This is a genomic window from Tateyamaria sp. 7Alg 36, assembly GCF_059882455.1.
The window spans coordinates 1,190,688-1,302,251 of sequence record NZ_CM187613.1 but is presented as its reverse complement, the minus strand read 5'-3'; the positions used below and the strand labels follow the sequence as shown (position 1 = coordinate 1,302,251).

Here is a 111,564-nt window from a genome sequence, read left to right as displayed (position 1 = left end):
CTTTGTGATTTCCGAGGACGGTTTCATCGTCACCAACAACCACGTGATCGAAGGCGCAGACGAGATCCTGATCGAGTTCTTCAACGGCGACGAGTTGAAGGCCGAATTGATCGGTACCGACCCCAACACAGATATTGCCCTTCTCAAGGTCGAGGCCGAAGGCCCGCTGCCTTATGTGCCTTTCGGTGACAGTGACGTTGCCCGCGTGGGCGACTGGGTCATCGCGATGGGTAACCCGCTGGGGCAAGGCTTTTCCGTTTCCGCCGGTATCGTATCGGCGCGCAACCGTGCCCTGAGCGGCACCTATGACGACTACATCCAGACCGACGCAGCGATCAACCGAGGCAACTCGGGCGGGCCGCTGTTCAACATGGACGGCGAGGTGATCGGCGTGAACACCGCAATCCTGTCGCCCAATGGCGGGTCCATCGGCATCGGTTTCTCGATGGCGTCGAATGTGGTGACACGCGTTGTGGACCAGTTGCAGGAATTCGGTGAAACCCGCCGCGGCTGGCTGGGCGTGCGCATTCAGGACGTGACCGACGACATCGCCGAGGCGATTGGCCTTGATCCTGTTGCCGGTGCCTTGGTCACATCTGTTCCCGAAGGTCCGGCCATGGATGCGGGCATGCAGGACGGCGACGTGATCCTGAGCTTTGCCGGCGTTGACGTGGAAGACACACGCGGTCTGGTACGTCAGGTGGGTAACAGCCCCGTGGGTGAAACCGTGCGCGTCGTTGTGTTCCGCGATGGCGAAACAGTGACCCTGCGCGTCACATTGGGCCGCCGTGAAGAAGCCGAAGGTGCCGTGCCTGCGGTGGCGCAGTCACCGGACGAAGACGAAGCGCCCGCACCGGCCACCAAGGACGTGCTGGGCCTGACGCTGAGCCTTCTGACCGACGACATGCGCGAAGAACTGGGCGTGGGTCCGGAACAGCAGGGCCTTGCGGTCGTGAATGTGGACGAGACTACCGAAGCCTATGAAAAAGGTCTGCGTGCCGGTGACGTGATCACCGAGGCGGGCCAGCAGAAGGTAACGTCGATTGCCGATCTGGAAACCCGTGTCGCCGAGGTCAAAGAGGCAGGGCGCAAGTCGCTGCTGCTGCTCGTGCGCCGTGGCGGCGATCCGCGCTTTGTCGCGCTGAGCCTTGAGTAAACGGCCCCTGAGCCGAGAATAAGAAAGGCGCCCTTCGGGGCGCCTTTCTTGTTGGGTGGTCTATGGGACGCAGGGGGGATCAGGAGTCTTCGGTGCGCTCCACCGCGATCAGGCCCAGTTTGCGCGCGGCGGCAACGGACAGCGTTTTACTGTCCAGCCCTTCGGCCTTTTGATAGCGCTGCACCGCGTCCTTGGTGCGCTTGTCCATCTCACCGGTGATCGGGCCACGGTAATAGCCGCGTGCCTCAAGCGCGCGCTGCACGGACGAGATAAATTCGGGCGTCATGTCCGCTGCGCAGGGTACTTCGTACCAGTTCTCGCGGCGCGGGGTGACGACCTGTTGTTGCACTTCTTCCTTGTAAAGCGGTGGCACCTGCACGCGGCCATCGCTGCTGATCTGGGCCGGTTGCAGCAGGATTTTACGGGTCACTGTTTCGACCACCGCAGGGCTGACGGTTTTGCCCCAGCATGTGTCTGGCGCGGCACCGGGGGGCGCGGTCGCGGTGGAAATCGGGTCGATATTTGAAGGCGTTGCGCGCGTGCTTTCCTCGCAGGCGGCAAGCATCAGCGCAGCCGCGATGAGGGGGGCTAGGGAAGTGGAACGCATGCTCGGGCCTCTGGCTGGGCTTTTGGCGCAGCATAGACCGCGCTGCCCGCTCTGCCTAGCCCCGGGGCCTAGCAGCCCTTTTCGCGCCCTTCCCATGCGTCGGTGCGCGATTGTACATCCATCTGGCGGCCTGTGTTTTCCGCCAGAAGCTGGTCGAGCATGGGCGATATATCCTCGATCTGTTCGGCGAGGATATGGGTGACGCTGTGGGCGCGCTGCAACCGGCCTGTGACGCGCAACATGCGCCCCGCGATCACGGCACGGCGGAAGCGTTCGTAGATATTGCGCCAGACGATCACGTTCACCACGCCGGTTTCATCTTCGAGCGTGAGGAAGATCACGCCCTTGGCCGTGCCGGGCCGTTGGCGCAGGATCACCAGCCCAGCCACCGCCACGCGCGCGTTTTCGGGCGGCAGTTCCAGATCGCAGGCGCGCAGGCAGGACGGCGGGCGCGGCCAGTGGCGCGGACCGGAACGGGGCAAAAGGGGCTGTTGGGGCTGGGCAACCTGCATGAGAACAAAGATAGAACAAATATCGCGCATCGCAAGGGCAAAACGCCACGTCCACGGAAAGGGGCTGGCGGGACGAAAACGAGGCGGGTAGAACCGTGCGGAAAGCGAAAAGAAGGGGTCCAGGACATGGCCAAGATTACCTATATCGAACATGGCGGCACCGAACATGTGGTGGATGTGGCCAACGGGCTGACCGTCATGGAAGGCGCGCGCGACAACAACATTCCGGGCATCGAGGCCGATTGCGGCGGTGCCTGTGCCTGTTCGACCTGCCACGTCTATGTCGATGCGGCATGGGTCGAGAAGCTGCCCGCCAAGGACGACATGGAAACCGACATGCTCGATTTCGCCTACGAGCCTGACGAGACACGCTCGCGCCTGACCTGCCAGTTGAAAGTCACCGACGCGCTGGACGGTCTCGTGGTGCATATGCCTGAAAAGCAGATCTGATGCCAAAAGGGGCGCCGCGTCTGTTGGGGCGCGTGTGGCCCTGTTGTGCCCGCGGCGCGCTGCGGGCGGCGTGCCTGTGGCTGGCGGTGGCAGGTGTTGCACCAGCGCAGGCAGATATCCTTGATGCCTATTACGACATCCCGACCGAGGCCTATGGCCACGGGGTGTTGCCCGGGGGCGAATATGCCGCTGTCGGCTTCCGCCTGAGCGGCGGGCGCGAGATCGGGGTGGGTACTTATCAAAACGTCTATGAAGACACGGCCCCGCGTCTGGTCGATCTGGATGGCGATGGCTCGGTCGAGGTGATCACCGTTATATCCTATTTCGATGTGGGCTCGGCAGTGCGGATATTTGACGAAATCCCCGCGCCGGAACATCCCAAAGGCTCGACCGTTGCGGTGATCGCAGAAACTCCGCCCATTGGCACACGTCACCGGTGGTTGGGCATGATCGGCGCACAGGATCTGGATGGCGACGGGAACGTCGAGATCGCCTATGTGGACCGCCCGCATCTGGCACGTACCTTGCGCATCTGGCGGTTCGCTGACGGGGCCTTGACTGAGGTTGCATCTTTGGACGGTGTCACCAACCACCGCATTGGCGAGCCCGATATCGCTGGCGGGATACGGACCTGTGCGGGGCCTCCCGAGATGGTTGTGGCCAGTGCGGATTGGTCGCGGCTGATCGCGGTGGCATGGGACGGAGCGGTTTTTGCGCAGACGGTTCTGGGACGTGACACCTCGCGGGATGCATTCGCGCGGGCGATGGTCTGTGCGGGTGGCTAGGGCCGACGCCTGATCGGGTGGTGTGCCTGTTGAAGGCGTGGGAGCCTCCGGCGGGGATTTTGGGGGAACAGAGAAGGGAGGACCGCCGCGCGCGGGGGCGGTCCGTTCGGTATCAGGACGGCAGCGCGCGCCAGCCGATGTCGCGGCGGCAGAAGCCGTCGGGGTAGTCGATGGCGTCCACCATCTCGTAGGCGCGTTTGGCGGCCTCTTCGAGCGTGTCGGCCCGTGCGGTGACGTTCAGCACGCGCCCGCCGGTGGCGGTGACTTTGCCGTCCTTCAGCGTGGTGCCCGCGTGAAAGACCATCTGGCTGCTGGTTTCGGGCAGGGCGTCGAGACCGCCGATCACGGCACCTTTTTCATAGGAGCCGGGGTAGCCCTTGGCGGCCATGACCACGGTGATGGCGTGATCGTCGGCCCAGTTCACCTGTGCCTCGGACAGTTTGCCTTGCGCGGCGGCATGCATCAGATCGAAGGCCTGCGCGCCGAGGCGCATCATCAGCACCTGACATTCGGGATCGCCGAAGCGGGCGTTGTATTCCACCAGACGCGGCACGCCGTCCTTGATCATCAGCCCAGCGTAGAGCACGCCCTGATAGGGCATACCGCGCCGCGCCATTTCGGCCATGGTTGGGCGGATGATTTCATCAAGTGCGCGCGTCGCGATGGCGTCGGTGAGGACGGGTGCGGGAGAGTAGGCCCCCATGCCGCCTGTGTTGGGGCCGGTGTCGCCGTCGCCCACGCGTTTGTGGTCTTGCGCGGTGCCGATCGCCAGCACGTCGGTGCCGTCACAGAGCACGAAAAAGGAGGCCTCTTCGCCGTCCATGAATTCCTCGATCACCACTTCGGCACCGGCACCGCCGAAGGCACCGCCGAACATGTCGTCGATGGCTGCGTGCGCCTGCGGGATGGTTTCTGCGATGATCACGCCTTTGCCTGCGGCAAGGCCGTCGGCCTTGACCACGATGGGTGCGCCTTGGGCAGTGACATAGGCCTTGGCGGCTTCGGCATCGGTGAAGTGGCCATAGGCGGCGGTGGGGGCATTTGCGGCGGTGCAGATGTCCTTGGTGAAGGCTTTGGACGCTTCAAGCTGGGCGGCGGCCTGACTGGGGCCGAAGACCAGAACACCTGCGTCGCGCAGGCGGTCCGCCACACCGGCGGCGAGCGGGGCCTCGGGGCCGATAATCACGAAATCAATCGCCTCTTCCTGAACGAAGTCGGCCACCACACCGCCGTCATTGATGTCGAGGTTGGCGCAATCGGCGATGGCGGCGATTCCCGCATTGCCCGGTGCCACGACCAGACGGTCGCATTTGGGGTTTTGCAGCACGGCCCATGCAAGGCTGTGTTCGCGCCCGCCCGCGCCTAAGATGAGGATGTTCATGTGCTGCACTCCTTGGCCTTTGTTGCCCCGCGTTCTAAGCTGGGCAACAGCAGTACACAAGGACGCGCCATGGACCTTCTTGACGATCCCATCCCCGGTTCGAACACGCCCGAATTCTCGGTCTCGGAAATTGCGGGCAAAGTGAAGAAGCTGATCGAGGGCGAACTGGGCTGGGTACGAATCAAGGGCGAGGTCGGGCGCGTGGTTCTGGCGCGCTCGGGGCATCTGTATTTCGACCTCAAGGATGACCGCAATGTGCTCTCCTGCATGACGTGGAAGGGGCAGGTGGGCGAACTGGGCACCATGCCCGAGGAAGGCATGGAAGTGGTGGCCGAGGGGCGGATGACCGCGTCGGGCTTCCAGTCGAAATTCTCGCTTAATGCGCAGCGCATCGCCATTGCGGGCGAGGGCGCGTTGATGGCGCTGCTGGAAAAGCGCAAGAAGGCGCTGGCGGCAGAGGGACTGTTTGACCCTGCACGAAAGGCGCAACTTCCCTATCTGCCGGATGTGATCGGGGTTGTGACATCTCTGCAAGGGGCGGTGATCCGCGATATCCTGCACCGTCTGCGCGACCGGTTCCCACGCAAGGTGCTGATCTGGCCCGTGGCAGTGCAGGGCGCGGCCTGCGCGCCCGAAGTTACGCGCGCCATCGTCGGGTTCAACGCGCTGACACCGGGGGGCGCGATCCCGCGGCCTGATCTGTTGATCGTGGCGCGCGGTGGCGGGTCGGTCGAGGATTTGTGGGGCTTTAACGAGGAAGCCGTGGCGCGGGCGGCGGCGGCGTCTGAGATTCCGTTGATTTCCGCAGTGGGGCACGAGACGGACACCACATTGATTGACTTCGTGTCCGACCGGCGCGCCCCGACACCCACGGCAGCGGCGGAAATGGCCGTGCCGGTGCGGCATGAATTGATGGCATGGGTCGAACAGGCGGGCGGGCGCATGGCCGCAAGCCAGAGCGCGGCGCTGATGCGGCGCAGCCAGCGCTTGCGCGATCTGGCCCGTGCGCTGCCACGGCCCGAGTCGCTGGTCGAAAGCCCGCGCCAACGGCTGGATGTGCTGGGCGACCGTCTGGGGCCTGCGCTGATCGCGGGGGTGCAGCGGCGCAAGGTGCGCCTGTCCGAAGTGTCGGGCAGTTTGCGCCCCGCCATGTTGACCCGCCAATTGCGCAGCGAACGCCAGCGCCTGACCACAATTTCCGAGCGGCTGGATGCGGCCTTGGTCCGCGTGGCCGCCAGCGGCCGCGACCGGCTGGAAAGCCGCGTGGCGCGCTTTACCCCACGGCTGCTGGCTCGCGAGGTCGCGCAAGAGCGGACGCGGTTTGACACGGTGCGCACCCGTCTACACGGCGTTGGCACGCGTCAGATCGACCGGCTGCGCCAGCGTCTGGATGCGATGGACCGTTTGCGCGAAACCTTGGGCTACAAGGCGACATTGGCGCGGGGATATGCAGTTGTGCGCGGCGGGGGCGAGATTGTGACCACCAAGGCCGCGGCCGAAGCGGCATCGGGGCTTGAGATCGAATTCGTGGATGGCCGGATCAAACTGGGCGGCGGTGCGGCGGCGACGGGCAAGCCCAAGGCCAAAGGCAAACCGCCCGAGCAGGGATCGCTGTTCTAGGCCCTTTGGGCGCTAGACGCCGATTTTGGGGCCGAGGCAGATCATCTCTTCACCCACGTCCTCGGCTTCGTACAGGGTCTGGCTGGCGGGATCATTCTCGAACGAGGCGATGAGCCCATTTGCGCCTTTCTCGAAGGTCCAGCACTGCGCGTCAGGGCGGTCTTCGTAGACGAAACAGATGTTGTCGCCTTCGTTATACCAATAGCCGTCCTTGCAATCCCCATCGAGGAAGGACCACGTGACGCGGCGGTTTTTATAATAGATTTCAGCCCCATAGGCGGCACCAGAACTGCCGTAATACAGGGTCTTGCCGGTGACATAGGCCTCGAACTCGGCGGCGGACATCGGGTCGGCGGCGACAGGGGCGGACAGGCACAGGGTGCTCAGCAAAAGGGTCAGCGTTCTCATGGGCCCAACTGTGTCAGAGCGGCGCAAAGAGCGCCAGCGCCTTGCCGCTGTCAGGGTGTCGCAGGCGTCAGTTTGCCAGCGGATGCAGCATAGTCAGCCACCGATGCGCCCTGCGTCCCCGCCCGTGTCGCCCATGCGCGCCACAAGTTGCATATCGGCGCGGCATTTGCGCGACAACCGGTCGCTTTTGGGCTGATTGCGCACAGACGGGGCTGATAAGGTCTGCCTGAATAAGGGACGGGAGGCGACGACATGGCGCTGGATCACGCGGCAAAAGGCAAGGGCGTCTGGAAGTCCGGCAAGGGCAAGGGCCGCACGCATACCAAGGGACGCAGCCTGAACGATCAGGCATGGGACGAGGTTCGCGCCCTGCTGGGCGATGCGCCGCGCCGCCGCGATCTGCTGATCGAGTTTTTGCACATTATTCAGGACACCTATGGCCATCTGAGCGCGGCCCATCTGCGTGCGCTGGCCGAAGAAATGCGGCTGAGCATGGCCGAGGTCTATGAGGTCGCCACCTTCTATGCCCATTTCGACGTGGTGAAAGAGGGCGAGACCCCGCCGCCCGCGCTGACCATCCGCGTGTGCGATTCCCTTAGCTGCGAACTGGCGGGCGCGCAGGCGCTCAAGACCGCGCTTGAGGACGGGTTGGACCCGTCCGAGGTGCGTGTGCTGCGCGCGCCCTGCATGGGGCGGTGTGATACCGCGCCGGTGCTCGAACTGGGGCACAAGCATATCGACAACGCGACGCCCGATCTGGTGCATGCGGCCATCGCGGCAAATGACACCCACGCCCATATTCCCGACTACGAAGGATTGGACGCTTATGTCGCCGCCGGTGGTTATGCCCGTCTTCGAGACTTGCGTGCGCAAGGCGACTGGCAAGAGGTGCAGGCCACGATCAAGGAAAGTGGGCTGCGCGGTCTTGGCGGTGCGGGGTTCCCGTCGGGCACCAAATGGGGCTTTGTGCGCGACAATGCCGGCCCGCGCTATCTGGCCGTGAACGGGGACGAGGGCGAACCCGGCACGTTCAAGGACCGCTATTACCTCGAACGCACGCCGCATCTGTTCCTCGAAGGGATGCTGATCGCCGCGTGGGCGGTCGAGGCGGATAGGGCGTTCATCTACATGCGCGACGAATATCCGGCGGTTCTTGAAATTCTCGCGCGCGAGATCAAGGCGCTGGAAGCGGCTGGTTTGGTCGAAGAAGGTTTCATTGACCTGCGGCGCGGGGCAGGGGCCTATATCTGCGGCGAAGAGTCCGCGATGATCGAAAGCATCGAGGGCAAGCGCGGTATTCCCCGTCACCGCCCGCCTTATGTGGCGCAGGTCGGACTGTTCGGTCAGCCGACGCTGGTACACAATGTCGAAACCCTGCACTGGATTGCGCGCATCTGCCGTGAGGGGCCGCAGGTTCTGAACAGCACGGAAAAGAACGGGCGCACCGGCTTGCGCAGCTACTCCGTATCAGGGCGGGTTGCACAGGCGGGCGTCTATCTGCTGCCCGCAGGGTCCACCATCACCGACATCATCGCCGCCGCCGGTGGCATGGCCGAGGACCATGTGTTCAAGGCCTACCAACCGGGCGGTCCGTCTTCAGGGCTGCTGCCTGCATCGATGGACGACGTGCCGCTGGATTTCGACACATTGCAGCCGCACGGATCGTTCATCGGCTCGGCCGCGGTGGTTGTGCTTTCCGATCAGGATCGCGCACGGGATGCGGCGCTGAACATGCTGCGGTTTTTCGAGGATGAAAGCTGTGGCCAGTGCACGCCATGCCGTGTGGGCTGTGAAAAAGCGGTTAAGTTGATGCAGGCCGACCGCTGGGATCAGGAGCTACTGGACGAGTTGTGCACAGCCATGGCCGATGCTTCGATCTGCGGGCTAGGACAGGCAGCGCCGAATCCGATCCGCCTGACGATGAAACATTTTCCGGAAGAGGTTTAGGCGGTCGCTCAGCCGCCATGCCACAAAAGTGACGGTGGCGGGCGCTAGTCGGGATTCGCCCGCACACGACAGTCACAGCCCGCTTGGGACAGTTTGAGGCACAGCGCCACCGCGCCTTTTTGCGATGACCGCCCGATGCGCCCCATCACATAGGGATCGCGCCCTCTGATGCGCGACGGCACGGGGATATAGTCGACCGTTTCGCGCTGCACCATGGCGCGGCAGGCGCGGGTTTTACGGTCGATGCGGGCGCGCGCTTCTTTGCGGTTGCTGCCAAATCCAATCTCGACACCCCACGGGGCATAGCGGCGCGGCGGTGGGCCTAGCGGGGACAGTTTGCGGGCCTTTGCCAGCGCAAGGCAGGCGGGCATGAACGGCCTGTCTCCGTCAAGGCGGAAGTCGTGGGCCTTTGGCGGTGCATCTCGCCAGTTTTCGGCGCTCAACCCTGTGATAATGCGCACATAATCAATGGTTTCCCGCGCCAGCCCACCACCGTTCAGAAACCCCTCGGCCCGCGTTTCGCCGCCATTATAGGCGACTGCTGCCAGCCCGTATGACCCGTAGCGCCGCGTGAGTTCAGACAGGTAATGCGCCGACCGCTCCATCGCCTCGGCGGGGTTATAGCTGTCCTCCAACCCGCGCAGTGTGGCGGTGGCGGGCATGAACTGCGCGATGCCTTGCGCGCCCGCAGGGCTAAGCGCGTTGACGTCAAAGCGGCTTTCCTGCCAAAGCAGCCGCGCGAAAAAGCCCGCGTCGATGTCATAGCGGCGGCTCGCCCCCGCGATGTGCTGACAGATGTCAAAAGCGGCGTGATCGGGGCGGATACAGGCAACCGGCCCAAGTCGGCCATCGCTGCACATCGTCCCCTGCGCTTGTGCAAAACCCGCCACCGGCGCGGCCAGACACAGCCACAATAGGGCGATCCGCCAAAACTCGTACCTTTTCATAGCGCGATGCCCGTATTAGGTCAGGGAGTAGAGCAAGTATCGGGGCATCATGGCATTTTTCAAGAAACTCAAGGATCGTATGTTCAAATCCTCGTCGAAAATCGACGAAGGGCTTGAGGCCATCGTCGAGGACGGCGGCGAGGAAACACCGCAAACCCCGACACCGGAACCTGCGCCAGAACCTAAGCCGGAGCCAAAACCGGAGCCGATGCCAGAACCTACCCCTGCGCCGGAACCCGCACCAACGCCTGCGCCCGTGCCGGACCCGGTGCCGCCATCGCCGCAAGAACTGCCAGACGAGGCCCCCGACGAACTGCCCCCCGTCGCGCCAGACGAATTGCCCCCCGTCGCGCCCGATCCGCAGCCTGCGCCGACACCGATCGAAATGCCTCCCCTTGCGCCCGGCACGGATGACACAGCCGTCGCAGCGCCCGCGCGCACCGGCCTGCTGGGCCGTCTTCTGGGCCGCAAGGACGACGCGCCCGTGCTGCGTCGGACGCTTGACGACGACATGCTCGAACAGCTCGAAGAGTTGCTGATCGCCGCCGATATGGGCGTGGACACCGCCCTGCGTGTGACGGCGAACATGGCCGAGGGCCGCATGGGGCGCAAATTGTCGGTGCCCGAGATCAAAGATCTGATGGCGCGCGAAATCGCCCGCATCATGGAACCCGTCGCCAAGCCGCTGCCGCTTTATGCGCAAAAGCCGCAAGTAGTGCTGGTGGTTGGCGTAAACGGCTCGGGCAAAACCACCACCATCGGCAAGCTGGCCAGCCAGTTCCGCGCCGCGGGCAAGTCGGTGGTGATCGCGGCAGGAGACACTTTCCGCGCCGCCGCTGTCGAACAGCTTCAGGTCTGGGGCGAACGGGCAGGGGTGCCGGTGCTGACCGCCCCCGAAGGGTCCGACCCCGCCAGCCTCGCCTTTGAGGCGATGACCAAGGCCCAAGCTGACGGCGCTGATCTGTTGATGATCGACACCGCCGGACGGCTGCAAAACCGCGACGACCTGATGGAGGAACTGGCCAAGATCGTCCGCGTCATCCGCAAGAAAGACCCCGACGCGCCGCACAACACCCTTCTGGTTCTCGATGCGACCACGGGGCAGAACGCGCTTAATCAGGTCAAGGTATTCCAGCAGGTCTCGGACGTGTCGGGGCTAGTGATGACCAAGCTTGACGGCACCGCCAAAGGCGGCGTGCTGGTGGCGCTGGCGGATAAGTTCGGCCTGCCGATCCATGCCATCGGTGTGGGTGAACAGATAGACGATCTGCAACCCTTCGATCCCGAAGAGTTCGCCGCCGCCCTCACCGGCATAGACACTGAATGACCCGCCATTCTTTTGGCCAAAAATACTGCGGGGGGAGCCGCGCAGCGGTGGGGGGCTGGCCCCCCTCTGACGCCGCAGCACGCGAACAGCCAACAGATGTGGCACTGCCATGACCGAATGGCTCGTCAGCATCGAGGGCACGCCGACAGGCCACCAGATGGCGCTGGTCCTTGCATTGCTTGCGGCCTTTCTGCACGCGGTGTTCGGCGCGCTGCAAAAGGGGCGGCATGATCCGTGGCTGACGCGCGGGGCGATTGATGCCTCCTATGGCCTGATGGCCGCGCCTTTCGCGCTGTTCGTGGTGCCATGGCCCGAACCGCATATGTGGGTGATCTTTGCCACAGTCTGGCTGATCCACATGGTCTACAAGCTGCTACAGGCGTGGGCCTATACCAAGGGGGCCTATACGGTCGTCTATCCGGTGGTGCGCGGCACGGGGCCGTTGTTCACGGTGATCGGCGCCTATGTCCTGTTTTCCGAGACATTTACCGGCGTGCAATGGCTTGGCGTAATTGTCCTGCTGTCGGGGATTTTCGGACTGGCCGCCTATAACCTGCGCTATCTGGAGGCCGAGCGGGACACGCTGCACCTCGCGCTTGGTCTTGCCTTTCTGACGGGGCTGTTTGTGGCGCTTTACACAACCTACGACGCCTACGGCATCCGCGCGACGGAAAACCCGTTCACCTTTCTGGCGTGGTTTTTCATGATCGACGGGCTGGTAATGCCGGTCATCGCCCTGCGCCGCTGGCGCCGGATGGAGAACCCGCCAGACCTGCCGCCGCTGGCCTTGCGGGGTATATTCGGTGGGCTGGTCGCCTTCTTCAGCTTCGGGTCGGTGATGATGGCCACGCGGCTCGACAAGGTGGGCGAGGCAGCGGTGCTGCGCGAAACATCCACCGTCTTTGCCGCCGTTATCGGTTGGCTGGTCCTGAAAGAAACGGTAGGACCGCGCAGAATTGCCCTGATGGCACTGATCGCGCTTGGCGCGGTGATCGTGGAACTAGGCGGATAGAGGACACTTATGAGCGACGCACGCGACATCAATCCGATCATGAAGCAGGTTCTGGAACTGGGGCCACCGCTGGTCTTTTTCCTGATCTACCTGCGCATCCGCGACAATGTCTATGTCATGGGCGGAGTGGAATATTCCGGCTTTATCGTGGCCACGCTGATTTTTGTGCCGATCCTGCTGATCGCCATGGGCGTGCTGTGGGCAATGACGGGCAAGCTGAGCCGGATGCAGATTTTCACGGCCTTCATGGTCATCTTCTTTGGCGGCCTTACGGCGTGGTTTAATGACGAGCGGTTCTTCAAGATGAAGACCTCGATCGTTTATGGCATGTTCGCGCTGTTGCTGGGCATTGGCCTGCTGCGCGGTCAAAGTTGGCTGGCCTATGTGCTGAACGATGCAATGCCGATGCGCCATGAGGGGTGGATGATCCTTACGCGGCGCTTGTGTGCGATGTTCGCCTTTCTGACCATCGCGAACGAGGTGGTCTGGCGCACCATGTCCACCGATGCATGGGTGAAGATCGAAACCTTCGGCTTTCCCATCGCGCTGGTCGCCTTCCTGTTCTGGCAGATCCACGCCTTGCAGGATTACCTGATCGAAGACGCTGACAAAACGGAATAAGGCGCACCGTTTGGCGCGCCTTATCTGGTCTGACGTGTGAGTGGTGGCCCGTTGGCGGGCCGCTTAGCCGCTGTGCACCAGTGAGGCGAACATGCGCGGGTCGATGCTGTCGGCGGCAAAGGTCTCGCCTTCGGTCAGGACGGACACGGCGTCATGGCTGTGCAGGCTTTCCTGATGGCTTGCCACCACGCGGAAGTCGCCAATCCGTGCATCGGCCAGCAGTTGTTCGCAGAACAGGCGCGCCGCATCTTCAACAAAGATCGGGTTGGCTGCGTTCAGTTCGGCAAAGGCCTGTTCGTCCTCGCGCTTGACCATCACCTGCGTTTCGGTCGGGACCGCACGGCGGCAGGCGTCGATCAGGTCTTCGAACCACAGGCATTGCGCGCCGTTTTCCAATTCCACAGAAATCCGCGCGACCGAGCGTTGCGAGTGTGGCGTCGCCAATTGGCTGCGCGTGGCGCGGGCATGTTCGGACAGTTCCAGCGAGCATGGGCAGGTCGACGAATAGACGTAATCCAGATGGATGATCTTTTTGCGCACGCCTGCCTTTTCCACCAGTTCGAGCGCGATGTCGTAATACTGATACCCCGACAGGCCAGAACGCAGGCTTTCCACTTTCATCGGGAAGCTGAAGCGCATCTGGATGCGGGCATCAAAGCTTTCCAAGTCGGTCTTATAGTCGTCCAGCGCCGCCTCGATCACATCGAAGCTGAAGGTTTCGTCAGCATATTTGTAGAACGAGCGCATGATGCGGGACATGTTGATGCCCTTCTTTTCCGCATCAAGGCTGACCGTCCCCGTGACCGAGGTTTCCAGCGTCAGCGCATCGCCTGCACGAGTTTTGACGCGCAGTGGCAGGCGGAAGTTCGAAATCCCCACATGCTGGATATGCTGGCGCGATCCGCGGATCAGGCTGGTCGGGCCGTTTTGCAGATCGGGCAGGGACGCCTTGTATTCAGGCGTGACGGCAAAATCTTCGGGGTAGGTACGTTCAAAGGTCGGATAGTTCACCGCGTCCCCGTTCGGCACCAGCCGTGCAACGGAGGGGTCAAGATCCAGAATCTCGGTGGTCGAAGCGCTGCGCGCCCATCGGCGCAACAGGTCCAGTGCTGCTTCGGCTTCGTCTCGTTCGGGTATTGCAGTGATTTCGGGCGTATGAATGTTCATAGAGTAGCCCCCCTTTCTGTCTTGTACGCATCTTACTTAAGTATTGTGGCGCACTTTGTCATCGCTGCTAACATAATCGTATACGGTCGCAGATACGTACCGGATGACTCTTAACACAGACTTTTGACAGAAAATGTCAGGGGGCGGCAGAATCTGCGGCCCCCAGCAAAATTATGCTTGTTCCAGTGCGTTCAGGACGTCCGCGATCAGGTCCTGCTCATCCTCAAGACCCACGGACATGCGTACCAGACCGTCGGTGATGCCAAGGCTGTCTTTCTGGTCTTGCGGCAGGCGCTGGTGGGTGGTGGTGGCCGGATGGGTCAGGATCGACTTCGCATCGCCCAGATTGTTCGAGATCACGGGGATGCTGAGCGCGTTGAGGAAGGCAAAGGCTGCTTTCTGACCGCCTGCCACATCAAGGGACAGCACCGTGCCGCCCTTGCCGCCCATTTGAGCCTGCACAAGCGCGTGCTGCGCGTGGCTGGCGTGACCGGGGTAGATGACGCGGGCCAGTTTGGGGTGGCCCTGCAACGCCTCGGCCAAAGCCAGTGCGCTGGCCGCTTGGGCGCGCACGCGCAGGTCTAGCGTTTCCAGCCCCTTGAGCATGATCCACGCAGTGAACGGCGACATCGAACCGCCCGTGTGTTTCATGTAGGGTTCGACCGTGCCGCGGATAAACTCGCGGCTGCCAAGGATGATGCCGCCAAGGGCGCGGCCCTGACCGTCGATATGTTTGGTCGCGGAGTAGATGACCACATCGGCCCCTTGCGCGACGGCGTTCGAGAAGACGGGCGTGGAAAACACGTTATCCACCAGCACAGTCGCACCGACCGCATGGGCCAGTTCGGACACGGCGGCGATATCCACCACCTCAAGCGTCGGGTTCGAGATTGATTCAAAGAACACCGCCTTGGTCGCGGGGGTGATCGCGGCCTTCCATGCGTCCAGATCGGTGCCATCGACGAATTCCACCTCGACCCCGTAGCGGGTCAGGATGTCTTCGAGCACGTACAGGCACGACCCGAACAGCGCGCGGGCCGACACGACACGGTCGCCCGCCTTCAGCATGGACATCAGCGCGCCGGACACAGCCGCCATGCCGCTGGCGGTGGCAAAGCCATCTTCGGCCCCTTCAAGCATCGCGATCCGTTCTTCGAACATGGCGACGGTCGGGTTGCCGTAGCGGGCATAGATGAATTCGTCATCGCCGGACGCTTCAAAGCGCTGCGCGGCGGCTTCGGCGCTGTCATAGACAAAGCCTTGGGTCAGAAAGATGGCTTCGCTCACCTCGCCATACTGGCTGCGGCGGGTGCCGCCATGCACGGCACGGGTGCGCGGGTTCCAAGTGTTGGTTTTGTCACGGCTCATGACAGTGTCCTTCAGATCATGGGCCTGAGAACGGGGTCAGGCCACAAAAAAACCCCAGTCGCCAAGTCAAGCGAAAGGGGGGCTTTCATCCTGACCTTTTAGCAGAATTTTTCCGACCCACCTTGATGTCAAAGCGTCGGGGTGGCCCGCAATCCGGTAACAAATCGCCACATAGGGTGCCTACGACCAGAACTGTTGCCCGTCAACACCGTCACGGTGCTGTAACCTAATTTTCATGTGCGCGTCATATGTCTGGTCCATAGCGGCCCCACTAGATGTGGTAGGAGGTATTGGAATGCCAATCCTGAGACTGAACGCGGGGCCAGACGGTCTGGTTCTGCACCGATCACCCGCCTGCGCGATGCGCGCGGTGCAGGGCGCCGCCACAGGGGCGGGTCCGGTGATCGTTCTGGTCCATGGGTTCAAATACGATCCTGATTGTTCTAGCTGCTCTCCTCATACCTCAATCTTCGGGCTGCCCGCGCACAAAACCGCGACGAATGACGTGCAATGGTTGCGCCATCTGGGATTTGGCACGGGTCGCGACGGGGACGAAGGGCTGGCCATTGCCTTTGCATGGCGCGGGCGCGGCAACCTGTGGCGCGCCGAACGGGCGGCCCGTGCGGCGGGGCGTCATCTGGCGCAGGTGATCGGCGCGATCCACCGCCGCGCACCGCGCCGCCCCATCCACATCATCACCCATTCCATGGGCTCCGAAGTCGCGTTCGAGGCGCTGCATGACCTGCCCGCGGGTGCGGTCCAGCGCATCATCGCGCTGACAGGGGCCAGCTATGCCGCCCGTGCAACAAAGGCGATGCAGACGCCGGCGGGGCAGGCGGCGGAGCTGTTCAACATCACCAGCCGTGAAAACGACGTGTTCGATTTCATGTACGAGCGTTTGATGGCCCCGCCGGTGCGAGGCGACAGAGCGATGAGCGCGGGGATCGCACTGCCCCATGCAGTGAATATCCAGCTTGATTGCCCCCGCACGCTGGCGGCGCTGACCCGTTTCGGCGGCCATGTTTCCCCCCCGAGCCGCCGCATGTGCCATTGGTCGGGCTATACCCGTCCGGGAGTTTTGCGGTTCTATGCGCGCATCCTGCGCACACCGGACAGCGTCGTGTTGAAAGAGATGCAGACGGCGCTGCCCGCGCATCCCGCGCCGCGCTGGTCGCGCCTGTTTTCCCGCCCCGCCATGGGCTGGACCTTGCCAGCCCCGCAAAAGGCCGCAACATAGCCTCCGTACAAAACGGAGGGGATGCGCATGATCGACCTATATTACTGGCCCACACCGAACGGGTGGAAAGTGTCCATCGCGCTTGAGGAATTCGGCCTGCCATACAAGGTGCATCTGGTGGATATCGGCAATGGCGACCAGTTCAAGCCCGAGTTTCTGAAGATCTCTCCGAACAACCGGATGCCGGCGATTGTCGATCCCGACGGGCCCGATGGCGCGCCCGTGTCGATTTTCGAATCCGGCGCGATCCTGCAATATCTGGCCCGCAAGGCAGGCCGCTTTGGCGGACGGAGTGAACGCGGGCGCATCGCGGTGGACCAATGGCTGATGTGGCAGATGGGCGGGGTGGGCCCGATGGCGGGGCAGGCGCATCATTTTCTGAAATACGCGCCGCAGATGGGCCACGACATCACCTATGCCAAGGACCGCTACCGCGCCGAGACAGCGCGCCTTTACGGAGTGCTGGACCGTCAACTGGCTGACAACGACTATGTCGCGGGGGAGTATTCCATCGCGGACATGGCGATCTGGCCATGGGCGTCGCTGTGGGAAGGGCAGGAACAAACCCTTGATGACAAACCGCATCTTGCGCGCTGGCTGAAGGCGGTTGGTGATCGCCCCGCCGTGCAGGCCGGACAGGCCCTGCACATCGAAAAGCGCAAAGCCGCGCAGGACAAAAAAGCGCAAAATCACCTGTTCAAGCAGAAATAACAGGCACCACCTCGTACACAAGTCGCCCAATTCGTAGGCGTAGGTGGGGGAATAGTTTAGGAAACTCAGCTGGTTATCGCGGGGCGCAAACCAGCTATGCAGGATCGGCATTGGTATTCTGCACTGCGGCATTCTAAGTCAGAGGCAACCCAAGGAGACATTCTCCGCTGCACCTAACGAGGTATCCGATGGCTTATGTAACACAATCCCACACTGGCACCAATTTCGGCGTCATGTCCTATATCACCGGCTTTTTCGCTGCTCTTGGCCGCGCAATCACCGTTTCGGCAAGCGCCGATGCCCGTCTGCGCAAAGTCGAAGCGCTGAACGCGAAAACAGACGAAGAACTGGCCGCCATGAACCTGCGCCGCGAAGATATCGCCGCGTTTGTGTTCCGCGATCTGATGCACATCTGATCTGCTGTGAACGGCTCGGATTGTCCGGGCTTTTTGCCTTGGCTGCGCGACGTGGGGTTCGATACGCTTGACACCCCCGTCGCAGCCCTTCAACGCTGGCGCTGATGTTTGACCTGCGCCCTGTTGGATATGTAATCGGATTGCTTGTCGCGATGCTGGGCGTTGCGATGATCGTGCCGATGTTCCTTGACCTTGCGGATGGCAATGGCCATTGGGCCGTTTTTGCCGAAAGCGCGATCATCAGCGTTATCGTTGGTGGTGTTCTCGCGCTTAGCTGTTCCAACAGCGTGCGCGAAGGTCTGACGATCCAGCAAACATTCCTTTTGACCACAAGTGTCTGGCTGGCCCTGCCTGTGTTTGGAGCGCTGCCGTTCTTTTTCGGGGCGACCGAGGCGCGGTTTGTCGACGCATTTTTCGAATCCATGTCGGGCCTTACCACGACGGGATCGACGGTGTTTTCGGGGCTTGAGGGTCTGCCACGCGGTTTGCTGCTGTGGCGCGGTATTCTGCAATGGCTGGGCGGCATCGGTATCATCGTTGTGGCCATGGTGTTTCTGCCCGAACTGCGCGTTGGCGGGATGCAGATTTTCCGGACCGAAGGGTTCGATACGATGGGGAAAATCCTGCCCCGCGCCACGGAAATCGCCAGCCGGATTTCGGGCATCTATGTCACCCTGTCGCTGATCTGTGCGCTTGCCTATATCTCGGCAGGGATGGGGCCGTTCGATGCGGTGGTCCATGCGATGACCACAATCGCCACGGGCGGATTTGCCAATTACGACGCGTCCTTTGCCGGTTTCGCACCTGCTGTGGCCTATGTTTCCTGCCTGTTCATGATCCTTGCGGCGCTGCCTTTCGTGCGCTTTGTCCAACTGAGTGCAGGCACCGCGCGCCCCTTGCTCCGCGACACGCAAATCCACGCCTTCTTGATCACGGCTGCGGTGATCGCGGCCCTGATCACGGGCTGGAACATGCTGCAATCCCACGCCACGGGCGAAGAGGCTTTGCGGCTTGCTCTGTTCAACTCGGTCTCGCTGATGACGGGCACGGGTTATGCCAATGCTGATTACAGCCAGTGGGGCAGTTTCGCGGTGGCGGTCTTGTTCTTTACCGGCCTGATTGGTGGTTGCGCGGGTTCGACCGCCTGTTCGATCAAGGTGTTCCGCTATCAACTCCTGTTCGCGTCGATCAAGGCACAGTTACAGAAAACCCGCAGCCCCCATGGCGTGTTCACCCCGCGCTATGCCGGACGTCCGGTGGGCGAGGATGTTTTGACCTCGGTCATGTCTTTCTTTGTTTTCTTCACGGTGACGCTGGGCATCCTGTCCGTGGCGCTGGCCATGACGGGCCTTGATTTCGTGACCGCTTTGTCAGGCGCGGCGACCTCACTGGGCAATATCGGTCCCGGTTTCGGACCCCATATCGGCCCCGCAGGCAACTTCGCGGGCCTGAACGACACGGCCAAATGGCTGCTGGCGGCGGCGATGCTGATCGGGCGGCTTGAGATCATGGCCGTCTACGTCATCTTTACCGTCCAGTTCTGGAGAGCATGATGCACCGGCCCCTTGGCGCACAGATTTCCCACATGCTCAAGGATCGCGGAGTCGACGTGATCTTTGGCATTCCGGGCGTGCATAATCAGGAAATGTATCGCGGCATCGAAGAGGCGGGGATCACCCATGTGCTGGCCCGCCACGAACAGGGTGCGGGATTCATGGCCGATGGCTATGCGCGGGCCAGCGGCCAGCCGGGCGTTGCCTATGTCATCACCGGCCCCGGCCTGTGCAATATCATGACGCCGATGGGACAAGCCTATAGCGACAGTGTGCCGGTGCTGGTGATCTCTTCTTGTCTGGATGAAACCGCCGCCCGCAAAGGGCAGTTGCACCAGATGAAAGACCAGCGCGCGGCGGCGGAAACCGTCTGCGACTGGTCAGAGGAAGCGTGCAGTGCCGATGCGGCCTATAGGCTGGTGGACCGCGCCTTGGTCGAGTTCGCAACGCAGCGCCCGCGCTCCAAACATATACAGGTGCCGATCTCTGTGCTTGAAGCATTGGCCGATCCCGCGCCCACCAAACCGGACGTATCAGTGCCCGGCTACTCCTCGGCCCGCGCCAATCCGGCGGCAGAGTACCTTGCGACACGGCTGGAACAGGCCCGCCGCCCGCTGTTCGTCTTTGGTGGCGGCATGGTGCGTGGCCCTGAAACCACCAAGATCCAAAGCTGGATCAGCAAGCTATTGGACAAGACCCAAGCAGCCTCTTTCGTGAGCTATGCGGGGCGCGGACTGGTGCGCGCCGACAACCCGCTGTTCTTCGGTGCCTCGCTTGCGCGACCAGACAGCGCGCAGGTGTTCGCGCAAAGTGATCTGGTGTTGGTGTTCGGTTCGGAACTGGCCGAGGTTGATTTGTGGCGCGACGCCTTGGGGCACAGTGCTGACATGATCCGCATCGATTCCGACCCGCAAGTGGTACAGGACCATCACCGCGCCCAAGAGGGGATCGTCGCCGATCCCGTGGATATGCTGGTCTGCCTAGCCCAAAATAAAGAGTTGGGTCAAATGACTTCGGACTGGTCGGCAGATATGGTTGCGCGCACCCGCGCCCGTTGGCGGGCCGAGTTGGAGGCCGAGCGCCCCGGCCTTGTGCCGGTCTGCGACGCCCTGCGTGCCGCCGTCCCGCCCGACACAATGATCTATTCCGACATGACCCAACTCGCCTACACCGCGAAAGAGGTGTGGGACATGCCCCGCCCCGGCCACTGGCACCACCCGACAGGGTTCGGCACGCTGGGTTATGCCACGCCCGCCGCCATCGGCGGCGCGGTCGCACGCGCAGGCAAACCGACAATGGCAATCATCGGGGATTACGGCTTGCACTACACGATGGCGGAACTCGGTGTGGCGGTCGAACTCGGTCTGCCGATCCCGATCATCTTGTGGGACAATACAAAACTGGGAGAGATTGAAGACAGCATGATCCGCGCCCAGATCGCCCCCAATGCTGTGGTGGCCCGAAATCCCGATTTCTGCGCCCTCGCCAAAGCCTTCGGCGCCCACGCCAGCGCCCCCGCCACGCTGGATGAGATGCAGCAAGTGGTACGGGATGCCTTTGACGCCGACGGCCCCACGCTGGTCTACCTCACACCGGAAATCCTGCGCGGCACCTAACGCCTCTTTTGGCCAAAAATACTGCGGGGGAGGCGCGCAGCGCCGGGGGCAGAGCCCCTGAACACACCGCGCCCGCCCCCTGTGATCCGTCAGAAACTCAGATCTTGGACCCTTCGGCGCGGTACACGCCGCCCCATGTGGTGCCCGCGATATAGGACGGGCAGCCCTTCTTGGCGGTGTTGATGATCAGGAACCACATCACCTCACTCGGGCGGCCCGCGCGGCTGTACTCACAGCCCAGCGGATGGGTCCAGTGCTGGCCCTGATAGGTGGCGGGCGGCTTGACCGCTGCGGCGGCGGGCAGGGCAGGCACAAGGGCCATGGCGACGATGGCGATGGTTTTGAAAACGGTTTTGAACATGACACACTCCGATCACTGTCTAATATGATGCGCCCCCACGCTGGTGGGTTCGGAATGCAAGATGCGCTGTTAACACAAGGCTAACAGCGCATCTTTCAGTGTTCACAATTTAACTGAAATGCCCCAGTCTAAGGCTCAGTCCCAGCAGCTGACCAGAACGGTCATGCCTGTGGCTTCGGCGCTCAGATCAACGGGGTCTATCGGGGTCGAACTGTTGGTACCAGCGGCGGCCATGCCCGCCTTGGCCAGCACGTCCTGCAAGGCCACACGGTCCAGCGCAAAGCGGACGTCCTCGGGCAATGTCCGCTCGGACGCGGGCTGCGACAACAACATGCCGATCACGCCGCCGCCTGTGTCCAATACGGGGCCACCCGCATCACCTGTCAGGGCGGGCATATCAAGGCGGACCTGATCCGCCTCGCCGGTCAGGCCGCGCACATCGGACAGGGTGCCGAATGTCATCGACGGCGCGCCGAGCACGCCCTCATAGCTATAGCCCGACAGCGCGACCTCGGATTGCAGGCGCGGGGTGATATCGCTGAACCGTGCCACGGCCAGCGGGGCCAGCGCGGTGGCTGGTGTCAGAACCGCAACGCCTTTGGCGGCATCCACCAGCGCCACTTCGGCCTCGGTCTCTGTGTCCAGCGTGATGCGCCCGCAGGACTCGACCGCCTCGGCTGTGGTGATGACAGTGCCGCGACGGTCCACGAAAAAGCCCGAGCGCGACAGGCGCGGTGCGCGCACATCAAGGCCCGACACAAGATCGATCGCCTGTTCTTCGGTGGTGGCACTGGGCGGGATTACTGCCGCCAGACGCACAAGGCTTTTGTCCATGGCCGTGATCAAACGGCGGCGGCGTTCCTCGTCCCCCGCAGGCCACACAAGGGTAAAGCCCTTGATATGCCCGTCTTGCAGCGACACGCGGGTTTCCGACACCCGCGTCGCGTCCTCTCCGATCAGGACAAAGGACTGGTCCTTGCGCTCTCGCGGGCCGTCCAGCGGCACGATGTCGAGGGTCTGCATGATGTCATAAAGGCCGAACAGCGTGGACTGGTCCCCCGCTTGAGAGATCAGCAGCACCGTCGCCGGAATGTCGCCCGTGCTGGTGTAATGGGCAAAGGGGTATTCGTATTTGTCAAAGGCCACCACATCCGCAGGCAGCATCATCTCGATCCCCGCAGTGTCGTCGCGCATCATTTGCAGGCCCAGCCCTTCGAGCACGGCGTTGTAATCCTTGCGCAGGGCGGCGCGCTGTTCGGTGGTCAGGATGCCCGTAACGTCAAAGCCTTTCTGTTCTTGCCATGCGGCCATGGCGTTGCGCGTGCCACGACCGAATGCACCGTCGATGCCTGCGTTATAGACTCCGGCCCATGCCAGCATGCGCTGCACGTCCTCACGCTCGGTACGGGTCAGCAGGCGTTCGTTGCGCTGTGCCTCTGCCGGTGTTTCATCGGCAGGGGGTGGGGCGGGCTGTGCCACGGGCACTTCGACCGTTTCTTCATCGGTGGCGGCAGGTGTGTCCGGCTCTGCCTCAGCCTCGGGCGTTTGTGCGGCGGGCAGGGGGGCTTCAACCACGCCACGGTTGAGCACATTGGCGCCCACGGGCCAGAACTGCTGGCGATAGGTGGAGCCGAGCGCGATATAGCTGTCACGCGGCACCACACCTTCACCGCGATAGACCCGTAGCACCTGTTCGGCGTCACGGCGCGTGTAGGGGCCAAGGGCGATCCCGTACCAGCCGCTGCCAAGGGCAAATCCGTTCACATCCGGCAAATCGGCGGCAAAGAAGCGCGCGCGCTCGGTCGCGTCGGCAAGGTTCGGTTGCGCCTCGATCTGGACCCACACCACCTCTTCCTGCGCCAAAGCCGCACCAAGCCATGCCACAAGCATCACACATGCCAATGCTATCCGTCTGAAAATCACCCGATATCCCCTTTGATGGTCTTGGTGCCTGATATTATGGGCGAGAGAATACGCAGGAAACCATGGCAATGAAAATGGCTGATTGGACGCAAAAAGAGACCTCGCGTGCAATTGACCTCTTCTGGGTCGGGCCGTAGGTAAGGCGCGCATCCATCAAAGGGTCAGGCCCATGTCAAACACCCCGTCCACTCCGCGCTCGTTTCAGGAAATCATTCTGCGACTGCAAAACTATTGGGCATCCAAAGGCTGCGCGATTCTGCAGCCCTATGACATGGAGGTCGGCGCTGGCACCTTCCATCCCGCGACCACGTTGCGGTCCTTGGGCAGCCAGCCGTGGGCGGCGGCCTATGTGCAACCCTCGCGCCGGCCCACCGACGGGCGCTATGGCGAGAACCCGAACCGGTTGCAGCATTATTACCAATACCAAGTGCTGATCAAACCTTCGCCACCCGATCTGCAAGAACTGTATCTGGGGTCGTTGCAGGCCATCGGCGTCGATATGGACCTGCACGATATCCGCTTTGTCGAAGACGACTGGGAAAGCCCGACGCTTGGCGCGTGGGGGCTGGGCTGGGAAGTGTGGTGTGACGGCATGGAAGTGTCGCAGTTCACCTATTTCCAGCAGGTCGGCGGCCATGACTGCCACCCTGTCTCGGGCGAACTGACCTACGGGCTGGAACGGCTGGCGATGTATATCCTTGGCGTGGATCACGTGATGGAGATGCCGTTCAACGACCCCGACACGGCGATCCCGTTGACCTATGGCGACATCTTCAAACAGACCGAAGAAGAATACGCGCGCTGGAATTTCGACACCGCCAACACCGAGGTGTTGTTGCGCCATTTCGAAGAGGCCGAGGCCGAATGCGCCAAGACCCTCGCAGCCGAACATGTGGACCCGAAAACCGGCAAACGGATCATCATGGCGCACCCCGCTTATGACCAATGCATCAAGGCCAGCCACATTTTTAACCTGCTGGACGCGCGCGGCGTCATCTCGGTCACCGAACGCCAAGCCTATATCGGGCGCGTGCGTGCGCTGGCCAAACAATGCGCCGATGCTTTTGTGCAGACAAAGGCAGGCGGATGGACCGCAGCGGTGTCATGAACGGGAAACTCATCGTGGCAAGCATTGTGGTCTCTTCCCTGATCGGCGGCATTGCGCTCTACTATCTTCAGGTCTACGGCTTTTATGAAGCGGTAGAGGCTGAAGAGGTGGAACTGGTCTCGGTCGTGTCGGACATGCCCGAAGCGATCAGCATCGACAGTTTCGAGGCGATTGACGCCGACAGCTCGCCCATCCGCTATCGCGCCTGTTTCACCACCGATATGTCGCTGGCGCTGCTGACGGAAACTTATGTGGGGCTGGAAAGCGCCGTGCCGCGCAATGCGCCTGCGTGGTTCGACTGCTTTGACGCGCCTTCCATCGCCGCCGAACTCGACGCGGGCACGGCCCTGCCGTTTCTGGGCGAAAAGAACGTGGCCTTCGGGGTGGACCGCATCGTTGCGATCACCGAGGACGGGCGCGGCTATGTCTGGCACGAACTGAATGACTGTGGCGAAAAAGCCTATGACGGGACCATCGTGGGCGAAGAATGCCCCAAGCGGGACGACCAATAATGCCTGATCTTCTGATTGAACTCTTCTCCGAGGAAATTCCCGCGCGCATGCAGAAACGCGCCAGCGAGGATTTGCAAAAACTGGTGACCAACGGACTGGTCGAGGCGGGGCTGACCTATGCCTCTGCTGCGGCCTTTTCCACGCCACGCCGCCTGACGCTGACCGTCGAAGGCGTGCTGGCCCAATCGCCCACCTTGCGCGAGGAACGCAAAGGCCCGCGCGCCGATGCGCCCGAAAAGGCGATCGAAGGGTTCCTGCGCGGCACGGGCCTGACCCGTGATCAGGTCACCGAACGCGACACGCCCAAAGGGCCGGTCCTGTTTGCCGTAATCGAAAAAGCGGGCCGCCCCGCAGCCGAGATCGTCGCCGAAGTGCTGGACACAACCGTGCGCAACTTCCCGTGGCCCAAATCCATGCGGTGGGGCACGGGCGCGCTGAAATGGGTGCGCCCGCTGCACTCGATCCTGTGCATCCTGACGGACGAGGCTGGCAGCAATGTTGTTCCCCTCGACATCGACGGCATCGCCTCTGGCGACACGACCCGCGGACACCGGTTTCACGCGCCTGCGGCGTTCTCCGTCACTTCCTTTGACGACTACAGCGCCAAGCTGAAACGCGCCCATGTGGTGCTGGACGCGGCCGACCGCGCCGAAACCATCTGGAATGACGCCACCAACATGGCCTTTGCCTCCGGCCTCGAAGTGGTTGAGGACGCGAGCCTGCTCGCCGAAGTGGCGGGCCTAGTGGAATGGCCTGTGGTGCTAATGGGCAAGATCGGCGACGATTTCCTCGACCTGCCGCCCGAAGTGCTGCAAACCTCCATGAAGGAACATCAAAAGTTCTTCTCGGTGCGCGACCCCAAAACGGGCCGGATTGAACGGTTCATCACTGTGGCCAACCGCGAAACCGCCGACAATGGCGCGACCATCCTTGCGGGCAACGAAAAAGTGCTGAGCGCGCGGTTGGCGGATGCGAAATTCTTCTGGGAAAACGACCTGCGCATCGCCAATGCAGACATGAGCGTCTGGACCCAATCCCTTAAAAACGTGACCTTCCACAACAGGCTCGGCTCGCAAGCGGACCGGATCGCACGCATCGCCGCACTGGCCCGCGAACTGGCCCCCGTGGTCGGGGCCGACGCCGACATGGTGGAAGAGGCCGCGCGCCTTGCCAAGGCGGACCTGAGCTCGGAAATGGTCTATGAATTCCCTGAACTTCAGGGGCTTATGGGCCGTTATTACATCAAGGCGTCGGGCCGCGATGGCGCCATTGCCGCCGCCGCCCAAGAACACTATTCCCCGCTTGGCCCCAGCGACGATGTGCCCACCGCGCCGGTTTCTGTCGCCGTGGCGCTGGCGGACAAGCTCGACACGCTGACAGGCTTCTGGGCCATCGACGAGAAGCCGACGGGCAGCAAAGACCCCTTCGCCCTGCGCCGTGCCGCTTTGGGTGTGATCCGGTTGGTACTGGACAATGACTTGACTGCCCCGCTGACCGCGATCTTCTCGCGCGAGGGCGCGCAACTGTCGCTGTCATCGGAGCAGGCGGCGGACCTGCTGTCCTTCTTCCACGACCGCCTCAAGGTTTACCTGCGCGATCAGGGCATCCGCCACGACATCATCGACGCTTGCATCGCGATGGACGGCAATGACGACCTCGCCCTGCTCGTCAAACGCGCCCGCGCACTGAACGAAACACTGGCCACCGATGACGGCCAGAACCTGATCCAAGGGTTCAAACGCGCCAACAACATCCTGACCCAAGCCGAAGAGGCTGATGGCGTCGAATACTCCTTTGGCGCGGACGAGAAATTCGCCGAGAACGACGCCGAGCGCAGCCTGTTCGCAGCACTTGATCAGGCCGAGGGTAAAATCGCCCCCGCCATGGCACAGCAGGACTTTACCACGGCCATGTCCGCCATGGCCGCCCTGCGTGCGCCGATTGACGCGTTCTTTGACGCCACGCAAATCAACACGGACAACCAGACGCTGCGGCGCAACCGCCTGAACCTGCTCAGCCGCATCCGCACCCTCTGCCTGTCTGTTGCGGATTTGACAAAGATCGACGGCTAACGCCTCTTTTGGCGATAAATACTGCGGGGGGAGGCCGAAGGCCGGGGGGCTGGCCCCCCTGCGCCGTTTCCCCCCGCGCCAACGCTCGCGCAGATCCACCGACCCAAGACGCAGCACCCTCCCGCAGGGATCGCCCAAAAGCGCATAACCGCCTATTGTCACATCATGTTTACACTCTATGGTGCATGGGGAAAGGATCGCCGCAGTGCAGAATAATCCCAACGCCACCCGCGTGACACCGCAAGCCCCGATTGCGGCGGCTACCCATGGGGGCCGGGCGAAATGTCTGCAACGGCTGGTGCGCCTTGATCTGCCTGTGCCGCCCACGGTCGCGCTGTCCTTTGACGCGGTGCACAAGATCGCCAGCGGCCATCTGCCCGACATCGACGCGATCCTACAACAGTTCCCGCAGGACGCCTTGTTGTGTGTGCGCCCCTCAAGCGAAGACCCCGATTGGGGCGGCCCGTCGGCCATTCTGAACATCGGCATGAACGCGACCCGCTATGACATCCTGTGCGACACGCTGGGATCAGACGCGGCGGCGGCTTTGTTCACCCGCTTTGTCCAAAGCTACGCAATCCACGTGGACCGGCTTGACCCCGATATGTTCGACGCCATCACCGGCGAAGGGCCCGCAGCTTTGCAAGCGGTCCTCTCCGCCTATGAGGCGGAAACCGACATGCCTTTCCCGCCCACGCGCGCCGAACAATTGGCGGGCGTGCTGAAATCCATGGCCCGCGCATGGGAAGGCACCTCGGCCCGCCTGTTGCGGCAGGCCAAGGGCGCCCCCGCAGAGGCGGGCTTGGGCCTTGTGATCCAACAGATGGTGTTCGGCGTCGGGCAAGGCGAAAGCGGGTCGGGCGTGTTGCAACTGGTCTCGTCCAAAACGGGCATGCCGCGCATTACGGGCCGCTATCTGCGCCAGTCGCAGGGGCGCGATGCGTTGCGCGGCGGGGCAGGCAGCCTCTATATCTCGCGCGATGATCGCGGCCCCTCGCTGGAAGAACTGGTGCCGGACTGCTTTGACCAACTGGTCGAACAGGCCAAGATCATGCGCCGCAAGCTGCGCGAGGAAATGCAGCTCGAATTCGCGATTGAGAACGGGCACCTGTATATTCTGGACGGGGTGCGGGTGTCGCGCTCGTCCCGTGCGGCGGTGCGGATTGCGGTGCAACTGGCCCGCGATGGGATCATTCCGCGCCAAGAGGCGTTGATGCGCGTCGAACCAAGCGCGCTGAGCGAACTTCTCCACCGCCAGATCGACCGCCACGCCATGCGCGATCTGCTGGGCGCGGGCATTGCTGCCAGCCCCGGTGCGGCGACGGGGCGGATCGTCTTTTCCGCGAACGAGGCGCAGGCCAGCGCGGCGCGGGGCGAGGATTGTATCCTCGTGCGCCGCGAAACCTCGCCCGAGGATATTCGCGGCATGCATGCGGCCAAGGCCGTGATCACCGAACGCGGCGGCATCACCAGTCACGCGGCGGTTATCGGGCGCGGCATCGGCCTGCCGTGCGTGGTCGGCGTGTCCGACATGCGGTTCCAGACGTTGAAGGGCCAGCTTGTCTCGCGCGACGGGCGGATAATTTCGGCGGGCGATGTGGTGACGGTCGATGGCACAAACGGCACCATCCTGCTGGGCGCGCCGGAAATGTTGGAAGCGGCCCTTGATGACGCGTTTCAGGATTTGATGGAGTGGGCCGACGAGGTGCGCGATATCGACATCCGCGCCAATGCCGACACGCCCACCGATGCGCAAACCGCCCGCAACTTTGCCGCCCAAGGCATCGGCTTGTGCCGGACGGAACACATGTTCTTTGACCAAGGTCGCCTGACCGTGATGCGCGAGATGATTTTTGCCGAAACGGGCGATGACCGTCGCGCGGTGCTGGAACGGCTTTTGCCGATGCAGCGGGCGGATTTTATCCAGCTGTTTACGATCATGCAGGGCCAGCCGGTCTGCATCCGCCTGTTTGACCCGCCCTTGCACGAATTCCTGCCCACGGACCGCAACGGGCAACGCGAACTGGCCGACGCGCTGGATCTGCCCCTGTCCGACGTAACCCGCCGGATCGAGGCGATGATGGAATATAACCCCATGCTGGGTCTGCGCGGCGTGCGCCTTGGCGTGACGGTGCCGGAAATTTACGAGATGCAGGCCCGCGCCATTTTCGAGGCCACGATCGAGGCAAGCCGCGATGGCGATCCTGTGGTGCCAGAGATCATGATCCCGCTGGTCAGTGCCAAGCGCGAGGTCGAACTGGTGCGCACCCGCGTGGACGCCATTGCCGCTGCTGTTGCCAATGAAAAAGGCGCGGATTTCACCTACCGACTTGGCGTGATGGTCGAAACGCCGCGCGCCGCCTTGCGTGCGGGCGATATCGCGCAGCATTGCAGTTTCCTCAGCTTCGGGACCAACGACCTGACGCAAATGACCTATGGGCTTAGCCGCGATGACGCGGGGCGGTTCATGTCCGATTATGTCCGGCAGGAAGTCTTTGTCGAAGACCCGTTCCACACGCTGGACATCGACGGGGTGGGCGAGTTGCTGCAAATCGGGGCGGAACGCGGTCGTGCGGCCCGTCCGGACATCACTTTGTCCATGTGCGGCGAACATGGGGGCAATACCGAATCGATTGCCTTCTGTCGGGCTGCGGGTTTTGACTATGTGTCCTGTTCACCCTTCCGTGTGCCTGTCGCGCGGCTGGCTGCGGCACAATTGGCGATACGGGATAAAATCGGGCGCTGAATCAACGGGTTGTCCCGTGAAATTGTCAACCGAGAAATGTGTCAATACTTCGCCGTACGGCGGATTTACGCCTGTTTTGGCTCGCAAAACTGGACGTTGAAACTTTTTCTTCATAGACGCGGCAAATCAAAAATTACTCATAGGTTTGACATGCGTGTCAATTTCATAGCGGCGTATCTGACGCTGATCTTACTTGCGACTGCATCCGTAGCATCCGCAGAAGCAGACAAAAACGGGGTTTCCAACGCACTGCGCAGCGCAGAAGCGCGCGGGCTGAGCGCCGTTCCCAAAGTACAACTGGCCAGCATGGTGGTCGAACCAGAAACATCCGGCGACGTAGCCTATTCCCGCAGCTGGCTGCGCGCACAACCCAAGGCAAGCGGTAACGCAGCCTGGAAATGCCTGACCCAAGCGCTGTATTTCGAAGCGCGCGGTGAAACGGTCAAAGGGCAGTTTGCAGTGGCCGAGGTGATCCTGAACCGTGTGAAAAGCACGCGCTTCCCCGACAATATCTGCGGCGTGATCCATCAGGGCACGGGGCGCAAATACCAGTGCCAGTTCACATACACATGTGACGGCGCCCCCGAGGTGATCAGCGAACCCGAGGCCTATGCCCAAGTCGGCAAAGTGGCCCGCGCGGTGATCGACGGTCGCGCACCTGCGCTGACTTCCGGTGCCACCCATTACCACACCACCGCCGTGCGCCCGAAGTGGAGCCGCGTGTACACCAAAACCGCCGCAATCGGCGTGCATCTGTTCTATCGTCACACCTACCGCTCTGCCTCCAACTAAGGGGCGGCAATTGCGGGCCGTGACGTTTTCGGCTGCGGGCAGGGCGTGTTTGGCCCTGTCCTCTTTGCCGTGGCAAGGCTAGAAGGGCGGCGTAAAGTTAAAGCCGACCACAAAGGCAGGTGCCATGGCCTCTGAAATCCGCCTTGCGTTTTCCCATCCTTCGGAACGTTCCGAAGCGACCGCACCTGACACGCCGCTGGACCGGATTTCGGTGCGCGACCACATTGTGGATGTGGAAATCGGTGCCTTTCAGGCCGAACGCGGTGTGACACAGCGCATCTGCTGCAACATCGTGGTCGAAGTACGCCCCCTGACGGGCCCCATCGACGATGATGTCGACCGCATCCTCAGCTATGACAAAGTGACCGAGGCAATAGCTTACGAGCTGTCTGCCGAACGGTTGAACCTGCTTGAAACCTTGGCCGAGCGTGTGGCGGACCGGATTTTGACCGAACCGCAGGCGATCCGTGTCTTTGTGCGCATCGAGAAGCTCGACCGTGGCAATGGCGCGCTTGGCGTCGAAATCGTGCGCAGTGCGGGGCAGGTACGCGCCGTGGCCGAGGACGCGCGCGCCTCTGAAACGCTGCACCCCGAACTGGTGTTCCTGTCGAACGAGGCGATTGAAGCCCCCCATCTGGGCGCGTGGATCGACCAGCTTGAGGCGTCGGGTCGTCCGTTGATCTTTTGCGTTGGGCCGGCCAGTTGCGCCGCCCCGCGTGCCGCACACCCGCTGGCGCAGCGCCGCATTGATCTGCTGGCGATTGAACAGAACGCTTGGGTGCTCGCCGCCCGCGACGGACGCTGCAAGGTGGTGCAAACGCGCACCGAACTCGACTGGGCCATGCGCAACGGACAGATTTGTATCTGGGCACCGTCCAAGATTGTGCTGGACGCGGTCGATGGCCCGTCCGCCAAGGGGGCGGATGCGGTGGCGCTGGCGTCGTGGTTTGCGGCGCTGATGGATGCACAGGAACTGCTGGTGATCGGCGGGGAAGGGCCGCGTGACGCCCCCGTGGCGCTGCGCACCATCCCTGTGACCCAAGCGGTGATCTGACATGCGCTATGTCCGCCCGATCCTCCAAGTCGGCCCTGCCGTGCCCGAAGGCGCGTTGCGCTTGGGCTGGTGCTGGTTCTCCCATATTGAGGTTCTGTCGCGCAGCGCACTGCCCGTCGTCGCCCCCGCGACCGAGCTGACCAGTGACGAACGCGCCCGCCTGACCGCCCCCATGGACGCGCCGCGCATCATGGGCATCCTGAATACCACGCCGGACAGCTTTTCCGATGGCGGGGCCTTCAATTCGCTGACGCAAGCCGTTGAACGCGCGCAAGAACTTGTGCGCCAAGGGGCCGACATTATCGACATAGGCGGTGAATCCACCCGCCCCGGTGCGGTGCTGGTCCCGATCGAGGAAGAGATCGCGCGCACCGCCCCCGTCATCAAGGCGTTGCGCGACGCGGGCCTGCGCACGCCGATCTCGATTGATACGCGCAAGGCCGACGTTGCAGCGGCGGCGCTCGCGGCGGGTGCGGACATCGTGAACGACGTGTCGGGATTTACCTTTGATGCGGATCTTGCGCCGTTGTGCGCGCGTCTGGACGCTCCCGTATGTGTGATGCACGCCAAGGGCGATCCACAGACGATGCAGAACGATCCGCGCTATGACGACGTTCTGCTGGATGTCTATGACATGCTAGCACAGCAAATCGACGCGCTGATCGCCCAAGGCATCCCGCGCAGCCGCATCACCGCCGATCCGGGCATCGGTTTTGGCAAAACGCTTGAGCATAACCTTGCCCTGCTGAACCGCCTTAGCCTGTTTCACAGCCTTGGGGTTCCGGTCTTGCTGGGCGTGTCGCGCAAGCGGTTTATCGGCACGATCGGCAACGCGCCCGAGGCGACAGCCCGCGCGCCGGGGTCCATTGCGGTTGCCTTGGCGGCCCTTGGCCAAGGGGTCGCAATCATCCGCGCACATGACGTGGCCGACCATGCACAAGCCATTGCGCTATGGCGTGCCAGTGTGGCACACGGCTGATATGAGCAAGTTATTTGGTACCGATGGCGTGCGCGGCACTGCCAATATGTCACCCATGACCGCCAATATGGCGTTGCGGATCGGTGCGGCCGTGGGCCGTTATTTCCGCCGCGATACCGAGGCGGTCCATCGTGTTGTTATCGGCAAGGATACGCGCCTGTCGGGCTATATGTTCGAAAACGCGCTGACCGCCGGACTGACCAGTACGGGCATGAATGTTCTGCTGCTTGGCCCCGTGCCGACCCCTGCGGTGGGGCTGCTGACGCGGTCGATGCGCGCCGATCTCGGCGTCATGATCTCGGCCAGCCACAACCCTGCCTGCGATAACGGCATCAAGTTTTTCGGCCCCGACGGTTTCAAGCTGAGCGACGCCGCGGAGGCGGAGATCGAGGATATCATCGCACGCGGTGTCGATCCGGTGCCCGCCGAGGATATCGGGCGCGCCAAGCGGATCGACGACGGGCGGTTCCGCTATGTCGAGCGGGTCAAATCCACCTTTCCCCGCCAGATGCGTCTGGACGGGCTGAAGGTCGTTGTGGACTGCGCCAACGGGGCCGCGCACCGCGTCGCCCCAGAGGCGTTGTGGGAACTGGGCGCAACGGTCATTCCTATCGGCACCTCGCCCAACGGCAAGAACATCAACCTCGACTGTGGTTCGATGCACCCGCAGACCGCAGCCGAGGCCGTCGTGGCCCATGGCGCGGATGTGGGCATTTGCCTTGATGGCGATGCGGACCGCGTGATCCTTCTGGATGAAAAAGGGCGCGTCGGGGACGGCGACCAGTTTATGGGCCTGATGGCCGCACGCTGGGCCGAACAGGACCGTCTAGAAGGTGGGGCACTGGTGGCCACGGTCATGTCCAACCTCGGGCTGGAACGGTTTTTGCAAGGCAAGGGCGTTGGGCTGGAACGCACCGCCGTCGGCGACCGCTATGTGGTCGAACGGATGCGCGCCGGTGGTTTCAACCTTGGCGGCGAACAGTCGGGCCATATCGTGATGACCGATTATGCCACCACGGGCGACGGTTTGATGGCGGGCTTGCAGTTCCTCGCGGCTATGGTCGAAACCGGCAAACGGGCGAGCGAGGTCATGCATGTCTTTGACCCTGTGCCGCAACTGCTGAAGAACGTGCGCTTTGGCGCCGGTCAGACCCCGCTGGACATTCCTGCGGTCCAGACCGCCATTGCAGAGGCCGAGGCGCAGTTGGAAGGTAACGGGCGCTTGCTGATCCGCAAATCGGGCACCGAACCCTTGATCCGCGTTATGGCGGAATCCGAGGATGAGGGCATCTTGCAAGCCAGCGTTGACCACGTCGTGTCTGCGGTCGAGGCTGCGGTGGCCGAGTGATCGGCGCCTAGCCCGCCTAACGTCAAAAATCTAAAAAAAGCCTGTCCCGCCGATGCGCGGGGCGGCCCCTAAGACGCCGCGCCGCCGAACAGCCGACGCAGCGCGCCGAACTGGCTGAGGCCGACGCCCGCAAGGATCAGTATCATCGCCAGCAACAGGCTTGGCGGTAGCGGTTCGCCCAGAAACAGCGCGCCCATGAACACCGACCACAGCGGCACCTGATAGTTGGTCAGGGACATGAACACCGGCCCTGCCGAGCGGATGACAAGCACCCGCAGCATGTTCGCCGCCGCCGTTGGCACAAGGCCGAGAAAGGCAATCACCACAAGGGTTTGCCCAGTGGGCAGGGGCGGAAGCCCTTCGACCATCAGCGCCATGGGCACCGTGATGCAGGCCGCGATGATCAGCAGAACAGTGGACAGGCCGATCGGGTCGACGGGCGGCAAACGCCGCATCAGAACCGAACTGATCCCGTAACAGCAGGCGGCACCGACACAGGCCATGCGCCCTGCGGTCTCGAACGCGGCACCCGTGCTGGCAAAGGCCTGCCCGCCAATCAACACGCAGACACCCGCGAAACCGATCAGAAAGCCGATGGTGCGGCGCAGGGTCAAACGCTCCCCCGGGACAAGGAAATGTGCGAGCGGAAGCACGATCAGCGCGACGGAGGCCATGGAGACGCCTGCAAAGCCGCCCGTCACATATTGCTGACCCCATGCCAGCAACATGAAGGGGATAGCGGTGCTGAACCCGCCGATGGCCAGTACGGCCACTTTGGCGCTGGCTGGGGGCGGGCTGTCGAACAAACTGCCGCCGCGCCATTGCCAGACCGGCACCATCAGCAGCGCGCCAAAGCAGATGCGGAACGCCGCCAACCAGAAAGGTGTCATCCCCTCAAGCGCCAGTTCGGTGACGATGAACGTGCCACCCCAAGTCAGGCCGAGCGTGGCCACCATCAGCCAACTGGTCCACGTGATGTTCGGGTTTTGCGTCATGGCGGGCCTCCGGTCGCGCTGGCAACCGATGCGGGCCATCTGCGTGCTTCTTTGAGGATGAAATTTGCGGATTGTGCAAACAGGTAATTCAGGGCGCGAAAGCTGTCGCGGAGAGGAAAGGCGCGTAACGCTTTGGCTTTGCGTCCGATTCCGGCGTGGTCCGCAGGTTGACCCCGCAGGACGCGCGCGCGGTACCTTGCAAGATAAAACAGTGCGGTGGCGTTCACAAACACGGGAACCAATCGGGGGCGTCGGGCGTCTTGTCTACAGGATCTGGAAACGGAGAACGACAATGGATGCCACCTACATCATCGTAATTCTGGGACTGACATCGCTGCTTGGATTTGTCGGCTTTGACCTGCTGAGCCGTCACAAGACCGAGCCGCGCGGGGACGACGATTTTGCCCCCATGTCACCTTATGCGCGCGACAACCATTCCGGCCCCGACGCAAGCGCATAAGAAAAAAGGTGCGACAGAAACCTGCCGCACCCTTTTGATTTTCAATTAGTTTTTGGACTTGTCGACCATTTTGCCGGCAGAGATCCAAGGCATCATGGCGCGCAGTTTTTCACCGGTTTCTTCGATCTGGTGCGCGTCGTTCATGCGGCGCGTGCCTTTGAAGAACGGCTGACCAACCTGATTTTCGGACATGAAGTCACGCACGAATTTACCGGTCTGGATGTCTGTCAGGATGCCTTTCATCCGTGCCTTAGTCTCGTCGTAGGGCAGGACGCGTGGGCCGGAGACATATTCGCCGTATTCCGCTGTGTTCGAGATCGAGTAGTTCATGTTGGCGATGCCGCCTTCATAGATCAGGTCCACGATCAGTTTCACTTCGTGCAGGCATTCGAAATAGGCCATCTCAGGCGCATAGCCTGCTTCGACCAGTGTCTCAAAGCCCATGCGGATCAGTTCAACCAGACCGCCGCACAGAACTGCCTGTTCGCCGAACAGGTCGGTTTCGCATTCTTCGCGGAAGTTGGTTTCGATGATGCCGGAGCGACCGCCGCCGATGGCGGAGCAATAGGACAGGCCGATTTCCAGCGCTTTGCCGGAGGCATCCTTGTCAACGGCCACGAGGCAGGGCACGCCGCCGCCTTTGACATATTCGCCGCGCACGGTGTGACCTGGGCCTTTGGGGGCCATCATCACGACGTCCACGCCTTCTTTGGGCTCGATCAGGCCGAAGTGCACGTTCAGGCCGTGGGCAAAGGCGATCGCCGCACCGGGGCGGATGTTGTCGTGGACGTATTTCTTGTAGGTTTCGGCCTGCAGTTCGTCGGGCATTGTGAACATGATCAGGTCGGCCCATGCGGCAGCTTCTGCGATGCCCATGGTCTTGAGGCCTTCGCCTTCGGCCTTGGCGATGGAAGCGGAGCCTTCGCGCAGGGCGACAACGACGTTTTTCGCGCCGGAATCGCGCAGGTTCAGCGCGTGGGCGTGACCTTGCGAACCGTAGCCCAGAATGGCCACTTTCATGTCTTTGATCAGGTTGATGTCGCAATCGCGGTCGTAATATACGCGCATGTCATTTCCTTTGGTTTGTGTCTGACCGCCTTATATGCACGTTCGCGGCTGTCGTCAGCGTTGTATTTTGAGTATTTTTGACGAAAAGAAGGTTGGATCATTCGTGTATTGAGAGTTAAGTGAGTAAATCATGCTTGATGATCTGGACCGACGCATATTGCGCCAATGGCAGGCCGACCCGAGCCTGGCCCCTGCCGAACTGGCAGCCCGCGCCCGTGTCACAACGGGGCAACTGGCACGCCGTCAGGCCAAACTGCGTGAGGCGGGTGTGGTGAAAGGCGTGGCAGCGGTGATCGACTGGGCGCGCCTTGGTTATGCGGTTGAGGTGTCCTTGCGGGTGACGCTGGAAAAGGCGCAGTCCAATGCGTTCGAGGATTTCATCGCCAAGGCCCGCGAAGTGCCCGAAGTGATTGAAATCCAGACCTTTCTGGGCCGTGTGGACGTGCGCCTGTCCGTTATTGCGCGGGATATGCCGCATTACCAGCATATCTATCGCAAGCGCATCCTGAGCCTGCCGCATATCGCTGATATCGAAGCGTTGATGCACGTGGCGCGGATCAAAAGCGATCTGGCGCTGCCGCTATGAGTGCACTGGACGATACCGATTTTGCGATCCTGAAACTGCTGGCGCAGGATGCCGGGCAGGGGGCGGGTGCGATTGGCCGTGCCTGCGGGTTGTCCCAGCCTGCCGCGTGGCGACGCATCCGGCGTTTGCGCGATGCGGGCATTGTCAGTGGCCAGCGGCTGGTGCTGGATGCCGAGGCTTTGGGTTTTGGGGTGACCGTGTTTCTGGGGGTGAAGCTGGCCACCAAGGGCCGTGTCAGCCTTGAGGATTTTGAACGGGCCGTCAGTGCCATTCCAGAGGTGCAGACGGTGGAACACGTTCTGGGCCTTTATGACTACCGCCTGCGCATCGTGGCGCGTGACCTGCCGGATTTCGAACGTGTGCTGCGGCGGCGAATCATGACCCTACCCGGCGCCGGAGAGGTCGAGGCCAACGTATTGCTGAGCGAGGAGCGCAGGCCCGGACCTTTGGGTTAGGGGCGTTTGACGCCAAAAGCTGACCGCGATGTGCCGATGATGGCAAATCTGTTCCGATGCGCGTCACGCCCCCGTCCGTCTTGCCCAAAGAAGCGTCAGCGCGGCCTCGTCGTGGCCCCTGCGCCGCTATATGTGCAAGACGAAAAGGAGAAACACATGCCTGCATTGCTAGACACCGTGGACCCCACAGGTCTTGAAGAGTTTTCCGTGGTCTTCACCGACCGCTCGCTGAACCACATGAGCGCCGTGTTCCAGGGCGTGATGAACGACATCTCGTCCATGTTGAAAGAGGTATACGCCGCTGACGCGGTTGTCGTCGTGCCCGGTGGCGGCACCTTCGGGATGGAGGCGGTGGCCCGCCAGTTCGGGCGCAACGCCAATGTTCTGGTCGTACGCAACGGCTGGTTTTCCTACCGCTGGTCGCAGATTTTCGAGATGGGCGATCTGACCGCGTCGACTACCGTGCTGAAAGCGCGCCAGACCGGCAATGCCAGCCCGTCACCCTTTACACCCGCCCCTATCGACGAGGTGGTCGAGGCGATCCGCACCCAGAAACCCGATGTCGTGTTCGCACCGCATGTGGAAACCAGCGCGGGCGTGATCCTGCCCGATGACTATATCACCGCCATGGCCGCAGCCGCGCACGAGGTTGGCGCGCTGATGGTGCTGGACTGTATCGCGTCGGGCTGTGCGTGGGTGGATATGCGCGCCTCGGGCGTCGATGTGCTGATCTCGGCCCCGCAAAAGGTGTGGAGCGCGTCGCCCTGTGCAGGTCTTGTGATGTTGTCCGAGCGTGCCGTGGCGCGTCTGGAGGAGACCACATCGGACAGCTATGCCATCGACCTCAAGAAATGGCACCAGATCATGCAGGCCTATGAAAACGGCGGCCATGCTTATCACGCGACCATGCCCACGGACGCGCTGCGCGATTTCCGTGACACGATGCGCGAGACCAAGGAACACGGCTTTGCCCGTTTGAAAGAGGCACAGTGGGCGCTTGGCGACGGGGTGCGCAAGATGATGGCCGACAGGGGCGTCACCTCGGTGGCCGCGGAAGGCTTTGGCGCGCCGGGTGTGGTGGTGTGTTATACCAGCGACCCCGAGGTGCAGAGCGGCAAACGCTTTGCCGCCCATGGTATGCAGATCGCCGCCGGTGTGCCGCTGCAATGTGACGAACCGGACGATTTCCGCACCTTCCGCATCGGCCTGTTCGGTCTGGACAAGCTGTATGATGTGGATGGCACCTTGGCTCGTCTGGCGCGGGTTGTTAATCAGGTGTTCTAAGGCAACAGGGCGGGCGCAAAGCCCGCCTTTTTCTTACCGCGCGCGCTGTGTGCCAAGGCCCAGTTCCATCAGGGATTTGCGCACCGGCGTGACCTCGTAAAGCGCGTTGAGGCCAAAGGCGCGCGCATCGCGGGCAAAGGGCGACGTGGCCTGACTGGCCCTGTTCAGCAGGTCGATCCCCGTGACCCGCATGCGGATGTCGCCAAACCGCGCCTTGTGATAGGCATCCAGCATGTCCGCATCGCCCAGACCGTCGGGCCGCGCCGTGGCAAAATCCAGCAGGGTGGCAGTGTCGGCAAGGCTCATGTTCAGGCCCTGCGCGCCGATGGGCGGCACCACATGGGCGGCCTCGGCGATCAGTGCCAGCCGTGTGGCAGACATGCGGTCGGCATATTGGCTGATGATCGGCCAGATCGAACGGGGCGAGGCCAGCGTCAGCGGGCCAAGCATCTGGCAACTGCGCTCGGTCATCTCGGCCTCGAAGGCGGCGGTATCCAGTTCCATGCGCGCCATGCTGGCGGGCCCTTCGTCCATCCACACCACGGCAGAAGACGGCATGCCATCGTGATCGGGCAGAGGCACCAGCGTGAACGGGCCGCCTGTGCGATGCACCTCGGTCGAGATGTTTTCATGGGGGATCGGGTGGGTGACGGCAAAGGCCAGCGCCTTTTGACCGTAGCGTTTTGTTGTAACACCGATGCCAGCCGCCTGCCGCATGGGCGAATTGCGCCCGTCGGCGGCGATCACCAGCCGTGCCGAGATGCGGCTACCGTCGCTGAGGCCCACGCGGGCCTCGGCCGTGCGGCCCAACAGGCTGCGCGTGCCAACACCAGGGCGGAAATCGACCATGTCGAGCGCATCAAGCCGCGCCACCATCTCGCGCCGCAGTCGCCAGTTCGGTAGGTTCCACCCGAAGGGCAGGTCGGACACGTCGCTGGCGCGAAAGGATTTGATCTCGCGCGCGGCGGCTTCGGGGCCGCCTGCGTCGACGATGCGCATCACCTCAAGCGCGGTGGCGTGCGGTTCCAGCGCCTGCCACAGTCCGGCTTGTTCCAGCAGGGTGCGCGCCGGTTGCAGCATGGCGGTGGTGCGCATGTCGGCACCCGCCTCGTCGCGGTCGGTGACGGGGGGCGTCGGATCCACGCAGATGACGTGAAACCCCGCCGTGCCAAAGGCCGCCGCCGCGGTCAGGCCCGCGATCCCGCCGCCGGAAATCAGAACGTCGCAAGTGGTGATATCGGTCATCTTGTGCCTCTCTTGCCGCCTAACCTAAGCCTGTTGCGGCCCAAGCCAAGGCGGCATCCTGTCCTACCCCGTGAGGCGCGACAGAAACCCGCTCAGATCGTCGGTGTGGTAATGGATGTGATCGCCTTCGACGGGGTCGGGGGCCACCAGCACCGTCTTCATCCCCAAGGCATGTGGCACGCTCAGATTGCGGGGGTCATCCTCGAACATGGCACCTTTGGCGGGGGTGAGCCCGTCGCGCAGGAACACCTGATCAAAGGCCGCGCGTTCGGGTTTGGGCAGGTATCCCGCATGTTCCACCCCGTAAATCGCGTCAAACACGCCGGTCAGCCCGCGCGCGGCCAGCACACGTTCGGCATAAGGGGCCGAACCGTTGGTATAGACGATCCGCCGTCCGGGCAAGGCGCGGATGCGTGCCGCGAGTGCGGGATCAGGGGTCAGCCCGTCAAAGGAAATGTCGTGGACATCCACAAGATAGGGATCGGGATCAAGGTCATGTTCGCGCATCAATCCCGCCAGCGTCGTGCCATGGGTGCGCCAGTAATGCAGGCGCAGGCGGTCGGCCTCAGCACTGGTGACGCCAAGGGCCGCCATCACATAGGCGGTCATGCGCACCTCGATCTGGTCGAACAGGCGGGCAGAGGGGTGATAAAGCGTGTTATCAAGGTCAAAGACCCAATCACGCACGTGGGAGAAATCAGCGGCAGGCATGGCGCGATGATTAGGCCGCAGCGCGCAGGCGTGCAACACAAATGCCCCTGCGCGCGGGCTTGGGGGGACCAACGGCGCGCGCACAGGCGCCAAGAGGGTTGCGCGCAGCAAGTGGCACCCCGTAAAGTGCACTAAATTCCTGATATGTGACACAAATTCATGCCCCCAGCCCGCCCGCCCAGCACCGATGCCTATTCGCTGATCCTCGAAGCCATAGATATCGGCACCTACCGCCCCGGTGACCGGCTGGTGGAAAGCGAACTGGCCGAGCGGTTTGGCGTGTCTCGCACCCCCGTGCGCGAGGCGTTGCAGCGGCTTGAAACGCAATCCCTGCTAGCACGCGACGGGCGCAGTCTGATCGTCGCCTCGCTGGACCATAACCAGATGTCCGAGCTTTATGTCGTGCGCCGCGAACTGGAAGGGCTGGCTGCCGCCCTTGCCGCCCGCCACGCCACACCGGAAGAGGTCCGCATCCTGCGCGAAATGGTCGAGGAAGATAACGCGCTGATCGGGGATCCTGCCGCGCTGTCACGGGCCAACCGGCGGTTTCACAAGCAGATCCATCTGGCCTCGCACAACCGCTATCTGGTGCAGCAGCTTGACCTCGTGCACCGGACCATGGCGCTGATGGCGACCACGTCGCTGGCGGCGGTCGGGCGTATGCAGATCGCCCAGTCCGAACATAACAAGATCGTCGCCGCGATCGAGGCCAAGGACGAGGACGGCGCGGGCGAGGCACTGCGCGACCACATCTCGGTCGCGTTCATGACCCGCCTGAAACAGGACGCCGATGCGCGGCGGGATGAAGGCTAGGTTCCTTCCTTCGGGCCATGCCCGTGCTGTGTCTTGTCCCAGTAGAACGGATTGGTCAGCAACTCGTAAATCGCCTTGTAGCTGGCCATTGCACCCAGCGGGAAATAGCACACCAGCGTCAGCACCCATGGCACCAGATGGCGGTGTTTCCTGTCCGACACGGCCAGCATCCCGATGGAGATGTTCAACAGTTCGGTCGCGATGAAGAACACCGCCAGCGGCCAGACCACCGCCGAACCCAGCGTCATCACCACCGGATGCGGCAGGCCGAACGCAGGCAGCCAAAAGCTCCACAGCAGGGGCAGGGCGGCGAATTGCGACACGGTGGCCAGAAACATCGCCTGAATGCCAAGGAAGCGTTTGAACCCCAGATCGCGCAGCAGCGCCTTGGGGTCGCGCATATGCACGAAATAGGTGATGAGATAGCCCTTGAGCCAGCGCGAGCGTTGTTTCACCCACGGCCACGGGCGGCAATTGGCCTCTTCATAGGTGGCGGTGGGGATCAGTTCGGTGGTGTAGCCTTTGCGCGCCAGACGGATGCCCAGATCGGCATCCTCGGTCACGTTATGGGCATCCCAGCCGCCCAGTTCCTCAAGGATATCGCGGCGGAAAAACAGGGTCGTCCCCCCCAACGGCAGCACAAGCCCCAAGCGCGCCACACCCGGCAACACCAGCCGCCACCAGCTTGCGTATTCGATGGTGAAACAGCGCGCCATCCAGTTTTGGCGGGAATTGTAGAAGTCGAGGATACCTTGCAGACAGGCCACTTTCGGCCCCGCCCGCGCAAAATGGTGAACCACTTTTCAAGCTGGTCCGTCTCCGGCGCGTCCTCGGCGTCCCAGATACCGATGATGCTGCCATCGCAGAAATCCAGCGCATAGTTCATCGCCCGCGGCTTGGTCGTGATCGTGCCGTCATCCGGCACTTCGATCACCCGCATCCAGTCGGGCAGGCGGGTGCGGGCAAGTGTCGCTTTGGTCACTTTGTCCTTCGCCTCAAGCACCAGCACCACCTCAAGCAGTGCCTTGGGATAGGTCAGCTTGGACAGGCGTTTGACCAGTGCCTCGGCAATCCGTTCCTCGCGGAACAGCGGCACCATGACGGAAATCTTCGGCATGCGTGTGGTGCTAGCCTCTTGACTCGCTTCGGGTCGTGAGGCCGTTCGGTCGGCGATCAGCGCACCAAGCGCCAGCGCCTTGAGCGTGGTGGTCATCACAAGCGACACAATGGCCCACCCGATTACAGCGGTCGCCACCCATGCCGGATAGGCAATCAACAACGCAAGCGTCACAAGGCCCAATATCACAAGGCGCGCAGGGCGGTTGGGCTTGTGCGTCGCCCATGACCGGCAGCTCATGTCCTCGGACAGTTTGCACACGGCCCGCCGCGCCAGTTCGGTCCCGTGCAGCCGCCCGATCTGCTGGTTGATCCCGTGCTGGTCCGTGACCACGGGCAGCATATCTGGCGCGCCTTCCGGCAGGGCTGCCGCCAGCGCGGCCATCCTGTCGGGGCGTGTCGTGGCAACCAGCAGCGTGTTGCCGAACCAGCGCCACGGCACCACGCCGAACTTCTGGCAGATATCAGGGGCCATGGCACCGGCCATGGACAGATTGGGCGGGTTGCGCGTCAGGTCTATCTGTTCGGCGTCGTGCTGGATCGCCAGCGCGCCCAGCACATCCCCGCGCGATACATGGCCCGAGGCGACCAGAATCTCGCCCAGCGGGGCGTCGATCCCGCGCTGCGTGGCCAGCGCCTGAAGCAGCGTGACCTGACTGATCAGACCGGCATTAACCAGTTGCCGCCCTACGGGCAGCACGGGGCCATTCCACCGCGTAACGGGTTGGGGGGCGGTCAGGCGAAGGTACGGATCGCTCATATCGGGGCTGAACCTTTTGCTCGGCCCCAGTTAGCGCAGGTATGGTTAATCAAGGATTAAGATGCCTTGACCACCTATGTGTCAGCGCGAGCGGCGCTTAGGACGCGCGTTCTTCCATCGCAGCGGCGAAACGCTCGAACAGGTAATAGCTGTCCTGCGGGCCGGGGCTTGCTTCGGGGTGGTACTGCACCGAATAGACCGGCTTGCCCGTGACCTTGATGCCGCAGTTGGACCCGTCAAACAGCGAGGTATGCGTTTGCTCGACCCCTTCGGGCAGGCTTTGCGCATCTACCGCAAACCCGTGGTTCATCGAGGTAATCTCGACCTTGCCGGTGGTGTGGTCCTTGACCGGATGGTTGGCCCCGTGGTGGCCGTGGTTCATCTTGATCGTTTTGGCACCCAACGCCAGTGCAAGTATCTGGTGCCCGAGGCAGATGCCAAAGACGGGCAAATCCTTGGCCAGCACATCGCGGATCACCGGCACTGCATAGGCACCAGTTGCCGCCGGATCGCCCGGACCGTTGGATAGGAAAACGCCGTCGGGATTGTGCGCGAGCACCTCTTCGGCGGTGGCCGTCGCGGGCAACACGGTCACATCGCAGCCTGCCGAGGCAAGGCAGCGCAGGATGTTGCGCTTGGCACCGTAGTCGATGGCGACGACTTTGTATTTCGGATCGTTCTGCGGGCTGTAGCCTTCGGGCCAAGCCCACCGCATCTCGTTCCAGCGATAGGACTGTGCGCAGGTCACATCCTTGGCCAGATCCAGCCCTTCGAGACCGTTAAAGGCCCGCGCCGCCGCAACCAGCGCGTCGGTGTCAAAAACGCCGTCGGGATTGTGGGCAAGGGCCACATGCGGCGCACCGGCCTGACGGATCGCACGGGTCAGACGCCGCGTGTCCACGCCGCCCATGGCGATGCGCCCGCGTGCCGCCAGCCAGTTCGACAGCCCTTCGGTCGCGCGCCAGTTCGACGGGTCCGTGGGCATCCATTTGACGATCATACCGCGCGCGACCGGATCGCCCGTCTCGTCATCTTCGGGGTTTACGCCGGTGTTGCCGATATGCGGGAAGGTAAAGGTGACCACCTGACCTGCATAGGACGGGTCGGTCATGATCTCCTGATAACCGGTCATCGCCGTGTTGAAACACAGCTCGGCCACGGTCTGACCCGTGGCCCCGAAACCGGTCCCGTAAAACAGGGTGCCATCAGCGAGGGCGAGGCAAGCAGTCGGCAGGGTGGGGGCAGCGGTGTTCATGGGCAGACCTTTGCAAAAGAGACAGGTTTTCAGGTGCAGAGCGGCAAATTGCGCGGAAACTAATGCCGAGGCGGGGCAGGGTCAACCCGGATCGCGAATTTGTAGTATCGTGCATTTTCAAAGGGTTACGCGACGTCGCATCGCTTGCCTCAAATTGACGCTTCCCCTATGAATGGTTCCTTAACACGTGGCCATGGGGATGGACATCACATATGGAAATGCGCACCCGGATTTCTGCCGCCTTGAAACAGGCGATGAAAGACAAGGACGCCGAGCGGCTTTCGACGCTGCGATTGATCAATGCGGCGATCAAGGACAAGGATATCGACGCCCGGGCTGCCGGTCAGGACGACGGTGTGCCGGATGGCGAAGTGCTTGCCATCCTTGGGAAAATGTCCAAGCAGCGCGTCGAGAGCGCCCGCACCTACGAAGAAGGCGGGCGTCTGGATCTGGCCGAGCGCGAGCTGAGCGAGATCAAGGTGATCGAGGAATTCCTGCCCCAGCAACTTGACGACGCTGCCGCTGCCGAGGCCGTCGACAAAGCCATCGCCGAAGTGGGCGCGGACAGTATCCGCGACATGGGCAAGGTGATGGGCGTGCTCAAGGCCAAATATATGGGCCAGATGGATTTCGGCGCGGTTGGCCCGATGGTCAAGGACCGTCTTTGCGGTTAAGCGCGGCGTAAGCGGCGGGGATGATCCGCCGTTAAAGGCGAGAATTCAAGGCGTGGCAGTTTTGCCGCGCCTTTTTTGTATGACGCCTAGCGGCGCAGTGCCTTGACCAGATCGTCATAGAGGGCGACCCGTTCTTCCTCGCTCAGAAACGCGCCGATCTCAACCTCGCGGCCCATGCCCTTGAGCGTCACGTAGTGGGGCACGGGGCCTTCGGATTCGTATTTCGTCACCTGCGTCCAGTAGCGGTTGCAGTCCCATGCCTGCGTGTCGCCCTTGGGATTGGTGCGCACAAGCTGCGTCTGGTCGTCGTCCAGCGTCAGCACCTCAATGATCTGGCGCGCGGTGCGGTTTCGCCTGAGGGCGAAGTAGATGCCCCAGACCGCCAGCATCAGGAAGGGCAACAGCCCCCACAGCACAACCGAGCCCAGCAACGGCAGGGCAGGGATCAGGATCATCGTGAAGGTGAACAGCACAATGGCCGCCATGCCGGTTTGCGGCAGGGAGTTATGGGGCCACAGGTGGAGTTCCTGTTTCGGCTGATCGGGTGGTGTGGTCCAACGGTAGGGCATGTGGTGAATATATGCGCCTGCAGCCGTATGTCTAAGGACAGGGTGTCGCGGGCAGGACCGGGGCGCTGCCCCGGACCCCGGAGTATTTTTGACGAAAAGAAGGGGGCGGGTTTGTGCACGTGTCCTTGGATATGAAAAGGCCCCGGGCGGGATGCGCGGGGCCTTTTTTGATTGTCTGGATGGGGGCGCGTTAGTGGTGCGCTTTGTCCCAGTCCGCCTGCTTTGGCAGGATTTCGAACGTGTGCTCTGGTGGTGGGCTGGGCAGTGTCCATTCCAGCGTGTCCGCATATTCGTTCCAAGGGTTGGCTTGGGTAACACGCGCGCCTTTCAGCAGCGAGTAGGCCATCACACCGAAGAAGAAGATGAAGGATGCAAAGCTGAGGAACGCACCCCACGACGACCATTCATTCCAGTAGGCAAATGCCTCGGGGTAGTCGATGTAGCGGCGTGGCATACCCTGACGACCCAAGAAGTGCTGTGGGAAGAAGGTCAGGTTCGCACCGATGAACATCGCCCAGAAGTGCAGTTTGCCGGCCCATTCGGGATACATGCGCCCTGTCATTTTGGGGAAGTAGAAGTAGATCCCCGCAAAGATACAGAACACGGCACCAAGGCTCATCACGTAGTGGAAGTGCGCCACAACGTAGTACGTGTCGTGGTAGTAGCGGTCGATTGCGGCCTGCGAAAGAACGATGCCTGTTACGCCACCCAAGGTGAACAGGAACAGGAATCCGAAGGCCCAGAGCATCGGTGTCTTCAACTCGACCGAGCCGCCCCACATGGTCGCGATCCACGAGAAGATCTTGACCCCTGTCGGTACCGCGATGACCATGGTGGCCAGCATGAAGTAGGCCTGCTGGTTCAGCGACATACCCACGGTGTACATGTGGTGCGCCCACACGACAAAGCCCAGAACACCAATGGCGATCAGCGCCCAGACCATCGGCAGGTAACCGAAGATCGGCTTGCGCGAGAAGGTCGCGATGATGTGGCTGATGATGCCAAAGCCGGGCAGGATGATGATGTACACTTCGGGGTGACCAAAGAACCACAGGATGTGCTGGTACAGCACCGGATCACCGCCACCGGCGGGGTCAAAGAAGGTGAAACCGAAGTTCCGGTCCATCAGCAGCATGGTGATCGCGCCCGCCAGAACAGGCAGAGACAGCAGGATCAGCCAGCTTGTCACGAAGATCGACCATGCAAACAGCGGCACTTTGAACATGGTCATGCCGGGGGCGCGCATGTTCAGGAAGGTGGTGATCATGTTGATCGCGCCAAGGATCGACGATGCGCCCGAGACGTGCACCGCGAAGATCGCGAGGTCCATCGACATGCCCTGTTCATTGGTGGACAGCGGCGGGTACAGAACCCAGCCCACACCGGAACCAAGCTGACCGTTACCGCCCGGTGCCAGCACCGAACAGATCGCCAACGTGGTGCCCGCAACATAAAGCCAGAACGACAGGTTGTTCATGCGCGGGAACGCCATGTCCGGCGCGCCGATCTGCAATGGCATGAAATAGTTGCCGAAACCGCCAAACAGCGCCGGAATCACGACAAAGAACATCATCAGGATGCCGTGGCCCGTGATCAACACGTTCCAGAGGTGGCCGTTGGGGGTACAATATTCGCTGGAGGCAACGAATCGCGCGCCTTCTGCACACATGTACTGGACGCCCGGGTCCATCAGCTCCAATCGCATGTAAACGGTGAAGGCCACCGAAACAAAGCCGACAAGAGCAGATACAATCAGGTACAGAATCCCGATATCTTTATGGTTTGTGGACATGAACCAACGGGTAAAGAACCCGCGTTCGTCTTCGTGTTCGTGGCCGTGAATGGCTGCGTCTGCCATGCGGTGCCTCCTCAATAAGTGGTTTTTCCACGCGCAAGGGCTCTCGGGGGCGTGGAGTCTCGGGTGTTTTAGAGAGTTGCGGGGGCTGCTTCAATCATAGAACGTACATCCGGTCGGGATGAATTGTCGCGCTTGGGGCGGTTTTGCACCACCTTTCGGGCAGGGCACGCGAACTGTTTCGGGCAAGTTACGGTGCAGGGCGGCGCGAATCAGGCGTGAAATTGGCGGATGCGGGCCATGGACGGCGCATCGGGCACTGATAATGGGGGCGTGGATGTGCTCCGCTTGCATGTGCACTAAGCTGCAAAGGTGAATGGCGAAGTCGGCACAACTGCGCAAAAACGCCGGAAGCATTTGAAGCGGTGCAGGATGTTTGGGGGGATACGTCGCCGAAGGCGGTAGGCCAATGCCAATTGGTGCGGCCGGCGAGACTCGAACTCGCACGAGTGTTACCTCACAGCGACCTCAACGCTGCGCGTCTACCAATTCCGCCACGGCCGCACGCCTTGACTTGGTGAAGGGGTCTTTAGTGGGTAACGCCGCCCTTGCCAAGAGCGAAAAGCCAAAGAAAAACCGAAGCGCCTGTGCGCTCCGGTTCTTGTCGTGTCGGGTAGGGGCGCGGACTTGCGCCCGCACCGCATTTTCAGGCAGCGATCACTCGCTCGCGACGCCAAAGCTGGGCAGGGACGCGGGCTGGACCAGCGGCTGCACGGGTGTGACGGCGGAATTCGATGTGCCAAGGCTCAGCGATGCCTTGCGCAGTAGTTCTGTCCGCTCCGGCTGACCCGGGGCGAAGACCGCAGGCGCGCCGCTGTCCATCGCCTTGAGACCTTCGGCATACCACACGCGGGCCGCATCCACCCGTTTCGAGGTGCCGAACCCTTGGGCAAGGTGGTGGCCCATCACCTCGCCATAGACATGGTCGCCCATGGCAAACAGCATCAGGGCAGAGCCAAGCGCCACATCCATGTCATCCGTGCGATACCCGACACCCATGCAGATCTGCGCCGTGCCTTTCAGTTGCGCGGGCGACATGCCGGTGGTCAGGATGAAACCGGCCACATCGCGCACCACCTCGGGCTGGGTTTTCAGCGCCAGCGCGGCCACATGCGGCTGCATCGCGGGGCCGAACTGTTTGCACTGGGTGGCGATCTGGTCGGGCGTGAACCCTTGGACCTTGGAAATCATGCTTTCGCTCGTGGCGATGGCATAGGTGCGCGCAAGGCAGAACTGTTCGTTCAGCGCCACATTGGCATCCGTCATTGCCGCCGCCGTGGTAAAGCCGCCATTGGTGTTGGTCAGCAGCGACACGGTGTTGCAATGCGATGCAAGCGAGGGCGCCGCGCCGTTGCCAAGGAAGCTGGGTAGGGCCGCGCCGGCTGCGGGGGCGGCGGCTGCCGCGGGGGCAGAGGCGACAACTGTGGTGGTGGTCGTGGTGCCTGCGGGCGCTTGCTGTGGTGCGACGACGATGGTGGTGCCTGCGGTGGCAGACTGGCCTGCCAGTTCGGCGCGATAGGTTTTCAGCAACCCGCGCGTGCCGTCGGGATTGCCCGCAACCTGTTGCGTGACTGCATAGCCACCGGCCTGTGCACGGTTATAGGAACTGATCAGCAGGTTCTGTTCGAACGGCGACAGCGTGCCGGTGGCGGGATAGCCCATATAGACCTGATAGGATGAAATCGCATTGCGCGACCGCTGGCCAAGTTGGCCGTCCACCGTGCCCGCATTGAACCCGAAATAGTTCAGCGAGGCCTGGATCTCGCGGCCTTCCTGCGTCGAGGGCAGGCGCGGCTTGTATGTCTTTTTGGTGTAGGTGCGCGTGGTGGCGCGCTTGCGCTGGTGCTGCTTGGTTGCGGCATGGCCGACAATGCCGCCGATGATCGCCCCTGCAACGAAATCGCCTGCGTCGGCAGAAACGCGGCTGGCCGGTACAATGGCGACTGAAAGCGCCAGAACCGAGGCGGTAATGGTCTTGGTAAACATAAAAAACCCTCCAGAGAATACCTTGTCAGGCTACCACCAGAACCTGATTTTCAAAGTCATTATTTCCTTACCTTTGTGCAGGACGGGCGCGGATGCTTGAAATCGCGGGCATTCGGGCTGATGTAGGGGGTTCGTTTTGCCAATATGGAAAGGACCGGCATGTCAGAGTCACAAGAGGCCGCCGTCATTCAGATCGACATCGTATCTGACATCATGTGCCCGTGGTGCATCGTCGGATTCCGCCAGTTGGAACAGGCGCTTGCGCAGACCGGCATGGGCGCGCGCATCCTGTGGCACCCGTTCGAACTGAACCCCGAGATGCCCGCCGAGGGCCAGAACCTGACCGAACACGTGGCCGAGAAATATGGCGCGAGTGCCGAACAGTCCGCCCAGAACCGCGCGCATCTGGTCAATACGGGCAAATCGCTGGGCATCGACTTTGCTTTCACGCCCGACAGCCGAATCCTCAACAGTTTTGCCGCGCACCAGTTGCTGGAATTCGCCGTGCCCCAAGGGCTGCAACACCCGCTGAAACTGGCGCTGTTTAACGCCTATTTCACTGAACAGCGCGATGTGTCGGACCACGCCGTGCTGCTGGATGTGGCACAAAGCGTCGGCCTCGACCGCGCCGCCGTGCAAGAAGTGCTGGATACAGGCGCGCTCGTCGACACCGTGCGCGAGAAACAGCAGTTCTGGACCTCGCGGGGGATTTCCGGCGTGCCGTCCATGGTGTTCGCGGGCAAATATCTGGTCACAGGCGCGCAGGGGGCGGACAACTACGCCGAAATCCTGCGCCGCGTGGCGCAAGAAGAAAAGGCGGCCTGACGCCCGTGGTCGAATGGATCACCAGCCCCGGCCTGACCGATTACCGCGACGCCGAACGCTGGATGGAGGATCGCGCCAGCGCCATCGCCGCCGGAACCGCCAGCGAATGCATCTGGCTGGTGGAACACCCGCCGCTTTATACGGCGGGCACTTCGGCCAAGGCTGCCGATCTGGTCGATGCGACCCGCTTTCCGGTCTACGACACCCGTCGCGGCGGGCAATATACCTATCACGGTCCTGGTCAGCGGGTGGCCTATACGCTGCTGGATGTGGGCGCGCGCGGACGCGATGTGCGCGCTTTTGTCCAAGACCTTGAGGCATGGGTGATCGCAACGCTCGACACGTTCAACGTCAAGGGCGAAATCCGCGAGGGCCGCGTCGGCGTCTGGGTCACGCGCCCCGAAAAGCCCGCAGCGCCCGATGGATCGCCTGCCGAGGACAAGATCGCCGCCATCGGCATCCGTCTGCGCAAATGGATCAGCTTTCATGGCCTGTCGATCAATGTCGAACCGGACCTGTCGCATTTTTCGGGCATCGTGCCCTGCGGCATTCAAGATCACGGCGTGACCAGCCTTGTCGATCTGGGCCTGCCGGTGGGGATGGATGATGTGGATGTCGCGCTGAAATCCACCTTTCATCAGGTGTTCGCCCGCTAGTCAGGGCGCGCACCCTTGCAGCACCCCAAGTGCAACCACCGCGTGCGGTTCGCAACAAAACCTGCCCGCCCTTTCCCCAAACCCTCTGTCTGCACGCCCCTCGGGGCGTCAAAAGACTTGCGATTTAATCCCGCTAACCGCAAAGTTGACCCAAGGGCCACAAGAAAAAACGGCTCATTACATCAAGAAGGGAAAACTTAATGACAGCTATTTATAAACCAGAAGAAAACCTCGTCGTGGAAGCGAAGCGCAAAGAGGACGACATCTTTTACAAACTCGACAAAGCGTCACGCAGGGTCGACACCGAACTGGCCCGTACGGTCACCGCGTCGATGACGAACATGCTTGGCAACAAGAAAAGCATCGCAGTCCGCGTTGCGGCCAACTGAAGACCACCCCAAATCATTTACAAAGGACGCGATTATGAAAGCCGGAGACAGCTTCAAATATTACTTCAAGGTCAACTCCTCGATTGATGAGGACGCACGCGAAAGCGTCGTCGTCAGCATGAAGGACATGCTTGGCAAGGCCAGTGGCGTGACACAGCGCGTTTCGGCGGCCTGAACGCCCTAGGGCGAAACCTTCAGATACTCCGCCCCGCGATATGATATCGCGGGGCGATCCTTATCCCCACATAACATGCAAAAAACACCCACCTTTCCCCTTGGGGTTGAAAGGTGCGCATGCCTCATGCCTTTTGGTTGACCTTTATCCTTGATCGAACACCGCCAAGCGGTCAGACTATTCGCATGCGCCTTGGTTTTTGCGCCCAATATTTTGAAAGGATTGAACATGAAAAAAGAAGTCGTCGCCAGCAACACTGTGCAAAGCAACAGTTTCAAATACTATTTCAAGATCGACGGGCGTATGGCCGATGACGTGCGTCAGGTCGTCGTGGTCAGCATGAAAGGCATGGTCGGTAACGCCTCTGCCGCCACGGTACGCGTCTCCGCCTCCTGATCCGGTAAACCATTTGCGGGCCACAGGTTCCCCCGTGGCCCGTCATACCCCCAAGTCCAACGACGCAGGCCGCATGGATATGCGCGCCCCTGCATACACAAAGCTGCCCATAGCGCAGCGACAGGCCCCTTGATGAACCTCAAACACAAAGCCGTAGACGCCAACAGCAGCGTCGACACTTTCTTTACCCAAATGGGGAAATTCGCCCTTCTGATCGGCACTACCGACGCGTTCTCGCGCACGCAGATGGATATGGCTATGTCGCTGATCCACGGCGCACTGACTAACAACACCTATGCGCTTTACGAGGATGACGAGGGCAAACCCGTCGCCGGTCTGATCTGGGCGTTCTTGGATCAGAAGACGACCGATTTCTATCTGGACTACGGCGTGATGCCGAGCATTGACGCATGGCGCAGCGGTCCGGACCTGTGGTTCATGAACATCGTGGCCGAGGGCGGCGCGCTCAAACTGCTGTTCGACGACCTCAAGGTCACCGTTTTCAAGGACCACACCGAAGCGTTCATGCTGCGCCCCGGTCGTGGGGGGAAACGCCGCATCGTGCGCCTGACGCATTCGGGCACGAAAGTCGTGCGCGTCCTGCCTCCACGCGAAAGCTAACCGCCGTCACGGCCTTGCGTTCGGCCCTTTGAACCTGTCCTATCGCATCTGATGGAATACCGTATGTCGGGGGGAATATGGCCGGTCCGCTGGACAGTCTGAAGGTTGTGGAATTTGCAGGTCTCGGCCCCGCGCCGCTGGCGGGGCAATTACTGGCCGATCTGGGTGCGCAAGTCACCGTGATCGACAAGGCCACCGCGCCCGCCGACCCCAGCGATGTGAACCGGCGCGGCAAACGCTCCATCGCGCTCAACCTCAAATCGCCTGGGGGGCGCGACACCGCGCTGGCCCTGATTGGCCGCGCCGACATCCTGATCGAAGGGTTCCGCCCCGGCGTGATGGAACGGCTTGGCCTTGGTCCCGCCGCATGTCCCGACACGCTGGTCTATGGCCGCATGACGGGCTGGGGGCAGACCGGCCCGCTGGCGCAAACGGCGGGGCATGACCTGACCTACCTCGCCACCTCGGGCGTGCTGCACATGATGGGCAGCGATACAGAGCCGCCGAAACCGCCGCTCAACTTGGTGGCCGATTACGGGGGCGGCACAATGATGCTGCTTTACGGTCTGCTCGCCGCTGTCATCTCGCGCCAGATCACGGGGCGCGGGCAGGTGGTGGATGCCGCGATGGTCGACGGTGTGCCTGCGCTGATGGGCTTGATCCACGGGATGATGGCCCAAGGGTCGTGGACCAATCAGGCGGGTACCAACTGGCTGGATGGCGGCGCGCCGTTCTACCGCTGCTATCGCTGCGCGGACGGGCGCGATGTGGCTGTCGGCGCGCTTGAGCCGCAATTCTACGCGCTGCTGCTCAAAGGGCTGGGTCTGGAGGATGCCGAACTGCCGGACCAGAACGACCGCGCACACTGGCCCGCGATGCACGACCGCTTTGCCCGCATCTTTGCCAGCCGCAGCCGCGATGAGTGGGCCGCTATCTATGACGGCACCGACGCCTGCGTTTCGCCTGTATTGACGATAGAAGAAGCCGCACAAACCCCGCATCTGAAAACACGCGGCACCTATGTCACGGTGGACGGCGTCACACAGGCCGCCGCCGCGCCGCGTTTTTCCGCCACGCCAGCGCCCGCGCCACCCGCGCCTGCTGGGGCAGGGGCGCAGACGGACGAAGTGCTGGCCGAACTTGGCCTTGATGCCGCCGCCATTGCCGACCTGCGCGCACAGGGGGCGCTGACATGAAGGCGCTGATCGCAGGGGCAGGGATCGGCGGGCTTGCCACCGCCATCGCGCTGGGCCAGCGCGGCTGGTCGGTGCAGGTTTTCGAACAGGCCCCCGAACTGGCCGAAATCGGCGCTGGGCTGCAAATCTCGCCCAATGGCTGGCGCGTCTTGCAGGCGCTGGGCGTGGCAGAGGATCTGGCCGACGTCGTCTTTGAACCCGAAGCCATCGAAATGCGCATCGGCCTGACGGGGCGGCAGGTGTTTTCTCTGCCCATGCGCGGCTATGCCACCCGCCGCTGGGGCGCGCCCTATATGCATGTGCACCGCGCCGATCTGGTTGCCGCCCTGCAACGCCGCCTGCTGGCCATGCAATCGGACGCGATCCGCACCGGCCACAAAGTCACCGGCTATGCCCAAGGCGCAGAGACCGCAGAACTGACTTTCGAGGACGGCAGCAGCGCCAGCGGCGACATCATCATCGGCGCGGACGGGCTGCATTCGGTGATCCGCACGCAAATGCTGGGGCCGGATTCGCCGCGCTATACCGGCAATGTGGCGTGGCGCGCCGTTGTACCGCTGGGCGCGCTGGTAGGGGCGGTGCCGCGCCCCACGGCCTGCGTCTGGGTCGGGCATAAACAGCACGCTGTCACCACCCGCCTGCGCGCAGGGGCGGTGGTCAACTTTGTCGGCATGGTCGAAACGGCGCAGCCCGCGCCCGAAAGCTGGCGCGCCATCGGTGACAAGGACGAAGCGCGCGCGCTGTTCGCCGGTTGGGCCCCCGAAATCGCCTCCGTCATCGCCCAAGCCCCCGTGCTACACAAATGGGCGCTGTTCGACCGCGCCCCGCTGCCCCGCTGGCACGACGGCACGGTGGCCCTGATGGGCGACGCGGCGCACCCGATGCTGCCGTCGATGGCGCAAGGCGCGGTGCAAGCGCTTGAGGACGCGTGGATCCTCGCCGCCAGCCTTGCCGACCACCCCAGGCCGCAGGATGCCTTCGCCGCCTATTACGCCAAACGCATCGACCGCACGGCGCGGGTGCAAAAGGGATCGGCCAGCAACGCAAACCTGTTCCACCACGCACACGGGGCAGGGCGGCTGTGTTTTTACGGCCCGATGGGCATTGCCGCACGGCTGGCACCGGACAGGTTCCATGCGCGGCAGGACTGGGTCTATGGCTATGACCCGATAGGCGCAGCATAGAAAAAGGGCCGCGCATCCAACTACACGCGGCCCCCTTTCGATCTTGTCGGGCCATTCAGCCCTTGTTCATCCGGTTCTCGATCAGATCATCCACCACCGACGGATCGGCCAGTGTCGATGTATCGCCCAAGGTCGCATGATCGTTCTCGGCAATCTTGCGCAGGATGCGGCGCATGATCTTGCCCGACCGCGTCTTGGGCAGGCCCGGTGCCCACTGGATAAGATCAGGTGCCGCGATGGGGCCGATTTCCGACCGCACCCAAGTGCGCAACTCCTTGCGCAACTCCTCGCTCGGCTCCTGCCCGTTCATCAGCGTGACATAGCAATAGATGCCTTGCCCCTTGATCGGGTGGGGATAGCCGACAACGGCGGCTTCGGCGACGGTGGCATGGGCGACAAGGGCGGATTCGACCTCGGCCGTGCCCATACGGTGGCCCGACACGTTGATCACGTCATCGACGCGGCCCGTAATCCAGTAATCGCCATCCTCGTCACGGCGGCACCCGTCACCGGTGAAATAATACCCCGCATAATCCGAGAAATAGGTCTTTTCGAACCGTTCGTGATCGCCCCAGACGGTCCGCATCTGACCGGGCCAACTGTCGGCAATGCACAACACGCCTTCGACCCCGTTGCCCTCAATGATCTCGCCGCTGGTGGGTTCCAGCACGACAGGCTTCACGCCAAAGAACGGCTTCATCGCCGATCCGGGCTTGGTCGCATGGGCACCGGGCAGGGGGGTCATCAAATGGCCACCTGTTTCGGTCTGCCACCACGTGTCCACAATGGGACAGCGCCCGCCGCCAACCACTTCGTTATACCAGTTCCACGCCTCGGGGTTGATCGGCTCGCCGACGGTCCCCAGCAGCTTGAGGCTCGACAGGTCGCACTTTCCGACCGGATCGTTGCCATGGGCCATCAGCGCGCGGATCGCCGTGGGCGCGGTATAGAACTGCGCCACTTTGTGCTTTTCGCAAATCTGCCAGAAGCGGGATGCGTCGGGATAGGTCGGCACCCCTTCGAACATCAGCGTGATGCCACCATTCGCCAGCGGGCCATAGACGATATAGCTGTGGCCCGTGACCCAACCCACATCCGCCGTACACCAGTACACATCGCCATCATGGTAATCGAAGGTCATCTGGTGCGTCATCGCGGCATAGACCAGATAGCCGCCCGTCGTGTGCACCACGCCCTTGGGCTGACCGGTCGAACCGGAGGTGTACAAAATGAACAACGGGTCTTCGGCGTTCATCTCGACAGGATCACATTGGATGTCCACATTCTCGGCCGCCTCGTGCAGCCAGTGGTCCAGCCCGTCCCGCCACGCGATCTGCTGGCCGGTGCGCTTGACCACAAGGCAATGCGTATCCTTCATCACATTGATCAGCGCCTGATTGACGTTGTCCTTAAGGTTCGTCACCCGACCACCCCGTGGGGCGCCATCGGCAGTGATCACCACCTTGGCATCGCAGCCCGATACACGCGCCGCCAAGGCATCTGGCGAAAAGCCCGCGAAAACAATCGAATGGATCGCGCCGATACGGGTACAGGCCAGCATGGCATAGGCCGCCTCGGGGATCATCGGCAGATACAGCACCACGCGGTCGCCTTTGCCCACACCCAGCGATTTCAGCACATTGGCCATCTTGCAGGTTTCGGCATGCAATTCGCGGTAGGTGATGCGCAGCGACGGATCTTCTGGGTTGTCCGGTTCCCAGATGATCGCGGTCTGGTCACCGCGCCGCTCAAGATGGCGGTCGATGCAGTTGGCCGACACGTTCAGTGTGCCATCGGAAAACCAGTTGATCGACACATTGCCCAGCGTGAAATCCACGTCCTTGACGGTGGTATAGGGCTTCATCCAGTCGATGCGCTTGCCCTGCTTGTCCCAGAACGCCTCCGGATCAGCGATCGAGTCCGCATACATCGCATCGTATTGCTCGGCGTTCACATGGGCGCGCGCAACCGTCTCGGCACTGGGTGCGTGGGTGTCTAAATCGGACATGGGTGTTCCTCTGATGGTAGTTCGTCATTTGCGGGACGTGGCACCGCGCGACCGCCATCGAAATGGCGGGTCGTACCGGCGCACCGCCTCCTCCCTCTGGGGCGATAATACGCAAAGTTTAAAAGAAAGGAACAAATCGCGCCGCGAAAGGGATTCTCATGTGAAAGTTTTTCCCGCCGCCTGCGGGATTTGTAAATTTTTAACGTGGTGCGACAATAACTTGTTACAATTCAGCCACTTGCGGGTAAATTTTCATCCCCACCACGTTGACAAACCTGCCCGATACCCCGCGCCATGGTCGCCAATACGCTCTGCCTCTCCGCTGCGCAGCCGCAGGCGGCCCCGTCGTCCTCCCCCAAAGGCCATGCCGCGAAACCCCTGCGCCAGCGGCCCTGCGGCACCGGCGCACATGGTCAATTGCGACACGCCCCCTGTCGCCTTCGCCTGATCGCGACAACGCCACCGCAGGGGTCATGCCCCTTGGCAAGTTTCGGCGCGCACGCTAGCGTCCTCCTCAAGCGGGCGAAAAATGTCCGCAACTAGGGAGAGATCATATGAACAAATTTGCTGTAGGTGCCGTTGTCGGCGCCGTTTCCTGCACATTCGCGCTTGAGGCTGCGGCCACCGAATGGAACGTATCCGTCTGGGGCAAGCGCCGTGCCTTCACCGAACATATCGAAAAGCTGGCTGAACTGGTCGCCGAAAAGACCAATGGCGAATTCACCATGAATGTCAGCTATGGTGGCCTGTCCAAGAACCGCGAGAACCTTGACGGTATTTCCATCGGTGCCTTCGAAATGGCCCAGTTCTGCGCTGGTTATCACGCCGACAAGAACCGCGTCGTGACCGTTCTGGAACTGCCCTTCCTCGGGGTCGAAAACCTTGAACAGGAAGTCGCCGTGGCCCGCGCCGTCTATGCCCACCCCGCCGCGACCGAAGAAATGGCGCAGTGGAACGCCAAACTGCTGATGACCAGCCCGATGCCGCAATACAACATCGTCGGCACCGGCGAACCGCGTGATGAGCTGGAAGAATTCAAAGGCATGCGCGTGCGCGCCACAGGTGGCCTTGGCAAAGCTTTCGAAGCTGTCGGCGCCGTGCCCACATCCGTCACCGCAACCGAGGCCTATCAGGCCATGGAAGGCGGCGTCGTGGATACCGTGGCCTTTGCCCAGCACGCCCATCTCAGCTTTGGCACGATCAATCAGGCCGACTGGTGGACCGCGAACCTGAACCCCGGCACCGTGAACTGCCCCGTGGTGGTGAACATCGACGCCTATGACTCGCTCAGCGACGCCGAGCGTGAAGCACTGGACAGCTCGATCCCCGAGGCCATCGACTTCTACCTCGAAAACTATGGCGAACTGCTCAAGCGCTGGGACGCGGTCCTTGAGGAAAAAGGCGTCGAGAAAGTCGAAGTCTCCCCCGAGGTGATCGCGCAATTCCAGGAAATTGCGGGCAAACCGATCCACGAAGCATGGGTCGCAGACATGGAAGCCCAAGGCCTGCCCGGCCAGGAGCTGTATGATCTGGTCGTGAAAACGCTGGCCGACGCCAAAAGCGGTAGCTGATCCGGTGCGGGGCTGTGCACAACGCACGGCCCCGACCACAGGCACACACATATATAAACGGGGGTAGGTCATGGCAGGTTCTGCTGCTGTGCTCGAAGATTCCAGTCTGCTCAGCCGGCTGGACCGTGCACTGTTACCAATCGAACGGTTTTGCGCCCTGCTGTCGGGGCTGGCGATCTTTTCCCTGATGTTCCTTGCGGCCTACTCCGTGACGGGGCGCAAGTTCTTCGGCTCGCCCATGGCGGGCTATGTCGACTATATTGAGGCGGCGATGCCGATCATCGCGATCATGGGCGTGTCCTATGTGCAGCGCGACGGCACCCATGTGCGCATGGACATGCTGGTCAGCGCGCTCAAAGGGCGGCTTTTGTGGTTCTTCGAACTGGTTTCGGTGCTGCTCATCCTGCTGCTGATCGTGGCGCTGACTTGGGGCGCGTGGGAACACTTCGACCGTTCCTTTGACTGCGCCCGCCCGCTGTGCAGCCGCGACAGTTCCATTGATATCGGCCTGCCGATCTGGCCTTCCAAACTGGTCGTGCCCATCGCCTTTGGCGTGCTGGTGCTGCGGCTGCTGTTGCAAACATGGGGCTACGCCCGCGCGCTGGTGCTGGGGCTGGAAAATCCCGTCGCCGTGCCCCTTGCCCTCAGCGTCGCCGAACAGGCGCGGATCGAGGCGGAATCGCTGGAAGGGACCGACTGATGGAACCCATTGAAATCGGCCTCTGGGTCAGTGGTGGCATGCTGGTCTTTGTGGTGCTGGGCATGCGCGTCGCCTTTGCGGCGGGTCTTGCGGGCTTTGTCGGGCTGGTCTGGCTGCGCTGGAACGGGTTCGACTACGACCCCGCCCGTTTCTGGAAAGCGGTCGAGATCAGCGTCAAGATCGCAGGCCTCACCCCCCATTCCAAAGTGTCCGCCCAAGTGCTGTCGCTGATCCCCGTGTTTATCATGATTGGCTACCTCGCCTATTATGCCAAGCTGACAACGGCCCTGTTCACCGCCGCCAAACGCTGGATCGCGTGGGTGCCGGGCGGTCTGGCGGTGTCGACCGTGTTTGCAACGGCAGGCTTTGCCGCCGTGTCGGGCGCATCCGTGGCCACAGCGGCGGTATTTGCCCGCATCGCCATCCCCGAAATGCTCAAGATCGGCTATAACAAGCAGTTCGCCGCAGGCGTCGTGGCCGCAGGCGGCACGCTTGCCTCGCTGATCCCGCCCTCGGCCATCCTTGTCATCTATGCGATCATCGTCGAACAGGACGTGGGCAAACTGCTGCTCGCAGGCTTTATCCCCGGCGCGTTTTCCGCCGTGGTCTATGCGGGGCTGATCATCGGCATCGCCATGATCTGGAAGAACGTCGGCCCACCGGTCAGCGGCTTTACATGGCGCGAACGGTTTGAATCCCTGCCACCCGCGCTGCCGATCCTCGCTGTGGTCGTGATCATCATCTTCTTTGTCTACAACCCGTTTGGCGACGCATGGGGCACCCCGACCGAAGGTGGCGCTATCGGTGCGTTCATCATCTTCCTCATGGCCCTTCTGCGCGGCATGCGCTGGAAGGAACTGAAACACGCGCTGCTCGATACGGCCAAGCTGACGGTGATGATCTTTACCATCATCTGGGGCGTGCTGATCTATGTGCGCTTCCTCGGTTTTGCCGAACTGCCTGCCGCCTTTGCCGACTGGATCACCTCGCTCACCATGTCGCCCATGCTGATCCTGATCTGCATCCTGCTGGGCTATGCGGTGCTGGGCATGTTCATGGACGCGATCGGGATGCTGCTGCTGACGCTGCCCGTGGTCTATCCGGCTGTCATGGCCCTCAACGGGGGCGAGATGGTCTCTGCCGCCGACAGCGCCTTTGGCATGTCGGGACCGATGTGCGCGATCTGGTTCGGGATATTGGTGGTGAAAATGGCCGAGTTCTGCCTGATCACCCCGCCCATCGGCCTCAACTGCTTTGTGGTGGCGGGCGTGCGCGATGACCTGACCGTGCAGGACGTGTTCAAGGGTGTCACGCCCTTCTTCATCGCCGATGCGGCCACCATCGCCATGCTTGTCGCCTTTCCGGGCATCGTGCTGTGGCTGCCGTCACTGGCGGGCTAGGGGCAAGGGTGGGGGCGCATGTCCCCACCATCACCCGCAACTACCGACCCTCTGCCGCCAACCGTCGGGCCAGCACCAACAGCAACACCGCCGCCACGGCCAAGAATACCGCCCCGACCGCCCACGCCACGGGCGTCGAATAAAGTTCGGCCAAGCTGCCCGCCAGCACCAGCCCCAAGGCCCCGCCCAACTGCTGGATAAGCGAGCGGAGCGAGAGCATCGTCGACCGCTGCCGGTCTCCCACATAGCGGTGCAGGATGCTGCTGGCCGGTGTTTCGCTGATACCAAGGATCACGGAATACACGACAAACACCGCCACAAATCCTGCGATCCCGCCCTGCATCGCCAGCGCGACCTGCACAACGGCAAGGGCGGCAAAGCTGACCGCAAGGGTCACCGCGTGACGCCGCCGAAATATCCGGCTGACAAACGGTGACAGGGACGCGCCAAGCGCGATGGCAAAGAAATACGTCGCCGTCACAACCCCGATCACCGTATTGGCAAAGGCCGCGTCCAGCATCGGCTTGGCATGGGTCGGCCAGATCACCTCGACCGGATTGCTGGCCATCAGGAAAAACGCCAGCGCCGCCAACAGGATCGACAATGTCGGATGCCGCAGTGCCAGAAGACCCGCATCACGCACCACCTCCGGCACGCGGGCGAACCCTGCGCCAATCGCGGACAGGTGCATGGGGCGCGGGGCCTCGACTATCGCCAGCATGGTAAAGACGAACACGCCCAGCATGACCGCGAAACTTGCGGCATAGGACACGTCGTAAATACTGAACCCAAGGGCCGTTGCCGCGCCGCCCAGAATATCCGGCAGCAGCCCGCCCAACACGGCCCCCACGGCCAGCCCCACCGCATTGGCCCATTGCGCCTTGGCCAGCGCGGGTTGCACATCCACATCGGGGGCCACGGCCCTGAACCGTTCCACAAACCACGCATCCAGCGTGCCGGACCGCAGCGCGCGCCCGAACCCGATACAGGCAAAGGACGCCGCCAGAACATAGAAATCCCGCGTCGACAGGAACAGCACCAGCGACACCAGACTGGCCACCACCGCCACCAGAAACACCGGCTTGCGACCGATACTGTCGGCCAGCCCGCCAAAGGGCAGTTCCATCGCCATGGTCGTCACCGAATAGACCCCGAACAGCAGCGAAATCTGCAACAGGTCCATGCCCCGATCACTCAGCGCCAGCGCCACAACGGCCACCGTCAGCCCCATCGCGAACCGGTCAAGGAACTGGTGGATCTGGAACACACGAATGTGCCGCCGCGCCGCCCCGTCCAGTGCCGCGAAAGAGAACTCGGTTTCAGTGGTCATGGACGCAGCATTGCCGCTGGCCGCGTCGGGCACAATAGGCTTGCGGGCGTTCACCTTGCCTTAACGAATAGGACCGCACGCCGCGTTAACCACGGCTCGGGTGTATCAGCGGTGCACAGGTTGTGCACAGGCTGTGTACGGGTCGTGTACCCCCCAAACCCCTTGTTTTGCAGGCGTTAACCCTCGATTCGCGCACTCCGCCGCGCCGCACCCACCGACCGTTGCGTTGCGGTCCTAAAACCGGATCGGATTGGACCACGCGCGCCGCCCCGCCGCATCAATCACCGTGACCCGTATCCAAGGGCTGTTGCGCAGCCGCTCCCGCGGGATCTCGGCGCGGGTCATCGACGCCCCGTGCACCGCGGGCGACACCGATCCATGCCCTTGCACAACCACCGTCGCCACCGCCGAGCACGTAACCACAATCCGGTCGTCCAAGACCTGCACATTGCGTAGCTCCGGCCCTTGACTGGCATAGAAATCCCCGCGTTTCAGCGCCTCCAGCAGCAAGTCAGGCTCGTTCGCCGTGGCCTTGACCATAACCCATCCGCCAAAGTGGTCAGCGGCGTGAAAATGCGCGTCATCCGTGGCAATCAGCGTCACGTCGCGCCCCTCGGACATCAACAAATCTGCATAAAATGCCCCGTCCGCACGGTCGCATTCCACCGCGCAGCCATGGTTGTAAATCTCGACCGCATGGGCCGCCGTGATCGACCGCGCATCCGCCATGGTCATGCCCGACCACTGCGGGTGCGCAATGGCGACAAAGGCCCCCGCCGCACGGGCGCGCGCCGCCACTTCGGGGCCGCTTTCCTGATCGGGCACAGGCACAAAAGCGGGCGAATGGGTCGGCGCAAAATCGGGCGGCAACCCTACCGCAAGGATGTGCCACAACTCGCCGTTCTCCATCGCGCCGGAATGCAGTTCCGCCCCGAGGATCGTGGTGAACCCGTCGGTGCGAAACGGCACCGTGTCGGCAATCGGATAGTCGAACGCGCCCACGAAATGATCGGTTAAGGCAATGAAATCATAGCCTTCCGCCTGATAGCGGCGGCACACTTCGGCCGCGGGCAAGGCCCCGTCCGACAGGTCCGAATGGGTGTGCAGATTGCCGCGCCAGAATGTACCGGGGGCCGAAAAGGCAGAGAGGATCATCGCGCATTCCCTTTGGCTGTCGCTGCGCCCGCACGCGCGGGGCTTGCGCAAATATGTGACAGATCAACGCCCAGACTGCGAGTGTTTTGACCCCGCCACCCTCGCACCGACGAATCGTACCACCGAGCCACCGCCGACCAACCGCCACGCCCCGATCCGTACAGGCACTGGCAGGGGCCGCAGCGCTTGACCCTGTCTGCGCAATCGGCAACTCTTTATTCTTGGGCGTTCTGGCGGCCTGAGCAGTGATTTTGCTCACAAATCCGACAGGATGCGGTCGTTGCTGGCAACCGGTTCTCGACAAATAAGGTCGCGTGTGGTTGATCTGCGCCGGATCGGGCGCACTGGTGGCGTCACTGGCTGTGGATCGCGGGGGAATTGTGTCGCTCTTCATTATCGTTGCCTTGCCGTTTCTGGGAGCATTGCTGCCCGGTGTCATGAATTCCGCAGGGCGCGCTGCCTGTGCAGGGGTGACCTTCAGCGTCACATTGGTCGCCTTCATCGGGCTGCTGACCAACCTGCCGACTGTGCTGGCGGGCGAGGTGGTGATGGCGCGGGTCGACTGGATGCCGATCTTGGGGCTGAACTTCTCGCTCATGCTCGACGCGCTTGGATTTTTCTTTGCGCTGCTGATCCTTGGCATCGGCCTGCTGATCATCGCCTATGCGCGCCATTACCTGTCGCGTGACGACAATATGGGCCAGTTCTTTACCTACCTGCTGCTGTTCCAAGGCGCGATGGTGGGGATTGTCCTGTCCGATAACATCCTGCTTTTGCTGGTATTTTGGGAGCTTACCTCGCTATCGTCCTTCCTGCTCATCGGCTATTGGAAGCATCTGCCCGAGGGCCGTCAGGGTGCGCGCATGGCGCTGACTGTGACCGGTATGGGCGGTCTGGCAATGATCGGGGGCATGCTGATCCTTGGGCAAATCGCGGGCAGCTATGACCTTTCGGTGATCCTGCAAAACCGCGATCTGATCCAAGCCGATCCGCTGTACCTGCCCGCGCTGATCCTGATCCTGCTGGGCTGTTTTACGAAGTCCGCACAGTTCCCCTTCCACTTCTGGCTGCCCCACGCCATGGCCGCGCCTACGCCTGTGTCGGCCTATCTGCACTCGGCCACGATGGTGAAGGCGGGGATTTTCCTGCTGGCGCGCATGTGGCCCGTCCTGTCCGGCACGCCCGAATGGATCGCCATCGTCACCACCGCCGGTCTGGTCACCATGTGCCTTGGCGCGGTGATTGCGCTGTTCAAACACGACCTCAAGGCGCTGCTGGCCTTTTCCACCGTGTCGCATCTGGGGCTGATCACCATGCTGCTGGGCACCGGCACCGCCTTTGGCGCAATGGCGGCGATGTTCCACATCCTCAACCACGCCACGTTCAAGGCGGCGCTGTTCATGTCCGCAGGCATCATTGATCACGAGGCGCATACCCGCGACATCCGCCTGCTGGGCGGCCTGCGCAAGCTGATGCCCGTCACCTTCGTGATCGCCACGCTCGCGGCATTGTCCATGGCCGGTATTCCGCTGCTCAACGGCTTCCTGTCCAAAGAGATGATGCTCGAAGAAGCGACCCACACAACCCTGTTCGGTATCCCGTGGCTGGTGCCCGCGCTGGCGACCTTCGGCTCGCTGTTCTCCGCGGCCTACTGCTTCCGCCTGATCGGGCACACGTTCCTTGGTCCGGTGCGCGAAACGTACCCGTCCAAGCCGCATGATCCGAATTCGGGCCTGTGGTTGCCACCTGCGATCCTCGTGGTGCTGGTGGTGGTGATCGGCGTTGCGCCTTTCCTCGCCGAACCCTTTGTAAAGCTTGTGACTTCTGCCGTTTTGGGCGGCGTGGTTGAGGTGCCGACCGCGCATTTCAAAATCTGGCACGGGCTGGTGCCTGCGCTGCTGTTGTCGGTGATCGCGGTGCTGGGCGGGCTGGTCCTGCTGGCCGTTTTCAAACCCGCACTGCGCCTGTGGGACGCGGCCCCGCGCCCCGAGGCCAAGGTGATCTTCGAGGCCATCGTCGAAGCCGCCGCCCGCCTTGCACAGCGCATCATCCTGCCGCTGCATGACGGGTCTTTCACACGCTACGCGGCCATCGGCACCGTGGCGATCCTCGCAGCGGGCTTTCACGCTTGGGCCACCGGCACGGTCGGTCCTGCCACGCGGGTGATGCAGCCTGTTGACCCCGTCGCACTGGCGGGCTGGGTGATGCTCGTCGCGGCCACGGTCGCGCTGGTCTTCTTCCACCGCAACCGTTTGCTGTCGCTGATCCTGATCGGGATCGTGGGGCTGATGGTGTCGGTTGCCTTCGTCTATTTCAGCGCGCCCGACCTTGCGATGACCCAGTTCACGGTCGAGGTGGTGACGATCATCCTGCTGCTGCTCGCGCTCAACTTCCTGCCCAAGACAACGCCGGTCGAAAGCTCCCTCCTGCGCCGTGTGCGCGATATGGGCGTGGCGATTGCGGGGGGCCTCGCGACCTTCGGGCTGGCCTTGCACTACTTGCTCCGCGACGCGGTCTCGACCCCGATTTCCGAATTCCACCTCGCCAACTCCTACAAAGGCGGCGGCGGCACTAATGTGGTGAACGTGATCCTTGTCGATTTCCGTGGTTTCGACACATACGGAGAGATCATCGTGCTGGGGATCGCGGCGCTGCTGATCTATGCGCTGACCCATACGCTGCTGGCAGGGCCTGTGCGCGCACGCCTGCTGAACCGCACCCCGGATCAGGCCCGTGCGGGCGACATGCACCCGATGATGATGGTCGTTCTGACGCGGGTCATTATGCCGGTTGTTATGCTGGTCGGCTTCTACATCTTCCTGCGCGGCCACAACGAACCTGGCGGTGGTTTCATCGCGGGTCTGATCGTGTCGATCGGCGTGGTGATGCAGTATATGGCCAGCGGTTTCGCATGGGCCTCGGCGCGGCTGCGCTATCCCTATCACGGGGTCATCGGGGCAGGGGTGCTGGTCGCGGGCCTGACCGGCATCGGGTCGTGGTTTGTGGGCAAACCGTTCCTGACCTCGGACTTTACCTATGTGCGCATCCCGCCGTTCGAGAAGTTCGAACTGGCCACAGCGGCCCTGTTCGATGTGGGCGTGTTCCTTGCCGTGGTGGGCGCGGTCATGCTGTCGCTCGAAAGCTTCTCGCGCCTTGCACGGCGCGCGCATGAACCCGAAACCGATCATCCGATGGACATTGATCCATCCCGCGAAGCGGACACAAAGACGTCTCAGGGGGCGGTGTAATATGGAACTGCTTGTTGCTTCTGCCATCGGCATCCTGACCACGGGCGGCTTGTACCTTGTGCTGCGCCTGCGCACCTTTCCCGTGATTATGGGGATTTCGCTGCTGACCTATGCGGTGAACGTGTTCCTGTTTGCCTCGGGGCGTCTGACCATCGGCGCGGCCCCTGTGCTGCGTGACGGGGTGACGACCTATACCGACCCGCTGCCGCAGGCGCTGGTGCTGACGGCCATCGTGATTTCTTTCGGGATGACGGCGGTTGTGGTGATGATCGCCCTTGGCGCGTTTCTGGGGTCCGATGACGATCATGTCGATGACCAAACAGGTGCGGAGGACGGACCAACTACCGCCCCATCTAACGGTCAGGAGGGCGTACAATGACCCACTGGATCATCGCTCCGATCGTTCTGCCCGCGCTGCTGGCACCGTTTATCATTCTGGCTGCGCGCTATCACATCGTGATCCAGCGCACCTTTGCCGTGGCGGGCGTGCTGGCGCTGGTTGTAGTTGCAGGCGCACTGGCCGTGGCCACCAGCGGCGGGGAAATCCTGCTGTATCAATTGGGGGACTGGGCCGCGCCGTTCGGCATCGTGCTGGTCGCTGATCGCCTGTCCACACTCATGGTGCTGCTGATGGCGGTGCTGGCCCTTCTGGTGCTGCTCTATGCCATCGGTTCGGGCTGGGATGAACGCGGGCGCAATTTCCATGCCCTGTTCCAGTTCCAGATCATGGGCATCATGGGCGCGTTCCTGACGGGCGACCTGTTCAACCTATTCGTCTTTTTCGAAGTCCTTCTGATCGCCTCTTATGGCCTGATGATCCACGCAGGCGGCACCGCGCGCCTGCGGGCAGGGGTGCAATATGTACTGTTCAACCTGATCGGCTCTACCCTGTTCCTGTTCGCCCTCGGCTCGATCTATGCCGAGACGGGGACGCTGAACATGGCCGACCTAGCCGAACGTGTAGCCCTGATCGGAGAGGTGGAAACCGTCGGTATCCGTGTCGCCGCCGTCCTGCTGTTGCTGGTCTTCGCGATCAAGGCGGCGGTGGTACCGCTGCACTTCTGGCTGCCCTCCAGCTATGCCGAGGCACCGGCCCCCGTGGCGGCCCTGTTTGCCATTATGACAAAGGTGGGCGCATACGCGATCATCCGCGTTTACACGCTGATCTTCCCGCCGGAACTGGCCGTGACATCGGGCCTGCATGACCTGTGGTTGCTGCCTGCGGCACTGGTGACGCTGGCCATCGGCATGACCGGAGTGCTTGCGGCCAAGCGGCTGGACCGTTTGGTGGCCTATGCGGTCATCGGCTCCATGGCGATGGTCATGGTCTCGATCTCGCTGTTCACGCCCGAAGGGATTGCGGCGGCGGTTTACTATATCGTGCACTCGACCCTCGCAGGCGCGGCGCTGTTCCTGATCTGCGATCTGGTGCGCACGGGGCGCGGCAATGTGGACCTGATGGCGCAACCGCCTATGGCAGGCGCGGCACTGACGGCGGCGCTGTTCTTTGCCGGTGCGATTGCAATGGCGGGTCTGCCACCGCTGTCCGGTTTCTTGGGCAAACTGCTGGTGCTGGATGCGTCCTTTGGCAGTGATCACGCGGTCTGGGTCTGGGCGATTGTTCTGGGTTCCAGCCTTGTCAGCATCCTCGGCTTTGCCCGCGCAGGCAGTGTGCTGTTCTGGAAGGCGCACGAGGTCACGCCGCCCGAAGATGCGGCTGGTATGACGCTGCCATCGGCCCTGTCCTATGTGTCGGTCGGGGGCATGATTGCCCTGCTGGCCCTGCACACGATCTTTGCCGGACAGGTGCACCGCTATACCACGGCCATCGCGGCACAACTGTTCGCGCCGCAACCCTATATCTCGACCGTGCTGGATGCCCCGGGCAAGCTCAGCACACCATCCAAGGAGGCACACTGATATGGCACGCGCGTTCTATTGGTTGATGCCGCACCCGTTCCTGACCCTGCTGCTGACCGTGGTGTGGATCCTGCTGCAAAACGATTTTTCGGCAGGCATGGCGGTGTTCGGCCTGATCCTTGGCATCGTGATCCCGTGGGGCACCTCGGTCTGGTGGCCCGACACGCCACGCGGCTTCCGCCTGGGCAAGATGGCGACCTATTGCGTCATGGTCATGTGGGACATCATCGTGGCCAATATTCAGGTCGCATGGATTGTAATCTCGGTCCCTAATGCCAAGCTGAAACCGGCATGGATCGTGGTGCCGCTGGACCTTGTCCAACCCGAGGCGATCACCTTCCTTGCCGGCACCATCACCCTGACCCCCGGCACCGTGTCGGCAGACCTGTCCGATGAAGGGCACAGCCTGCTGGTCCATGTGCTGCACACCGATGATCCCGACGCCGTGCGCGACGATATCAAGGTCCGTTACGAAGCGCGCCTGAAGGAGATTTTCTCATGACCCAAGCCTTGGCTGTTCTGGATATTGCACTGGCCGTGGCGCTGATCGCGCTGGCACTGGGGCAGATCCTGTCCATGGTCCGCCTTGTACTAGGGCCGACCTATGGCGACCGTATCCTTGCTCTGGATACGATGGTGATCAACGCGCTTGGTCTGGTGGTGGTGCTGGGCATCTATCAGGGCGTGCAAATCTATTTCGAGGTCACGCTGCTGATTGCGATGCTGGGCTTTGTGTCCACCGTCGCGCTGGCGCGGTTCTTGTTGCGGGGGGACATCATCGAATGACGGCTCAGTTGATTGCAACCTATGTGGCGGCGGCCTGCCTGTTCATCGGATCGGCCTTTATCATCATCGGGGTGATTGGCCTTCTCAAGTTCAACGACCCGATGACGCGGCTGCATGCGCCGACCAAGGTCGGCACCATTGGCATCGGGATGCTGTTGCTGGCCTCGCTCGCCCATTCCTTTTCCAACGGGGAATCGTCGATCCACGCCTTGCTGATCATGGCATTCCTGTTTGTGACCGCGCCGATCTCGGCCCATTTCATCGCCAAGGTCGCCTTGCATCGCGGCACCTGCGACACACCACCATCGCCGCCGCGCGATGACACGTGGTCGACGCTGAAAACGCCCGAGGCGGACCGCGACATGCTGGTGACCCCCAAATCCTGAGGCGCGGCACCGGATCGGCGCGCAGGCTATCGAAAGGACCAAGACCATGACCTTGCTTGACCCAGACCGCCTGTTCCCGACCGACCCTAAAACGCGCAGCCTTGCCCGCGATCTTTACGAGGGCGTCAAGGAACTGCCGATCCTCAGCCCGCATGGCCACACGGATCCGCGCTGGTTTGCCGAGAACGCGCGCTTTGCCGATCCGGCCAACCTGTTCGTGACGCCCGACCACTACGTGTTCCGCATGCTGCACTCCCAAGGCATCCCGCTGGAACGGCTGGGCGTGCCGCGTGTGGACGGGGGCGAAACCGAACAGGACACGCGCGCGATCTGGCGGCTGTTTGCGCAGAACTTCCACCTGTTCCGTGGCACCCCGTCACGCCTGTGGGTGAACCACGCGCTGCAAGAGGTGTTCGGCGTCACCACACGCCTGTCCGGCGACACGGCGGACGCAATCTATGACCAGATCGAAGATTGCTTGGCCCAAGACGCCTTCCGCCCCCGCGCCCTGTTCGAACGCTTCAATATCGAGGCGATTTCGACAACGGAAAGTGCCATCGACGATCTGCGCTGGCACCAGATGATCCGCGACAGCGGTTGGGGCGGCAAGGTCATCACCGCTTATCGTCCTGACGCCGTGGTCGATCCCGACTTCGAAGGGTTCGCCGACAACGTCGCCATCATGGGTGAGATGACGGGCGAGGACACAACAACGTGGGCAGGATACCTCGACGCCCACCGCAAGCGCCGCGCCTTTTTCAAAAGCCATGGCGCCACGTCAAGCGATCACGGCCACCCCTCGGCCCGTACCGAAGACCTGAGCCAGCAAGACGCCGCCGCCCTGTTTGCCAAGGCGTTGAAAGGCACCTGCACCGCGCAAGAAGCGGACTGCTTTCGCGGGCATATGCTGACCGAAATGGCGCGGATGAGCCTTGAGGACGGGCTGGTTCTGCAAATCCACCCCGGATCGGTGCGCAACCATTCACGCGATATCATGGCGCGCTTCGGGCGGGACAAGGGCTATGACATCCCCACGCGCACCGACTATGTCGCGAACCTGCGCCCGCTACTGAACGCAGTTGGCACGCGCGCCGATCTGACGGTGATCGTGTTCACGCTGGACGAAAGCAGCTATGCCCGCGAACTCGCGCCCATGGCGGGGGTCTATCCCGCGCTGAAACTCGGCCCCGCATGGTGGTTCCACGACAGCTATGAGGGCATGATGCGGTTCCGCGAGATGACGACCGAAACCGCAGGGTTCTACAACACGGTCGGCTTCAACGACGACACACGCGCCTTCTGTTCGATTCCCGCGCGCCATGACGTGGCGCGGCGTGTGGACTGTGCTTTCCTTGCACATCTGGTTGAAACAGGCCGGTTGGATCGCGATGAAGCGCCAGAAGTCGCCCATGATCTGACATATCGCCTTGCCAAAGAGGCCTACCGCCTGTGAACATGCGCCCGCATCATGCACGCCGCTTGGCGTGATGATTAATAGGAGAGGACATGTTGCAATGCTAGAAACTGAAACCCGACACGCCATCGACCCGGCGACGGCGAAAACGCTGGATACGGACCAGCTGCGCGCCCATTTCCACGTGGGAAATCTGTTCGAGGCGGACAAGATCCCGCTCGTCTACAGCCACTATGACCGTCTGATCGTTGGCTCTGCCGTGCCTGCAAGCGGCCCGCTGGTGCTGGACCATGTGGAAGAGACCGGCACGCCATCGATTCTGGACCGCCGCGAGATGGGTGTGCTGAACATCGGTGATACCGGCACCATTCGCGTCAGCGACACGACCTACACGGTCGAAAAGGGCGAAATCCTGTATATCGGTATGGGCGCTGGCCCGATCGAATTCGGCGGCGCAGGCCGTTTCTACATCCTGTCGGCACCAGCTCACGCACGCTATCCCACGACACTGATCAAGGTCGCTGACGCCCGTAGAGTTGAACTGGGATCCAAGTATACCTCTAACGAACGGGTCATCATCCAGATGCTCCACCCCGACGTCTGCAAAAGCTGCCAGCTTGTCATGGGCTATACCCAACTGGCGCAGGGATCGGTCTGGAACACCATGCCTGCCCACACCCATGACCGCCGGATGGAGGCCTATCTGTACTTCGATATGGAGGCCGATACCCGCGTGTTCCACCTGATGGGCGCACCGGACCAGACCCGCCATATCGTCATGGCGAATGAAGAGGCTGTGATCTCTCCGCCGTGGTCGATCCATTCGGGTGCTGGCACTTCGGCCTACACGTTCTGCTGGGCGATGGCGGGGGACAACGTAGATTTCACCGATATGGACATGATCGCGATGGAGGATTTGCGATGAACAAGGCGTTTTCACTCGACGGGCGGCGCGCGCTGGTCACGGGCGCGAACACAGGCATCGGGCAGGCCATCGCGGTCGGCCTTGCCCAAGCCGGTGCAGAGGTTCTCTGCGCCGGCCGCCGCGCCTGCGACGAAACGGTTGCGGCGATCACCGGTGCGGGCGGACGTGCCTCAAGTCTTCTGGTCGATTTTGCCGACCCGATGGCGGGGCAGGGCCTGTTTGATGATGACCAGATCGACATCCTGATCAACAACGCGGGGATCATCCGCCGCGCCGACGCGGTGGAGTTTACCGAAGCGGACTGGGATGCGGTGATGGACGTGAACCTCAAGGCGCTGTTCTTCACCACGCAGGCCTTCGGCAAGGCGGTGCTGGCCCGCAAGGGGCGCGGCGCGGTGGTTAACATCGCCTCGCTGCTGTCGTTTCAGGGCGGTATCCGCGTGCCGTCCTACACGGCGTCCAAACACGGGGTCGCGGGGCTGACCAAACTGCTGGCCAACGAATGGGCCGCACAAGGGATCAACGTGAACGCCGTCGCCCCCGGATATGTGGAAACCGCCAATACCGAAGCCTTGCGCGCCGATCCGGCCCGAAATGCTGCCATTCTTGAGCGTATTCCCGCCGGACATTGGGGCCAGCCCGAAGACATTGCAGGCGCGGCGGTCTATCTATGCACACCTGCGGCGGCCTATGTGCATGGCGCGGTTCTGAACGTCGACGGAGGATGGCTTGCCCGATAATATCTCGCGCCCTGCAACGGGCATTGTGCACTTGGGCCTGGGCGCGTTTTATCGCGCCTTTGGCTGTGTTTATGTGGCCGACGCCATGGCGGCAGCGGGCGGGGCGTGGGGAATCACAGGTGTCTCCCTGCGCAGCCCCGCAACCCGCGATGCGCTCAAGGGGCAAGGCTGGGCCTATCACGCGGTCACACTGGCCCCCGAGGGCACCCATGCCCGCCGCATCGACGTGTTGAACGACGTGCTGGTCGCGCCCGAAGATCCGGCGGCTGTGCTGGCCGCGATGAGTGACCCTGCCGTGCGTATTGTCACTCTGACCGTCACCGAAAAAGGGTACTGCCATAACCCCGCCACCGGTGCGCTCAACCCCGACCACCCCGATGTGGCGCACGATCTTGCCCATGATTTGCCGGTCTCGGCAGTGGGGTATCTGGTACGCGCCTTGCAAATGCGGCACGCGGCGGGCGTGGCACCCTTTACGGTACTCAGCTGTGACAACCTACCCGACAATGGCAAGCTGGTGCGCGGTGTGGTGCTGGACATGGCCCGCCGGATAGACCCCGCGCTGGCCGACTGGATCGAGGATCGCGTGCGCTTCCCGTCTTGCATGGTGGACCGGATCACCCCCGCGACCACGGCGCAGGACATCGCCGCGGTTGCCGAACTCACGGGGCAGGCCGATGCCGCACCAGTGATGCACGAACCCTTCGCGCAATGGGTGATCGAGGATGATTTCGTCGACGGTGCCCGCCCCGATCTGGCCGCTGCCGGAGTCGAGATGGTGGCCGATATTTCCGCGCATGAGGATATGAAGCTGCGCATGCTAAACGGCACGCATTCGGCGCTGGCCTATACCGGATATCTGGCTGGGCACGAGACGATTGCCCAAACCGTCGCCGATCCCGCCTTTGCCGCCTATGTGCGTATGCTCTGGGCCGAGATTATGCCCGCCGTCGCCGCACCGGACGGGGTGCATTTGCCCGATTATGCGAATGCGCTGTTTGAGCGGTTTGCCAATCCGGCGATCCACCACCGCACATGGCAGATCGCCATGGATGGCAGCCAGAAACTGCCCCAACGCCTGCTTGGAACGCTGCGCGCCAATCTGGAAAACGGGCGGCCCAGCCCGGGCCTGATGCTCGCCGTGGCGGCGTGGATGCGCTATGTCACGGGGCGCGACGAAAGTGGCCAGCCGATTGACGTGCGCGACCCGCTGGCTGACCGCCTGCGCGCCGCAACGGAAGGCTGCGATGATGCCGAAGAGGTCGTAACGCGCCTGCTGGCGTTCAATGACATCTTCCCCGCCGATCTGGCCGCAGACCTGCACGCGCCTGTCACGCAGGCGGCGAAAACCCTGTGGTCCGAAGGCGCACAAGCCGTAGTAAGAAAGGCAAGCACATGATCGAAAGCTGGCGCTGGTACGGGGAATTCGACCCGATCACCTTGGGCGAAGTGGCGCAAACAGGGGCGACGGGCATCGTCTCGTCCCTGCACGCAATCCCCTATGGCGAGGTCTGGCCGCAAGAGGCCATCGCCGCCCGCAAGGCCGAGATTGAGGCGGCGGGGTTCTCTTGGGTGGTGGTCGAAAGCCTGCCGATCCACGAACGGATCAAGCGGGGAGAGGGCGATCTGACCGAACTTTTCGCCAACTACCGCACCTCCATGGTCAATCTGGCGGCGCAGGGGATCAAGACGATCTGCTACAACTTCATGCCGTTGCTCGACTGGACGCGCACGGACCTTGCGGCCCCCGTACAGGGTGGGGCCACCTGTTTGCGCTTTGACGCAGAACGCATGGCCGCATTCGAAATCCACATGCTGGGGCGGCAAGAAGCCGAAGACGACTATTCCCCCGAGGTGTGCAGCCGCGCCGCCCGCTGGTTCCAAAGCGCGACGCAACAGGACCGTGACGACCTGCTGGGCGCGATCATGGCCGGATTGCCCGGTGCCTTCGACCGCTACGATGTGGCGGGGCTGGGCGAGGTGTTGCGCAGCTATGACGGCATCGACCGCGAAGTGTTGCGCGCCAACTACCACCGTTTCCTGCAAGAGGTCGGCCCGACCGCAGATGAACTGGGCCTGCGCCTGTGTGTGCATCAGGACGACCCGCCGCGCCATATCCTTGGACTGCCGCGCATCGTGTCGAACGGCGATGACCTCGACTGGATCATGCGCGCCTATGACAGCCCCGCAAATGGCGTGACCCTATGCGCAGGTTCGCTGGGGGCCAATCCGGCCAATGACGTGCCCGCCATCGCCGCCCAAGTGGCAGAGCGTATCCACTTCGTCCACCTGCGCAATGTGCGCAAGGACGCAGACGGGTCGTTTGAGGAAGCAGCCCACTTGGAAGGCGACACAGACATGGTCGCGCTGATCAAGGTGCTGCTGGGCGAAGAGGCCCGCCGCCGCGCCGAGGGGCGCAGCGATCTCAACATCCCGTTCCGCCCTGACCACGGCCATCACATGCTGTCCGATCTGGGCCGCGAACTCGTGCCAGGTTACCCGCTGATCGGGCGCCTGCGCGGTTTGGCAGAGCTGCGCGGGGTGATCCATGCGCTGGAACACGGCTAGGGAAACGGCATGTGGGTGAAGCAGGTGTATGTTGCTGTTTGATCGCGTTTGATCAAGTGGCCCGCGGATTGTCGTGTCTCAGATACGCATAAATGTTCGAATAGTGCGACCACATATTGGTTCACTGATCGCGTTCGCCGCCAGAACGCCGCCCTGAAAAAGCTAAAGGACCAGCGCTGCCTGCGCTGGTCCCGACCGTTATAAACCTGACTTCACCCAAGAATGGCCAGCCGGATCGCGTAGGCAACAACCGCCAATATCGCCACGCTGCCTACCCAAATGGCGATGAACCAGACGATCTGTTTCACGGATTTCGGCAAGATCAGTGATAGCCTTCTTCGGGGTCGATCTTGCCGCGGAACACCCAATAGGCATAGGCGGTGTAGCCCAAGATCATCGGGATCAGGACCACGGTACCGACCAGCGCGAACCACAGGCTGGCGTCCGGCGCGGCGGCTTCTTCAATCGTCAGGCTGGGCGGGACGATGTTCGGATAAAAGCTGATCCCGATCCCGATAAAGCACAGCACGAACAGGGTGAGCGACGACAGGAACGGCTGCGCATCTTTGCCCGCGTTCAGCCCTGTGAACAGCAACCACGCACAAGCCGCCACCGCCGCAGGCATTGCAACGCTCAACAATACACCCGGCAGGGCAAACCAGCGTTCGAAATAGACCGCGTCCTGAAACGGGGTCAGGATACTGACGATGCCGATAAAGCCCAGCGTGCCAGCCCCCAGCCACCACGCATAGCCCTGCATCTTGCGCTGCAAACGGCCTTCGGTCTTCATGATCAACCATGTCGCGCCCAGCAGCGCATAGCCCACCACGACCGCCAGACCCGTCAGGATGGAAAACACGCTCAGCCAGTCCCACCAGCCGCCCGCATAGGCGCGGTCCGCAACCTTGATGCCCTGCACAAGCGCGCCAAGGGCGATGCCCTGCATAAATGCGGCCACGACCGACCCCGCGAAAAAGGCGATGTCCCAAACATGCTTCCACCGCTCGGTCCGCCAGCGGTATTCAAAGGCCACACCGCGAAAGATCAGCGCCAGAAGCATCAGGATCATCGGCATATACAGCGCGGGCATGACAACGGCATAGGCCAGCGGGAAGACGGCAAACAATCCGCCGCCGCCCAGCACCAGCCATGTCTCGTTCCCGTCCCAGATCGGCGCGATGGAGTTCATCATCGTCGCCTTTTCCCGTTCGTCATCGGCGGACGGAAACAGGATACCCACACCCAGATCGAACCCGTCAAGGATAACGTATGTCAGGACGGCAAAGGCGATAATGCCAGCCCAGATGAAGGAGAGTTCAAACATATCAGTGCTCCTTATTCGCCTGGAATGGCGTCGGGTTTGGATTGCGCAGCGGGTGTGATGCCCGCTGTGCGGATCGGGCCATCGCGCAGGCTCTTGTCCATGGCGGACGGTGTCTTGCCCATCATGCGCAGCAGGTAGAACGTGCCAGCGCCGAAGACAAAGAAGTAGACTACGATAAAAGCGATCAGCGACGTTGCCACAGCAGGGGCGGCCACGGGCGCAAGACTGTCCGAGGTGCGCAGCAGCCCGTAAACGGTAAAGGGCTGGCGCCCGACCTCGGTGGTGATCCACCCCGCCAGCACCGCGACAAAGCCCATCGGCCCCATCACCAGCGCCGCACGGTGCAGCATCGGCGAGTCATAGAGGCGCCCGCGATAGCGCCGCCAAGCGGCCCACGTACCCAGACCCAGCATCGCAAAGCCAAGGCCGACCATCACGCGGAAGCTCCAGAACACGATGGCCACAGGCGGTTCCTCGTCGTCGGGAATGGTGTCCAGACCATCCAGCGGCGCGTCCAGGTCGTGTTTCAGGATCAGGCTCGACAGTTTCGGAATCTCAAGCGCGTAATCAATGCGCTTTTTGTCCGGATTCGGGATGCCGAACAGGATCAGCGGCGCGCCGTCGGGGTGGCTGTCATAGTGCCCCTCCATCGCCATTACTTTGGCAGGCTGGTGTTCCAGCGTGTTGATGCCGTGAAAGTCGCCCGCAGCGATCTGCAAGGGCGCCACAACGATCAGCATCCACATCGCCATCGAGAACATGCGCCGCGCAGGTTTGTCGTCCGTATCGCGCAGCAAGTGCAGCGCGCCCGCCCCCCCCACAACCAGTGCGGTGGTCAGGTAGGCCGCCAGCACCATATGCGTCAGGCGGTAGGGGAAGGACGGGTTGAATACGATTTGCCACCAATCCTCGGGAACGAACTGGCCAAGCTCGTTAATGGAATAACCGGCAGGGGTCTGCATCCAGCTGTTCACCGACAGGATCCACGTGGCCGACATCAGCGTGCCAAAGGCCACCATCGCTGTGGCGAACATATGCAGCTTTTCACCCACACGTTCGCGCCCGAACAGCATGATGCCAAGGAACCCCGCCTCAAGGAAGAAGGCCGACAATACCTCGTACGCCATAAGCGGCCCAAGCACTGGCCCTGTCTTGTCCGAGAACACGGACCAGTTGGTGCCGAACTGGTACGACATCACGATCCCCGACACGACGCCCATACCGAAGGCCACCGCGAAGATCTTTTTCCAGTAGCCGAACAGGGTCAAATAGGTTTCATCCCGCGTGCGCAGGTACAGCGCGTTCAGAACTGCCAGATAGCTGGCCAGCCCGATTGAAAACGCGGGAAAGATGATGTGAAAGGACACGGTGAACGCAAATTGTACGCGTGCCAGTGTCTCTGCGGTGAAGCCGTCCAACATTGTGATGCCTCTTGTCGATTGCGAAATCCCCGATCAGATCGGGTGTGTTCGTCCTGTGCGGCGGATACGGACCATACTGTGCCACCCTGGGCGCAAATGTATCTGCCGCTGTTGGTAGATGAGATAGATCATATTTTCCTGCATCAAGTGCGTCATTTTTGACCCCGAAAGGCGTAAAAGCCACGACTGCATGCCTTAATCGCTCTTAGATCGGCGGCTTTACAAAAGCAATACTTGAGATATATCTTTTGACTGCGACAACAGGATGCACCCGTGAAACTGACCAGCTATACCAACTACGCGATGCGCTCGCTTCAACTTGCCGCGCTCAAAGCGCCGGGCCTTGTGCGGATCGACGACGTTGCCAAAATTCACGACCTGTCCCGCCCGCATATCATGAAAATCGTGCACCAACTGGGCAAAGCGGGCTATCTTGAGACCGTGCGCGGGCGCAGCGGCGGCTTTCGCCTTGCCCGTCCCGCCGAAGAGATTGTCGTAGGCGAGGTCGTGCGCGTGACCGAAGGGCCGCTGGACGTGGTGGAATGCTTTGACCCCGACAAGAATACCTGCCCATTGATCGGCATCTGCGTGTTGTCGCGCAAGCTCCAAGAAGCGACGGCCGCCTTTATGGCAGTGCTGGATGACCTGACCATTGCCGATATCGCCGCCAATCGCGGCCAGTTACTGGACCGGATCGCGCCACTAGAAACCAATGACACAGGCAGGGCCGCGCCATGACACAACAGGACGCATGGGTTGAACGCTTTCCGGGGCTGTCGCGGCTGGACGCGCCCACCAAGCGCCTTCTGGTGGACCGCAGCGATGATGTAAGCCTGCCCAAGGGCACCACGTTGTTTGGTCCGGGAAAGTCGCCTGAAAATATGCTGTTCCTGCTGGACGGCACGGTGCGGGTGCAACAGGTATCGGACACAGGGCACGAGATTGTGCTGTACCGGATCGAGGCTGGGCAAAGTTGCGTCCTAACCACGGCATGCCTTCTGGCCTATGAGGACTATGCTGCCACGGGCATCGCAGAAACCGCCGTGCGGGCCGCCGCAGTACCTCGCGATGTGTTCGACGAACTTGTCGCCACGTCGAAACCCTTCCGCGACTTTGTCCTCGCGGCCTTTTCCAAGCGGATCACCGACCTGTTCCGCATGATCGACGAGGTCGCGTTCCAACGCATGGACGTGCGCCTTGCCAACAAGCTGATCACGCTGTCGCAGGGCCAAGACATCGTCGAAACAACACATCAGAAACTGTCGGTCGAACTCGGCACCGCGCGCGAAGTCGTGTCCCGCCAGTTGCAGGAATTCCAACGCCGCGGCTGGATCGCGCAGTCGCGGGGCAGGGTGGAATTGCTGGACCGCACACAGCTGTCGACCCTTGCCAGCCACGATAAATAGAAATTCTTGAATGTTTGGTGACTATGTCACTGACGAGTCGGGGGCAAAGCGCTATCTCTGATGTATCTTTAGAAGGAGACATCGAGATGACTGCGAATGTTGGAACCATCGACCGCGCCTTTCGACTAATACTGGGCATCGTGTTGCTGGCCGCGCCGTTCTTCAGCGGTTTTGCCATGTATGACAGCACTTTGGCGGTCGCGATCTCGATCATCGCGGGCTTTATCCTGATCGTGACGTCGGCAATGAGGTTCTGCCCGCTCTATCGTGTCCTCGGTATCCAGACGTGCCGGTTGTGATGATGGAAACAGCGTTCACACCGTTTCAATCGCTGGGTGGCGGGGCTCTGATCGGGCTGGCCGCTGTGTTGCTGATGGCCACATTGGGTCGGATCATGGGCGCGACCGGCATTCTGGCCGGCGTAGTGACCCCGACCAGCCTGTCAGACTGGTCGTGGCGCGCGGCTGTGGTCGCGGGCATGATCAGTGGGCCGCTCGTGATCCTTGCGCTTACAGGGCAATTTCCCGCCGTTCAGGTACCTGTCACGACGCCAATGCTGGTGATCGGCGGCTTTATCGTCGGAATCGGCGTGACGTTCGGATCGGGCTGTACCTCGGGCCACGGGGTGTGTGGCAACGCCCGCCTGTCGCCGCGATCCATCGTGGCCACCCTTACCTTTATGGCGACCACGGGCATCACCGTCTTTGTCATCCGCCACGTGATCGGAGTGTAATCCATGCGCCTTCTCGTCTCTTACCTCATCGGCCTGATTTTTGGCGTCGGTATCGCCCTGTCTGGCATGGCCAACCCTGCCAAAGTGCTGAACTTCTTTGACGTTGCAGGCACATGGGATCCAAGCCTTGCCTTCGTAATGGGCGGTGCGCTGATCGTGACCTTTGTCGGCTACCGCATCGTTCTGGGCCGTCCGGCCCCTGCATTGGCCGACAGCTTCCAATTGCCCACGCGCCGTGATCTGGACCTGCCCCTGATTGGTGGTTCGGCCCTGTTCGGCGTCGGCTGGGGCATTGCGGGCTTCTGCCCCGGCGGGGCGCTGCCTGCGCTTGGCACTGGTGTCACGGATGTTTTCATCTTTGTTGCGGCCCTGATCGCAGGCATCATCGCCGCCAAAGCCGCACAATCCGCGCTGCGGGGCAAATCCGCCCCCGCTGCGTGACCCTAGAACCAAAGGAGAGACCACAATGACCTATCCGGTAGATTTGTCCGTCAAACCCGACGTTTCGGCCCATTTTGACGAGGCGACGAACACGATCACCTATATCGTGAAAGACCCCTCATCCAACCACTGCGCCATCATCGACAGCGTGATGGACATCGACTACGCCGCTGGCCGCATCACCTATGACCATGCCGACGCGCTGATCGCGGAAATTCGCGACCGCGGGCTGGTGCTGGACTGGATCATCGAAACCCATGTCCATGCTGATCACCTGAGCGCGGCGCCCTACATCCAGCAGGTGCTGGGCGGCAAGGTTGGCGTCGGCGAAAAGATCATGGTGGTGCAGGAAACTTTTGGCAAAGTCTTTAACGAAGGCACCGAGTTCCAGCGCGACGGGTCGCAATTCGACGCCCTTTTCAAGGATGGCGACACCTACATGGTGGGCAACATGCAGGGCTTTGCCATGTTCACGCCGGGCCATACGCCTGCCTGCATGGTGCATGTTTTGGGCGACGCGGCCTTTGCGGGGGACACGCTGTTCATGCCGGATGGCGGATCGGCCCGCGCGGATTTTCCGGGCGGGGATGCAGGCGAACTCTATGACAGCATTCAAAAGGTGCTGAGCCTGCCGGACGAAACCCGCCTGTTCATGTGCCACGATTACGGACCCAACGGGCGCGCCATTCAGTGGGAAACCACCGTAGCCGAACAGAAGGCCGAAAACATCCACGTAGGCGGCGGCAAAACCCGCGAGGATTTCATCAAGTTCCGCACCGAACGGGACGCGCAACTGGCCATGCCCAAGCTGATCATCCCGTCGCTTCAGGTGAACATGCGCGCAGGCCATGTGCCGACGGACAAGGATGGCAGGCCCATGCTCAAAGTGCCGGTGAACGGTCTGTGAACCGGAAAGAACTGTGATGGATATCAAAAAGCTAACGGACCAGTTGTCGGTCAGTGCCCAGATCACGCCTGCGGATATGAAGGCGGTCAAGGCCGCCGGTTTCCGCGGCATCATCTGCAATCGCCCCGATGGCGAAGGCGCCGACCAGCCGAGCTTCCAAGAGGTCGCCGCCGCCGCCAAGGCCGAAGGGATCACCGCCGCCTATCTGCCTATTGTGGCGGGCAAGGTCGCGGATCAAGAGGCAGAGGCCTTTGGCACGACGCTGACCGAATTGCCCGGTCCGGTGCTGGCCTATTGCCGCACCGGCACACGCTCGGCCACGTTGTGGTCACTGGCCCAAGCGGGCCAGCGCAGCCTCGCCGATATCCTGAGCACGACGAAAGCCGCAGGCTATGACATGGCAGGGGTGGTGCGCCGCATCGCCAACGGGGGCAAGACGCCGACGGACAAGGGGGATGCGTCCTTTGACGTGGTGATCGTGGGGGGCGGGGCCGCTGGCATCGCCGTCGCCTCCAGCCTGCGGTCGCGCACATCCGGCATTCAGATCGCGGTTATTGATCCGGCGGATGTCCACTATTACCAGCCCGGTTGGACAATGGTGGGCGGCGGCATCTTTGACGCCCAAGACACCGTCCGCACGATGGGGTCGCTGATCCCCAACGGGGTCACCTGGATCAAGTCCGCCGTCGCCGCATTCGAGCCAGAGAACAACGCCGTCATCCTCGACGGGTGCCGCGTTGTGACCTACACGCGGCTTGTGGTCTGTCCGGGGCTGAAGCTTGACTGGACCAAGGTCGAGGGGCTGGTCGATACGTTGGGGCAAAACGGCGTAACGTCGAATTATCGTTATGACCTAGCGTCTTATACATGGAACCTCGTCCAGAGCATGAAGCAGGGGCGAGCCGTTTTCACCCAGCCGCCGATGCCCATCAAATGCGCGGGCGCGCCGCAAAAGGCGATGTATCTGTCTGGTGACGCATGGCACCGGCGCGGTGTTCTGAGCAACATCGACATCCAGTTCAACAACGCCGGTGGCGTGCTGTTCGGGGTGAAGGACTATGTGCCTGCGCTCATGGACTACGTTAAAAAATACGACGCCACGCTGAACTTCTTTCACAATCTTGTTGCGGTGGACGGTCCTGCAAAAAAGGCATGGTTCGATGTGGCCAAGCCCGACATGCCGGTCGAAAGGGTCGAGATGGAATTCGACATGATGCATGTCTGCCCACCCCAAAGCGCGCCGGACTTCATCCGCGTCTCGCCCTTGGCGGATACCGCCGGATGGGTGGACGTGGATCAGGCCATGTTGCGGCACAAGACCTATGAGAACGTCTGGTCGCTGGGCGATGTGATGAATGCCCCCAATGCCAAGACCGCCGCCGCCGCGCGCATACAGGCCCCTGTTGTGGCCGAAAACATAGTGGCGGACATGGGCGGCGGATCGGCCACGGCGCAATATAACGGCTATGGCTCGTGCCCCCTGACGGTCGAACGTGGCAAGATCGTGCTGGCCGAATTCGGCTATGGCGGGGCCTTATTGCCCAGTTTCCCCAAGATGCTGCTGGATGGCACCAAACCCACCCGCGCTGCGTGGTTCCTGAAGGAAAAGATGCTACCGCCGGTCTATTGGAAAGGGATGCTTAGGGGGCGTGAATGGATGGCCAAGCCCGAAAAGATCACGGCCAGCTGACCCTGCAATACCCCGACAGCCGCGCCAAGGATACAGGCGCGGCGGTCCTTTCCCTACAGGCCCGAGAGTTCCCTTATGACGCGCTATCTGCCCATTCTCACATGGGGGCGGAGCTATTCCCGCTCTGACCTGCCCGGCGACCTGATGGCGGCGCTGATCGTGACGATCATGCTGATCCCGCAATCGCTGGCCTATGCGCTGCTGGCGGGGCTGCCTGCGGAGGCGGGGCTGTATGCATCCATCGTGCCGATCCTTCTGTACACCGTGTTCGGCACCAGCCGCGCACTGGCGGTCGGGCCGGTGGCGGTGGTGTCCCTGATGACGGCGGCGGCACTGTCGGATATCGTTGAACAGGGCACGATGGGCTATGGCGTCGCGGCGCTGTCGCTGGCGGGACTGTCGGGGGTGATGTTGCTGGGTATGGGGATTTTCCGCCTCGGTTTTGTGGCGACTTTCCTGTCCCATCCGGTGATTGCGGGGTTCATCACCGCCTCAGGGATCATCATTGCCGCCAGCCAGCTCAAGCATATCCTCGGCATCGACGCGTCGGGGCACACCCTGCTTGAGCTTGTGACATCCTTGGCCCGCAACGCCTCGCAAACCGACATCGCCACCGCCGTGATCGGCGTTGCCGCGACCGCCTTTCTGTTCTGGGTACGCAAGGGGCTGAAGCCCGTGTTGACGCGGCTGGGCCTTGGGTCGGGGCTGGTGGGGGTACTGGTAAAGACGGGGCCGGTGGCGGTTGTTGTCGTGACCACATGGGCCGTTTGGGCCTTTGGTCTGGACGCGGGCGGTGTGCGTATCGTGGGTGCTGTGCCGCAAAGCCTGCCACCCTTTACCCTGCCGTCGCTGTCGCTTGACCTGCTGGGGCAACTGGTGGTCCCCGCTTTTTTGATCTCGGTCATCGGTTTTGTGGAATCGATCTCGGTCGCGCAGACCCTCGCGGCCAAGAAACGCCAGCGCATCGACCCCGATCAGGAACTCATCGGCCTTGGCGCGGCCAATATAGGCGCGGCTTTTACTGGCGGTTTTCCGGTCACGGGGGGCTTTTCGCGCTCGGTCGTGAACTTCGACGCAGGGGCCGAAACACCGGCGGCAGGGGCCTTTACCGCCGTCGGGTTGGCCATCGCCGCCGTTGCGCTGACGCCGTTGATCTATTTCTTGCCCAAGGCCACGCTTGCCGCCACGATCATTGTCGCGGTCCTCAGCCTTGTGGACTTTTCAATCCTGAAACGCAGCTGGGCCTATTCCAAGGCCGACTTTGCCGCCGTTCTGGGCACCATCCTTGTAACGCTGGCCGCAGGGGTCGAGGCGGGCGTGTCGGTGGGCGTGGGCGTGTCGATCCTGCTGCACCTTTATAAGTCGTCCAAGCCGCATATCGCCGAGGTCGGTCAAGTGCCGGGGACCGAGCATTTCCGCAACGTGCTGCGCCACAAGGTCATCACCGACCCGCGCGTCATCACCTTACGCGTGGACGAAAGCCTGTTCTTTGCGAATGCGCGTTTTCTTGAGGACTGTATCCAGAACCGTGTGGCGGGGGACAGCGCGGTGCGCCATGTGATCCTGCAATGCTCTGCCATTAACGAGATTGATTTCAGCGCGCTGGAATCCCTTGAGGCAATCAACGACCGTTTGCGAGAAATGGACGTCAAACTGCACCTGTCCGAGGTCAAAGGCCCCGTGATGGACAAGTTGGCGGATCAGCATTTTCTGAAAGAGTTGACCGGAAACGTCTATCTGTCCCAGTTCGAGGCGGCTCAGGCGGTGATCGCCTGAGCCTAGCGTGGCTTAGTCGTGCGGCAGGCGCACGTTTTCCGAAGATCCCATATTCGCGGAAGAAAAGCCGCTGTTGATCAGGATCTGGTTGGCGCCGACGGTGATGACCGCCGCCGCGATGAGGGCAAACAGAAACGCCTTCATGATGTGCGCCCTTTCTCTGCTGTGTTCTGTTCGGACATGACTTCATCAACCCACAGGCTGTGGTGTTCACGCGCCCACTGCAATTCCACATCGCCCTTGCCCATGGCATCGAACGCGCCTTCCATCCCGATGGAGCCGAGATAGATGTGGGCAAAGATGATGGCCGTCAGCACAAGACTGACCAGCGCGTGCCACAACTGGGCGTATTGCATCTCTTCCTGCGGCTCCAGCGGATAGGGCAGGGGATCAAACCCGAACCATCCCGGCACGCCCCAGCCGTTCAGCACCGAGAACGTGTGACCGAACATCGGGAATTCGAAGGGGAACAGCAGTGCAACACCAGAGGCCGCGATGGACCCGCCCAGAATGATCACCGCCCAGAAGATCATCTTCTGACCTGCGTTGAACTTCTTGGCAGGCGGGTGGCCATGGCCCAGCAGTCCGCCCGCTTTCATCATCCATTTCAGGTCGGTGCGGTTGGGAATGTTGTGCCCGACCCATGCGATGAACACGAACACCAGCGCGATGATGAACGCCCAAGAGATGTTGTTGTGCACCCACTTGCTGCCGATGGCGAGGGTCGAGAACGCCTCGTGACCGAAGGCGGGGATCAGCACGGTGCGCCCGAACAGGGAAATCAGGCCGGTAATGCCCAGCACCACAAAGGACGACGCCAGCAGCCAGTGGCCAAAACGTTCAATCGCCTTGAAGCGCAGAATGGTGCGGCCTGTCTTTTCGCCGTCAATGCGGATGCGCCCGCGGATCAGGTAGAACAGCGCCAGCGCCAGCAGCGTACCGCCCAGCAGGTAAACCGCGATAGTTTGCAGCGTGCCACGGCGGTAATCCAGCCACCACATGCCGCCATCCTGTATCAGGGTCGTGGCCGCAGGGCTGCGCGATTGGGTGGTAATGTCGGCCTCGCCAAAGCGGAAGGCGCGCCACAGGTCGGAATCAGACGCCCCGCCCAAAGTGCCCAACTGGCTGTTGGACGGTCGCGCGGCGTCGGGGTTGCCGATCTCGCCTGCGCGATCCTCTTCGTTGGCTTTCAGCCCTTCTTGGCGGCGCAGGATGTCATCCAGCGTCGAGACAGCCGGATTGGTGCCCACAGTGCTGGTTTCAGGCGGAACGCTGGGCCCCTCTTGGGCCATGGCACCGGCGGCAAGAGAGAGACAAATCACAAAAGCGGCGAAAATCCGGTGCATCAAAGCATCCTTTCAGTCGGATCAAATAGGGGCGACCCCGCGAAAGGCCGCCCCTTTTTATAGATTTCAAAAAGGGGGGGTTAGCCGCCTTTTTGCTCATACGCTGTTCCCCAGCCCCATGCGCCGGACCCGAAGCCACGTGCGACGACACGCTCGCGGTAGATGCCGGAAACGACGTCGCCGTCACCTGCCAGCAGGGCCTTTGTCGAACACATCTCGGCGCAGATCGGCAGTTTGCCTTCCGCGATCCGGTTGCGGCCGTACTTGGCGAACTCGGCGGTGGAGTTGTTCTCTTCTGGGCCACCGGCGCAGAAAGTACATTTGTCCATCTTGCCGCGCGAACCGAAGTTGCCGGCCTGCGGGTATTGCGGCGCACCGAACGGGCACGCGTAAAAGCAATAGCCGCAGCCGATGCACAGGTCTTTGGAGTGCAGAACCACACCGTCCGCTGTCTGGTAGAAACAGTCGGTCGGGCACACGGCCATACAGGGCGCGTCCGAACAGTGCATACACGCCACCGAGATCGACCGCTCGCCAGGCGAGCCGTCGTTGATGGTGACAACCTTGCGGCGGTTGATGCCCCAAGGCACTTCATGTTCGTTTTTACACGCTGTTACGCAGGCGTTGCATTCGATGCAGCGTTCAGCGTCTACGAGAAACTTTGCTCTTGCCATCTCTCAATCTCCCTTATGCTGTCCAGATTTTGCAAAGAGTCGCTTTGGTCTCTTGCATCTGGGTTACGCTGTCATAGCCGTAGGTTTGTGCAGTGTTGGTGCTTTCGCCCAAGACATACGGATCGGCCCCTTCTGGGTACTTGTCCCGCAGGTCCACCCCTTCGAGGTGGCCACCAAAGTGGAACGGCATGAAGGCAACGCCTTCGCCGACCCGCTCGGTGATCATGGCCTTTACCTTGACCTTGCCGCCTTCTGGGCCTTCGACCCAGACCTGCGCGCCGTCACGCACACCAAGGTTGTTGGCGTCCCGCGTGTTGATTTCGACGAACATGTCCTGCTGGAGTTCCGCGAGCCATGGGTTCGACCGTGTTTCGTCACCACCACCTTCATATTCGACCAAGCGGCCCGAGGTGAGGATGATCGGGTACTCTTCCGAGAAATCGTTTTCCTGAATGGAGGAGTACATGGTCGGCACGCGCCAGAACTTCTTGTCTTCGTAGGTCGGGTAATCTTCGACAAGATCGCGACGGTTCGAATACAGGGGTTCACGGTGCAAAGGTACCGGATCGGGGAAGGTCCAGACCACGGCCCGCGCCTTGGCGTTGCCGAACGGGGCACAGCCATGGGCAATCGCGACCCGCTGGATACCGCCCGAAAGGTCGGTCTTCCAGTTCACGCCACCGGACTTCTGCTGGTAGTCGCTTTCGATTTCGCCGGTCTGGGATGTTTCGCCCACTTCTTCGTTGCTGCCCGCGCCGGAATCGTCCGCAGGTTCGTTTGTCGGCGCACCGTCAGGGAAGCCTGCAACGCGGTTGATCGCGCTCAGTTCTTCGTCCGTCAGGTCGCTGTCCCAACCCAGATCACGCAGCATCTGCATGGTGAACTCGGGGTAACCGTCCTCGATCTCGGACCCGGGGGTAAAGACACCCTCGGCCAGCAGGTTGTCACCGTTACGCTCCACCCCGAAACGGGCGCGGAAGGTAAGGCCACCATCTGCCACTGGCATCGACATATCATAGAGGTTCGCCGTGCCCGGGTGGTTCATCTCGGGCGTGCCCCAGCAAGGCCATGGCATGCCGTAGAAGTCGCCATCAGCCGGACCACCATTCGCGCGCAGCGTGGTGCGGTCGAACGTGTGCTGGTTGGCCATGTGCATCTTGAGACGCTCTGGGCTCTGACCGGTATAGCCGATGGTCCACATGCCGCGGTTGAATTCGCGTGTGATGTCCTCGACGTTTGGCTCTCCGCCTTCATCAATCGCGATGTTGCGGAAAATCTTGTCGTGGAAACCGAACTTTTCAGCGAACTTCGCGATGATCGTGTGGTCGGGCAGCGATTCAAACAGCGGCTCGACGACTTGATCGCGCCATTGCAGCGACCGGTTGGACGCTGTGACAGAACCGCGTGTTTCGAACTGGGTACAGGCGGGCAGCAGGTAAACGCCGTCTTCACGGTCCTGCAACACGGCTGTCACTGTCGGATAGGGGTCAACCACCACCAGCAGGTCCAGTTTCTCCATCGCCGTCTTCATCTCCTTCTGACGGGTCTGGCTGTTTGGCGCGTGGCCCCACAGAACCATGGCGCGGGTGTTGTCGGGCTGGTCGAGGTTTTCTTTCTCCTCAAGCACACCGTCAATCCAGCGGCTGACCGGAATACCGGTCAGGTTCATCATGGGGGTGTCACCCACGGTTTCGGGGCTGAAGCGACCCTTGAGGAATTCAAGGTCTTCTTCCCAGACGCGCGCCCAGTGGGCCCACGAACCTGCCGACAGGCCGTAATAGCCAGGCAGCGTGTCGGCCAGAACGCCAAGGTCGGTTGCGCCTTGTACGTTGTCGTGGCCGCGGAAGATGTTGGTGCCGCCGCCTGCGGTGCCCATGTTGCCAAGGGCCAGCTGCAGGATGCAATACGCACGCGTATTGTTGTTGCCGTTGGTGTGCTGCGTGCCACCCATGCACCAGATCACGGTGCCGGGGCGGTTGTTGGCCAATGTGCGCGCAACGCGCTCAAGCTGCGCACCGGGTGTGCCGGTGACGCGCTCGACCTCTTCGGGGGTCCACTTGGCGACTTCGGTGCGGATTTCGTCCATGCCCCAAACGCGGGTGCGGATGAATTCCTTGTCTTCCCAGCTGTTCTCGAAGATGTGCCACAGGATACCCCAGACCAGCGCCACGTCCGAACCGGGACGGAAGCGGACATATTCGTCCGCATGTGCGGCGGTACGGGTAAAGCGAGGGTCACAGACGATCAGTGGCGCGTTGTTCTGCTCTTTGGCCTTGAGGATATGGAGCAGCGAAACAGGGTGCGCTTCGGCAGGGTTGCCGCCGATCAGGAAGATCGCCTTGGACTTGTGGATGTCGTTGTAGCTGTTGGTCATGGCGCCGTAGCCCCATGTGTTCGCCACACCGGCAACGGTGGTCGAGTGACAGATACGCGCCTGGTGGTCGACGTTGTTTGTGCCCCAATAGGCGGCAAACTTTCGGAACAGGTAGGCCTGTTCGTTGTTATGCTTGGCCGAGCCGAGCCAGTAGACCGAATCCGGTCCGCTTTCGTCACGGATGGTGTTCATCTGGTCGCCGATCTCGTTGATCGCCTCGTCCCAGCTGATGCGGACCCATTCGCCGTTCTGCTTTTTCATCGGGTATTTCAGGCGGCGTTCGCCGTGGGCGTGCTCGCGTACCGATGCACCTTTGGCGCAATAGCCGCCAAGGTTGAACGGGCTGTCCCAACCGGGTTCCTGACCTGTCCACACACCGTTGTCGACTTCGGCAATAACCGTACAGCCGACCGAGCAGTGCGTGCAGACCGATTTGATTGTTTCGACTTCGCGTGTCGCGGCAGTTTGCGCCACGGCTTGGGTTACTGTGCCGCCGGATGCGGCAATCGCGGTCAGCCCGCCGATGGCAAGGCCCGAGCCGCGCAGAAATCCGCGCCGGTCAATCGTGGTCTTGCCGGTGGTCACGGGAACCGCTGTGCGGTTTGCGCGGCGTGACACCGTGTTGGTTTTTTTTCTCAGCATGGTCTTCCTCCCTTTTCCAGCGCGTGCCGGAGGTGAAATGTTGTCTTTGCCCGTTGCGGTCCGTGTCTAGGCGTCACGAGGGCGGACGTTTTGCAAATTTAGAAGCGGGTGCTTTCGAGATAGGCGCGGGTGTGTGCGGTGTCTTGCATCGTTTGCGAGGACAGGTCCGGCGTCGCGGCCTCTGCCGATGTGGCACCGGTCGCTGCGGCCACAGCCACGGCAGGTGCGGCAGTACCGGCCAGTTTCAGAAAATCGCGGCGGCTTGCGCCTTCTTTTTCGTTGCTCATGGGATGTCTCCCCTTCCTGTTATGCGGCGGGCATCCCCGCCGGTGTTGCGCAAACCCGTCAGTTTGCCATCATGCGAAATGCTTCGCGTTCAATATCCATGAATGCCGCCCCGACCGCGCCAACGGACGCATAGAGAACTGATGACTTGGCAGCTTGAAGGTCGGTAAAATAGTGCGACGCCCATGTACCGATATGGGCGTTAAAGAATGTGGACTGTTCGCCGATCGTGGCAATGCGGCCAAAGCGGCCAACAATCATGCCCGCCATCATCTCCATCAACGAGGCGATGTTGTCTTCGGGTTCGAACACATCGTCGGCGCGGGTCATGCCGAACTTGGCCATGGTGGCGCGCAGGTTGGCCAGCGGCTTTTCGTTCAGGAACCCTGTAAGGTAGTAGCTGGCGTAAGGCATCAACTCGCCACGGCCCAGCCCGATGAACAGCGCGTTATATTCGGTGCGCACAGTCTTGGGCTTGGTCACGGCAGCGACACGGGCTAGCCCCTTGATTGCTTCACCCAGCGGCGTGTCATCGCCGGTCAGCGCAGCCGTCTGCTCCAGCAGCATCTGGTCGGGCGGCGCAACCAGCATCAGCCCGAGATAGTTATACAGGTCCGCGCGCAGGCGGTCCTCTTCGCTGATCCCGCTTGTGGGGGCGGTCATGGTCATGCCACGTCCTCTTCAAATCGGAATTGCATACGGCGCGGCGCGGGAATGTGTTCCGGCTCGACCTCGGTTTCAGCTTCTGTTGCAGTGTCCATATCGGGGGCAGAGGGCGCGTCTAGAGGGGCCAGCGCCTCTGCCGTTTCGGCCTCGGCAACAGCGACATCTTCTTGCGGTGCAGCGGCCTCATCCTCTTCGGACGGTTCCAGCAGCGCCTTGGCTTGGCGGTCCATTTCGACCAGATGCGCCATCATGCCTTTGCCAACCTGATAGGACGTTTTGATCGGGGCCTGATTGTAGCTGCCGGTCAGATAGTCGTCGTCGTAATCGTTCAGCCCGTCGACACAGGCCAGCACAGGATTGCTCCGCCACAGGGTCCGCAGAGCGCGCTTGCGCAGGTGTGCAGGTACGGCCTTTGCCATGAAGGCGGTGAAATCGTCGCCTTGTACCAATGTGTCGGGATCGGGCAGGCCGAGTTCCTCAAGGATGACCTCGTCGGGCTTTTCGGCCAGTTCAGCCTGCTGCGCGGCGATCTCGGCCTCTTGTGCGGCCTTGGCCTCTGCCGCTTCTTCGGCGGCGACGGCAGCGCGGCGGCGCGACCACAGGGATGTTGGCGCACTCATGACGTCACCACCTTGCGGCGGGGCGCGCGGTACACATCGCTGGTCTGGCGGATACGCGGATCACCGATACCATCCTCGACCTTGTCGATACGTTGTTTGTTGCGGCGGCGTTTCACGAACGCCTCTTCTTCGTAATGGGTGTCCACATACTCCGCGACCCACGCAAGCAGGCCGTCGGACATCGGTACTTTCTCGACCAGTTCCTCGGCCGAGTCGCAGTAATCCTGCGCCTCATAGGGCGAGGCAGTGACCAGCGCGACGGTCCATGGCCGTTCGGCATTCAGCGCATTGGGACGCAGCACGACGTAGACAGAAGGGGTGCGCGCCTGCAACTCGTGCGCATAGGCCTCGGCATCCGACACATAAATGGTCAGCGGCAGCGTGGCGGCATGGAATTCGGTGACATCGCCCTCGGTCCGCAACTCTTTCCACTCGGCATCCTGCGCACCCGGCAACACGGCGGACACAGTCCACGCGTGGCGCGCCCAGCGGGTCACGCCGGGGCTGCGCCTGACGACAACGCCAAGCGGTAGGGTTTGCGAGTTTGGATATTCGCGAGTCAATCGATGCCCCAAGTGAATTACACTGGTTCTAAGTTTCTTACAAAACGCCGCTTTACGAAAGACAAATATTTACAGTGGGTTGCGAAATGTTCTTATGCTGCAGTGCGGCATCGGGCAGGGCGTTGAAAAACAGGCCATGCGCGCACTTTGCCGTGCACAACCCTGCATTGTTATACGGTGCAACATTCTGCATCCGCGCACGGAAGGGGGCCAGAATCACGCCTTTTACGGTTTACTGTGGCTACGATTCCTGACTAGCTACGCTGCGATCCCTAGAAACAGGAAGGACAAGCGCGCATGACGAAGACGCTGTTGGTGTGCGACTGCCTTGGGTCGCAAAAAGTAGATGCAGACGCCCTGAGCGCGGCAACCGGCATGGCCTGTGCGGGCTGTGCGACGGCCCTTTGCACCGAACAATTCGATCAGGCGGCCAAGGCGATGGCCCTTGGTGATGTGGTCATTGCCTGCCAGCAAGAGGCCGCGCGCTTTGGCGATCTGGCCGAGGATATGGACGCGCCCGAACCGCTGTTCGTCGATATCCGCGACCGCGCAGGCTGGAGCGCGGACAGCGCCCCCGCCACGGCGAAAATGGCGGCGCTGATTGCCGATGCGCAACTGGCCCAACCTGCAATGAAGTCGCTGGATGTGGTCTCCGAAGGGACATGCCTAATCCTTGGCGACGGGGACGTCGTGACTGCTGCCGCGGAAAAGCTGTGCGATACACTCGCCGTGACCGTGCTGCGCGCACCGGGGTCCGAGATTGTGCCGGACGACCGCTATGACACCGTTGTGGGCGACTTGCATAGTGCGACCGGCACGCTGGGGCGGTTCACGCTGAAGATCAACGCGTTCCAGACCAGCCTGTTGGGCGGGCGCGGGGTGCCTGCGATGACGCCGCCGCGGGATGGCGCGGTGTCCGAATGCGATATCATTCTGGACCTCACAGGTGGCACGCCGCTGTTTCCTGCCGATCACAAGCGCGACGGCTATCTGCGCGCCGATCCCAAAAGCCAGCCCGCCTTGGCGGCGGCCATTTTCGAGGCCAGCCAGATGGTCGGCACCTTCGAAAAGCCGCTTTATGTGCGGCTTGAACCCTCGCTCTGCGCCCATTCGCGCGCGGAAAAGCCCGCCTGTTCCAACTGTCTGAATGTCTGCCCTACGGGCGCGATCCTGTCGGCGGGCGAAACGGTTGAAATCGACCCGCTGGTCTGTGCCGGATGCGGGGCCTGTTCGGCGGTCTGCCCCTCTGGCGCGATCAGCTATGACGCGCCGTCGGTCGATCATATCTTCCGCCGGATCAACACGCTGGCCAGCACGTACCGCAGTGCGGGTGGCAGTACGCCGCGCCTGCTTGTGCACGATGAACACGGGGCGGAGATGATCCGCCTTGCCGCACGGTTCGGACGCGGCCTGCCAGCGGACGTGATCCCGATGGAACTGACGGCGCTGTCCGGTTTCGGCCATGCCGAGATGCTGGCCGCACGGGCCTCTGGCTTTGCGCGGGTCGAGGTGTTGCTTGCCCCGAAAACCGAGCGTGATGCGCTGGACCCGCAACTGGAACTGGCCAAGGCGCTTGGCGGTGCGGACGGTTTTGCGCTGCTTGATATGGCCGACCCCGATGCGCTGTCCGATCATCTGTTCGACGCCGCGCCTGTGGCTGAGGCGCAAAGCGATCCGATCCTTGCCCTTGGCACCCGTCGTCAGGTGGCGCGCCTGTCCGCGAAGGCGCTGAACAGCGACACCGAGACGATCGCGTTGCCCAAGGGCGCTCCATACGGTGCCGTGTTGGTAGATACGGATGCCTGCACCCTGTGCCTTGCCTGCGCCTCGCTGTGTCCAAGCGGTGCCTTGGGGGACAATCCCGACATGCCGCAACTGCGCTTTCAGGAAGATGCCTGCCTGCAATGCGGGCTGTGTGCCAATGTCTGCCCCGAACAGGCGATCACACTTGAGCCGCGGATGGATCTGACCGACGCGGCCCTTTTGCAAACCGTCCTGAACGAGGAAGAACCCTTTGCCTGCGTGGAATGCGGCAGCCTGTTCGGCGTCAAATCTACGGTCGAAAAGATCATGGAGAAACTGGCGGGCAATCATTCGATGTTCGCAAACCCGCAAGCGGCGCGGATGATCCAGATGTGCGACAACTGCCGCGTTAACGCGCAGTATCACATGCAGAACAACCCCTTTGCCGGTGGCGAACGCCCGCGTCCGCGCACCACGGACGACTACCTGTCAAAACGCAAGGATCACTGATTTTGCAGCGGTGCGCCCAGATCGGCAGGCTCGATTGTGGCCACAAAGGCCAGAATGTCCTCCAACTCGTCCTGCGTGATCGCAAGGGGCACGATGGCGGGCGGCAGATGGGCGTTGAACGGGGGGGTGATCCCCTCGACCTGACTGAAACTCGGATGCGGGTTCAAAACGTAAAATCCGGCAAAGCGGTTTTCCCAATCCTCGAAGGTGCGCATCAGCGCAAAGGATGGCGTCTGGCCCATTCCCTTCATCCGGTTGGCGTCATTGACCACATGGCAGCGCCCGCAATGATACAACGACAGCGCCTCGCCCAGTACCGCGTCACCGTCAAACGTAACCTCGGCAACGACGGCGCGCACGACGATTTCGGCGTCAAACAGCGCCTCGCCCTCGGGTTTGAAGGATGCGATGGTGCGCTTGCCCACGTCCGAGGTCAGCCAGTCCGCAAACAGCGCCGGACCGTCGCCGCCCTGATGGGACAGGTGCCAGACCGTCCCCAGCCCGCTGAACACCGCGACACCTTCGGTGCCGATCACCGCATTGCCGCCTTGATCGACAACCGTGATACGCAGCCCGTGTTTCAGCGAAAAACGGGGCAAAAGGTGTTTCAGGAAACCTGTCTCGACGATCTGCGGCGGGGCGGACAGGGTAAAGTCCCGCGCGCCCGCACTTGCGCCGACGGGCAAGGTGCAACACAACACCCAGATCAAGCATTTCACAGCAACAGCCCGATATCTCATGACCCAGCCTAGGCGGCGGGGTGCAGAACGGTCAAGCCAAACGGAGAACACAGCCATGAGCGATGATTTCAACATGTCGATGCGCAAATTCCTCAAACAGGTGGGCGTCACGTCCCAGCAGGCCATCGAAGAGGCGCTGCGCAATGCCGGTGACACCAGCGGCAAAAGCTTTGACGCCAAGGTGGTGCTGACCATCGACGGGCTGGACATGGAACATGTGGTGACTGGCAAGATCGAAGGGCAATCCTGACGTGAGCGCATCCCGTGAAGCCGTACTTGCCATTCTGGCAGGCATTGAGGATCCCGTCAGCGGCACGCCCCTGACAGAGGCCGGACTGGTCAAGGCGCTGACTGTGGATGAAGGCGTAGTGCGCTTTGTCCTTGAAATCAGTGGTGCCCATGCCGATGCCTATACCGCCGTCAAGGACACGGCCGAGGCGCAGATCAAGGCGCTTGAGGGCGTGACATCGGTGTCGATCATCATGACGGCGCACAGCACGCCAACACCGCCACCAGATTTGAAACCGTCGCGCAGTGCCGCGCCCGCTGGTCCTGAAAAGGTGCCGGGGGTGGACCGGATCATCGCGGTGGCGTCGGGCAAGGGGGGCGTTGGAAAATCTACCGTCGCCTCCAACCTCGCCTGCGCGCTGGCTGCCGAAGGACGCCGCGTCGGCTTGCTGGATGCGGATGTTTACGGCCCGTCACAGCCGCGCATGCTGGGCGTGTCGGGGCGGCCCGCGTCGCCCGATGGCAAGACCATCCTGCCGATGCGCAATTTCGGCGTGACCATGATGTCGCTTGGTCTGATGACCAATGACGATCAGGCGGTTGTGTGGCGTGGCCCGATGCTGATGGGCGCGTTGCAGCAAATGCTGAGTCAGGTGCAGTGGGGTGCGCTTGACGTGCTGATCGTTGACCTGCCACCGGGCACGGGCGACGTGCAGATGACGCTGGCCCAAAAGGCCAAGCTCGACGGTGCGATCATCGTTTCTACCCCGCAGGACATTGCGCTGCTTGATGCGCGCAAGGGCATCGACATGTTCAACCAGCTTGGCACGCCGCTGATCGGCATGATCGAGAACATGAGCACGCATATCTGCTCGGCCTGTGGTCACGAGGAACACCTGTTCGGCCATGGCGGCGTCGCGGCCGAGGCGGCCAAGCTGAACGTGCCGCTGCTGGCGGAAATCCCGCTGCATATCGACATCCGGCTGGCGGCTGACGGGGGCGCACCGATTGTGGTGTCCAAACCCGACAGCGCACAGGCGGCGGCCTTCCGGTCCGTGGCGCGCGATCTGATAGCCAAGGGCGTTGCATGAGCGAGACCGAGATGACCGAGCCGCAATTCCCGCCCCTGTTTACGGGATTGGATGCGGGTGGGGATGACCCGTTCGCACGCGCCTGCGCCGAGGCGCAGCGCGGATGCGATGCGGGGCTTGTGGTCTATGACCTTGCGCCGGACGTGCTCCGCGCAGCGATTGTGTTTGCCCCCGATGTGGCGCTGTCACAGGCGGTGGCGATGCTGGCCGTGTGCGGCATTGGATTGCAGAACGCCCTGGGTGCGCTGGCGCCGCCCGAGGTTGCGGTGCATCTGGGCTGGGACGGGGGCGTTTTCGTCAATGGCGGGCGCTGCGGCACCCTGCGCATTGCGGCCCCTGATGGGCCGGTTGATGAAGAACCTGACTGGCTGGTTGTCGATCTGTCCGTGACCCTGTGGCCCGCCAGCGATGACACCGGCCTAACCCCCGACCAGACCGCCCTTTACGCCGAAGGCTGCGCCGAGATCGACGCCGTGTCGCTGCTTGAGGCATGGGTGCGCCACACCCTTGTCGGCATCAACACATGGTCCGATGGCGGGCAGGCCGCGCTGCATCGTGACTGGCAGGGGCTGGCCCACGACCCTGACGGCACCTTGACCGTCGCAGGCCATACCGGCACCCGCGTCGGGCTGGATGAAAATCTGGGCCTGCTGTTGAAAACCGGTGCCGATACCGTATTGATCCCCCTGACGGATATCCTGACCGCCCCCAAGTGAGGACGCAATGAACCTAGCCCGCGCCATCCATTTCGACGAAAGCGACACCCGCGTCTTTCATAACCCCGCCCGCACAGGCGAGTGGTGTATCTCGGGCGGTTTCGAGTTTTCCAACTGGGGAGAGGCCGACCTGACCGGCAAGGCGCGGCAGGCCTTTGCCAATGGCTGGATGGGGTTGGAAACGTTCGGGCGCGTTAGCTTTGTTGCCGTGACGCGTATCGAGCCGTCCGAGCGTGACGTGATCGCGACCCTGCTGGCGCAGCATTTCGTGGATATCTATGGCGCGCCCGATCTGAACGCGGCCCTTGGCGTGGCCATGGAAGAAATCGACCAGATGGCGGACCTATGCGCGGACCATGCGCCCAACACGCTGCTGACCGTCGCAAGAGAGCTTACGCCCGCAGGCGTAAGCGAGGCCTATCGCGTGATTGAACCGCAAGAGGCCGATATCATGCAGTTCGCCGTCCATGGTCATCTGGATGACGACGAACCGCATCACCATTAATTTGTGGCGTTGAACACGAACAGCTTTTCACCGTTGATCGTATAGCCGTCGATCAGCTCTGCCGCGCGCGGGCTGGTCAGCCACTCTTCGAGCTTGAGCGCCAGATCGTTGCGGATACGGTCGTTCTTGGACGGATCCACCGGCAGATAGGCGTATTGGTTGAACAGGGCCGGATCGCCTGCAAACAGCAGCGCCATCCCGTCCTTATTGCCAAAGTTCAGCCAGCTTGCGCGGTCCGACAGAACATAGGCCCCCATGCCCTGCGCGGTGTTCAGTGCGGCCCCCATGCCTGCGCCCACGGCGCGGTACCATTCTGCAAAACCCTCGGCATTCAGGTCGGCACTGTTCCAGATCGCCAGTTCGGCTTTGTGGGTGCCGCTGTTATCGCCACGGCTGACAAAGGCGCTTTCAGTTTGCGCGATGCGGGCCACGGCATCGGCGGCGGTTTCGGCGCCGCTGACACCCGCAGGATCGTCCGAGGGGCCGATCAGCACAAAGTCGTTATACATGATCTCGCGGCGGTGGGTGCCGTGCCCTTCGTTGACAAAGGCATCCTCGGCAGGGCGCGAATGCACCAGAACCGCGTCCACATCGCCCGCCTGTCCAAGGCGCAGCGCCTGACCCGTGCCGACCACCAGCAATTGCACATCAAGGTCCAGATCCTCGCGGATCGCGGGCAGCAATACGTCCGACAGGCCGGAATTGTCGAAGGATGTCGTGACGGCCATGCGCATCGTGTCTTCTGCGGTGGCGGCCTGCGCCCAGACAAGGGCGCACAGGGCGAGGGTAAAGCGGATCATGTAACGATATCTCCTTTTAAGAATGCTGCGAGTTCAGGTGTTTCGGGTGCATCAAAGACACGCTGCGCAGGGCCGGTTTCATGCACTTTGCCATCCAACATAAAGATGAGCGCATGGGCGAGCCGTCGCGCCTGACCCATGTCATGCGTGGCCATGATCACCTGCGTGCCAGAGTGTGCAATATCCTGCAAGAGCGTTTCGATCTCGCGCGTGGTGTGGCCGTCAAGATTGGCGCAGGGTTCGTCCAGAAACAGTACCTCGGGCGCGCGGATCAGGGCGCGGGCAATGGCCAGTTTCTGCCGCTCGCCGCCCGACAGGCGCGGGGCAGGGGTGGTGCGCGCGCGCTCCAGCCCGATGCGGTGCAGCCAGTGGTCGACACGTGTGGCGATTTCCGATTTCGGGGTGCCGGATAGGCGCAACGGATAGGCAAGGTTGTCCGCGACTGACCGGCGCAGCACAATCGGTGTCTGGAACACAAAGCCGTGGCGCGCCGGATCGTCTTGCGCCCATGCCACACGGCCCGCGTTGATCCGTTCGATCCCGTGCATCACGCGCAGCAGGGTGGTCTTGCCCGACCCGTTCGGCCCCACCACCATGGTCGGCCCTTCTGGGGCCAGCGTCAGATCAACAGGGCCGATGACCCGCTTGCCCTGACGGCGTACCTGCACCTCGTGCAGCGAAAGGGGGAACAGGGACGCCATTACCATCTCCCTTCGCGTTCGGTGCGCGACAAGGTGTGGATGGCAAGGTTCACAAGGATCGCCAGCCCGATCAGGACAAAGCCGAGGCCAAGCGCCAGCGCAAAGTCACCCTTGCCGGTTTCCAGCGCAATGGCGGTGGTCAACACGCGGGTGACGTGGTCGATATTGCCGCCGACGATCATGATCGCACCGACCTCGCCAATAGCGCGGCCAAATCCGGCCAGCGCCGCCGTCAGCAGGTTGCGCCGCCCGTCGCGCATCAGGGTCACGATGCGCTGCCATTTGGAGGTGTTCAGAGAGATCAGCAGATCATGGTATTCCGCCCAAAGCTCGCGCATGGACTGGTGCGCAATGGACGCGATGACGGGGGTAATAATAATCACCTGTGCGATAATCATCGCCGTGGGCGTGAACAGCAGGTTCAGCACCCCGAACGGTCCCGACCGCGACAGCAGGATATAGACGACCAGACCCACCACAACCGGCGGCAGACCCATCAGCGCGTTAATCATCGAAATAGCAAAGCGGCGATAGCGGAACCGCTGGATCGCAAGGTAGGTGCCAAAGGGAATCGCGATGACCGATGCAATGACCAGTGCGCTCAGCGTCACCTTCAGCGACCGCAGGCTGATCTCCCACAGGGTGGGGTCAAAGGTGACCACCAGCCAGAACGCCGCAGTCAATCCATCCCAGATATCAGTCATATAGGGGTGTTTTCCCTGTTGCGTGCGGCGGGGGCGCCTGCGCGCGGGATACTGGCCCGCCTGCGCGGCAAGCTCAAGGCCGATTGCGGTGTTTAGCTGTTCAGGCTGGCCAGAAGCTGGTGGAACTTTTCACCCTGCACCGCCACATGGCTGCGCAGCGCGGCGGCGGCCCTGTCCCCATCCCCGTTCTTGAGGGCGTTCAGAATTTCCTTATGCTCGGCCATCGACGCATCCATGCGCCCTCGAAACTTCAATTGCATCTTGCGATAGGCGCGCAGGCGGCTTTGCAGATGTAGGGCCTGTTTTTCCAGATAAGCGTTTGACGTAGCGTGATAAATGGTCTGATGGAAAACCTCGTTCTCGGCGTAATAGCGCGCGTGGTCGCGTGCCGAAATCGCCCGTGCACAGCGCGCGTTCACGGCGGCAAGTTCGGCGAGGGCGGCATCGCTGATCCGCGTCGCGGCCAGTCGCCCGCACGAGGCTTCAAGCTCTCCCATGGTTTCGAACATGTCCATCAGTTCCACCGGTCCGGGCTGGCGCACGAACACCCCGCGGCGGGGGATCTGTTCGGCCATGCCCGACGAAACCAGCACCTGCAACGCCTCGCGCACCGGCGTGCGGGACACGTCGAACCGCTTGGCCAGTTTCAGCTCGTCCAGCCGTTCGCCATCGGTAAAGTCGCCCGCAAAGACGAGCTGTTCCAGCGTTTCGGCGATCTTGAGGGCGCGACGTGTGTCCATTGGAAAGGCGTACTGCCTGCGGTTGTGAAATGCAATAATCACAAAATTGTATACGAGATATTTGACTTGGCATCCCAAACATGGAAAGCCAGTGCTGTGTAGTTTGGCCGCAAGCGTCGAGCACACTATGGGAGGAATATTATGAAACTCAATACATTCACGGCGGCAGCCGCGGTGGCAGCATTTGCATTGGGCACTGCTGCAAGCGCCGAAACACTGCGTCTTTCACACCAGTGGTCCAACAAGGACGTGCGTCACCAAGTGGCCCAGATGGTCGCTGATGGCGTGGCCGAGGCGGACGTTGATCTTGATATCCAGATCTTTGGATCGAAGTCGCTGTTCAAGCCACGCGAACAGTACCGCCCCCTCAGCCGCGGGCAGTTGGACATGACGGTTCTGCCACTCAGCTATGCAGGTGGCCAGCAACCGGCATTCAACCTGACCCTGATGCCCGGCATGGTGAAAAACCACGACCACGCCGCCCGTCTGAGCGCGTCGCCCTTTATGGAAGCCCTTGAAGAGAAGATGGCAGACGATGATGTGATGGTGCTGGTGCACGGTTACCTCGCGGGCGGTTTCGTCGGCAAGGACGGCTGCATCACCAAACCCGAAGACGTGAAGGGCCAGCAGACCCGTGCAGCGGGCAAGGCGTTTGAACAGATGCTGGCAGGGGCAGGGGCGTCCATCGCCTCCATGGCCTCGTCCGAGATCTACAACGCGATGCAGACCGGCGTTCTGACGGCGGCGAACACGTCCTCGTCGTCCTTCGTGTCCTATCGCATCTACGAACAGGTCGCCTGCTATACACCTGCGGGTGATGTGGCGCTGTGGTTCATGTATCAGCCGCTGCTGATGAACAAATCCAAGTTCGAAAGCCTGAACGAAGAACAGCAGGCCGCGCTGCTGGATGCTGCCGCCAAGGCCGAGGCGTTCTACCTCGAAGAAGCCAAGAAGCAGGACGCCGCCTCCGAGCAGGTGTTCCGCGATGCAGGCGTCGAAATCGCGCATATGTCCGCCGAGGATTTCGAAGCATGGCGCGCATTGGCGCAGGAAACCTCCTACAAGGCCTTCGTCGAAGAAGTGCCGGATGGTCAGGAACTGCTCGATATGGCGCTGGCGGTCGAATAACCCCAGCCTTCTGACAAGGGCCGCCCTGTGATCGGGGCGGTCCTTCCTTTCCCAATTTCCAAATATTCAGAATCGGAGGGTGTGATGGCGGGCCAGAGTTCTGCAGCAATCGCAAAAACCGGCAACAACCCGTTCCTACGCGCGGTTGCAGCCCTGTCGACCGTGGCGGGTTGGTTTTCGGCAGCAATGATCGTGGCCGCAGTTGCCATCACGTGCCAGATGATTTTCATCCGCTTTGTGCTGAACGGATCGACTGTCTGGCAGACCGAAGCAGTCATCTACCTTGCCATCGGTGCCACGCTGATCGGTCTGCCCTATGTGCAGCGTCTGCGCGGCCATGTGAACGTGGATCTGATCCCGCTGATGATGGGCCCGCGCACGCGGCGCACCATGGCGATCTTCACGTTGTCCCTGTCGATTGCCATCGTGTCGCTGATGCTGTGGTACGGCTTTGAATTCTGGCACTTCGCCTATGACCGTGGCTGGAAGTCCGACACGGTCTGGGGCGTCCGTTTGTGGATTCCCTATCTGTCCCTGCCCGTGGGGTTTGCCCTGTATCTGCTGCAACTGGTGGCCGATCTGGTGGCGCTGCTGTTGCGCGTCGAAGCGCCCTTTGGCCTTGAGGAGAACGCATAATGGATCCGATCACACTTGGCGGTATCGTTGCAATCTGCACCATCGCGGTTCTGTTTTCCGGCGTGTCTGTGGCCCTTGGGTTGCTGATCGTATCGGCGGGGTTTCTGATGGTCTTTGACGGGATGCGGTCGCTGGAACTGCTGCCCGAAATCCTGTTCGGCAAGCTCGACAACTTCGCCCTTCTGTCGATCCCGATGTTCATCATCATGGGGTCATCCATCGCCTCGACCCGTGCAGGCGCGGACCTCTACGAAGCGCTTGAGCGTTGGCTGACCCGCGTGCCGGGAGGGCTGGTGATTTCCAACCTTGGCGCCTGCGCGCTGTTTGCCGCCATGTCGGGGTCCAGCCCCGCCACATGCGCCGCCATCGGCAAGATGGGCATCCCCGAGATGCGCAAGCGCGGCTATCCCGACGGGGTTGCGGCAGGGTCGATCGCGGCGGGCGGCACGTTGGGCATCCTGATCCCGCCATCGGTCACGATGATCGTCTATGGCATTGCCACCGAAACCTCGATCGGGCGGCTGTTCCTTGCAGGCGTCATTCCGGGGTTGATGTTGGTCGCGCTGTTCATGGCGTGGTCGCTTTATTCCACATGGCGGTCGGGCGACCGTGCGCTGCTGGCCACGGGCGATTATTCGTGGAAGGAAAAGTTTGAAATCCTGCCCCGCGTCGTGCCCTTCCTGCTGATCATTCTTGGCGTGCTTTATGCGATGTATGGTGGGGTGGCGACACCGTCCGAAACGGCCGCTGTCGGCGCGCTGTTGTGCCTGCTGATCGCGATGGTCATCTACAAGCTGTGGAACCCCAAAGACCTTTGGGTCGTGCTGCGCGACAGCACGAAGGAGTCGGTGATGATCCTGTTCATCATCGCGGCGGCGGGTGTGTTTTCCTACATGCTGTCCAGCCTGTTCATCACCCAGTCCATCGCGGCGTGGATCGGCACGCTGGATGTGAACCCTTGGGTGCTGATGGCGGCGGTGAACCTGTTCCTGCTGGTTGCGGGTTTCTTCCTGCCGCCGGTTGCGGTGATCCTGATGGCCGCGCCCATCCTGCTGCCCATCATCACCACGGCGGGCTTTGATCCGGTGTGGTTCGCGGTTGTGCTGACCATCAACATGGAGATCGGGTTGATCTCGCCTCCGGTCGGTTTGAACCTCTATGTGATCAACGGGATCGCGCCGGACATTTCGCTGCGCACCATCCTGATGGGATCACTGCCGTTTGTGGCCTGCATGGTGGTGGCGATTTTGCTGCTGTGCTTCTTCCCCGGTCTGGCGACGTGGTTGCCCGATGCGGTGATGGGCCCGTCGCTGTGATGCGGCAGGCAGGCTGACCGGCACACGGTTCCATTTTCCACGCGGTCAGGTAAAAGATGCCCGCATTCGAACTAGACAGGACGCACCATGGCCAACCCTCTCTTTGACACGCTGTTTGCCACCCATAAGGGCAAGTCGGACGTGTTCTTGCACCTGCCCGAAGGCGGTACACTCAGCTATGACGCCTTTCTTGGCCTTACAGCGCAATATGCCAACACGCTGGGGGCGTCGGGACTGTCGGTCGGGGATCGCCTTGCGGTGCAGGTTGAAAAGTCGCCCAACGCACTGGCGCTTTATGCGGCATGTGTGCAGGCGGGCATCGTGTTCCTGCCGCTTAACACCGGATATACCGCCGACGAGGTATCGTACTTTGTCGAGAACAGCGGTGCAGGGCTGGTCATCTGCGATCCTGCCAAGGCCGAGGCGTTGGGCCCGATTGCAGCGGGATGTGGTGCCGCGCTGCACACGATGGACGCACATGGCGCGGGCAGCTTTGCAGACGCTGCCGCCAGCCAGCCATCCAGCTTTGACACGGTCGAACGCAGCGGCGACGATCTAGCCGCGTTCCTGTACACATCCGGCACGACCGGACGGTCCAAAGGCGCGATGCTGACCCAGAACAACCTTCTGTCCAACGCGCAAACACTGGCTGAACACTGGCGCTTCAGCGCGGATGACGTGCTGCTGCACGCGCTGCCGATCTTTCACACACACGGTCTGTTCGTGGCCTGCAACATCACCTGCATGGCGGGGAGTTCGATGATCTTCCTGCCGCGTTTCCACGTGGATGCGATGATCGAACATATGCCCAAGGCCACGGTGCTGATGGGCGTGCCAACGTTCTACACGCGCCTTCTGGACGATGCGCGGTTCACCCGTGAACTGGCGGATCACATGCGCCTGTTCGTGTCAGGCAGCGCGCCCTTGCTGGCCGAAACCCATGTGCAGTTCGAAAACCGCACGGGCAAGCGCATCCTAGAACGCTATGGCATGACCGAAACCAATATGAACACCTCGAACCCCTATGACGGGGAACGGCGTGCAGGCACTGTCGGCTTTGCCCTGCCAGGGACCGAGGTCAAGATCACCGACTCCACCACAGGTGAAACCCTGCCACAGGGCGAGATCGGAGAGATCGAGGTGCGCGGTCCCAACGTCTTTAAAGGCTATTGGCAGATGCCCGAAAAGACGGCCGAGGAACTGCGCCCCGACGGGTTCTTTATTACCGGCGATCTGGGCCGCTTTGATGAGGATGGCTATCTGCACATTGTCGGGCGCAACAAGGATCTGATCATCTCGGGCGGCTACAACATCTACCCCAAAGAGATCGAACAACTGCTCGACGATCAGGAACATGTGCTGGAAAGCGCGGTGATCGGCGTGCCGCATCCGGACTTTGGCGAAACGGTCGTGGGCATTCTGGTGGCGGACAAGACCGGCACCCCCGATCTCGACGCGATCAAGGCCAATATCGCGACCTCGCTGGCGCGGTTCAAACATCCGCAAAAGCTGATCGTGCTGCCAGAGCTGCCGCGCAACACGATGGGAAAGGTGCAGAAAAAGGCGCTGCGCGATACCTATGGCGACCTGTTCACGGGCTAAGGGCCCGTCCGCCTGCCGCTCCCGCGCTGATCGTCAGTCGAGCGGCAGGCCCACATAATTCTCGGCAATCGCGCGCGACGCGGTTTCCGACCCCAAGATATAGTCGAATTCGGCCCGCTGCATCCGCTTCTGGAACTGCGAGTCGTCGGGGAACTGGTGCATCAGCGTCGACAACTGCCAAGAGAACCGTTCGACCTTCCACACCCGTTTCAGCACGGTTTCGGAATAGTTGTCGATATGGGTGTCATTACCGTCGCGGTAATGCGCAACCAAGGCGCGTGCCATAATGCGCACATCCGCCGCCGCAAGGTTCAGCCCCTTGGCCCCTGTGGGGGGCACGATATGGGCAGCGTCACCGGCCAGAAACATCGCACCATAGTGCATCGGTTCGGCCACAAAGGACCGCAGCGGGGCGATGGATTTTTCAAAGGACGCGCCGGTTTGCAGGTTCGCCGCCGCATCCGGTCCCAGCCGGATCGCGAATTCTTCCCAGAACCGGTCATCCGACCAGTTGGCAACGTCGTCGCCCGTGTCGCACTGCACGTAATAGCGGCTGCGCGTGTTCGACCGCATGGACGCCAGCGCAAAGCCGCGCGCGTGGTTGGCATAGATCAATTCGTGGCTGACGGGCGGCTTTTCGACCATCACCCCAAGCCAGCCAAAGGGATAGACTCGTTCGAAGGTTTGCAGGACATCTGCGGGGATCGACTGACGCGATACGCCGTGGAAACCATCGCAGCCCGCCACGTAGTCGCAACGCACTTCAACCTCGGCCCCGTCATGGACAAAGCGCACGCTTGGCGCGTCGGATTTCAGGTCTTTCGGCGTGACCTGATCGGCGTTGAAAAAGAACACCTGCCCGTCGCCATGGCGCTTGTCGAACAGGTCTTTGGTGACTTCGGTCTGGCCGTAGACGGTGACGCTTTTGCCGGTCAGCGCCTTTATGTCGATGCGGTGGCGGTCGCCGTCAAAGGCCAGTTCGAACCCGTCATGGGGCAACCCTTCGCGGTGTAGCCGGTCGGCGGCGCCTGCCTCTTCCAGCGCGGCGACCGTGCCTTGTTCCAGAACCCCTGCGCGAATGCGCCCTTCGATATAGGCCCTGTCCTTGCGGTCGATCAGCACCGTGTCGATGCCCGCATTCGCCAGAAGCTGTGACAGAAGCAGGCCGCTGGGACCGGATCCGATGATGCACACCTGCGTCTTTACGGTTTTCATGGGGGCTGCTCCTTGTGGTGTTGCATGGGGATATAGCCGCCTCGCGGGCGCAGGAAATAGCGTCGGGTCAGATAATGTTATCCTGATGAACGTTTTTCGCGGATTGGACGTGTCGTGCAGATTTCCACGGCCCGTTCTAACCGTGACTGATCGCTACCAGATGATTGTCCCATTGCAGATCGCTACGCCGTGCAGGGTCGGTCGCGTTGCCGATCACGAACTGCATTTCGCCCGTGCCCGCGCTGACGGTCAGGCCGCGCTGCCAAGGGGCCACGCCGCACACATCCTTGAGCGCGAGCGTATGCGACAGCCTGCGCGAACGCACATCGTAAAGATGCAGCAGACCGCCACGCGGCGAAGTTACCGCCACACTGCGCCCGTCGGGGGCAAAGGCGATGCTGCCGATATAGCCCTGCATCGCACGCAGTTCATCCGCTGGGGCCGACAGCAACTCGGCCGGTTGACCCATCCGGTGGACGCCGACAAGGCCCTCGACCTCTCCGTCGCCCTGCCATTGCATGCCGAATGCGACCTCGCCCGCAGGGCCGATGGCAAGGTGGCGGATCGAGTTCTTGTGCAGGGCAGCGGGCAGGGCAACCGCGTCGATCACTTCCCCGTTTTGGACATAGCTGAGGTTGGGGGCCATGGTGGCGATGTTCAGCTTGGTGCGCCCTGAATCAGGGTGGGTGTCGATGCCGCCATTGGCGACGACCAACATGTCGGTGGCGGGTAGGTGCTTGATGTCGTGCGGGCCGATGCCGCCGCTGTCCCATTCCGCGATGCGTTTGTAACCGCGCAGCGCGTCCCAGACACCGATGCGTCCGCGACCGGCCTCGAAATCATTCTCGGTGGTGAACAGTAGACTGCCATCGGTGGAAAACGTACCATGCCCATAGAAATGACGCCCCGCTGGCGCGTTCAAGGTGGCACGTTGCGCACCCGTGGCGCAGTCGATCACCAGCGCAAAGGTGCCGGGACGGCGGGCAAAGGCGACCGCCTCCGGGCGAGTGGGGTGGGCGGCGGCGGCATGGCCACGCGCGGGCAAGGGGATCTGAAAGCGCAGGTCCAGATCAGCGCCAATGCCGCACAGAACGTAATCGCCCGCTGGTGTCTTGGCCGCCGACAGGAAGGCGGGCGCACCCGCATCCGCCCAAGTGGGCAGCGGCATCAATCCGGCGGCCATCAACCCGCCGAGAAAGCGGCGGCGGTCTTTGCGTGTGCCTGCCATGTCAGTCCCCGTCCATCGAGTTAAAGCCTGCATCAACCCCCAGCTTCGGGCCAAGCTGCGTGCCGACGGTGTCGCGGATATCATCTACGGCCTGCTGCACAACCTCGACCTTGAAACGGCTTTGCGGATCGGCAACCGAGGCAAAGACAGGATCTTCCAGCGCGGCAAGGCGTTGTTGCGCGGTGTCAAACTCCGCATCAAGGTCGGCCACCAGCGCGCTGTCGTCACCCGCAAGGCGCAGGGCAAGGTCGTGAAGCGACGCAAGGCTCAGCATCACATGGCGGGCGGAACGGCCTGAACGGCGCGCCTCGCTACGTGCAGGACGGGGGCGGTCAAAGGTGCCCAAGGGGCGCCCCAGCCGTGTGTCCGATGTGAATTGCAGGCCCGCCGATACGGCCTTGAGCATCTCTTGCAGGACTTCTTCCTCGCTCCGGTACACGCCTGTGTCCGATGGTGCTTGCATGGACGCGGCGTAACTGTCGTGCCAGTCGTCGCGGATGCGCGCCGTGGTCTGGGCCATGTCCGCGCCCACGGTGCGCAGCAACTGGCAGTGATAGGCCGGATCGCCAGCGGTGCTGAGCGCGTCGTCATAGATCAGGAACTCCATTGCATAGAACCCGCGCGCGGCGATGGAAACCTGCGCATAATCGGCGGGGCTGGCGGCAATGGGATCCTGATCGGCAATCAGGGCATTCAGCGTCTTGGGCGTCGCGCCGCGGCTGTCGGGCCAGAAGGCCAGCGCAAAGGCGCGGTCATCAACCTCGGTCGGGCCAAAGCGCAAGTGGCTGGTCGAGATCCACGCATCAAAGGCCGCGCCATAGGCGGTGCGCAGCGCCTCGGACGCAGGGTCGCAATTTTGTGCGGCGACCTCGGTCAGGGTCTGGGTTTCACTAGCAAGCGCGTCGATCCGTGGCAGGATATGCCCGTCCACGATGTCGGAAATCACGTCTGCACCAGCCCCCACGGGGGCAAAGGCAAGCGTCAGGGCGAACAGGACAGGTTTCATAGACTCTCCAAAAAAGCGATCAGGGCGACACGATCGGGGGCGGGCATGGCGACAACTGAATCCCGCTGCGCCTGCGCTTCGCCGCCATGCCACAGCACGGCCTCAAGCAGGGACCGCGCGCGCCCGTCATGCAGGAAATAGCTGTGCCCGCTGACCTGCTGCGTCATGCCGATACCCCAGAGCGGCGGCGTGCGCCATTCCCGCCCCGTCGCGCGCGCTTCTGGGCGGTTGTCTGCCAATCCGTCGCCCATGTCGTGCAACAGCATGTCCGTATAGGGCCAGATCAGCTGAAAGCTCTGCTCGGGCTGGTCCTCTAGTCGGTGGGTCACAAAACTCGGCTGGTGGCAGGACGTGCAGCCGGTCTGATAGAACAGTTCCTTGCCGCGCAACACTTGCGGGTCATCCGCGCCACGCCGTGCAGGGACGCCCAGATTGCGGCTGTAAAAGGTGACTAGGTCCAGCCCCTCGGCGTCGATCTCGAACACGCGGTCATCTCCGTCGCCGTGCAAGGCAGCGATGCAATCGGCCTGCAAGTCAGTGCATTCGCCACTGCCAGCAGTGAAAAGCGGGTTGGAAATGCCGATATCGCCCACAAAGGCCGCGGCGGTCTGTTCCTTGATCGTCGGGTCGCCCGCCTTGAGGCCAAAGCGCCCCAGCATGGGCTGTTCGTATTCGACCGACCAGACCACATTGGGTCGCCCTGAAATACCGTCTTCGTCCAGATCGTCGGGGTCGGCCAGTGCAAGGATATCCGCCGCCGGAACCGCCTCAAGCAGGCCAAGGCCGATCATCTGCGGCGCGACGCGGGGCGACAGCATCGCCTGCGGGTGCAGCGGGCCATAGCCCAGATTGGCGGTACGATAGGTCGGGTGGCGCAAGGACACCTCCGTGCCATCGGCCAAGGTCACGACCTCTTCCTCGTAAGCAATCGCCAGCTTGTATTCCGATGTCTGCCCCTGCACGGCAAAGTCCTGCAACTGCGTGCCATAGGTCGGGTCGGGCAGGGTGGCGATGTAGCCTGCGATCTTGTCGCTATGTGCGGAACTGTCGGCAGGGATCGACACGCGCAAGAACATCGACACGGCGTTGTCGTCAGCGTTTTCAGGCGGATGACCGCGACCGTCCTTGATGTGGCAACGCTGGCAGGACCGCGCGTTGAACAGCGGCCCCAACCCGTCCGAGGCAAGCGTCGAGGCCGGCGAGGACACCCAGAGCTTGCGGAACAGCCCGTTGCCGACCTTGAAGGTCAATTCGTCCTCAAAACTGATATTGCCCGACGCTTGGGAAAACGCATCTGCCGTGGTGCGCGCGCGCACGGTGGCAGCCCCTGCGGGCTTGCCCTCGAACCGTTGGGCGGCGTCGAATGTGGTGGCAAGCGCGGTCACGTCCGCAATGCGGGCCGCTTCGTCTTCGGTTCGGGTGATTATGTTCAGATGGGGGTCGCCAAGGCCCCAAAAGGGGGCTTTGGCCGGTGTATCCGTGTCCGCCAGCGCAACCGAGCCGGCGACAAGCGCAACTGCCAGCAGGCTATTCGGCTTCATCCATTTTGGAGGCGTTGAGGAGCGCATATTTTTCTTCACCGAGTTTGGCCACAAGGTCGAGCTGTGTTTCCAAAAAGTCGATATGACCTTCTTCGTCGGTCAGCAATTCTTCGAAGATGTTCTTGGTCACGTAATCGCCGACTTCTTCGCAATATTTGCGCGCTTCTTTGTAATATTTCTGGGCGTCCTGTTCGGCGGCCAGATCACATTCCAGCGTTTCTTTTGGCGACTGGCCGATGCGCAATGGGTCGAGCTTTTGCAGGTTCGGATGGCCCCCCAGAAGCAGGATACGGGCGATCAGCTTGTCCGCGTGGTGCATCTCTTCGATGCTTTCCTCGCGGGATTTCTTGGCCATGTGGCCCAATCCCCAATCTTCCTGAAGGCGGAAGTGCAACCAGTACTGGCTGACAGCGGTCAATTCACTGCGCAATGCGCCGTTCAGATACTCAATAACTTTTTTGTCGCCGTTCACTTGTATTCTCCTGTGTCGCTGCGGCCCGAAGGTTGCGCAGGTGCATGGGCACTTCAAGATTGCTGTTATTCCGCATCGTTGCCAGAAACAGGGGCATACATCCACCGCAATCCGCGGCCTTTCCCAAAGCGTGGTAGATTTTACCGGGGGTGATGATGGTCTTGTCATCAGACGCGCGCATCCAGTCGACAGCGGCGTTGATGTCGTGATCGGTGATGTTCTGACAGTGGCAAACTATCATCTCATGGATCCTTCTTGCGTCGGTATGATGACAAGACCTTGGGTGGGGTTACTGGAAAACGGCGTCCGGATCGTCGAGGCTGTCGGAGCCTTCGATGGCGATTTGGTCCAGTTGCAGGGCGCGCACGACCCGCTCGATCGAACGTGTCTGTTCGATGAACCCGTTCACGCCGCCCATTACCAGCGCCTCGCCCGCGTCGTTGCCGCGTTCCAGCATCTGGTCATAGGCAAAGCCCGCCTCGGCAGCGGTCTTGATCCGGCCAAGGGCCATCACGGTGTTGCCCAGCTTGTTCTGCATTTCGGTGTCGAGTTCGGCATCGGTCTGCGCCACCAGATCGGCCAGCGACGGGCCTGTGACCAGCGTGCCATCCACGCGCACATACTCACCCAGATAGACGTTCTGCACGCCCAGACCATCGTAGTAGTGGTCGTTGTGGGTGTTGTCGGCAAAGCAGGAATGTTCCTCTTCGGGGTCGTTCAGCATCACGCCAAGGCGCATCCGCTCGCCCGCAACCTCGCCATAGGACAGGGAACCCATGCCGGTGAGCATCGCGCTGAGGCCCGCTTCGTCATTTTCTGTGACCGTTGCGCGCGCTTCGCCGCCCTCGGCCCATTGTGCGGCCATCCATTCCAGATCGGAAACCAGTAGGTCGGTCGCGGCGGTCAAGTATTC

Annotated in this window: 110 protein-coding genes, 1 tRNA gene and 1 pseudogene (2 of these 112 running past the window's edge); 66 read left to right on the top strand and 46 right to left on the bottom strand. The window is 62.1% G+C overall.

All coding sequences use genetic code 11. The features are described 5' to 3' along the window. Window positions 1-1,156, top strand: the 3' portion of a protein-coding gene (locus AC6GQJ_RS06290) for a Do family serine endopeptidase (RefSeq protein ID WP_500772858.1). 320 nt of this gene lie to the left of the window's left edge; only the last 1,156 of its 1,476 coding nucleotides appear in the window; its start codon lies beyond the left edge, outside the window; it ends in the stop codon at window positions 1,154-1,156. A gap of 79 nt (window positions 1,157-1,235) precedes the next feature. Here AC6GQJ_RS06290 and AC6GQJ_RS06285 read toward each other — a convergent pair whose 3' ends face one another. Both AC6GQJ_RS06285 and AC6GQJ_RS06280 read right to left on the bottom strand, forming a co-directional pair. Beyond that, on the bottom strand, window positions 1,236-1,763 hold the full coding sequence (locus tag AC6GQJ_RS06285) for a peptidoglycan-binding domain-containing protein (protein WP_500772856.1): 528 nt from the start codon (window positions 1,761-1,763) through the stop codon (window positions 1,236-1,238). A gap of 68 nt (window positions 1,764-1,831) precedes the next feature. Further along, complete coding sequence (locus AC6GQJ_RS06280; RefSeq protein ID WP_500773829.1) at window positions 1,832-2,275, bottom strand: OB-fold nucleic acid binding domain-containing protein; 444 nt, start codon at window positions 2,273-2,275, stop codon at window positions 1,832-1,834. A 126-nt stretch (window positions 2,276-2,401) separates the two neighbouring features. Between AC6GQJ_RS06280 and AC6GQJ_RS06275 the strand changes: the two genes are divergently transcribed. After that, window positions 2,402-2,725 (top strand): 2Fe-2S iron-sulfur cluster-binding protein, encoded by a 324-nt coding sequence (locus AC6GQJ_RS06275; RefSeq protein WP_500772854.1) that lies wholly within the window; start codon window positions 2,402-2,404, stop codon window positions 2,723-2,725. Next, a complete protein-coding gene (locus tag AC6GQJ_RS06270; RefSeq protein ID WP_500772852.1) occupies window positions 2,725-3,510 on the top strand; it encodes a VCBS repeat-containing protein in 786 nt (261 codons plus the stop codon). The genes AC6GQJ_RS06275 and AC6GQJ_RS06270 overlap by 1 nt, the downstream gene beginning before the upstream one ends. 112 nt (window positions 3,511-3,622) lie before the next feature. Here the strand turns inward: AC6GQJ_RS06270 and purD are convergent, their stop codons facing one another. Further along, the gene (gene purD / locus AC6GQJ_RS06265; protein WP_500772850.1) at window positions 3,623-4,891 is read right to left on the bottom strand and encodes a phosphoribosylamine--glycine ligase; all 1,269 of its coding nucleotides are present in this window, start codon (window positions 4,889-4,891) and stop codon (window positions 3,623-3,625) included. A gap of 69 nt (window positions 4,892-4,960) precedes the next feature. Here purD and xseA point away from each other — a divergent pair, with 69 nt between their 5' ends. Then, entirely contained in the window at window positions 4,961-6,511 is a 1,551-nt protein-coding gene (gene xseA / locus AC6GQJ_RS06260) for an exodeoxyribonuclease VII large subunit (protein WP_500772848.1), read from the top strand. Between the two features lie 12 nt (window positions 6,512-6,523). Here the strand turns inward: xseA and AC6GQJ_RS06255 are convergent, their stop codons facing one another. Continuing rightward, complete coding sequence (locus tag AC6GQJ_RS06255; RefSeq protein ID WP_500772846.1) at window positions 6,524-6,919, bottom strand: hypothetical protein; 396 nt, start codon at window positions 6,917-6,919, stop codon at window positions 6,524-6,526. A 252-nt stretch (window positions 6,920-7,171) separates the two neighbouring features. Between AC6GQJ_RS06255 and AC6GQJ_RS06250 the strand changes: the two genes are divergently transcribed. Continuing rightward, on the top strand, window positions 7,172-8,866 hold the full coding sequence (locus tag AC6GQJ_RS06250) for an NAD(P)H-dependent oxidoreductase subunit E (RefSeq protein WP_500772844.1): 1,695 nt from the start codon (window positions 7,172-7,174) through the stop codon (window positions 8,864-8,866). Between the two features lie 44 nt (window positions 8,867-8,910). Here AC6GQJ_RS06250 and AC6GQJ_RS06245 read toward each other — a convergent pair whose 3' ends face one another. Next, the gene (locus tag AC6GQJ_RS06245; protein WP_500772842.1) at window positions 8,911-9,813 is read right to left on the bottom strand and encodes a lytic transglycosylase domain-containing protein; all 903 of its coding nucleotides are present in this window, start codon (window positions 9,811-9,813) and stop codon (window positions 8,911-8,913) included. A 49-nt stretch (window positions 9,814-9,862) separates the two neighbouring features. Between AC6GQJ_RS06245 and ftsY the strand changes: the two genes are divergently transcribed. From ftsY to AC6GQJ_RS06230, 3 genes are all read left to right on the top strand, one after another. Next, window positions 9,863-11,140, top strand: a complete 1,278-nt coding sequence (ftsY, locus tag AC6GQJ_RS06240) for a signal recognition particle-docking protein FtsY (protein ID WP_500772840.1) — start codon at window positions 9,863-9,865, stop codon at window positions 11,138-11,140. Window positions 11,141-11,249: 109 nt separating this feature from the next. After that, window positions 11,250-12,152: a DMT family transporter gene (locus AC6GQJ_RS06235; protein WP_500772837.1), complete on the top strand. Its 903-nt coding sequence runs from the start codon at window positions 11,250-11,252 to the stop codon at window positions 12,150-12,152. A gap of 9 nt (window positions 12,153-12,161) precedes the next feature. After that, window positions 12,162-12,773: an inner membrane-spanning protein YciB gene (locus AC6GQJ_RS06230; RefSeq protein WP_500772835.1), complete on the top strand. Its 612-nt coding sequence runs from the start codon at window positions 12,162-12,164 to the stop codon at window positions 12,771-12,773. A gap of 63 nt (window positions 12,774-12,836) precedes the next feature. Here the strand turns inward: AC6GQJ_RS06230 and folE2 are convergent, their stop codons facing one another. Both folE2 and metZ read right to left on the bottom strand, forming a co-directional pair. Continuing rightward, window positions 12,837-13,940, bottom strand: a complete 1,104-nt coding sequence (gene folE2, locus AC6GQJ_RS06225; protein WP_500772833.1) for a GTP cyclohydrolase FolE2 — start codon at window positions 13,938-13,940, stop codon at window positions 12,837-12,839. 171 nt (window positions 13,941-14,111) lie between these two features. Then, complete coding sequence (gene metZ, locus AC6GQJ_RS06220; RefSeq protein WP_500772831.1) at window positions 14,112-15,308, bottom strand: O-succinylhomoserine sulfhydrylase; 1,197 nt, start codon at window positions 15,306-15,308, stop codon at window positions 14,112-14,114. Window positions 15,309-15,603: 295 nt separating this feature from the next. Here metZ and AC6GQJ_RS06215 point away from each other — a divergent pair, with 295 nt between their 5' ends. The 5 genes from AC6GQJ_RS06215 to AC6GQJ_RS06195 all read left to right on the top strand — a co-directional run bounded on the left by AC6GQJ_RS06215 (window position 15,604) and on the right by AC6GQJ_RS06195 (window position 20,841). After that, window positions 15,604-16,545: an alpha/beta hydrolase gene (locus tag AC6GQJ_RS06215; protein ID WP_500772828.1), complete on the top strand. Its 942-nt coding sequence runs from the start codon at window positions 15,604-15,606 to the stop codon at window positions 16,543-16,545. A gap of 27 nt (window positions 16,546-16,572) precedes the next feature. Then, on the top strand, window positions 16,573-17,256 hold the full coding sequence (locus tag AC6GQJ_RS06210; protein WP_500772826.1) for a glutathione S-transferase N-terminal domain-containing protein: 684 nt from the start codon (window positions 16,573-16,575) through the stop codon (window positions 17,254-17,256). A 188-nt stretch (window positions 17,257-17,444) separates the two neighbouring features. Then, window positions 17,445-17,672, top strand: a complete 228-nt coding sequence (locus AC6GQJ_RS06205; RefSeq protein ID WP_500772824.1) for a DUF1127 domain-containing protein — start codon at window positions 17,445-17,447, stop codon at window positions 17,670-17,672. Window positions 17,673-17,776: 104 nt separating this feature from the next. Beyond that, on the top strand, window positions 17,777-19,225 hold the full coding sequence (locus tag AC6GQJ_RS06200; RefSeq protein ID WP_500772822.1) for a TrkH family potassium uptake protein: 1,449 nt from the start codon (window positions 17,777-17,779) through the stop codon (window positions 19,223-19,225). Continuing rightward, complete coding sequence (locus AC6GQJ_RS06195; protein ID WP_500773827.1) at window positions 19,225-20,841, top strand: thiamine pyrophosphate-binding protein; 1,617 nt, start codon at window positions 19,225-19,227, stop codon at window positions 20,839-20,841. The genes AC6GQJ_RS06200 and AC6GQJ_RS06195 overlap by 1 nt, the downstream gene beginning before the upstream one ends. A 97-nt stretch (window positions 20,842-20,938) precedes the next feature. On the opposite strand, the gene AC6GQJ_RS06190 is transcribed toward AC6GQJ_RS06195, so the two are convergent. Both AC6GQJ_RS06190 and AC6GQJ_RS06185 read right to left on the bottom strand, forming a co-directional pair. Next, on the bottom strand, window positions 20,939-21,202 hold the full coding sequence (locus AC6GQJ_RS06190) for a hypothetical protein (RefSeq protein ID WP_500772820.1): 264 nt from the start codon (window positions 21,200-21,202) through the stop codon (window positions 20,939-20,941). A 135-nt stretch (window positions 21,203-21,337) separates the two neighbouring features. Beyond that, the gene (locus AC6GQJ_RS06185; RefSeq protein ID WP_500772818.1) at window positions 21,338-23,092 is read right to left on the bottom strand and encodes a serine protease; all 1,755 of its coding nucleotides are present in this window, start codon (window positions 23,090-23,092) and stop codon (window positions 21,338-21,340) included. 202 nt (window positions 23,093-23,294) lie between these two features. Here AC6GQJ_RS06185 and AC6GQJ_RS06180 point away from each other — a divergent pair, with 202 nt between their 5' ends. The 8 genes from AC6GQJ_RS06180 (at window position 23,295) to glmM (ending at window position 33,736) form a co-directional block, all read left to right on the top strand. Beyond that, window positions 23,295-24,233 (top strand): glycine--tRNA ligase subunit alpha, encoded by a 939-nt coding sequence (locus tag AC6GQJ_RS06180; RefSeq protein WP_500772816.1) that lies wholly within the window; start codon window positions 23,295-23,297, stop codon window positions 24,231-24,233. Then, window positions 24,230-24,745 (top strand): DUF6446 family protein, encoded by a 516-nt coding sequence (locus AC6GQJ_RS06175; RefSeq protein ID WP_500772814.1) that lies wholly within the window; start codon window positions 24,230-24,232, stop codon window positions 24,743-24,745. The genes AC6GQJ_RS06180 and AC6GQJ_RS06175 overlap by 4 nt, the downstream gene beginning before the upstream one ends. After that, window positions 24,745-26,817 (top strand): glycine--tRNA ligase subunit beta, encoded by a 2,073-nt coding sequence (glyS, locus tag AC6GQJ_RS06170; RefSeq protein WP_500772812.1) that lies wholly within the window; start codon window positions 24,745-24,747, stop codon window positions 26,815-26,817. Before AC6GQJ_RS06175 ends, glyS begins: the two co-directional genes overlap by 1 nt. Window positions 26,818-26,995: 178 nt before the next feature. Beyond that, window positions 26,996-29,563, top strand: coding sequence for a putative PEP-binding protein (locus AC6GQJ_RS06165; protein ID WP_500772810.1), 2,568 nt, complete (start codon window positions 26,996-26,998; stop codon window positions 29,561-29,563). Window positions 29,564-29,713: 150 nt separating this feature from the next. Beyond that, entirely contained in the window at window positions 29,714-30,355 is a 642-nt protein-coding gene (locus AC6GQJ_RS06160; protein ID WP_500772808.1) for a cell wall hydrolase, read from the top strand. A 124-nt stretch (window positions 30,356-30,479) separates the two neighbouring features. Next, the gene (locus AC6GQJ_RS06155; RefSeq protein WP_500772806.1) at window positions 30,480-31,409 is read left to right on the top strand and encodes a dihydroneopterin aldolase; all 930 of its coding nucleotides are present in this window, start codon (window positions 30,480-30,482) and stop codon (window positions 31,407-31,409) included. 1 nt (window position 31,410) lies between these two features. Beyond that, window positions 31,411-32,388, top strand: coding sequence for a dihydropteroate synthase (folP, locus tag AC6GQJ_RS06150; RefSeq protein WP_500772804.1), 978 nt, complete (start codon window positions 31,411-31,413; stop codon window positions 32,386-32,388). A 1-nt stretch (window position 32,389) separates the two neighbouring features. Next, window positions 32,390-33,736 carry a phosphoglucosamine mutase gene (gene glmM / locus AC6GQJ_RS06145; protein WP_500773825.1) on the top strand — a complete coding sequence of 449 codons (1,347 nt, stop codon included), beginning with the start codon at window positions 32,390-32,392 and terminating at the stop codon, window positions 33,734-33,736. Window positions 33,737-33,804: 68 nt separating this feature from the next. Here glmM and AC6GQJ_RS06140 read toward each other — a convergent pair whose 3' ends face one another. Continuing rightward, complete coding sequence (locus AC6GQJ_RS06140; protein WP_500772802.1) at window positions 33,805-34,731, bottom strand: DMT family transporter; 927 nt, start codon at window positions 34,729-34,731, stop codon at window positions 33,805-33,807. A gap of 292 nt (window positions 34,732-35,023) precedes the next feature. Between AC6GQJ_RS06140 and AC6GQJ_RS06135 the strand changes: the two genes are divergently transcribed. Next, on the top strand, window positions 35,024-35,191 hold the full coding sequence (locus tag AC6GQJ_RS06135) for a hypothetical protein (protein WP_500772800.1): 168 nt from the start codon (window positions 35,024-35,026) through the stop codon (window positions 35,189-35,191). Window positions 35,192-35,236: 45 nt separating this feature from the next. Here the strand turns inward: AC6GQJ_RS06135 and ilvC are convergent, their stop codons facing one another. Continuing rightward, complete coding sequence (ilvC, locus tag AC6GQJ_RS06130; RefSeq protein ID WP_500772798.1) at window positions 35,237-36,259, bottom strand: ketol-acid reductoisomerase; 1,023 nt, start codon at window positions 36,257-36,259, stop codon at window positions 35,237-35,239. Between the two features lie 130 nt (window positions 36,260-36,389). Between ilvC and AC6GQJ_RS06125 the strand changes: the two genes are divergently transcribed. The 3 genes from AC6GQJ_RS06125 to AC6GQJ_RS06115 all read left to right on the top strand — a co-directional run bounded on the left by AC6GQJ_RS06125 (window position 36,390) and on the right by AC6GQJ_RS06115 (window position 38,584). Further along, complete coding sequence (locus AC6GQJ_RS06125; protein WP_500772796.1) at window positions 36,390-36,845, top strand: Lrp/AsnC family transcriptional regulator; 456 nt, start codon at window positions 36,390-36,392, stop codon at window positions 36,843-36,845. Then, window positions 36,842-37,300, top strand: a complete 459-nt coding sequence (locus AC6GQJ_RS06120; protein ID WP_500772794.1) for an Lrp/AsnC family transcriptional regulator — start codon at window positions 36,842-36,844, stop codon at window positions 37,298-37,300. Before AC6GQJ_RS06125 ends, AC6GQJ_RS06120 begins: the two co-directional genes overlap by 4 nt. 156 nt (window positions 37,301-37,456) lie before the next feature. Beyond that, a complete protein-coding gene (locus tag AC6GQJ_RS06115; RefSeq protein WP_500772792.1) occupies window positions 37,457-38,584 on the top strand; it encodes an aminotransferase class V-fold PLP-dependent enzyme in 1,128 nt (375 codons plus the stop codon). Window positions 38,585-38,617: 33 nt separating this feature from the next. Here AC6GQJ_RS06115 and AC6GQJ_RS06110 read toward each other — a convergent pair whose 3' ends face one another. Next, window positions 38,618-39,829: a UbiH/UbiF family hydroxylase gene (locus AC6GQJ_RS06110; protein WP_500772790.1), complete on the bottom strand. Its 1,212-nt coding sequence runs from the start codon at window positions 39,827-39,829 to the stop codon at window positions 38,618-38,620. A 63-nt stretch (window positions 39,830-39,892) separates the two neighbouring features. Next, window positions 39,893-40,540, bottom strand: a complete 648-nt coding sequence (locus AC6GQJ_RS06105; protein ID WP_500772788.1) for a pyrimidine 5'-nucleotidase — start codon at window positions 40,538-40,540, stop codon at window positions 39,893-39,895. 159 nt (window positions 40,541-40,699) lie between these two features. On the opposite strand from AC6GQJ_RS06105, the gene AC6GQJ_RS06100 reads away from it, so the two are divergent. Next, window positions 40,700-41,353, top strand: a complete 654-nt coding sequence (locus AC6GQJ_RS06100) for a GntR family transcriptional regulator (RefSeq protein WP_500772786.1) — start codon at window positions 40,700-40,702, stop codon at window positions 41,351-41,353. Here the strand turns inward: AC6GQJ_RS06100 and AC6GQJ_RS06095 are convergent. The 3 genes and pseudogenes from AC6GQJ_RS06095 to carA form a co-directional block, all read right to left on the bottom strand. Then, window positions 41,350-42,120 carry a glycosyltransferase family 2 protein gene (locus tag AC6GQJ_RS06095; protein ID WP_500772784.1) on the bottom strand — a complete coding sequence of 257 codons (771 nt, stop codon included), beginning with the start codon at window positions 42,118-42,120 and terminating at the stop codon, window positions 41,350-41,352. The genes AC6GQJ_RS06100 and AC6GQJ_RS06095 overlap by 4 nt on opposite strands. Window positions 42,121-42,212: 92 nt before the next feature. Continuing rightward, window positions 42,213-43,229, bottom strand: a pseudogene (locus tag AC6GQJ_RS06090) (cyclic di-GMP-binding domain-containing protein, MshE-related); the annotation flags it as partial. A gap of 97 nt (window positions 43,230-43,326) precedes the next feature. Then, entirely contained in the window at window positions 43,327-44,484 is a 1,158-nt protein-coding gene (carA, locus tag AC6GQJ_RS06085) for a glutamine-hydrolyzing carbamoyl-phosphate synthase small subunit (RefSeq protein WP_500772782.1), read from the bottom strand. 212 nt (window positions 44,485-44,696) lie between these two features. On the opposite strand from carA, the gene AC6GQJ_RS06080 reads away from it, so the two are divergent. Beyond that, window positions 44,697-45,158, top strand: coding sequence for a GatB/YqeY domain-containing protein (locus tag AC6GQJ_RS06080; protein ID WP_500772780.1), 462 nt, complete (start codon window positions 44,697-44,699; stop codon window positions 45,156-45,158). An 86-nt stretch (window positions 45,159-45,244) separates the two neighbouring features. Here the strand turns inward: AC6GQJ_RS06080 and AC6GQJ_RS06075 are convergent, their stop codons facing one another. The 4 genes from AC6GQJ_RS06075 to AC6GQJ_RS06060 all read right to left on the bottom strand — a co-directional run bounded on the left by AC6GQJ_RS06075 (window position 45,245) and on the right by AC6GQJ_RS06060 (window position 49,568). Continuing rightward, window positions 45,245-45,727 (bottom strand): DUF2244 domain-containing protein, encoded by a 483-nt coding sequence (locus AC6GQJ_RS06075; protein WP_500772777.1) that lies wholly within the window; start codon window positions 45,725-45,727, stop codon window positions 45,245-45,247. Between the two features lie 190 nt (window positions 45,728-45,917). After that, on the bottom strand, window positions 45,918-47,585 hold the full coding sequence (gene ctaD, locus AC6GQJ_RS06070) for a cytochrome c oxidase subunit I (RefSeq protein WP_500772775.1): 1,668 nt from the start codon (window positions 47,583-47,585) through the stop codon (window positions 45,918-45,920). A 414-nt stretch (window positions 47,586-47,999) separates the two neighbouring features. After that, a tRNA-Leu gene (locus tag AC6GQJ_RS06065) sits at window positions 48,000-48,086 on the bottom strand. A gap of 153 nt (window positions 48,087-48,239) precedes the next feature. Next, window positions 48,240-49,568, bottom strand: coding sequence for a peptidoglycan-binding domain-containing protein (locus tag AC6GQJ_RS06060; protein ID WP_500772773.1), 1,329 nt, complete (start codon window positions 49,566-49,568; stop codon window positions 48,240-48,242). A gap of 159 nt (window positions 49,569-49,727) precedes the next feature. Here AC6GQJ_RS06060 and AC6GQJ_RS06055 point away from each other — a divergent pair, with 159 nt between their 5' ends. The 8 genes from AC6GQJ_RS06055 to AC6GQJ_RS06020 all read left to right on the top strand — a co-directional run bounded on the left by AC6GQJ_RS06055 (window position 49,728) and on the right by AC6GQJ_RS06020 (window position 55,010). Beyond that, entirely contained in the window at window positions 49,728-50,393 is a 666-nt protein-coding gene (locus tag AC6GQJ_RS06055; protein ID WP_500772771.1) for a DsbA family oxidoreductase, read from the top strand. Between the two features lie 5 nt (window positions 50,394-50,398). Beyond that, on the top strand, window positions 50,399-51,049 hold the full coding sequence (lipB, locus tag AC6GQJ_RS06050; RefSeq protein ID WP_500772768.1) for a lipoyl(octanoyl) transferase LipB: 651 nt from the start codon (window positions 50,399-50,401) through the stop codon (window positions 51,047-51,049). Window positions 51,050-51,249: 200 nt separating this feature from the next. Beyond that, window positions 51,250-51,438 carry a hypothetical protein gene (locus AC6GQJ_RS06045; protein WP_500772766.1) on the top strand — a complete coding sequence of 63 codons (189 nt, stop codon included), beginning with the start codon at window positions 51,250-51,252 and terminating at the stop codon, window positions 51,436-51,438. 34 nt (window positions 51,439-51,472) lie between these two features. Further along, a complete protein-coding gene (locus AC6GQJ_RS06040; protein ID WP_500772764.1) occupies window positions 51,473-51,613 on the top strand; it encodes a hypothetical protein in 141 nt (46 codons plus the stop codon). A 228-nt stretch (window positions 51,614-51,841) separates the two neighbouring features. Beyond that, window positions 51,842-52,009 carry a hypothetical protein gene (locus AC6GQJ_RS06035; protein ID WP_500772762.1) on the top strand — a complete coding sequence of 56 codons (168 nt, stop codon included), beginning with the start codon at window positions 51,842-51,844 and terminating at the stop codon, window positions 52,007-52,009. A 132-nt stretch (window positions 52,010-52,141) separates the two neighbouring features. Beyond that, a complete protein-coding gene (locus AC6GQJ_RS06030; protein ID WP_500772760.1) occupies window positions 52,142-52,630 on the top strand; it encodes a toxin-activating lysine-acyltransferase in 489 nt (162 codons plus the stop codon). Between the two features lie 77 nt (window positions 52,631-52,707). Beyond that, window positions 52,708-53,826, top strand: a complete 1,119-nt coding sequence (locus tag AC6GQJ_RS06025) for a CaiB/BaiF CoA transferase family protein (RefSeq protein ID WP_500772758.1) — start codon at window positions 52,708-52,710, stop codon at window positions 53,824-53,826. Continuing rightward, on the top strand, window positions 53,823-55,010 hold the full coding sequence (locus AC6GQJ_RS06020) for an FAD-dependent monooxygenase (protein WP_500772756.1): 1,188 nt from the start codon (window positions 53,823-53,825) through the stop codon (window positions 55,008-55,010). Before AC6GQJ_RS06025 ends, AC6GQJ_RS06020 begins: the two co-directional genes overlap by 4 nt. A gap of 55 nt (window positions 55,011-55,065) precedes the next feature. Here the strand turns inward: AC6GQJ_RS06020 and acs are convergent, their stop codons facing one another. Further along, complete coding sequence (gene acs / locus AC6GQJ_RS06015; protein WP_500772754.1) at window positions 55,066-57,018, bottom strand: acetate--CoA ligase; 1,953 nt, start codon at window positions 57,016-57,018, stop codon at window positions 55,066-55,068. Window positions 57,019-57,572: 554 nt separating this feature from the next. Here acs and AC6GQJ_RS06010 point away from each other — a divergent pair. The 3 genes from AC6GQJ_RS06010 (at window position 57,573) to AC6GQJ_RS06000 (ending at window position 60,689) form a co-directional block, all read left to right on the top strand. Next, window positions 57,573-58,589 (top strand): C4-dicarboxylate TRAP transporter substrate-binding protein, encoded by a 1,017-nt coding sequence (locus AC6GQJ_RS06010; RefSeq protein ID WP_500772752.1) that lies wholly within the window; start codon window positions 57,573-57,575, stop codon window positions 58,587-58,589. 70 nt (window positions 58,590-58,659) lie between these two features. Continuing rightward, on the top strand, window positions 58,660-59,289 hold the full coding sequence (locus tag AC6GQJ_RS06005; RefSeq protein WP_500772750.1) for a TRAP transporter small permease subunit: 630 nt from the start codon (window positions 58,660-58,662) through the stop codon (window positions 59,287-59,289). Further along, on the top strand, window positions 59,289-60,689 hold the full coding sequence (locus tag AC6GQJ_RS06000; protein WP_500772748.1) for a TRAP transporter large permease: 1,401 nt from the start codon (window positions 59,289-59,291) through the stop codon (window positions 60,687-60,689). Before AC6GQJ_RS06005 ends, AC6GQJ_RS06000 begins: the two co-directional genes overlap by 1 nt. A gap of 40 nt (window positions 60,690-60,729) precedes the next feature. On the opposite strand, the gene AC6GQJ_RS05995 is transcribed toward AC6GQJ_RS06000, so the two are convergent. Both AC6GQJ_RS05995 and AC6GQJ_RS05990 read right to left on the bottom strand, forming a co-directional pair. Then, window positions 60,730-62,019 (bottom strand): MFS transporter, encoded by a 1,290-nt coding sequence (locus AC6GQJ_RS05995; RefSeq protein WP_500772746.1) that lies wholly within the window; start codon window positions 62,017-62,019, stop codon window positions 60,730-60,732. 234 nt (window positions 62,020-62,253) lie between these two features. Continuing rightward, on the bottom strand, window positions 62,254-63,174 hold the full coding sequence (locus tag AC6GQJ_RS05990) for a PHP domain-containing protein (RefSeq protein ID WP_500772744.1): 921 nt from the start codon (window positions 63,172-63,174) through the stop codon (window positions 62,254-62,256). Between the two features lie 380 nt (window positions 63,175-63,554). Between AC6GQJ_RS05990 and AC6GQJ_RS05985 the strand changes: the two genes are divergently transcribed. The 11 genes from AC6GQJ_RS05985 (at window position 63,555) to uxuA (ending at window position 75,161) form a co-directional block, all read left to right on the top strand. Further along, a complete protein-coding gene (locus AC6GQJ_RS05985) occupies window positions 63,555-66,422 on the top strand; it encodes a monovalent cation/H+ antiporter subunit A (protein ID WP_500773823.1) in 2,868 nt (955 codons plus the stop codon). Window position 66,423: 1 nt separating this feature from the next. Further along, the gene (locus AC6GQJ_RS05980; protein ID WP_500772742.1) at window positions 66,424-66,801 is read left to right on the top strand and encodes a Na+/H+ antiporter subunit C; all 378 of its coding nucleotides are present in this window, start codon (window positions 66,424-66,426) and stop codon (window positions 66,799-66,801) included. Continuing rightward, window positions 66,798-68,342 (top strand): monovalent cation/H+ antiporter subunit D, encoded by a 1,545-nt coding sequence (locus AC6GQJ_RS05975; RefSeq protein WP_500772740.1) that lies wholly within the window; start codon window positions 66,798-66,800, stop codon window positions 68,340-68,342. The genes AC6GQJ_RS05980 and AC6GQJ_RS05975 overlap by 4 nt, the downstream gene beginning before the upstream one ends. 1 nt (window position 68,343) lies before the next feature. After that, entirely contained in the window at window positions 68,344-68,844 is a 501-nt protein-coding gene (locus tag AC6GQJ_RS05970; protein WP_500772738.1) for a Na+/H+ antiporter subunit E, read from the top strand. Continuing rightward, a complete protein-coding gene (locus AC6GQJ_RS05965) occupies window positions 68,841-69,128 on the top strand; it encodes a K+/H+ antiporter subunit F (RefSeq protein WP_500772736.1) in 288 nt (95 codons plus the stop codon). The genes AC6GQJ_RS05970 and AC6GQJ_RS05965 overlap by 4 nt, the downstream gene beginning before the upstream one ends. Then, a complete protein-coding gene (gene mnhG / locus AC6GQJ_RS05960; protein ID WP_500772734.1) occupies window positions 69,125-69,514 on the top strand; it encodes a monovalent cation/H(+) antiporter subunit G in 390 nt (129 codons plus the stop codon). The genes AC6GQJ_RS05965 and mnhG overlap by 4 nt, the downstream gene beginning before the upstream one ends. 46 nt (window positions 69,515-69,560) lie before the next feature. Continuing rightward, window positions 69,561-70,967 (top strand): glucuronate isomerase, encoded by a 1,407-nt coding sequence (gene uxaC, locus AC6GQJ_RS05955; protein ID WP_500772732.1) that lies wholly within the window; start codon window positions 69,561-69,563, stop codon window positions 70,965-70,967. A gap of 61 nt (window positions 70,968-71,028) precedes the next feature. After that, the gene (gene kduI, locus AC6GQJ_RS05950) at window positions 71,029-71,853 is read left to right on the top strand and encodes a 5-dehydro-4-deoxy-D-glucuronate isomerase (RefSeq protein ID WP_500772730.1); all 825 of its coding nucleotides are present in this window, start codon (window positions 71,029-71,031) and stop codon (window positions 71,851-71,853) included. Continuing rightward, complete coding sequence (gene kduD / locus AC6GQJ_RS05945; RefSeq protein ID WP_500772728.1) at window positions 71,850-72,593, top strand: 2-dehydro-3-deoxy-D-gluconate 5-dehydrogenase KduD; 744 nt, start codon at window positions 71,850-71,852, stop codon at window positions 72,591-72,593. The genes kduI and kduD overlap by 4 nt, the downstream gene beginning before the upstream one ends. Further along, the gene (locus AC6GQJ_RS05940) at window positions 72,583-73,992 is read left to right on the top strand and encodes a mannitol dehydrogenase family protein (RefSeq protein WP_500772726.1); all 1,410 of its coding nucleotides are present in this window, start codon (window positions 72,583-72,585) and stop codon (window positions 73,990-73,992) included. Before kduD ends, AC6GQJ_RS05940 begins: the two co-directional genes overlap by 11 nt. Further along, window positions 73,989-75,161: a mannonate dehydratase gene (gene uxuA, locus AC6GQJ_RS05935; protein WP_500772724.1), complete on the top strand. Its 1,173-nt coding sequence runs from the start codon at window positions 73,989-73,991 to the stop codon at window positions 75,159-75,161. Before AC6GQJ_RS05940 ends, uxuA begins: the two co-directional genes overlap by 4 nt. A 212-nt stretch (window positions 75,162-75,373) precedes the next feature. Here uxuA and AC6GQJ_RS05930 read toward each other — a convergent pair whose 3' ends face one another. From AC6GQJ_RS05930 to AC6GQJ_RS05920, 3 genes are read right to left on the bottom strand one after another with little or no spacing between them, the layout of a single operon-like run. After that, window positions 75,374-75,469 (bottom strand): DUF2474 family protein, encoded by a 96-nt coding sequence (locus AC6GQJ_RS05930; protein ID WP_500772722.1) that lies wholly within the window; start codon window positions 75,467-75,469, stop codon window positions 75,374-75,376. Window positions 75,470-75,483: 14 nt separating this feature from the next. Further along, on the bottom strand, window positions 75,484-76,485 hold the full coding sequence (gene cydB / locus AC6GQJ_RS05925) for a cytochrome d ubiquinol oxidase subunit II (RefSeq protein WP_500772720.1): 1,002 nt from the start codon (window positions 76,483-76,485) through the stop codon (window positions 75,484-75,486). Between the two features lie 11 nt (window positions 76,486-76,496). Beyond that, a complete protein-coding gene (locus tag AC6GQJ_RS05920) occupies window positions 76,497-77,906 on the bottom strand; it encodes a cytochrome ubiquinol oxidase subunit I (protein ID WP_500772718.1) in 1,410 nt (469 codons plus the stop codon). 273 nt (window positions 77,907-78,179) lie between these two features. On the opposite strand from AC6GQJ_RS05920, the gene AC6GQJ_RS05915 reads away from it, so the two are divergent. The 8 genes from AC6GQJ_RS05915 to AC6GQJ_RS05880 all read left to right on the top strand — a co-directional run bounded on the left by AC6GQJ_RS05915 (window position 78,180) and on the right by AC6GQJ_RS05880 (window position 84,859). Beyond that, window positions 78,180-78,644, top strand: a complete 465-nt coding sequence (locus tag AC6GQJ_RS05915) for an RrF2 family transcriptional regulator (RefSeq protein WP_500772716.1) — start codon at window positions 78,180-78,182, stop codon at window positions 78,642-78,644. Further along, entirely contained in the window at window positions 78,641-79,312 is a 672-nt protein-coding gene (locus AC6GQJ_RS05910) for a Crp/Fnr family transcriptional regulator (RefSeq protein WP_500772714.1), read from the top strand. The genes AC6GQJ_RS05915 and AC6GQJ_RS05910 overlap by 4 nt, the downstream gene beginning before the upstream one ends. An 86-nt stretch (window positions 79,313-79,398) precedes the next feature. Continuing rightward, window positions 79,399-79,611 (top strand): YgaP family membrane protein, encoded by a 213-nt coding sequence (locus tag AC6GQJ_RS05905; protein ID WP_500772712.1) that lies wholly within the window; start codon window positions 79,399-79,401, stop codon window positions 79,609-79,611. A gap of 2 nt (window positions 79,612-79,613) precedes the next feature. Continuing rightward, window positions 79,614-80,045, top strand: coding sequence for a YeeE/YedE family protein (locus AC6GQJ_RS05900; protein WP_500773821.1), 432 nt, complete (start codon window positions 79,614-79,616; stop codon window positions 80,043-80,045). Window positions 80,046-80,048: 3 nt separating this feature from the next. Beyond that, a complete protein-coding gene (locus tag AC6GQJ_RS05895) occupies window positions 80,049-80,486 on the top strand; it encodes a DUF6691 family protein (protein WP_500772710.1) in 438 nt (145 codons plus the stop codon). A gap of 25 nt (window positions 80,487-80,511) precedes the next feature. After that, window positions 80,512-81,393, top strand: a complete 882-nt coding sequence (locus AC6GQJ_RS05890) for an MBL fold metallo-hydrolase (RefSeq protein WP_500772707.1) — start codon at window positions 80,512-80,514, stop codon at window positions 81,391-81,393. A 16-nt stretch (window positions 81,394-81,409) separates the two neighbouring features. Then, window positions 81,410-83,083 (top strand): bifunctional protein tyrosine phosphatase family protein/NAD(P)/FAD-dependent oxidoreductase, encoded by a 1,674-nt coding sequence (locus AC6GQJ_RS05885; protein ID WP_500772705.1) that lies wholly within the window; start codon window positions 81,410-81,412, stop codon window positions 83,081-83,083. Between the two features lie 75 nt (window positions 83,084-83,158). Next, a complete protein-coding gene (locus tag AC6GQJ_RS05880) occupies window positions 83,159-84,859 on the top strand; it encodes a SulP family inorganic anion transporter (RefSeq protein WP_500772703.1) in 1,701 nt (566 codons plus the stop codon). A 12-nt stretch (window positions 84,860-84,871) separates the two neighbouring features. Here AC6GQJ_RS05880 and AC6GQJ_RS05875 read toward each other — a convergent pair whose 3' ends face one another. The 8 genes from AC6GQJ_RS05875 to AC6GQJ_RS05840 all read right to left on the bottom strand — a co-directional run bounded on the left by AC6GQJ_RS05875 (window position 84,872) and on the right by AC6GQJ_RS05840 (window position 92,029). Then, window positions 84,872-85,003 (bottom strand): hypothetical protein, encoded by a 132-nt coding sequence (locus tag AC6GQJ_RS05875; RefSeq protein WP_500772701.1) that lies wholly within the window; start codon window positions 85,001-85,003, stop codon window positions 84,872-84,874. Further along, complete coding sequence (locus AC6GQJ_RS05870; protein WP_500772699.1) at window positions 85,000-86,205, bottom strand: formate dehydrogenase subunit gamma; 1,206 nt, start codon at window positions 86,203-86,205, stop codon at window positions 85,000-85,002. The genes AC6GQJ_RS05875 and AC6GQJ_RS05870 overlap by 4 nt, the downstream gene beginning before the upstream one ends. An 80-nt stretch (window positions 86,206-86,285) precedes the next feature. Further along, window positions 86,286-86,879, bottom strand: coding sequence for a formate dehydrogenase FDH3 subunit beta (gene fdh3B, locus AC6GQJ_RS05865; protein WP_500772697.1), 594 nt, complete (start codon window positions 86,877-86,879; stop codon window positions 86,286-86,288). Window positions 86,880-86,892: 13 nt separating this feature from the next. Further along, window positions 86,893-89,895: a formate dehydrogenase subunit alpha gene (locus AC6GQJ_RS05860; RefSeq protein WP_500772695.1), complete on the bottom strand. Its 3,003-nt coding sequence runs from the start codon at window positions 89,893-89,895 to the stop codon at window positions 86,893-86,895. Window positions 89,896-89,993: 98 nt separating this feature from the next. Continuing rightward, complete coding sequence (locus AC6GQJ_RS05855; protein ID WP_500772693.1) at window positions 89,994-90,182, bottom strand: twin-arginine translocation pathway signal protein; 189 nt, start codon at window positions 90,180-90,182, stop codon at window positions 89,994-89,996. 58 nt (window positions 90,183-90,240) lie between these two features. Continuing rightward, entirely contained in the window at window positions 90,241-90,849 is a 609-nt protein-coding gene (locus AC6GQJ_RS05850; RefSeq protein WP_500772691.1) for a TorD/DmsD family molecular chaperone, read from the bottom strand. After that, window positions 90,846-91,466, bottom strand: coding sequence for a DUF3306 domain-containing protein (locus AC6GQJ_RS05845; protein WP_500772690.1), 621 nt, complete (start codon window positions 91,464-91,466; stop codon window positions 90,846-90,848). The genes AC6GQJ_RS05850 and AC6GQJ_RS05845 overlap by 4 nt, the downstream gene beginning before the upstream one ends. Beyond that, a complete protein-coding gene (locus AC6GQJ_RS05840; protein ID WP_500772688.1) occupies window positions 91,463-92,029 on the bottom strand; it encodes a DUF3305 domain-containing protein in 567 nt (188 codons plus the stop codon). Before AC6GQJ_RS05840 ends, AC6GQJ_RS05845 begins: the two co-directional genes overlap by 4 nt. A 297-nt stretch (window positions 92,030-92,326) precedes the next feature. Between AC6GQJ_RS05840 and AC6GQJ_RS05835 the strand changes: the two genes are divergently transcribed. Continuing rightward, window positions 92,327-94,282, top strand: coding sequence for a 4Fe-4S binding protein (locus AC6GQJ_RS05835; RefSeq protein ID WP_500772686.1), 1,956 nt, complete (start codon window positions 92,327-92,329; stop codon window positions 94,280-94,282). Here the strand turns inward: AC6GQJ_RS05835 and AC6GQJ_RS05830 are convergent. Beyond that, the gene (locus AC6GQJ_RS05830; RefSeq protein ID WP_500772684.1) at window positions 94,276-95,022 is read right to left on the bottom strand and encodes a hypothetical protein; all 747 of its coding nucleotides are present in this window, start codon (window positions 95,020-95,022) and stop codon (window positions 94,276-94,278) included. The two genes, AC6GQJ_RS05835 and AC6GQJ_RS05830, sit on opposite strands and share 7 nt — an antisense overlap. 55 nt (window positions 95,023-95,077) lie before the next feature. Between AC6GQJ_RS05830 and AC6GQJ_RS05825 the strand changes: the two genes are divergently transcribed. From AC6GQJ_RS05825 to AC6GQJ_RS05810, 4 genes are read left to right on the top strand one after another with little or no spacing between them, the layout of a single operon-like run. Then, window positions 95,078-95,272, top strand: coding sequence for a DUF6494 family protein (locus tag AC6GQJ_RS05825; protein WP_500772682.1), 195 nt, complete (start codon window positions 95,078-95,080; stop codon window positions 95,270-95,272). A gap of 1 nt (window position 95,273) precedes the next feature. Continuing rightward, a complete protein-coding gene (locus AC6GQJ_RS05820) occupies window positions 95,274-96,341 on the top strand; it encodes an Mrp/NBP35 family ATP-binding protein (protein WP_500772680.1) in 1,068 nt (355 codons plus the stop codon). An 11-nt stretch (window positions 96,342-96,352) separates the two neighbouring features. Next, window positions 96,353-97,057, top strand: a complete 705-nt coding sequence (locus AC6GQJ_RS05815) for a biotin/lipoate--protein ligase family protein (RefSeq protein ID WP_500773819.1) — start codon at window positions 96,353-96,355, stop codon at window positions 97,055-97,057. Between the two features lie 7 nt (window positions 97,058-97,064). Continuing rightward, a complete protein-coding gene (locus AC6GQJ_RS05810) occupies window positions 97,065-97,562 on the top strand; it encodes a DUF6505 family protein (RefSeq protein ID WP_500772678.1) in 498 nt (165 codons plus the stop codon). Here AC6GQJ_RS05810 and AC6GQJ_RS05805 read toward each other — a convergent pair. From AC6GQJ_RS05805 to AC6GQJ_RS05790, 4 genes are all read right to left on the bottom strand, one after another. Then, window positions 97,559-98,362 (bottom strand): ABC transporter substrate-binding protein, encoded by an 804-nt coding sequence (locus tag AC6GQJ_RS05805; protein WP_500772676.1) that lies wholly within the window; start codon window positions 98,360-98,362, stop codon window positions 97,559-97,561. The two genes, AC6GQJ_RS05810 and AC6GQJ_RS05805, sit on opposite strands and share 4 nt — an antisense overlap. Further along, the gene (locus AC6GQJ_RS05800; protein ID WP_500772674.1) at window positions 98,359-99,063 is read right to left on the bottom strand and encodes an ATP-binding cassette domain-containing protein; all 705 of its coding nucleotides are present in this window, start codon (window positions 99,061-99,063) and stop codon (window positions 98,359-98,361) included. The genes AC6GQJ_RS05805 and AC6GQJ_RS05800 overlap by 4 nt, the downstream gene beginning before the upstream one ends. Next, window positions 99,063-99,767, bottom strand: a complete 705-nt coding sequence (locus AC6GQJ_RS05795; RefSeq protein WP_500772672.1) for an ABC transporter permease — start codon at window positions 99,765-99,767, stop codon at window positions 99,063-99,065. Before AC6GQJ_RS05795 ends, AC6GQJ_RS05800 begins: the two co-directional genes overlap by 1 nt. 92 nt (window positions 99,768-99,859) lie before the next feature. After that, on the bottom strand, window positions 99,860-100,507 hold the full coding sequence (locus AC6GQJ_RS05790) for a GntR family transcriptional regulator (protein ID WP_500772669.1): 648 nt from the start codon (window positions 100,505-100,507) through the stop codon (window positions 99,860-99,862). 141 nt (window positions 100,508-100,648) lie between these two features. Between AC6GQJ_RS05790 and dctP the strand changes: the two genes are divergently transcribed. The 4 genes from dctP (at window position 100,649) to AC6GQJ_RS05770 (ending at window position 105,189) form a co-directional block, all read left to right on the top strand. Then, a complete protein-coding gene (gene dctP / locus AC6GQJ_RS05785) occupies window positions 100,649-101,635 on the top strand; it encodes a TRAP transporter substrate-binding protein DctP (protein ID WP_500772667.1) in 987 nt (328 codons plus the stop codon). Window positions 101,636-101,719: 84 nt separating this feature from the next. Beyond that, window positions 101,720-102,271, top strand: coding sequence for a TRAP transporter small permease (locus AC6GQJ_RS05780; RefSeq protein WP_500772665.1), 552 nt, complete (start codon window positions 101,720-101,722; stop codon window positions 102,269-102,271). Then, complete coding sequence (locus tag AC6GQJ_RS05775; RefSeq protein ID WP_500772663.1) at window positions 102,271-103,587, top strand: TRAP transporter large permease; 1,317 nt, start codon at window positions 102,271-102,273, stop codon at window positions 103,585-103,587. The genes AC6GQJ_RS05780 and AC6GQJ_RS05775 overlap by 1 nt, the downstream gene beginning before the upstream one ends. A gap of 87 nt (window positions 103,588-103,674) precedes the next feature. Continuing rightward, a complete protein-coding gene (locus tag AC6GQJ_RS05770; RefSeq protein WP_500772661.1) occupies window positions 103,675-105,189 on the top strand; it encodes a malonate--CoA ligase in 1,515 nt (504 codons plus the stop codon). Window positions 105,190-105,222: 33 nt separating this feature from the next. Here the strand turns inward: AC6GQJ_RS05770 and pobA are convergent, their stop codons facing one another. The 7 genes from pobA to AC6GQJ_RS05735 all read right to left on the bottom strand — a co-directional run. Then, window positions 105,223-106,404: a 4-hydroxybenzoate 3-monooxygenase gene (gene pobA, locus AC6GQJ_RS05765; protein ID WP_500772660.1), complete on the bottom strand. Its 1,182-nt coding sequence runs from the start codon at window positions 106,402-106,404 to the stop codon at window positions 105,223-105,225. 136 nt (window positions 106,405-106,540) lie between these two features. Continuing rightward, on the bottom strand, window positions 106,541-107,632 hold the full coding sequence (locus AC6GQJ_RS05760) for a DUF1513 domain-containing protein (protein ID WP_500772658.1): 1,092 nt from the start codon (window positions 107,630-107,632) through the stop codon (window positions 106,541-106,543). 1 nt (window position 107,633) lies between these two features. Then, window positions 107,634-108,638, bottom strand: a complete 1,005-nt coding sequence (locus AC6GQJ_RS05755; RefSeq protein ID WP_500772656.1) for an imelysin family protein — start codon at window positions 108,636-108,638, stop codon at window positions 107,634-107,636. Beyond that, window positions 108,635-110,179, bottom strand: coding sequence for a di-heme oxidoreductase family protein (locus tag AC6GQJ_RS05750; RefSeq protein WP_500772654.1), 1,545 nt, complete (start codon window positions 110,177-110,179; stop codon window positions 108,635-108,637). Before AC6GQJ_RS05750 ends, AC6GQJ_RS05755 begins: the two co-directional genes overlap by 4 nt. Next, the gene (gene bfr / locus AC6GQJ_RS05745) at window positions 110,166-110,651 is read right to left on the bottom strand and encodes a bacterioferritin (protein WP_500772652.1); all 486 of its coding nucleotides are present in this window, start codon (window positions 110,649-110,651) and stop codon (window positions 110,166-110,168) included. Before bfr ends, AC6GQJ_RS05750 begins: the two co-directional genes overlap by 14 nt. Then, on the bottom strand, window positions 110,626-110,892 hold the full coding sequence (locus AC6GQJ_RS05740) for a (2Fe-2S)-binding protein (protein WP_500772650.1): 267 nt from the start codon (window positions 110,890-110,892) through the stop codon (window positions 110,626-110,628). Before AC6GQJ_RS05740 ends, bfr begins: the two co-directional genes overlap by 26 nt. 48 nt (window positions 110,893-110,940) lie before the next feature. After that, on the bottom strand, window positions 110,941-111,564 hold the 3' portion of the coding sequence (locus tag AC6GQJ_RS05735) for an imelysin family protein (RefSeq protein WP_500772648.1). It continues 639 nt past the right edge of the window; the window shows 624 of its 1,263 coding nt (coding positions 640-1,263); its start codon lies beyond the right edge, outside the window; it ends in the stop codon at window positions 110,941-110,943.

Excerpts from the sequence above, each read along its gene's own strand:
- AC6GQJ_RS06285 (WP_500772856.1), bottom strand. The coding sequence starts at position 1,763 with ATGCGTTCCACTTCCCTAGCCCCCCTCATCGCGGCTGCGCTGATGCTT.
- AC6GQJ_RS06280 (WP_500773829.1), bottom strand. The coding sequence starts at position 2,275 with ATGCAGGTTGCCCAGCCCCAACAGCCCCTTTTGCCCCGTTCCGGTCCG.
- AC6GQJ_RS06275 (WP_500772854.1), top strand. The coding sequence starts at position 2,402 with ATGGCCAAGATTACCTATATCGAACATGGCGGCACCGAACATGTGGTG.
- AC6GQJ_RS06270 (WP_500772852.1), top strand. The coding sequence starts at position 2,725 with ATGCCAAAAGGGGCGCCGCGTCTGTTGGGGCGCGTGTGGCCCTGTTGT.
- purD (WP_500772850.1), bottom strand. The coding sequence starts at position 4,891 with ATGAACATCCTCATCTTAGGCGCGGGCGGGCGCGAACACAGCCTTGCA.
- xseA (WP_500772848.1), top strand. The coding sequence starts at position 4,961 with ATGGACCTTCTTGACGATCCCATCCCCGGTTCGAACACGCCCGAATTC.
- AC6GQJ_RS06255 (WP_500772846.1), bottom strand. The coding sequence starts at position 6,919 with ATGAGAACGCTGACCCTTTTGCTGAGCACCCTGTGCCTGTCCGCCCCT.
- AC6GQJ_RS06250 (WP_500772844.1), top strand. The coding sequence starts at position 7,172 with ATGGCGCTGGATCACGCGGCAAAAGGCAAGGGCGTCTGGAAGTCCGGC.
- AC6GQJ_RS06245 (WP_500772842.1), bottom strand. The coding sequence starts at position 9,813 with ATGAAAAGGTACGAGTTTTGGCGGATCGCCCTATTGTGGCTGTGTCTG.
- ftsY (WP_500772840.1), top strand. The coding sequence starts at position 9,863 with ATGGCATTTTTCAAGAAACTCAAGGATCGTATGTTCAAATCCTCGTCG.
- AC6GQJ_RS06235 (WP_500772837.1), top strand. The coding sequence starts at position 11,250 with ATGACCGAATGGCTCGTCAGCATCGAGGGCACGCCGACAGGCCACCAG.
- AC6GQJ_RS06230 (WP_500772835.1), top strand. The coding sequence starts at position 12,162 with ATGAGCGACGCACGCGACATCAATCCGATCATGAAGCAGGTTCTGGAA.
- folE2 (WP_500772833.1), bottom strand. The coding sequence starts at position 13,940 with ATGAACATTCATACGCCCGAAATCACTGCAATACCCGAACGAGACGAA.
- metZ (WP_500772831.1), bottom strand. The coding sequence starts at position 15,308 with ATGAGCCGTGACAAAACCAACACTTGGAACCCGCGCACCCGTGCCGTG.
- AC6GQJ_RS06215 (WP_500772828.1), top strand. The coding sequence starts at position 15,604 with ATGCCAATCCTGAGACTGAACGCGGGGCCAGACGGTCTGGTTCTGCAC.
- AC6GQJ_RS06210 (WP_500772826.1), top strand. The coding sequence starts at position 16,573 with ATGATCGACCTATATTACTGGCCCACACCGAACGGGTGGAAAGTGTCC.
- AC6GQJ_RS06205 (WP_500772824.1), top strand. The coding sequence starts at position 17,445 with ATGGCTTATGTAACACAATCCCACACTGGCACCAATTTCGGCGTCATG.
- AC6GQJ_RS06200 (WP_500772822.1), top strand. The coding sequence starts at position 17,777 with ATGTTTGACCTGCGCCCTGTTGGATATGTAATCGGATTGCTTGTCGCG.
- AC6GQJ_RS06195 (WP_500773827.1), top strand. The coding sequence starts at position 19,225 with ATGCACCGGCCCCTTGGCGCACAGATTTCCCACATGCTCAAGGATCGC.
- AC6GQJ_RS06190 (WP_500772820.1), bottom strand. The coding sequence starts at position 21,202 with ATGTTCAAAACCGTTTTCAAAACCATCGCCATCGTCGCCATGGCCCTT.
- AC6GQJ_RS06185 (WP_500772818.1), bottom strand. The coding sequence starts at position 23,092 with ATGCTTGTGGCATGGCTTGGTGCGGCTTTGGCGCAGGAAGAGGTGGTG.
- AC6GQJ_RS06180 (WP_500772816.1), top strand. The coding sequence starts at position 23,295 with ATGTCAAACACCCCGTCCACTCCGCGCTCGTTTCAGGAAATCATTCTG.
- AC6GQJ_RS06175 (WP_500772814.1), top strand. The coding sequence starts at position 24,230 with ATGAACGGGAAACTCATCGTGGCAAGCATTGTGGTCTCTTCCCTGATC.
- glyS (WP_500772812.1), top strand. The coding sequence starts at position 24,745 with ATGCCTGATCTTCTGATTGAACTCTTCTCCGAGGAAATTCCCGCGCGC.
- AC6GQJ_RS06165 (WP_500772810.1), top strand. The coding sequence starts at position 26,996 with ATGGTGCATGGGGAAAGGATCGCCGCAGTGCAGAATAATCCCAACGCC.
- AC6GQJ_RS06160 (WP_500772808.1), top strand. The coding sequence starts at position 29,714 with ATGCGTGTCAATTTCATAGCGGCGTATCTGACGCTGATCTTACTTGCG.
- AC6GQJ_RS06155 (WP_500772806.1), top strand. The coding sequence starts at position 30,480 with ATGGCCTCTGAAATCCGCCTTGCGTTTTCCCATCCTTCGGAACGTTCC.
- folP (WP_500772804.1), top strand. The coding sequence starts at position 31,411 with ATGCGCTATGTCCGCCCGATCCTCCAAGTCGGCCCTGCCGTGCCCGAA.
- glmM (WP_500773825.1), top strand. The coding sequence starts at position 32,390 with ATGAGCAAGTTATTTGGTACCGATGGCGTGCGCGGCACTGCCAATATG.
- AC6GQJ_RS06140 (WP_500772802.1), bottom strand. The coding sequence starts at position 34,731 with ATGACGCAAAACCCGAACATCACGTGGACCAGTTGGCTGATGGTGGCC.
- AC6GQJ_RS06135 (WP_500772800.1), top strand. The coding sequence starts at position 35,024 with ATGGATGCCACCTACATCATCGTAATTCTGGGACTGACATCGCTGCTT.
- ilvC (WP_500772798.1), bottom strand. The coding sequence starts at position 36,259 with ATGCGCGTATATTACGACCGCGATTGCGACATCAACCTGATCAAAGAC.
- AC6GQJ_RS06125 (WP_500772796.1), top strand. The coding sequence starts at position 36,390 with ATGCTTGATGATCTGGACCGACGCATATTGCGCCAATGGCAGGCCGAC.
- AC6GQJ_RS06120 (WP_500772794.1), top strand. The coding sequence starts at position 36,842 with ATGAGTGCACTGGACGATACCGATTTTGCGATCCTGAAACTGCTGGCG.
- AC6GQJ_RS06115 (WP_500772792.1), top strand. The coding sequence starts at position 37,457 with ATGCCTGCATTGCTAGACACCGTGGACCCCACAGGTCTTGAAGAGTTT.
- AC6GQJ_RS06110 (WP_500772790.1), bottom strand. The coding sequence starts at position 39,829 with ATGACCGATATCACCACTTGCGACGTTCTGATTTCCGGCGGCGGGATC.
- AC6GQJ_RS06105 (WP_500772788.1), bottom strand. The coding sequence starts at position 40,540 with ATGCCTGCCGCTGATTTCTCCCACGTGCGTGATTGGGTCTTTGACCTT.
- AC6GQJ_RS06100 (WP_500772786.1), top strand. The coding sequence starts at position 40,700 with ATGCCCCCAGCCCGCCCGCCCAGCACCGATGCCTATTCGCTGATCCTC.
- carA (WP_500772782.1), bottom strand. The coding sequence starts at position 44,484 with ATGAACACCGCTGCCCCCACCCTGCCGACTGCTTGCCTCGCCCTCGCT.
- AC6GQJ_RS06080 (WP_500772780.1), top strand. The coding sequence starts at position 44,697 with ATGGAAATGCGCACCCGGATTTCTGCCGCCTTGAAACAGGCGATGAAA.
- AC6GQJ_RS06075 (WP_500772777.1), bottom strand. The coding sequence starts at position 45,727 with ATGCCCTACCGTTGGACCACACCACCCGATCAGCCGAAACAGGAACTC.
- ctaD (WP_500772775.1), bottom strand. The coding sequence starts at position 47,585 with ATGGCAGACGCAGCCATTCACGGCCACGAACACGAAGACGAACGCGGG.
- AC6GQJ_RS06060 (WP_500772773.1), bottom strand. The coding sequence starts at position 49,568 with ATGTTTACCAAGACCATTACCGCCTCGGTTCTGGCGCTTTCAGTCGCC.
- AC6GQJ_RS06055 (WP_500772771.1), top strand. The coding sequence starts at position 49,728 with ATGTCAGAGTCACAAGAGGCCGCCGTCATTCAGATCGACATCGTATCT.
- AC6GQJ_RS06045 (WP_500772766.1), top strand. The coding sequence starts at position 51,250 with ATGACAGCTATTTATAAACCAGAAGAAAACCTCGTCGTGGAAGCGAAG.
- AC6GQJ_RS06040 (WP_500772764.1), top strand. The coding sequence starts at position 51,473 with ATGAAAGCCGGAGACAGCTTCAAATATTACTTCAAGGTCAACTCCTCG.
- AC6GQJ_RS06035 (WP_500772762.1), top strand. The coding sequence starts at position 51,842 with ATGAAAAAAGAAGTCGTCGCCAGCAACACTGTGCAAAGCAACAGTTTC.
- AC6GQJ_RS06030 (WP_500772760.1), top strand. The coding sequence starts at position 52,142 with ATGAACCTCAAACACAAAGCCGTAGACGCCAACAGCAGCGTCGACACT.
- AC6GQJ_RS06025 (WP_500772758.1), top strand. The coding sequence starts at position 52,708 with ATGGCCGGTCCGCTGGACAGTCTGAAGGTTGTGGAATTTGCAGGTCTC.
- AC6GQJ_RS06020 (WP_500772756.1), top strand. The coding sequence starts at position 53,823 with ATGAAGGCGCTGATCGCAGGGGCAGGGATCGGCGGGCTTGCCACCGCC.
- acs (WP_500772754.1), bottom strand. The coding sequence starts at position 57,018 with ATGTCCGATTTAGACACCCACGCACCCAGTGCCGAGACGGTTGCGCGC.
- AC6GQJ_RS06010 (WP_500772752.1), top strand. The coding sequence starts at position 57,573 with ATGAACAAATTTGCTGTAGGTGCCGTTGTCGGCGCCGTTTCCTGCACA.
- AC6GQJ_RS06005 (WP_500772750.1), top strand. The coding sequence starts at position 58,660 with ATGGCAGGTTCTGCTGCTGTGCTCGAAGATTCCAGTCTGCTCAGCCGG.
- AC6GQJ_RS06000 (WP_500772748.1), top strand. The coding sequence starts at position 59,289 with ATGGAACCCATTGAAATCGGCCTCTGGGTCAGTGGTGGCATGCTGGTC.
- AC6GQJ_RS05995 (WP_500772746.1), bottom strand. The coding sequence starts at position 62,019 with ATGACCACTGAAACCGAGTTCTCTTTCGCGGCACTGGACGGGGCGGCG.
- AC6GQJ_RS05990 (WP_500772744.1), bottom strand. The coding sequence starts at position 63,174 with ATGATCCTCTCTGCCTTTTCGGCCCCCGGTACATTCTGGCGCGGCAAT.
- AC6GQJ_RS05980 (WP_500772742.1), top strand. The coding sequence starts at position 66,424 with ATGGAACTGCTTGTTGCTTCTGCCATCGGCATCCTGACCACGGGCGGC.
- AC6GQJ_RS05975 (WP_500772740.1), top strand. The coding sequence starts at position 66,798 with ATGACCCACTGGATCATCGCTCCGATCGTTCTGCCCGCGCTGCTGGCA.
- AC6GQJ_RS05970 (WP_500772738.1), top strand. The coding sequence starts at position 68,344 with ATGGCACGCGCGTTCTATTGGTTGATGCCGCACCCGTTCCTGACCCTG.
- AC6GQJ_RS05965 (WP_500772736.1), top strand. The coding sequence starts at position 68,841 with ATGACCCAAGCCTTGGCTGTTCTGGATATTGCACTGGCCGTGGCGCTG.
- mnhG (WP_500772734.1), top strand. The coding sequence starts at position 69,125 with ATGACGGCTCAGTTGATTGCAACCTATGTGGCGGCGGCCTGCCTGTTC.
- uxaC (WP_500772732.1), top strand. The coding sequence starts at position 69,561 with ATGACCTTGCTTGACCCAGACCGCCTGTTCCCGACCGACCCTAAAACG.
- kduI (WP_500772730.1), top strand. The coding sequence starts at position 71,029 with ATGCTAGAAACTGAAACCCGACACGCCATCGACCCGGCGACGGCGAAA.
- kduD (WP_500772728.1), top strand. The coding sequence starts at position 71,850 with ATGAACAAGGCGTTTTCACTCGACGGGCGGCGCGCGCTGGTCACGGGC.
- uxuA (WP_500772724.1), top strand. The coding sequence starts at position 73,989 with ATGATCGAAAGCTGGCGCTGGTACGGGGAATTCGACCCGATCACCTTG.
- cydB (WP_500772720.1), bottom strand. The coding sequence starts at position 76,485 with ATGTTTGAACTCTCCTTCATCTGGGCTGGCATTATCGCCTTTGCCGTC.
- AC6GQJ_RS05920 (WP_500772718.1), bottom strand. The coding sequence starts at position 77,906 with ATGTTGGACGGCTTCACCGCAGAGACACTGGCACGCGTACAATTTGCG.
- AC6GQJ_RS05910 (WP_500772714.1), top strand. The coding sequence starts at position 78,641 with ATGACACAACAGGACGCATGGGTTGAACGCTTTCCGGGGCTGTCGCGG.
- AC6GQJ_RS05905 (WP_500772712.1), top strand. The coding sequence starts at position 79,399 with ATGACTGCGAATGTTGGAACCATCGACCGCGCCTTTCGACTAATACTG.
- AC6GQJ_RS05900 (WP_500773821.1), top strand. The coding sequence starts at position 79,614 with ATGGAAACAGCGTTCACACCGTTTCAATCGCTGGGTGGCGGGGCTCTG.
- AC6GQJ_RS05895 (WP_500772710.1), top strand. The coding sequence starts at position 80,049 with ATGCGCCTTCTCGTCTCTTACCTCATCGGCCTGATTTTTGGCGTCGGT.
- AC6GQJ_RS05890 (WP_500772707.1), top strand. The coding sequence starts at position 80,512 with ATGACCTATCCGGTAGATTTGTCCGTCAAACCCGACGTTTCGGCCCAT.
- AC6GQJ_RS05885 (WP_500772705.1), top strand. The coding sequence starts at position 81,410 with ATGGATATCAAAAAGCTAACGGACCAGTTGTCGGTCAGTGCCCAGATC.
- AC6GQJ_RS05880 (WP_500772703.1), top strand. The coding sequence starts at position 83,159 with ATGACGCGCTATCTGCCCATTCTCACATGGGGGCGGAGCTATTCCCGC.
- AC6GQJ_RS05875 (WP_500772701.1), bottom strand. The coding sequence starts at position 85,003 with ATGAAGGCGTTTCTGTTTGCCCTCATCGCGGCGGCGGTCATCACCGTC.
- AC6GQJ_RS05870 (WP_500772699.1), bottom strand. The coding sequence starts at position 86,205 with ATGCACCGGATTTTCGCCGCTTTTGTGATTTGTCTCTCTCTTGCCGCC.
- fdh3B (WP_500772697.1), bottom strand. The coding sequence starts at position 86,879 with ATGGCAAGAGCAAAGTTTCTCGTAGACGCTGAACGCTGCATCGAATGC.
- AC6GQJ_RS05860 (WP_500772695.1), bottom strand. The coding sequence starts at position 89,895 with ATGCTGAGAAAAAAAACCAACACGGTGTCACGCCGCGCAAACCGCACA.
- AC6GQJ_RS05855 (WP_500772693.1), bottom strand. The coding sequence starts at position 90,182 with ATGAGCAACGAAAAAGAAGGCGCAAGCCGCCGCGATTTTCTGAAACTG.
- AC6GQJ_RS05850 (WP_500772691.1), bottom strand. The coding sequence starts at position 90,849 with ATGACCATGACCGCCCCCACAAGCGGGATCAGCGAAGAGGACCGCCTG.
- AC6GQJ_RS05845 (WP_500772690.1), bottom strand. The coding sequence starts at position 91,466 with ATGAGTGCGCCAACATCCCTGTGGTCGCGCCGCCGCGCTGCCGTCGCC.
- AC6GQJ_RS05835 (WP_500772686.1), top strand. The coding sequence starts at position 92,327 with ATGACGAAGACGCTGTTGGTGTGCGACTGCCTTGGGTCGCAAAAAGTA.
- AC6GQJ_RS05830 (WP_500772684.1), bottom strand. The coding sequence starts at position 95,022 with ATGAGATATCGGGCTGTTGCTGTGAAATGCTTGATCTGGGTGTTGTGT.
- AC6GQJ_RS05825 (WP_500772682.1), top strand. The coding sequence starts at position 95,078 with ATGAGCGATGATTTCAACATGTCGATGCGCAAATTCCTCAAACAGGTG.
- AC6GQJ_RS05815 (WP_500773819.1), top strand. The coding sequence starts at position 96,353 with ATGACCGAGCCGCAATTCCCGCCCCTGTTTACGGGATTGGATGCGGGT.
- AC6GQJ_RS05810 (WP_500772678.1), top strand. The coding sequence starts at position 97,065 with ATGAACCTAGCCCGCGCCATCCATTTCGACGAAAGCGACACCCGCGTC.
- AC6GQJ_RS05805 (WP_500772676.1), bottom strand. The coding sequence starts at position 98,362 with ATGATCCGCTTTACCCTCGCCCTGTGCGCCCTTGTCTGGGCGCAGGCC.
- AC6GQJ_RS05800 (WP_500772674.1), bottom strand. The coding sequence starts at position 99,063 with ATGGCGTCCCTGTTCCCCCTTTCGCTGCACGAGGTGCAGGTACGCCGT.
- AC6GQJ_RS05795 (WP_500772672.1), bottom strand. The coding sequence starts at position 99,767 with ATGACTGATATCTGGGATGGATTGACTGCGGCGTTCTGGCTGGTGGTC.
- AC6GQJ_RS05790 (WP_500772669.1), bottom strand. The coding sequence starts at position 100,507 with ATGGACACACGTCGCGCCCTCAAGATCGCCGAAACGCTGGAACAGCTC.
- dctP (WP_500772667.1), top strand. The coding sequence starts at position 100,649 with ATGAAACTCAATACATTCACGGCGGCAGCCGCGGTGGCAGCATTTGCA.
- AC6GQJ_RS05780 (WP_500772665.1), top strand. The coding sequence starts at position 101,720 with ATGGCGGGCCAGAGTTCTGCAGCAATCGCAAAAACCGGCAACAACCCG.
- AC6GQJ_RS05775 (WP_500772663.1), top strand. The coding sequence starts at position 102,271 with ATGGATCCGATCACACTTGGCGGTATCGTTGCAATCTGCACCATCGCG.
- AC6GQJ_RS05770 (WP_500772661.1), top strand. The coding sequence starts at position 103,675 with ATGGCCAACCCTCTCTTTGACACGCTGTTTGCCACCCATAAGGGCAAG.
- pobA (WP_500772660.1), bottom strand. The coding sequence starts at position 106,404 with ATGAAAACCGTAAAGACGCAGGTGTGCATCATCGGATCCGGTCCCAGC.
- AC6GQJ_RS05760 (WP_500772658.1), bottom strand. The coding sequence starts at position 107,632 with ATGGCAGGCACACGCAAAGACCGCCGCCGCTTTCTCGGCGGGTTGATG.
- AC6GQJ_RS05755 (WP_500772656.1), bottom strand. The coding sequence starts at position 108,638 with ATGAAACCTGTCCTGTTCGCCCTGACGCTTGCCTTTGCCCCCGTGGGG.
- AC6GQJ_RS05750 (WP_500772654.1), bottom strand. The coding sequence starts at position 110,179 with ATGAAGCCGAATAGCCTGCTGGCAGTTGCGCTTGTCGCCGGCTCGGTT.
- AC6GQJ_RS05740 (WP_500772650.1), bottom strand. The coding sequence starts at position 110,892 with ATGATAGTTTGCCACTGTCAGAACATCACCGATCACGACATCAACGCC.